This window comes from Nitrospirota bacterium, assembly GCA_023229435.1.
Classification (GTDB): Bacteria; Nitrospirota; UBA9217; order UBA9217; family UBA9217; genus JALNZF01.
The window spans coordinates 115,344-230,686 of sequence record JALNZF010000003.1 but is presented as its reverse complement, the minus strand read 5'-3'; the positions used below and the strand labels follow the sequence as shown (position 1 = coordinate 230,686).

The 115,343-nt window shown below is 53.0% G+C and carries 103 protein-coding genes and 1 pseudogene (1 of these 104 only partly in view); 75 read left to right on the top strand and 29 right to left on the bottom strand.

Features of this window, described 5'->3' with window-relative positions; genetic code table 11:
- Positions 1 to 51: 51 nt before the first annotated feature.
- From M0R70_04080 to M0R70_04035, 10 genes and pseudogenes are all read right to left on the bottom strand, one after another.
- Positions 52 to 498, bottom strand: coding sequence for a hypothetical protein (locus M0R70_04080; protein MCK9418543.1), 447 nt, complete (start codon positions 496 to 498; stop codon positions 52 to 54).
- 68 nt (positions 499 to 566) lie between these two features.
- Positions 567 to 1,094 (bottom strand): adenylyl-sulfate kinase, encoded by a 528-nt coding sequence (locus M0R70_04075; protein MCK9418542.1) that lies wholly within the window; start codon positions 1,092 to 1,094, stop codon positions 567 to 569.
- Positions 1,091 to 2,176 carry an aminoglycoside phosphotransferase family protein gene (locus tag M0R70_04070; GenBank protein ID MCK9418541.1) on the bottom strand — a complete coding sequence of 362 codons (1,086 nt, stop codon included), beginning with the start codon at positions 2,174 to 2,176 and terminating at the stop codon, positions 1,091 to 1,093. Before M0R70_04070 ends, M0R70_04075 begins: the two co-directional genes overlap by 4 nt.
- 171 nt (positions 2,177 to 2,347) lie before the next feature.
- Positions 2,348 to 3,346, bottom strand: coding sequence for a hypothetical protein (locus M0R70_04065; protein MCK9418540.1), 999 nt, complete (start codon positions 3,344 to 3,346; stop codon positions 2,348 to 2,350).
- Positions 3,347 to 3,543: 197 nt separating this feature from the next.
- Complete coding sequence (locus tag M0R70_04060) at positions 3,544 to 4,437, bottom strand: phosphatase PAP2 family protein (protein ID MCK9418539.1); 894 nt, start codon at positions 4,435 to 4,437, stop codon at positions 3,544 to 3,546.
- Positions 4,438 to 4,706: 269 nt separating this feature from the next.
- Positions 4,707 to 5,366, bottom strand: coding sequence for a hypothetical protein (locus tag M0R70_04055; protein ID MCK9418538.1), 660 nt, complete (start codon positions 5,364 to 5,366; stop codon positions 4,707 to 4,709).
- 2 nt (positions 5,367 to 5,368) lie between these two features.
- On the bottom strand, positions 5,369 to 5,989 hold the full coding sequence (locus M0R70_04050) for a zf-HC2 domain-containing protein (GenBank protein MCK9418537.1): 621 nt from the start codon (positions 5,987 to 5,989) through the stop codon (positions 5,369 to 5,371).
- Positions 5,990 to 6,017: 28 nt separating this feature from the next.
- Positions 6,018 to 6,560 (bottom strand): sigma-70 family RNA polymerase sigma factor, encoded by a 543-nt coding sequence (locus M0R70_04045; GenBank protein ID MCK9418536.1) that lies wholly within the window; start codon positions 6,558 to 6,560, stop codon positions 6,018 to 6,020.
- A 268-nt stretch (positions 6,561 to 6,828) separates the two neighbouring features.
- Entirely contained in the window at positions 6,829 to 8,958 is a 2,130-nt protein-coding gene (locus M0R70_04040; protein MCK9418535.1) for a sensor domain-containing diguanylate cyclase, read from the bottom strand.
- A pseudogene (locus tag M0R70_04035) lies at positions 8,955 to 9,616 on the bottom strand (DUF507 family protein). Before M0R70_04035 ends, M0R70_04040 begins: the two are co-directional and overlap by 4 nt.
- 509 nt (positions 9,617 to 10,125) lie before the next feature.
- On the opposite strand from M0R70_04035, the gene M0R70_04030 reads away from it, so the two are divergent.
- From M0R70_04030 to M0R70_03970, 13 genes are all read left to right on the top strand, one after another.
- Positions 10,126 to 10,377 (top strand): hypothetical protein, encoded by a 252-nt coding sequence (locus tag M0R70_04030; GenBank protein MCK9418534.1) that lies wholly within the window; start codon positions 10,126 to 10,128, stop codon positions 10,375 to 10,377.
- Complete coding sequence (alr, locus tag M0R70_04025; GenBank protein MCK9418533.1) at positions 10,358 to 11,524, top strand: alanine racemase; 1,167 nt, start codon at positions 10,358 to 10,360, stop codon at positions 11,522 to 11,524. The genes M0R70_04030 and alr overlap by 20 nt, the downstream gene beginning before the upstream one ends.
- Positions 11,487 to 12,287: an ABC transporter permease gene (locus tag M0R70_04020; GenBank protein MCK9418532.1), complete on the top strand. Its 801-nt coding sequence runs from the start codon at positions 11,487 to 11,489 to the stop codon at positions 12,285 to 12,287. Before alr ends, M0R70_04020 begins: the two co-directional genes overlap by 38 nt.
- Positions 12,288 to 12,297: 10 nt before the next feature.
- Positions 12,298 to 13,044, top strand: a complete 747-nt coding sequence (locus M0R70_04015; protein MCK9418531.1) for an ABC transporter ATP-binding protein — start codon at positions 12,298 to 12,300, stop codon at positions 13,042 to 13,044.
- A 166-nt stretch (positions 13,045 to 13,210) separates the two neighbouring features.
- On the top strand, positions 13,211 to 14,620 hold the full coding sequence (locus M0R70_04010) for an MlaD family protein (protein ID MCK9418530.1): 1,410 nt from the start codon (positions 13,211 to 13,213) through the stop codon (positions 14,618 to 14,620).
- Between the two features lie 170 nt (positions 14,621 to 14,790).
- Positions 14,791 to 15,663 carry a UTP--glucose-1-phosphate uridylyltransferase GalU gene (gene galU / locus M0R70_04005; GenBank protein ID MCK9418529.1) on the top strand — a complete coding sequence of 291 codons (873 nt, stop codon included), beginning with the start codon at positions 14,791 to 14,793 and terminating at the stop codon, positions 15,661 to 15,663.
- 148 nt (positions 15,664 to 15,811) lie between these two features.
- Positions 15,812 to 18,223 carry an endopeptidase La gene (gene lon, locus M0R70_04000; protein ID MCK9418528.1) on the top strand — a complete coding sequence of 804 codons (2,412 nt, stop codon included), beginning with the start codon at positions 15,812 to 15,814 and terminating at the stop codon, positions 18,221 to 18,223.
- A 137-nt stretch (positions 18,224 to 18,360) separates the two neighbouring features.
- Positions 18,361 to 19,500, top strand: a complete 1,140-nt coding sequence (locus tag M0R70_03995; GenBank protein MCK9418527.1) for a thiamine-monophosphate kinase — start codon at positions 18,361 to 18,363, stop codon at positions 19,498 to 19,500.
- A 13-nt stretch (positions 19,501 to 19,513) separates the two neighbouring features.
- Positions 19,514 to 19,969 carry a DUF2062 domain-containing protein gene (locus M0R70_03990; GenBank protein MCK9418526.1) on the top strand — a complete coding sequence of 152 codons (456 nt, stop codon included), beginning with the start codon at positions 19,514 to 19,516 and terminating at the stop codon, positions 19,967 to 19,969.
- A 126-nt stretch (positions 19,970 to 20,095) separates the two neighbouring features.
- Entirely contained in the window at positions 20,096 to 21,142 is a 1,047-nt protein-coding gene (locus M0R70_03985) for a glycosyltransferase family 2 protein (protein MCK9418525.1), read from the top strand.
- Positions 21,143 to 21,145: 3 nt separating this feature from the next.
- The gene (locus M0R70_03980) at positions 21,146 to 21,841 is read left to right on the top strand and encodes a glycosyltransferase family 2 protein (protein MCK9418524.1); all 696 of its coding nucleotides are present in this window, start codon (positions 21,146 to 21,148) and stop codon (positions 21,839 to 21,841) included.
- Positions 21,842 to 21,844: 3 nt separating this feature from the next.
- Positions 21,845 to 22,219 (top strand): DUF2304 domain-containing protein, encoded by a 375-nt coding sequence (locus M0R70_03975; GenBank protein MCK9418523.1) that lies wholly within the window; start codon positions 21,845 to 21,847, stop codon positions 22,217 to 22,219.
- 112 nt (positions 22,220 to 22,331) lie between these two features.
- Entirely contained in the window at positions 22,332 to 23,531 is a 1,200-nt protein-coding gene (locus tag M0R70_03970; protein MCK9418522.1) for a glycosyltransferase family 39 protein, read from the top strand.
- On the opposite strand, the gene M0R70_03965 is transcribed toward M0R70_03970, so the two are convergent.
- The 11 genes from M0R70_03965 to M0R70_03915 all read right to left on the bottom strand — a co-directional run bounded on the left by M0R70_03965 (position 23,515) and on the right by M0R70_03915 (position 37,389).
- A complete protein-coding gene (locus M0R70_03965; GenBank protein ID MCK9418521.1) occupies positions 23,515 to 24,666 on the bottom strand; it encodes a glycosyltransferase family 4 protein in 1,152 nt (383 codons plus the stop codon). The two genes, M0R70_03970 and M0R70_03965, sit on opposite strands and share 17 nt — an antisense overlap.
- Positions 24,667 to 24,762: 96 nt before the next feature.
- Entirely contained in the window at positions 24,763 to 26,022 is a 1,260-nt protein-coding gene (locus M0R70_03960; protein MCK9418520.1) for a class I SAM-dependent methyltransferase, read from the bottom strand.
- A gap of 136 nt (positions 26,023 to 26,158) precedes the next feature.
- Positions 26,159 to 27,160: a glycosyltransferase gene (locus M0R70_03955; GenBank protein MCK9418519.1), complete on the bottom strand. Its 1,002-nt coding sequence runs from the start codon at positions 27,158 to 27,160 to the stop codon at positions 26,159 to 26,161.
- Entirely contained in the window at positions 27,157 to 28,179 is a 1,023-nt protein-coding gene (locus M0R70_03950) for a glycosyltransferase (protein ID MCK9418518.1), read from the bottom strand. The genes M0R70_03955 and M0R70_03950 overlap by 4 nt, the downstream gene beginning before the upstream one ends.
- Positions 28,176 to 29,177, bottom strand: coding sequence for a glycosyltransferase family 2 protein (locus tag M0R70_03945; GenBank protein MCK9418517.1), 1,002 nt, complete (start codon positions 29,175 to 29,177; stop codon positions 28,176 to 28,178). Before M0R70_03945 ends, M0R70_03950 begins: the two co-directional genes overlap by 4 nt.
- 80 nt (positions 29,178 to 29,257) lie before the next feature.
- Positions 29,258 to 30,334: a glycosyltransferase gene (locus M0R70_03940; GenBank protein MCK9418516.1), complete on the bottom strand. Its 1,077-nt coding sequence runs from the start codon at positions 30,332 to 30,334 to the stop codon at positions 29,258 to 29,260.
- 51 nt (positions 30,335 to 30,385) lie between these two features.
- Positions 30,386 to 31,099, bottom strand: a complete 714-nt coding sequence (locus M0R70_03935; protein MCK9418515.1) for a class I SAM-dependent methyltransferase — start codon at positions 31,097 to 31,099, stop codon at positions 30,386 to 30,388.
- 84 nt (positions 31,100 to 31,183) lie between these two features.
- On the bottom strand, positions 31,184 to 32,644 hold the full coding sequence (locus tag M0R70_03930) for a B12-binding domain-containing radical SAM protein (GenBank protein MCK9418514.1): 1,461 nt from the start codon (positions 32,642 to 32,644) through the stop codon (positions 31,184 to 31,186).
- 55 nt (positions 32,645 to 32,699) lie between these two features.
- Entirely contained in the window at positions 32,700 to 34,922 is a 2,223-nt protein-coding gene (locus tag M0R70_03925) for a cobalamin-dependent protein (GenBank protein MCK9418513.1), read from the bottom strand.
- A gap of 313 nt (positions 34,923 to 35,235) precedes the next feature.
- On the bottom strand, positions 35,236 to 36,729 hold the full coding sequence (locus M0R70_03920) for an oligosaccharide flippase family protein (protein ID MCK9418512.1): 1,494 nt from the start codon (positions 36,727 to 36,729) through the stop codon (positions 35,236 to 35,238).
- Between the two features lie 48 nt (positions 36,730 to 36,777).
- Complete coding sequence (locus M0R70_03915) at positions 36,778 to 37,389, bottom strand: winged helix-turn-helix transcriptional regulator (protein ID MCK9418511.1); 612 nt, start codon at positions 37,387 to 37,389, stop codon at positions 36,778 to 36,780.
- A gap of 139 nt (positions 37,390 to 37,528) precedes the next feature.
- Here M0R70_03915 and M0R70_03910 point away from each other — a divergent pair, with 139 nt between their 5' ends.
- The 5 genes from M0R70_03910 to M0R70_03890 all read left to right on the top strand — a co-directional run bounded on the left by M0R70_03910 (position 37,529) and on the right by M0R70_03890 (position 42,515).
- Complete coding sequence (locus M0R70_03910; protein MCK9418510.1) at positions 37,529 to 38,482, top strand: patatin-like phospholipase family protein; 954 nt, start codon at positions 37,529 to 37,531, stop codon at positions 38,480 to 38,482.
- 101 nt (positions 38,483 to 38,583) lie between these two features.
- Positions 38,584 to 39,294, top strand: coding sequence for a glycerophosphodiester phosphodiesterase (locus M0R70_03905; GenBank protein MCK9418509.1), 711 nt, complete (start codon positions 38,584 to 38,586; stop codon positions 39,292 to 39,294).
- A 30-nt stretch (positions 39,295 to 39,324) separates the two neighbouring features.
- Positions 39,325 to 40,959: a glycerol-3-phosphate dehydrogenase/oxidase gene (locus M0R70_03900; protein MCK9418508.1), complete on the top strand. Its 1,635-nt coding sequence runs from the start codon at positions 39,325 to 39,327 to the stop codon at positions 40,957 to 40,959.
- Positions 40,953 to 41,426, top strand: a complete 474-nt coding sequence (locus tag M0R70_03895) for a hypothetical protein (protein ID MCK9418507.1) — start codon at positions 40,953 to 40,955, stop codon at positions 41,424 to 41,426. The genes M0R70_03900 and M0R70_03895 overlap by 7 nt, the downstream gene beginning before the upstream one ends.
- Positions 41,427 to 41,615: 189 nt before the next feature.
- Positions 41,616 to 42,515, top strand: coding sequence for a bifunctional 5,10-methylenetetrahydrofolate dehydrogenase/5,10-methenyltetrahydrofolate cyclohydrolase (locus M0R70_03890; protein ID MCK9418506.1), 900 nt, complete (start codon positions 41,616 to 41,618; stop codon positions 42,513 to 42,515).
- Between the two features lie 152 nt (positions 42,516 to 42,667).
- Here M0R70_03890 and M0R70_03885 read toward each other — a convergent pair whose 3' ends face one another.
- A complete protein-coding gene (locus tag M0R70_03885) occupies positions 42,668 to 43,846 on the bottom strand; it encodes a flagellar assembly protein T N-terminal domain-containing protein (protein MCK9418505.1) in 1,179 nt (392 codons plus the stop codon).
- Between the two features lie 212 nt (positions 43,847 to 44,058).
- Here M0R70_03885 and M0R70_03880 point away from each other — a divergent pair, with 212 nt between their 5' ends.
- The 46 genes from M0R70_03880 to M0R70_03655 all read left to right on the top strand — a co-directional run bounded on the left by M0R70_03880 (position 44,059) and on the right by M0R70_03655 (position 96,368).
- Complete coding sequence (locus M0R70_03880) at positions 44,059 to 44,778, top strand: pyridoxine 5'-phosphate synthase (GenBank protein MCK9418504.1); 720 nt, start codon at positions 44,059 to 44,061, stop codon at positions 44,776 to 44,778.
- Between the two features lie 244 nt (positions 44,779 to 45,022).
- Entirely contained in the window at positions 45,023 to 45,427 is a 405-nt protein-coding gene (acpS, locus tag M0R70_03875) for a holo-ACP synthase (protein MCK9418503.1), read from the top strand.
- 24 nt (positions 45,428 to 45,451) lie between these two features.
- On the top strand, positions 45,452 to 46,990 hold the full coding sequence (locus tag M0R70_03870) for an NAD(P)H-hydrate dehydratase (GenBank protein ID MCK9418502.1): 1,539 nt from the start codon (positions 45,452 to 45,454) through the stop codon (positions 46,988 to 46,990).
- Between the two features lie 190 nt (positions 46,991 to 47,180).
- A complete protein-coding gene (locus M0R70_03865) occupies positions 47,181 to 47,639 on the top strand; it encodes a CBS domain-containing protein (GenBank protein ID MCK9418501.1) in 459 nt (152 codons plus the stop codon).
- On the top strand, positions 47,639 to 48,127 hold the full coding sequence (gene tsaE, locus M0R70_03860; protein ID MCK9418500.1) for a tRNA (adenosine(37)-N6)-threonylcarbamoyltransferase complex ATPase subunit type 1 TsaE: 489 nt from the start codon (positions 47,639 to 47,641) through the stop codon (positions 48,125 to 48,127). The genes M0R70_03865 and tsaE overlap by 1 nt, the downstream gene beginning before the upstream one ends.
- Positions 48,128 to 48,175: 48 nt before the next feature.
- The gene (locus M0R70_03855; protein MCK9418499.1) at positions 48,176 to 49,027 is read left to right on the top strand and encodes an NAD(+)/NADH kinase; all 852 of its coding nucleotides are present in this window, start codon (positions 48,176 to 48,178) and stop codon (positions 49,025 to 49,027) included.
- A 65-nt stretch (positions 49,028 to 49,092) separates the two neighbouring features.
- On the top strand, positions 49,093 to 49,845 hold the full coding sequence (locus M0R70_03850) for a uracil-DNA glycosylase (GenBank protein ID MCK9418498.1): 753 nt from the start codon (positions 49,093 to 49,095) through the stop codon (positions 49,843 to 49,845).
- A gap of 117 nt (positions 49,846 to 49,962) precedes the next feature.
- Positions 49,963 to 50,427 carry an HIT domain-containing protein gene (locus M0R70_03845; protein ID MCK9418497.1) on the top strand — a complete coding sequence of 155 codons (465 nt, stop codon included), beginning with the start codon at positions 49,963 to 49,965 and terminating at the stop codon, positions 50,425 to 50,427.
- A gap of 212 nt (positions 50,428 to 50,639) precedes the next feature.
- Positions 50,640 to 53,315: a DNA mismatch repair protein MutS gene (gene mutS, locus M0R70_03840; protein ID MCK9418496.1), complete on the top strand. Its 2,676-nt coding sequence runs from the start codon at positions 50,640 to 50,642 to the stop codon at positions 53,313 to 53,315.
- A gap of 1 nt (position 53,316) precedes the next feature.
- Positions 53,317 to 54,540, top strand: a complete 1,224-nt coding sequence (locus M0R70_03835; protein ID MCK9418495.1) for a diguanylate cyclase — start codon at positions 53,317 to 53,319, stop codon at positions 54,538 to 54,540.
- Between the two features lie 120 nt (positions 54,541 to 54,660).
- Positions 54,661 to 55,107: a 50S ribosomal protein L9 gene (gene rplI / locus M0R70_03830; GenBank protein MCK9418494.1), complete on the top strand. Its 447-nt coding sequence runs from the start codon at positions 54,661 to 54,663 to the stop codon at positions 55,105 to 55,107.
- Between the two features lie 108 nt (positions 55,108 to 55,215).
- Entirely contained in the window at positions 55,216 to 56,604 is a 1,389-nt protein-coding gene (gene dnaB / locus M0R70_03825) for a replicative DNA helicase (protein MCK9418493.1), read from the top strand.
- 145 nt (positions 56,605 to 56,749) lie between these two features.
- Positions 56,750 to 57,532, top strand: coding sequence for a cyclic nucleotide-binding domain-containing protein (locus tag M0R70_03820; GenBank protein ID MCK9418492.1), 783 nt, complete (start codon positions 56,750 to 56,752; stop codon positions 57,530 to 57,532).
- Between the two features lie 162 nt (positions 57,533 to 57,694).
- Positions 57,695 to 58,582, top strand: coding sequence for an AmmeMemoRadiSam system protein B (amrB, locus tag M0R70_03815; protein MCK9418491.1), 888 nt, complete (start codon positions 57,695 to 57,697; stop codon positions 58,580 to 58,582).
- Positions 58,583 to 58,732: 150 nt separating this feature from the next.
- Positions 58,733 to 59,983, top strand: a complete 1,251-nt coding sequence (locus M0R70_03810; GenBank protein MCK9418490.1) for an ISL3 family transposase — start codon at positions 58,733 to 58,735, stop codon at positions 59,981 to 59,983.
- Between the two features lie 246 nt (positions 59,984 to 60,229).
- Positions 60,230 to 60,784: a prepilin-type N-terminal cleavage/methylation domain-containing protein gene (locus M0R70_03805; GenBank protein ID MCK9418489.1), complete on the top strand. Its 555-nt coding sequence runs from the start codon at positions 60,230 to 60,232 to the stop codon at positions 60,782 to 60,784.
- 548 nt (positions 60,785 to 61,332) lie between these two features.
- The gene (locus M0R70_03800; GenBank protein MCK9418488.1) at positions 61,333 to 61,896 is read left to right on the top strand and encodes a prepilin-type N-terminal cleavage/methylation domain-containing protein; all 564 of its coding nucleotides are present in this window, start codon (positions 61,333 to 61,335) and stop codon (positions 61,894 to 61,896) included.
- Complete coding sequence (locus tag M0R70_03795) at positions 61,874 to 62,323, top strand: prepilin-type N-terminal cleavage/methylation domain-containing protein (protein MCK9418487.1); 450 nt, start codon at positions 61,874 to 61,876, stop codon at positions 62,321 to 62,323. The genes M0R70_03800 and M0R70_03795 overlap by 23 nt, the downstream gene beginning before the upstream one ends.
- A 110-nt stretch (positions 62,324 to 62,433) precedes the next feature.
- Positions 62,434 to 63,555 (top strand): prepilin-type N-terminal cleavage/methylation domain-containing protein, encoded by a 1,122-nt coding sequence (locus M0R70_03790; protein MCK9418486.1) that lies wholly within the window; start codon positions 62,434 to 62,436, stop codon positions 63,553 to 63,555.
- 64 nt (positions 63,556 to 63,619) lie between these two features.
- The gene (locus tag M0R70_03785) at positions 63,620 to 64,171 is read left to right on the top strand and encodes a pilus assembly PilX N-terminal domain-containing protein (protein ID MCK9418485.1); all 552 of its coding nucleotides are present in this window, start codon (positions 63,620 to 63,622) and stop codon (positions 64,169 to 64,171) included.
- A gap of 11 nt (positions 64,172 to 64,182) precedes the next feature.
- Positions 64,183 to 69,384 (top strand): PilC/PilY family type IV pilus protein, encoded by a 5,202-nt coding sequence (locus tag M0R70_03780; protein ID MCK9418484.1) that lies wholly within the window; start codon positions 64,183 to 64,185, stop codon positions 69,382 to 69,384.
- 259 nt (positions 69,385 to 69,643) lie between these two features.
- On the top strand, positions 69,644 to 70,603 hold the full coding sequence (locus tag M0R70_03775; GenBank protein ID MCK9418483.1) for a putative Ig domain-containing protein: 960 nt from the start codon (positions 69,644 to 69,646) through the stop codon (positions 70,601 to 70,603).
- Positions 70,604 to 70,753: 150 nt separating this feature from the next.
- Complete coding sequence (locus M0R70_03770) at positions 70,754 to 71,344, top strand: DUF2845 domain-containing protein (GenBank protein ID MCK9418482.1); 591 nt, start codon at positions 70,754 to 70,756, stop codon at positions 71,342 to 71,344.
- A gap of 42 nt (positions 71,345 to 71,386) precedes the next feature.
- Positions 71,387 to 71,986: a Maf family protein gene (locus tag M0R70_03765; GenBank protein MCK9418481.1), complete on the top strand. Its 600-nt coding sequence runs from the start codon at positions 71,387 to 71,389 to the stop codon at positions 71,984 to 71,986.
- A gap of 136 nt (positions 71,987 to 72,122) precedes the next feature.
- Positions 72,123 to 72,767 carry a response regulator transcription factor gene (locus M0R70_03760; protein ID MCK9418480.1) on the top strand — a complete coding sequence of 215 codons (645 nt, stop codon included), beginning with the start codon at positions 72,123 to 72,125 and terminating at the stop codon, positions 72,765 to 72,767.
- A 185-nt stretch (positions 72,768 to 72,952) separates the two neighbouring features.
- Complete coding sequence (locus tag M0R70_03755) at positions 72,953 to 74,230, top strand: M48 family metallopeptidase (protein MCK9418479.1); 1,278 nt, start codon at positions 72,953 to 72,955, stop codon at positions 74,228 to 74,230.
- Positions 74,231 to 74,407: 177 nt separating this feature from the next.
- Positions 74,408 to 76,303 carry a DNA gyrase subunit B gene (locus tag M0R70_03750; GenBank protein ID MCK9418478.1) on the top strand — a complete coding sequence of 632 codons (1,896 nt, stop codon included), beginning with the start codon at positions 74,408 to 74,410 and terminating at the stop codon, positions 76,301 to 76,303.
- A gap of 211 nt (positions 76,304 to 76,514) precedes the next feature.
- A complete protein-coding gene (gene trpE / locus M0R70_03745; GenBank protein MCK9418477.1) occupies positions 76,515 to 78,002 on the top strand; it encodes an anthranilate synthase component I in 1,488 nt (495 codons plus the stop codon).
- Positions 78,003 to 78,156: 154 nt separating this feature from the next.
- A complete protein-coding gene (locus M0R70_03740) occupies positions 78,157 to 78,720 on the top strand; it encodes an aminodeoxychorismate/anthranilate synthase component II (GenBank protein MCK9418476.1) in 564 nt (187 codons plus the stop codon).
- Between the two features lie 97 nt (positions 78,721 to 78,817).
- A complete protein-coding gene (gene trpD, locus M0R70_03735) occupies positions 78,818 to 79,831 on the top strand; it encodes an anthranilate phosphoribosyltransferase (protein MCK9418475.1) in 1,014 nt (337 codons plus the stop codon).
- A gap of 37 nt (positions 79,832 to 79,868) precedes the next feature.
- The gene (trpC, locus tag M0R70_03730; GenBank protein MCK9418474.1) at positions 79,869 to 80,645 is read left to right on the top strand and encodes an indole-3-glycerol phosphate synthase TrpC; all 777 of its coding nucleotides are present in this window, start codon (positions 79,869 to 79,871) and stop codon (positions 80,643 to 80,645) included.
- A gap of 241 nt (positions 80,646 to 80,886) precedes the next feature.
- Positions 80,887 to 81,507, top strand: coding sequence for a phosphoribosylanthranilate isomerase (locus tag M0R70_03725; GenBank protein MCK9418473.1), 621 nt, complete (start codon positions 80,887 to 80,889; stop codon positions 81,505 to 81,507).
- The gene (gene trpB, locus M0R70_03720) at positions 81,504 to 82,694 is read left to right on the top strand and encodes a tryptophan synthase subunit beta (protein MCK9418472.1); all 1,191 of its coding nucleotides are present in this window, start codon (positions 81,504 to 81,506) and stop codon (positions 82,692 to 82,694) included. The genes M0R70_03725 and trpB overlap by 4 nt, the downstream gene beginning before the upstream one ends.
- A 232-nt stretch (positions 82,695 to 82,926) precedes the next feature.
- Positions 82,927 to 83,580 carry a hypothetical protein gene (locus M0R70_03715; GenBank protein ID MCK9418471.1) on the top strand — a complete coding sequence of 218 codons (654 nt, stop codon included), beginning with the start codon at positions 82,927 to 82,929 and terminating at the stop codon, positions 83,578 to 83,580.
- Positions 83,581 to 83,664: 84 nt separating this feature from the next.
- A complete protein-coding gene (trpA, locus tag M0R70_03710) occupies positions 83,665 to 84,468 on the top strand; it encodes a tryptophan synthase subunit alpha (protein MCK9418470.1) in 804 nt (267 codons plus the stop codon).
- 81 nt (positions 84,469 to 84,549) lie between these two features.
- Positions 84,550 to 85,167, top strand: coding sequence for a cyclic nucleotide-binding domain-containing protein (locus tag M0R70_03705; protein MCK9418469.1), 618 nt, complete (start codon positions 84,550 to 84,552; stop codon positions 85,165 to 85,167).
- Between the two features lie 87 nt (positions 85,168 to 85,254).
- Positions 85,255 to 87,153, top strand: a complete 1,899-nt coding sequence (locus M0R70_03700; GenBank protein MCK9418468.1) for an adenylate/guanylate cyclase domain-containing protein — start codon at positions 85,255 to 85,257, stop codon at positions 87,151 to 87,153.
- Between the two features lie 163 nt (positions 87,154 to 87,316).
- Positions 87,317 to 88,084: a 3',5'-cyclic-nucleotide phosphodiesterase gene (locus M0R70_03695; protein ID MCK9418467.1), complete on the top strand. Its 768-nt coding sequence runs from the start codon at positions 87,317 to 87,319 to the stop codon at positions 88,082 to 88,084.
- Between the two features lie 47 nt (positions 88,085 to 88,131).
- Positions 88,132 to 88,974, top strand: coding sequence for an acetyl-CoA carboxylase, carboxyltransferase subunit beta (accD, locus tag M0R70_03690; GenBank protein ID MCK9418466.1), 843 nt, complete (start codon positions 88,132 to 88,134; stop codon positions 88,972 to 88,974).
- An 8-nt stretch (positions 88,975 to 88,982) separates the two neighbouring features.
- Complete coding sequence (locus tag M0R70_03685; protein MCK9418465.1) at positions 88,983 to 89,189, top strand: DUF2905 domain-containing protein; 207 nt, start codon at positions 88,983 to 88,985, stop codon at positions 89,187 to 89,189.
- 165 nt (positions 89,190 to 89,354) lie between these two features.
- On the top strand, positions 89,355 to 90,725 hold the full coding sequence (locus M0R70_03680) for an MFS transporter (GenBank protein ID MCK9418464.1): 1,371 nt from the start codon (positions 89,355 to 89,357) through the stop codon (positions 90,723 to 90,725).
- Between the two features lie 3 nt (positions 90,726 to 90,728).
- Positions 90,729 to 91,631, top strand: coding sequence for a DUF362 domain-containing protein (locus M0R70_03675; GenBank protein ID MCK9418463.1), 903 nt, complete (start codon positions 90,729 to 90,731; stop codon positions 91,629 to 91,631).
- A gap of 76 nt (positions 91,632 to 91,707) precedes the next feature.
- Entirely contained in the window at positions 91,708 to 93,264 is a 1,557-nt protein-coding gene (locus tag M0R70_03670) for a 4Fe-4S binding protein (protein ID MCK9418462.1), read from the top strand.
- A gap of 279 nt (positions 93,265 to 93,543) precedes the next feature.
- Positions 93,544 to 94,413, top strand: coding sequence for a hypothetical protein (locus tag M0R70_03665; GenBank protein ID MCK9418461.1), 870 nt, complete (start codon positions 93,544 to 93,546; stop codon positions 94,411 to 94,413).
- Between the two features lie 629 nt (positions 94,414 to 95,042).
- Positions 95,043 to 95,579, top strand: a complete 537-nt coding sequence (locus tag M0R70_03660) for a DUF4337 domain-containing protein (protein ID MCK9418460.1) — start codon at positions 95,043 to 95,045, stop codon at positions 95,577 to 95,579.
- Between the two features lie 48 nt (positions 95,580 to 95,627).
- Entirely contained in the window at positions 95,628 to 96,368 is a 741-nt protein-coding gene (locus M0R70_03655; GenBank protein MCK9418459.1) for a hypothetical protein, read from the top strand.
- A 16-nt stretch (positions 96,369 to 96,384) separates the two neighbouring features.
- On the opposite strand, the gene M0R70_03650 is transcribed toward M0R70_03655, so the two are convergent.
- Complete coding sequence (locus M0R70_03650) at positions 96,385 to 97,698, bottom strand: LysM peptidoglycan-binding domain-containing protein (protein MCK9418458.1); 1,314 nt, start codon at positions 97,696 to 97,698, stop codon at positions 96,385 to 96,387.
- A gap of 292 nt (positions 97,699 to 97,990) precedes the next feature.
- Between M0R70_03650 and M0R70_03645 the strand changes: the two genes are divergently transcribed.
- From M0R70_03645 to M0R70_03620, 6 genes are all read left to right on the top strand, one after another.
- Complete coding sequence (locus M0R70_03645; GenBank protein ID MCK9418457.1) at positions 97,991 to 100,141, top strand: ATP-binding protein; 2,151 nt, start codon at positions 97,991 to 97,993, stop codon at positions 100,139 to 100,141.
- Between the two features lie 95 nt (positions 100,142 to 100,236).
- Positions 100,237 to 100,605: a rhodanese-like domain-containing protein gene (locus tag M0R70_03640; protein ID MCK9418456.1), complete on the top strand. Its 369-nt coding sequence runs from the start codon at positions 100,237 to 100,239 to the stop codon at positions 100,603 to 100,605.
- Complete coding sequence (locus tag M0R70_03635) at positions 100,583 to 101,236, top strand: N-glycosylase/DNA lyase (protein MCK9418455.1); 654 nt, start codon at positions 100,583 to 100,585, stop codon at positions 101,234 to 101,236. Before M0R70_03640 ends, M0R70_03635 begins: the two co-directional genes overlap by 23 nt.
- A gap of 70 nt (positions 101,237 to 101,306) precedes the next feature.
- The gene (locus tag M0R70_03630; protein MCK9418454.1) at positions 101,307 to 102,488 is read left to right on the top strand and encodes a hypothetical protein; all 1,182 of its coding nucleotides are present in this window, start codon (positions 101,307 to 101,309) and stop codon (positions 102,486 to 102,488) included.
- A gap of 86 nt (positions 102,489 to 102,574) precedes the next feature.
- A complete protein-coding gene (locus M0R70_03625) occupies positions 102,575 to 102,874 on the top strand; it encodes a hypothetical protein (protein ID MCK9418453.1) in 300 nt (99 codons plus the stop codon).
- 118 nt (positions 102,875 to 102,992) lie between these two features.
- On the top strand, positions 102,993 to 103,379 hold the full coding sequence (locus M0R70_03620) for a HEAT repeat domain-containing protein (protein ID MCK9418452.1): 387 nt from the start codon (positions 102,993 to 102,995) through the stop codon (positions 103,377 to 103,379).
- A 154-nt stretch (positions 103,380 to 103,533) separates the two neighbouring features.
- On the opposite strand, the gene M0R70_03615 is transcribed toward M0R70_03620, so the two are convergent.
- Both M0R70_03615 and M0R70_03610 read right to left on the bottom strand, forming a co-directional pair.
- Positions 103,534 to 104,715, bottom strand: a complete 1,182-nt coding sequence (locus tag M0R70_03615) for a hypothetical protein (GenBank protein ID MCK9418451.1) — start codon at positions 104,713 to 104,715, stop codon at positions 103,534 to 103,536.
- A 21-nt stretch (positions 104,716 to 104,736) separates the two neighbouring features.
- Positions 104,737 to 105,855: a hypothetical protein gene (locus M0R70_03610; protein ID MCK9418450.1), complete on the bottom strand. Its 1,119-nt coding sequence runs from the start codon at positions 105,853 to 105,855 to the stop codon at positions 104,737 to 104,739.
- A gap of 243 nt (positions 105,856 to 106,098) precedes the next feature.
- Here M0R70_03610 and M0R70_03605 point away from each other — a divergent pair, with 243 nt between their 5' ends.
- The 5 genes from M0R70_03605 to M0R70_03585 all read left to right on the top strand — a co-directional run bounded on the left by M0R70_03605 (position 106,099) and on the right by M0R70_03585 (position 109,212).
- Positions 106,099 to 106,428, top strand: a complete 330-nt coding sequence (locus M0R70_03605; GenBank protein MCK9418449.1) for a hypothetical protein — start codon at positions 106,099 to 106,101, stop codon at positions 106,426 to 106,428.
- A 21-nt stretch (positions 106,429 to 106,449) separates the two neighbouring features.
- The gene (locus tag M0R70_03600; protein MCK9418448.1) at positions 106,450 to 106,923 is read left to right on the top strand and encodes an OsmC family protein; all 474 of its coding nucleotides are present in this window, start codon (positions 106,450 to 106,452) and stop codon (positions 106,921 to 106,923) included.
- Positions 106,924 to 107,023: 100 nt separating this feature from the next.
- Positions 107,024 to 108,145 carry a phospholipase D-like domain-containing protein gene (locus tag M0R70_03595; protein ID MCK9418447.1) on the top strand — a complete coding sequence of 374 codons (1,122 nt, stop codon included), beginning with the start codon at positions 107,024 to 107,026 and terminating at the stop codon, positions 108,143 to 108,145.
- Between the two features lie 122 nt (positions 108,146 to 108,267).
- Complete coding sequence (locus M0R70_03590) at positions 108,268 to 108,840, top strand: rubrerythrin family protein (GenBank protein MCK9418446.1); 573 nt, start codon at positions 108,268 to 108,270, stop codon at positions 108,838 to 108,840.
- Between the two features lie 69 nt (positions 108,841 to 108,909).
- On the top strand, positions 108,910 to 109,212 hold the full coding sequence (locus M0R70_03585) for a hypothetical protein (GenBank protein MCK9418445.1): 303 nt from the start codon (positions 108,910 to 108,912) through the stop codon (positions 109,210 to 109,212).
- A gap of 296 nt (positions 109,213 to 109,508) precedes the next feature.
- On the opposite strand, the gene pyk is transcribed toward M0R70_03585, so the two are convergent.
- The 4 genes from pyk to M0R70_03565 form a co-directional block, all read right to left on the bottom strand.
- Entirely contained in the window at positions 109,509 to 110,933 is a 1,425-nt protein-coding gene (pyk, locus tag M0R70_03580) for a pyruvate kinase (GenBank protein ID MCK9418444.1), read from the bottom strand.
- Between the two features lie 118 nt (positions 110,934 to 111,051).
- The gene (locus M0R70_03575; protein ID MCK9418443.1) at positions 111,052 to 112,176 is read right to left on the bottom strand and encodes a DUF362 domain-containing protein; all 1,125 of its coding nucleotides are present in this window, start codon (positions 112,174 to 112,176) and stop codon (positions 111,052 to 111,054) included.
- Positions 112,177 to 113,022: 846 nt separating this feature from the next.
- Entirely contained in the window at positions 113,023 to 115,062 is a 2,040-nt protein-coding gene (locus M0R70_03570) for an SBBP repeat-containing protein (GenBank protein MCK9418442.1), read from the bottom strand.
- 219 nt (positions 115,063 to 115,281) lie between these two features.
- Positions 115,282 to 115,343 carry the end of a hypothetical protein gene (locus M0R70_03565; GenBank protein MCK9418441.1) on the bottom strand. It continues 625 nt past the right edge of the window, so 62 of the gene's 687 nt are visible here — the last part of the coding sequence; its start codon lies beyond the right edge, outside the window — the gene reads right to left on this strand; it ends in the stop codon at positions 115,282 to 115,284.

Sequence of the window (115,343 nt, the reverse complement as noted above, 5' to 3'; positions counted from 1 at the left end):
CGGGATAGCAACGCTCTGGTCCTACCCCGGTTTGTTCAGCGCGAGGAATACTCAGTCGTTGGTGCTCGGGATGAACTCGATGTCGGCGATGATGCGCGCGGCTTCATCCAGGGACGGATGAATGTGCTCGGGATCGCTGACATAGGCTACCATGACTGCCCGTGTTTTGTCCACGAGAAACCAGATGCGCCAATGGGTCGTTTCTTCCTTGACGTCGTACGTATAATCCAGGGCCGCTATCCCCATGTCCCCCCGGTCTTCCACTTTCACTGCTTCACGAGGGAAGGGCACATCACGCTCCTCCAAGGTGTCTTCGAGGAGTACGCGGGCGGCTTCCGCGGGTGATGCTTTTAACTCGTCCCGCTCGATAAACGAGAGTTGCACCATGCCGGGCCAGCCGTCCCTTTCCAGCAGTACAAAACCCATTTCTTCCCGTTCGGTCCACGCATCGGGAAGGAAAATATTTATCCACCGCTCGTATGTTACCTTTTTGCCCATGGCACGCATTGTATAGGACGGTGGCAGGGCAGTCAAATGAGTTTCGCAAATAGGGAGAAAAGAACTGTTTATATGTGCAACAGTCGTTTAAGCATATCCATAACGGCATCGGCTGATAATTCCGGAGGATTCCGGCCGTTCAGCTGGATTTCCGGTTTATCGGGCGGTTCATAGGTCGCCTGGATTCCGGGGACCGTGCCTGTTTTGCCGGCCAGTGCGCGGCCATATATCCCTTTGGGGTCCCGATTCATGCACGTCTCAAGAGGGCAGGTTACATATGCTTCCACGAAGCGGGGAATAAGTGTACGCGCATACTCCCGGTAGACCCGCTTGTTCGCTGTTGCATCGAAGATCACCGGCATGCCGCTCCTGGTGATCAAGCCGCCGATCAGTGCCAATGCCCGATAAAAGGCATCGCGCTCCTTCTGGTCATAGGTTGGAACAGGGGTGAGTATCTTTCTCATTTCGTCCGACTCAAGAACGACGACCGAAACTCCTGTCCGCGCCAGTTTTTTCACCAGCTCCCGGGTTATGGAACTTTTGCCCGAAGCCGGGATGCCGGTAATCCATATGGCGAACCCCTGTTCGGTATTCATGAGAGATACCTGTTCGCATCCCGTGGATCGAACCGATCGGCAGCGAGAACATTCCGGATAAAATTGAATATGGTCCGGCGTGTCCGCACGGGCAGGTGCGGATACCAGACAGGGCTTGCGATCACCAGCCCGCGCCAGGCAAAGAACGGCGCTGCGACCTCGAGCATTTCCTGGTCATTCGTCCTGGAGAGGTAGTTGTCCCAGAAGGACATGAACATTTTTTCAAAAGGTCCGTCAAGCTTTCCCGAGCTCATGAGCGAGGAAAAAAGATAGTTTATGCTCAGGCAGGTGGTGTCATCCGCCGGTTCTCCCCATTCCCCGCGTGAGCGATCGAGGAGCGTGAAGTCCGTGCCATCCCGGAACAGGATGTTATAGGGGTGAAAATCGCCGTGCACCCGGCAGAGGCGGTGCGTGCGATGCTTGATGCGCCAGCGCCATTCGATACAGGCCAGCTCTATCTTTTTAAGGAGCGGTTGGTCGATGAACTCAAAGGAGGGAGGGTAGTTGTCGATCAGGCCCATGATGCACTCGCCGTGGCCCAGGAGATCACGGATCCTTCTGGTATAGAGTCCGGGCGAATCGAGTTTTGCGGAGTGGATCTCGACAAGGTAATCAGAGAGAGCCAGGGTCCTTGCAATATCCCCGTCCGTGACGGCACGTGACTTCCTTATCCGTTCGAGGTCTTTGAAATATCCATTCCCCTGCACAAAGTCCGTCAGCAAAAAAAATTCCTGGGCCTTGCCTGTGGAGAGCATGGCTCCCGACCCCCAAAAAGCCCCGCTGTCGATGGAGCGCACGTGGCGCGGGAGGTTGTTGAATGCCGAGTGCTCCCACAGGATAGCCTGGGCGCGGTCTGAGAAGTGGTCATGGCCGAAGGACGATGGCGTCATGGTCTCGAGCACGGCCTTCTTCCGCTCCCCGGAGACCTCGTAATCCAGAAACAGGGGCGAACCGTATCCAAAGGCCTTGAGGTCATCGACGGATTCCTGTTTTCCCTCGGTGGTCATGGAGAGCACGCGTACGGGTTTACTATACAGGGACTCAAGATACGCAGTGACCGCTTGTAGGGTGATCCGGGGCATGTTATCCTCGAGAAAAGACCATGGGCGCACGGCATGATGGCTGTACATTCATGAGTATCGTTGATTACTATTGTAGCATGATTTTTTCGGCCGCACGGGGCTGGAACGGGACTTTTTTCGCGACACCTGGCTATTAAGATGGATGCTGAATTGGAGAGGGCAGGGTGTTTGCTAACAATCCGCTCCGACACGGCGCAGGCCCGGGACATCGATCGGAAGCGGTTCTCCGGGATCGAATATCTCGTTCCCGAATCGGATGCGATAGGTGCGGCCGGGAACCCTTTTGCTGTAGGTGATGATAAGGCGACCGATGGTCTGCTTCACGTCCTGGGTGGGTATTCCGTTCAGCAAGGCCACGGGGCCGGGGAAGTCTTGAGGCATGAAAAGGTGATAGCCATGCGAGGCGAGCGACATGAGCACATTATTTTCACCATTATCGCGGCCGACTACGATCTTGACCCCCGCATCGATCCGGTAATGGCGGCCCACGGTCAGGAGCCGGATATCGTTGGGATTGATGGCTTTGTTGTCTTCGAACAGGTCGCGCAGTTTAGCCGAGAAGTTCTTGTCGGTGAGCAGGCATCCGCCTGCAGGGGTAGAGTACCCGTTGATGCCGTAGCGTTCGGCAAGCCGAAGCTGGACGGTCCGCGAACGGCCGCTGATGCCGAGAAGCTTCTCCCGGTCTATTGCGCCGTTCAGCTCACCCCGGGTGGGCGGGAGGAGCTTGGCCGATAGGGGTCGGAGGACCATGCCCCGCATATCCGCATCGCGCTCGATCACCGGGAAGGTGTCGCGGCGCTGGGACATGGGCCGCTGCCCAAGGACCTCGCCGGTGACAACGAACGGCGAGTTCAGTTCCTCCATCACGGTCTTTGCTTTCTTGAGCATGAATATCTTGCAGTCGATGCAAGGGTTCACATTTTTGCCATAGCCATGTACGGGCTTGCGGACCATCTCGATATAGTCCTGCCCCATGTCGAAGATCCGGAGTTCGATGCCGATGGCCTTTGAAACCCTGGCCGCATGGGTCTCCTGTTCCCGTCCATAGCTTTTGGAAAAGCAGGAGCTGCAGTAGAGCCCGATGAGGTCGAAGCCCTGCTCCATGACGAGCTTTGCCGCAAGGACGCTGTCGAGTCCCCCTGAAATGAGAGCGACCGCTTTTTTATTCAAACCCGATTACCCCCCGCCTGTAACGACCCCGTATTATAAATCTCCGGACGTGGATTTTGCAATAGAGAAGAACGATCTATCCGCACAAATAAAACAGCGGGTTCGTTCCGGGGTCTGGGGAAGGATCAAACCGGGGTGCACGGGGGAAGGCGTTTTTTGGCCGCTTCGAGATCATTTGCCACAGCGATCGGGAAAGCCTAAAATCTGTACGTCAAAGTCATACCCATCCCGCCATCACTTATTATCGGAGTAAAACTGAGATCGCTTTTTTTGACGTTCCGGTGGGAAGCCACAATTGCTTTTCCCGTGAAATATCCGATCGCCGCGGCGAGAAAGGCATCGGACGGCCAATGGGCATTGTGCGAGACACGGTTGAGAGCTGTGATCGCCGCGATGCCGTAGGCAAGCGGCGGAACAATTATGTTGTCGTATTCGGAAGCAATGACCGCAGCGACCGCGAAGGCTGACGACGCATGACCTGACGGGAGCGAGGAGTTTGAGCTCGTACCGTGAAGGCTGGGGCCGTCAAAGGTGTGGGGAGGGTCGCCGGTATACGGCCGATGCCGGTGTGTCGTGTATTTGATGGTCTGTACAAAAACACCGGTCAGAACAAAACTTTCAACGGAGAGCAAAACGGTCTTGCGCATTTTCCCGTCATCGGCAACATGCCCATACAGATACATCCCGCCGAGGATCACCGGAGTAAATTTCCCGTGGCCGAAATCAGTGATCACGTCGCCGATATTGTTCGTTGTCGTCGTCTTGTGATCCTGTACCCATTTCATAATTTTCGAGTCATTTTCGTACAGGCCGACGGCCGCGCCGGTAACGAGCGTTGCCGTGATCCAATCCGCAGTATCCCAACGGGCAGGGGAGGTGACCATGCTCTTGAAGTCCGTTCCATATCCCTTGAAATAGTCTTTATTGAATTCAACAGGCGCTTCATTCGATGCGGCTTGTTCTTCCCGGACTTTTGGAGTCGTCACCGTCATTGATGACCCGAACTCATCAGCAGAGGCAACACCGGGGAACGTAAACGAAATTATGAGAAAACAGAGGATACTTGTTTTTAAAAAAAAAGACTTGGACATGGTGCGACGCTCCTGTACAGGCATATTTTGAGTCCGCATCATACCATAAATCCCGGCAATACAGTGCATAATCTTGAGAGGGGAAGGGGGAGAATACTAAGGATTAAGGATAAGAATTATCAGGTGAACGAGGGGAATATGGCACGTTCCGACGTATTAACGTTTTGCCGGTTCCGTGCCGTGAAGCCTGTCCGTGAAAGGCATGCATGAAAAAGGGGGCTCTGGAAAGCCCTTTGCAAGGATTATTTGGATCGGTTTCTCAGCAGGTTCTATTTTTCAGGGGAACGGGTTGCACCTTCCTGTCCCGTTCCGCTCCGCATCTGACCCTGACCGCCTCCCCTCCCTGACCCGCCGACACCCATGCCACCTTTGGCGGGATTGCCGTGAGCGCCGCCGATCATGCCGCGCATCTCGCGCATGAACTCGTGCTGGAAGACAACGTACCGCGCCTGCTGTTCGGTCGTGAGAATATTTTTCAGTTGGTTCATCTCGCTCTTGGTCAGTTCATACATGGCAAGATGGTTCTTCTCAAGTTTTTCGAGGTAGGTCTTGATCATCGATTCGTCCGGTTTTGGCGACCTGACGGCAAACCGCAAGATATTTATCGTGCCTGTCTGCTCCAGATGGATTCCCCTGCGCTGCCGATCGATGGCGCTGAGAAGCGAGGACAGCTTTGCGCTGGTATTTGCGTCAAGCTTCAGCGCTTCAGTGAGGCGCCAGATCCTGACGGCATCTATCTTCTTTCTGATCTCTTCCCGTTTCTCCTCTGACAGTGGTCCACTCAGTCCCGGCTTTACGGAATTCTGAACACCCGCGACAGCAGTGTTCTGACCGTCGGGTTGTGTTGATGTGGGCTTCTGCTGGCCAAAAGCGGACATGGCGACCGAGATCAGCAGCGCAGACATGAGACAAATTTTCACTGCATGCATGGTTATCCCTCCTGTCTAACTTGCTCAAGCATTTTGGAAAGCCGTTTAATTTCGCCCGCATTCAAAGCTTCAAGCTCCTCATAAATATCAACATCCCTGCCGTTCCCGAGTACCGGTTCGGCCTCCTGAGCAATAGATGCCAGTTCACTGCCTGCCCAGGAATCGATCGTGCTGAGTTCGTTATTGTCAAGGTCGGCAACACTGACGGACCCGGTGGCCGCTGTTTCATCGGCAAATTCATTTCCCTGCGATTGGGGCATCTCCATCCTGTTCTGCAGGGGCATGACGAAGAACCACGATATGATGAGAACTGTCCCCATCGTTGCTGCTGCCCACGTCCAGCGCGGAAGGGTCATTCGGCTCAAAAGCCAGGAGAGGTCAAAGGTTTTCCTTTTCGTTTGGCTCTTCTGAACAGCCTGGGATACACGGTCAGGCATTGCGGCCCAAAACGCTTCACCGGGATCAGGCACTGTTTCTTCCGCCATCATGCTCAGCAGGGCAAGCTCGGTGCGGCAATCGTCGCAGGACGCGAGATGGCTCACGACCGTAAGCTTCTCCAACGGGTCAAGCACCTGTTCCCGGTATGCGGGAAGTAATTCTTTTATGGTTTCGTCATTGCACATGGTAATTTCCTCTGCCCCTGACTCCTGACTACTGACCCCTGTCTTTTTCTCCCATCATCGCCTTCAACTTTTGTACGCCATGATGATAATTTGCCTTGGCTGTTCCGAGCGAGCATTGCATGATCTTCGCGATCTCCTCGAACTTCCGGCTTTCCTGCACCCTGAGCATGACCGTCATGCGCTGTTTTTCCGGAAGCCCCGCGAGCGCCTGCCGGAGCAGAAGCCTGCTCTCTTTCTGGATCAGCGCATCAAGCGTGCGAGGGTCCCGTCTGATGATCACATCATCGATCGGGACATGTTCGGCCTTTGACCGGTCGCGGTAGACATTCTTGGCAAGGTTGATCGCGATCTGGTAAAGCCATGTCTTGAAACTTGATCGCCGCTCGAAGGAGCCGAGTCCGGTGAAGGCCCTAACCATGGTTTTTTGCAGCAGGTCAGATGCGTCGTCACGGTTGCTGACCATGCGGTAGAGCAGGGAGTAGAGTGGTCTCTGATATTTTATAACCAGCTCATTGAACGCCTCGCGCTCACCCGCTATGGTTCTATTGATCAGGTCAAGGTCTTCATCCATAAGAATAAGCGCGTCGTGCCCTGTTTATAAGACCCCAAATGCGGGAAAAGGTTGAATAGAAAACGTAACTATTCAGCAAAATACGTGACTGCTGAAGTCAAAATATTATCCGCAGATTACGCAGATTTCACAGATTAAATAGAATTTGAATTATGTTTATAAAAATCTGCGCCCATCTGTGAAATCTGCGGATAAAAGGGTTTTTCTCTGGTGTAACACCTTTCAAAGTCAAAAAGACCTACTTCTCGTATGGGTGCAGCTTCCTCTTTCATACATCCAGTTTCGATGGCGCAGGTTCCGCGTCCTTGACATTCCGGTGCAGGCAGACGCGGTTCCTGCCCAACCGTTTCGCATGGTACAAAGCATTGTCCGCCAGGGTCACCAGGTCGGCCTTGTTCTTAGTGTCCTCGGGAAAGCTGCTGACGCCGATGCTCAGGGTAAGCATCAGGTCGTTGCTGCCCACCCGGGCCGCCACGGTCTTTTCAATGAGTTTCCGGACGCGTTCCGCCATCTGCTCCGCTCCCTTGATATTGGTATCGACCATGCCGATGGCGAACTCCTCGCCTCCATAACGCGCTACAAAGTCCGAGCCGCGGCCGGTATCCTCGAGCACTTTTGCCACCGCCTTGAGCGCGATGTCTCCCACGGGATGGCCATACGCGTCATTGACGTTCTTGAACTTATCGATATCCATCAGCAGGATCGAGAAGGGACGAACGTCGCGATCGATGCGGCGGTATTCCTCGGAAAGCTTTTCCATGAACGTCCGGTGGTTCAGCAGCCCGGTGAGGCCGTCGGTCCTGGCCAGGTCCCCGATCCTCTGGTACAGGAGAGAATTATACGCAACCATGGAGATCTGGTTCATGAGCGTGTCGAGCAGGGGGCCGCGGTGATAATCCGTGAACGCGTCGGTCTTGAGGGAGGAGAAAAAGAATACGCCGATGCAGTCGTCCTTGGCGATCAGCAGTCTCCCGTACAAGGACTTGATCGGTTTTTGCAGTTCTTTGAACGGGAAGAGTCCGATGTCCCTGCCCCGGTCGCCGAGGTCCGGAGCATAGTGGCTGATGATGCCGCCTTCCTGCCAGTGTTTCTGCATGGAGGTCGCGAGGGCACTGTCTTCAAAGGGGAAGGCAGTGTTGATCAGTTTGGCGTCATAACCGTGGAGCGCAATGAACAGAAGGTACGGTTTGCCTTCCTCTTCGGTTTTCAGGACGCATGCGCAGAAGTCAAAGGGCACCAGCTGCTGGATCCGGGGGATCACCTTGTCCATGATCTCGCCGAACCTGAGACTGCTGTTCAGGTCGGAGCTGATCTCATGCAGTGTGCGAAAGTGATCGGCACGGGACCTCAGCTTGAGCGACAGCTGGATCTTTTCGATGATCTGGATAAAAAAGGTCTCGAAGTAGCCAAAGATGTCCTGGTCCTCGAGAGAAAAGGCCCCCGGCTCCAGGCTGTCCACTGCAATAACGCCGATCGTGTTCCCGTCATGGACCACGGGGATGGCAAGGAAGGTCTTGATCGGCACGTTCCGAACATCGTGCCGGTAGTAGCCGAGGTTGGCGATGGGCGTGCCCATGCCCGAGATGTCGGATATATACTGACGCTGCTTCTGCTCAGCGCAGACGTCGATGTAGGTCTTGCCCCGCAGTTCCGTGCCCACCGGCAGAATCGCATGGTCGCTTTCCGACTTGATCGCGCGCAGTACAAAGACCTCGCCGCGTTCTTTCAGAAAGAGTGCATAGGAGTGGGCGGGCACGAAATGGGCGATCATGTCGATGAGCCCGTTAAAGGTGGACTCGCGCTCCAGAGCGGCGCTCACCGCGGCTGTCTGCCTGCCCATAAGCGATTCGAGGGTGTTTGTCTCCGCAAGGGGGTCGAGAGCGTCCGCATGGGCGATCAACCGTTCATGGGCGTCCTTGAGTTGTGCAGTCTCCTGACGGGTACGGTGCATGATATGAGCGATGGCAATGGACAGACCGGACAAGGATGCGCCGAAACCCGCATACACGGGCCATCGCTCCGGCTGCCACTGGCCTGAAAGAAAGAGATTGGATGATTCGATCCCGAGGATCAGGCAGATCGTTCCGTACGTCTGGATCAGAGGAGCAAATGCCGCGATCATGACGGCGAAGAGGAAATAAGCGGGCCACAGCGGGGAGTGCGAACCGCCCGTGATCTGCACAAAGAAATTCAGCAGGACAACGGCGAGGACGATGAAGGGGAAGAAATTCAAACGTGCATCGGAAAAAAAGGACTCATAGGAAACGGTCAGGACGAGTACGATATATCCCGTCAGCCAGATTGCCAGGTGCAGGTTTGACGGTTCCGGCACGAGAAAGAATCCCAAGCCGGAAGAGAGGGTGTAGAGGACCAACCCGGCGAGGATGATTTTATTCAAATCTTTCTTCTCCTGTTCATCTCTTCTTCCACATATTTGCGATAGAGGACGTCCCACTCACGGCTGCCTTCGGGGACCTTGCGCGACAGCGACTGGATGGTGCGCCGCGCCGCCTCGTCCGCGTCGTCCTCGAACTTGAGCTCATCGGCTATGGTCCGCTTGATCTCGCGGAGCATGCGCTCCTCGGTCAGGAGCACATCGACGTTCCTGTTCCGGATCAGCATGTCCTGGATCAGGTGGGAGATGTGGTAAATTCTGTCTTCGCTCAAGCGCATGGTGGTTGATTTTCTCCTCTGATGCGGTATGGCCCCTCACCCTAGCCCTCTCCCCGGAGGGGCGAGGGGGACTTGTTACTTCCTCTCCCCCAAGGGGAGAGGATTGAGGTGAGGGGGCGTCACAAAACGATCCCGCGTTCCTTCGCGAGTTTCTGCCTGGTCATATCGAACACCTTGCGGTAATCCATATTTTCCCGGGCGATCTCGTCAGCATGCGCGGCAAGGAGCTTCTCCACGTCCTTGTTCAGGGCTTCTTCCGCCATCATGTCCGCGGTGATCACCTCCGCGATCTTCTCGGCGATCGCTTTTTTGGGCACCTCATACTCCACCAGTCCCTTGCTCTCAAGGTTCGCGGCGATCGCATCGGAGATGTGTTTGATCATTTCTTTGGGAAGACGCATAGGGACTCCTTGCGGGGCATTATAACAGAAAAGGGGGGAAAGTGGAGAGGAAAATGCGGGAGGAAAGTGCAGGATGCAGGGGAAAAGAGGGAGACGATTATCGGATGTCTCTCTCTGTTGTTCTTTCATGAGAAAGAAACAATGGTTATGACTTGTTGCGGAGGATCATCGCACTGATCTCGTTGAGCATAATAAATTATCCTCTCCCCACGGGGGAGAGGATAAAGGTGAGGGGGCGTTTCAGGCGAAACCTTCCTAATCTCAGCCCATTCTCGATAACCGGGAATGGGCTGTTTTATTTCCATCAAACAGCAGCAACCTCCTGCCAAAAATTCTTTTGCAAAAAGATCACCTCTGTGATAAAGTATTTGAAATCTCTGAAAACACGGCAGATTTATTGAAGTAACGGGCGAAGACGTCTTATTTTTCAGCCTTTCATAAGACTCGCCTGTATGTGTTCATCATGCATATGGACGAGCGGAGGGAAAGTAATGTTTATTCCCGGGCACCAGGGTAAGTTCATCGGGATGAAGATCGGAGGATCGATTATGGACCCCATCATGTGTCCGTTCTGCGGAGGGACCAATCTTTTTCAGGAGGACGACCTCGGTCTTGAAATGGACCTTGAATCCTGGACCGTTCACCATTGGGAGTGCCTGGACTGTTCTCAGTCTTTCGATAAGATAGAGATACTTCCCGCGTCGAACAAGTTCGAGGAGATCAATGAGAGCACCATCCACTGAAACGGGGCCTCACCAATCGGCAGAGGCGGCGTTCCCGTCGGACCGGCCTACGATCGCCATGATCGACATGGATGCTCTTGACCACAATTTCAGGGAAGTTGTCCGTCGCTCGGAGGGGCAGCAGGTTTTGGCCGTGGTCAAGGCCAGGGCCTATGGACATGGGGCCGTGGAGGTTTCAAAGCGCCTCCTGAAGCTTGGCGCGGATATGCTTGGCGTTGCCCTGGTCGAAGAGGGCAGGGAACTCCGCGATGCAGGCATTCATGCGCCGATCCTGGTCATGGGCGCGACGTTTCCGGAACAGGCCGAGGCGATGGTGTCGCTGAAACTGACGCCGGTGATCTTCAATCTTTCTGTTGCGCAAGCGCTGTCAGAGGCGGCGCGCAGCCGCAGGACAACGGTCGACATTCATGTAAAGATCGATACGGGTATGGGCAGGATCGGCATTGCCCCCGAGGACGCTCCGGAGTTTATTGCCGCGCTCCAGAAACTTGGTTCCGTTTCGGTACAGGGGCTGATGACCCACTTTGCCGATGCGGATCTGCGGGACAAACAGTTCGCTTCACGCCAGATGGACCGCTTCGAATCGCTTCTGAACGCACTGGAAGCAAAAAAGATCGACGTGCCGATGCGCCACGCGGCAAACAGCGCCGCGGTGCTCGATTTTCATCGAGCGTTCTTCACCATGGTCAGGCCCGGGCTGATGCTGTACGGCTACAACCCCCTTGAGGAGAGAGCGACCGGGGCAGACCTTCGGAAGGTGATGTCGCTGGTGACCCGCATCGCGTTTCTCAAGAAGGTCCCCGCAGGGGTGCCGATCAGTTACGGCCGCACGTTCACGACGAAACGGGAAAGCATCATCGCGACCCTGCCGATCGGATATGCCGATGGGTATTGCCGCGGTCTTTCGAACAAGGGTACGGCGCTGGTCCGCGGCATGCGTGTCCCGGTGGTCGGCAGGGTGTGCATGGACATGTGCATGATCGACGTGACGGACGTCCCTGCTGTACGCGAAGGCGACGACGTCGTGTTGATCGGCAGTCAGGGCAGTGAACGGATCACGGCGGACGATATTGCCGCGATGGTTGGAACGATCGCATACGAGGTGCTCTGTGGAATCAGCAGCCGCGTCCCCCGGATATATCAATAGGGTCCTTGAGTCGGTGGCCCGCAGGACGTCGGGCTTTCTCGCCGAGGTCGGCAGTGTGCTCATCTTCCTCGGCCAGACGCTTCGCTGGACCTTCAGCCGCCCCTTTTATGCGAAGAGCGTGCTGAAACAGATGGAGCAGATAGGGTTCAACTCCATACCGGTGGTGATCACCACGGCGCTCTCGACCGGCATGGTGCTTGCGCTTCAGAGCTATACGGGGTTCAAGCGGTTCGGCGCTGAGACGCTCATCGGCACCGTCGTGTCGCTGTCCATGACCAGGGAACTCGGGCCGGTGCTGACGGGCCTCATGGTGGCAGGCAGGGCGGGGGCCGCGATGGCCGCGGAACTGGGTACGATGCGGGTCACCGAGCAGATCGACGCCCTCTCGACGCTGGCGACGAACCCGATGAAGTACCTCGTGGTGCCCCGGTTCATTGCAAGCACGGTGATGATGTTCTTCCTTACGATCCTCGGAATGATCGTCGGCATCACCGGCGGCTATTTCGTGGGAGTGAAGGTGCTCGGGACAAACCCCGTCACTTATATCAACAACAGCATCGACTTCGCCGAGGTCACGGACATCTGGTATGGCCTGATCAAGGCCCTCGTGTTCGGCGCAGTTGTCGGATTGATCGGCTGTTATAAGGGATTTCATACCGAAGGCGGAGCAGAGGGGGTGGGAAAGGCGACCACCGGCGCTGTCGTGGTCTCGTGTATGCTGATCCTTATCCTTGATTATTTCCTTTCTGCGCTGTTATGGTGACGCCATGGCGATGATCGAGATCATCGACTTGCACAAGAGTTTCGGCAAACTCACCGTGCTTAATGGAGTGAACCTCACCGTCGAAAAGGGCGAGAGTATGACCGTGATCGGCGGCAGCGGCAGCGGCAAGAGCGTGCTGATCAAGCATGTCATCGGGCTGCTGTTCCCGGACAAGGGCAGGGTCGTCGTTGACGGCCAGGTCATGAACGATCTCGATGAGTTCGGCTTGAACGAGCTGAGGAAAAAATTCGGGATGCTGTTCCAGATGGCGGCGCTGTTTGATTCCCTCACGGTCTGGGAGAACGTGGGGTTCTCTCTCAAACAGCATACGAAGCTCTCCGACAAGGAGATCCGGGAGGTCGCGACGCAAAAGCTTGCCCTCGTCGGGTTGAAGGATGTCGAGGACAAGATGCCGTCAGAGCTTTCCGGCGGCATGAAAAAGCGGGTGGGGCTCGCCCGGGCGATCGCCATGGACCCGGCCATCATCCTGTACGATGAGCCCACGACGGGACTGGACCCGATCGCGGCAGACGCCATCAACGACCTGATCGTGGACCTTCGGAAAAAGCTTGGCGTGACGTCCGTGTCCATTACGCACGATATGCACAGCGCCTACAAGATCTCGGACCGGATCGCCATGCTGTACAAAGGCGAGATACTTGAGATCGCCACACCGGACCAGATCAGGAACACCGAGAACCCCATTGTTCGGCAGTTCATTACCGGCAGCGCAGTGGGGCCGATAACGGCGGAATGATTCCAATGCGGAGTGCGGAGTGCGGAATAATTCAAGTGTGGAATGCGGAGTGCGGAATGCGGAATAATAATCATAATAAAAAATTTGTTTGTCTTTGCCTTTTAAACTCCGCATTCCGCACTCGCCACTCCGCACTAGCACGCTCCGCACTAATAAAGGGGCTTCCATGAACAAACTGAGCGCAGAGGCAAAGGTGGGTTTGCTGGTCATTGTTGGATCGATACTTCTTCTGTATATGACCTTTGCGGTAGGCAAATACCAGTTCGGCGAAAAAGAAGGGTATACCCTGCAGGCGGCATTTGACTCCGTGGCAGGACTCGATACCAAGTCATCGGTACGAATGGCCGGGGTGAAAATCGGATTGGTCGAAAAAGTGGAACTCGAGGACAATCGTGCCAAGGTGACGGTACGGATCCAGCCGGAGGTGAAGATACCGCGGGGGACAGAGGCCATGATCAAGACCATGGGCCTTCTCGGCGAGAAGTATGTGGAATTCGTGCCCATCAAGAACGGCAAGCCCGGACAGGCCTCGCCTGACAGCACCTCCGATTATCAGGATGGCGAGCGGGTACAGGCAACGGTATCGCCGAGCGACGTGGACAAGCTCATTAACCAGCTTTCGTCTATTTCCGATGACATTAAACAGGTGACGGCGTCGCTCAGCCAGGTCTTCGGGACCGAGCGTGGCGCCCGGTCCATGGAAGATATGCTGAATGACCTGCGTCAGACCACGGCGAATATCAAGGATTTTTCCACTACGCTCCAGAGCGACGGCAGTGAAATGGTGATGAGGCTGAACGAACTGGTCGCCAGCCTCAACGGCGTCGTAGGCGAGAACCGCGACAACATCAAGGTGACGATGGAGAACATCAAAGAAGCGTCGAAGAGCGCCGAACTGGCGCTGGCTTCCCTTGACAACGCCGCGCGGAAGATCGATCGCGGAGAGGGTACGATCGGCAAGCTGGTCAATGAGGAGGGCATGTACAACAACATCGACAGCGCGGCCAAGGGGATCAGCGATTATACCTCACGGATCGAGCGGATGAAGACGATTGTTGCGTTCCGGAGCGAATATATGTTCCCCGACGCCAAGAGCTATGTTACGCTGGAGATCAAACCCAGGATGGACCAATACTATATCCTCGAAATAACGTCCGATCCCTTCTCGAACTATAACCGGACGACGACCACCACCACGCCCGGCAGTACGATCGTGACGGAGACCTATGAAGACAAGTTCAAGTTCAGCCTTGAGTTCGCCAAACGCTGGGGCAACCTCGCGCTCCGTCTCGGTCTGATCGAGTCCACGGGCGGTGTCGGAGCGGATTATTTCGCGTTCAACGACCGGATCAAATTCAGCATTGATTCCTGGAACTTCAGCAGCAGGGAGCCCGGGAATGAGAAGGCCCACGTGAAGGCAACGGCCGGCGTCGGACTCGGCAAGACGGTCTTCGTGAACGCCGGCTATGATAACGCTCTCAACTCCAGGCGAGCGTCGGCATTCGTCGGGCTGGGACTGCGCTTTGACGATGAAGACCTGAAATATCTCATGGGAAGCGTGCCTATACCGAAGTGACGGAATTCGCAACGTGCAGAGCGCGAAGAGCAGAGCAGAGCAGAGAGACTCTACCCTTTGCGCCATGCTCTATGCCCCATGCGTCGTATCCTATACGCCATGCGCTCCGCGTATTCCCGTCTTTTCTTGACATTTGCCGGATAGTTACTTAGAATAACGCTCAGGACACTATGGCGAATAAAGTAATTACAAAAGCGGTTTTTCCCGCTGCCGGACTGGGGACCAGATTTTTACCGGCCACCAAAGCTTCTCCGAAAGAGATGATGCCGCTGGTGGACAAGCCGCTTATCCAGTATGTGGTGGAAGAGGCCGTGGCGTCCGGCATCGACGAGATCGTGTTGATCACCGGCCGGGGCAAACGGGCGATCGAGGACCATTTTGATGTAGCGTTCGAACTCGAGGAAGACCTCAAGGCAAAGGGCAAACATAAGCTGCTCTCCGAGATGCAGCTGATCGCCGATCTGGTGACGTTCTGTTATATACGGCAGAAAAAGGCGCTGGGTCTTGGACACGCGGTGCTGACCGCAAAACGCGTGATCGGCGACGAACCGTTCGCCGTATTGCTCGGCGATGATATCATTGATGCAAAGACGCCGGCGCTCAAGCAAATGATGAAAGTCTTTCAACGATATCCTGCCACGATCCTGGCGATCCAGAAGGTCCCGAAGTCGCAGACGCGGAACTACGGCATCATTGATGCGAAGAAGATCGAGGACGGAGTATACCTCGTGAAAGATCTGGTGGAGAAACCCTCTCCGAACGAGGCCCCCTCCGATCTCGCGATCATCGGCCGCTATATCCTCACCCCGGAAATTTTTACCGCTCTCGAACAAACAAAGCCGGGCAAGGGCGGCGAAATCCAACTGACGGATGGACTCAAGCGGCTTATGGGAAAGCAGCCGATCTACGCGTATGAATTCGAGGGAGTACGGCACGATGCAGGCGATAAGCTGGGATTTTTAAAGGCAACGGTCCAGTTTGGGCTGAAGAACCGGGAATTCGGCCATGAGTTCAGAAGTTATCTTCAGAAGCTGAAGCTGTGAGTCGAATTGACGAAGGACGAAGGACGAGAGACTAAGGACGAGAAACGAAAAAACGAAGGGCGACGGACGAGGGACGACGGACGAAAAAGCATCCATCGAGAAATACGGCGTCCATCTTCCATCGGAGTTAAAAAAACAGGAGGCCGGTTTGGCAAAGACTGAAACGAAAAGCATAGATCTCCAGCAATCAATAGAGATCCCCAAAAAGATACCGTTGCTCCCGATCAGGGATATCGTGGTCTTCCCGTATATGGTGCTTCCGCTTTTTGTGGGAAGAGAGATGTCCATCAAGGCCATCGAAGTGGCGCTTGAAGGGAACCGCATGATATTCCTGACCTCACAGAAGGATATTAATGTGGAGAACCCTTCGCCGTCGGACCTCTATTCCGTCGGCACGGTCGGCGTGATCATGCGGATGTTGAAGCTGCCGGACGGCCGCATCAAGATCCTTGTCCAGGGAGTTGCACGGGCGAAGACGGTGAAGTTCCTCATGAAGGAACCCTTTTATCAGGTCGAGATCAAGACGTTTCCCGATGTCCCGGTTTCGGTGAATCTCGAGACCGAGGCCCTGATGCGGAACGTGAAGGAGCAGATCGAACGCCTGGTTTCCTTCGGCAAGGTGATCCTTCCCGACATCATGGTGGTCATCGAGAATGTGGACGACCCCGGCAAACTCGCTGATCTGGCCATTGCGAACATGGGTCTCAAGGTGGAACAGGCCCAGGAGATTCTTGAGATCACCGATCCTCTTCAACGGATTAAGCGCATCAACGAGGCGCTCGGCAAGGAGATCGAGCTGCTTTCGATGCAGCAGAAGATCCAGGCCGATGTTCGCGGTGAAATCGACAAGACACAGCGCGAGTACTTTCTGCGGGAGCAGCTGAAGGCGATCCAGCGCGAGCTTGGCGAGACGGACGACCGGTCCGAGGACATGCGGGAACTGCGCGAGAAGATCAAAGAAGCCAAGATGCCGGAGAAGGCCGCGAAAGAGGCCGAGAAACAGCTTCGGAGGCTCGAGCGCATGCATCCCGATGCGGCCGAGGCCTCCATGACGCGTACCTACATCGAATGGCTGTCCGAGCTTCCCTGGAGCAAGTCTACGAAGGACAATCTCGATCTCAAAGCGGCGCACAAGGTACTCGAGGAAGACCACTATGATCTTGAGAAGGTGAAGGAGCGCATCATCGAATATCTCGCCGTTCGCAAGCTGAAAGAGAAGATGAAGGGACCGATCCTGTGCTTTGTCGGCCCTCCGGGCGTGGGCAAGACCTCCCTCGGAAAATCGATCGCGCGCGCCCTGGGCCGCGAGTTCGTGCGCATTTCGCTCGGCGGGGTACGCGATGAAGCCGAGATACGCGGCCACCGCAGGACCTACGTCGGCGCGCTTCCCGGCAGGATCATCCAGGGCATCAAGACCGCGGGAAACAACAACCCGGTCTTCATGCTCGACGAGATCGACAAGATCGGCGCCGACTTCCGGGGCGATCCGTCGGCGGCCCTGCTCGAAGTGCTCGACCCCGAACAGAACAATTCCTTCAGCGACCACTATATCGGCATGCCGTTCGATTTGTCGCGCGTGATGTTCATCACGACCGCGAACATGACCGACCCGATCCCCAGCCCGCTCAGGGACCGCATGGAGATCATCCGCCTTTCGGGTTACACGGAGCAGGAAAAGCTCGGCATCGCGAAGAGCTACCTGATCCCGAGGCAGTTGACGGAGCATGGGATCACGGATAAGCAGATCAGCATACCGGACAAGACGCTCCTCGATGTCATCGCGCAGTATACGCGTGAAGCCGGGGTGCGGAACCTCGAGCGTGAGATCGGACATCTTTGCCGCAAGATCGCACGGAAGGTCGCCGAAGGCGAAGAGGGACTGGTCACGATCACTCCGCAGAACCTGCATACGTATCTTGGCGTGCAGAGGTTCATGCCCGAGGTGGAGCGCGAGCAGGATGAGGTCGGCGTGGTGACCGGACTGGCCTGGACCGAGACGGGCGGCGATATCCTGTATATTGAAGCAACGACCATGCGCGGCAAAGGGCAGCTCACGCTCACCGGGCATTTGGGCGATGTGATGAAAGAGTCTGCCCATGCGGCGCTCACGTATGTTCGTTCCCGTGCCGAGAAGCTCGGCATCCAGCCCGACGTCTTCGCAAAGACGGATGTCCATATCCATGTGCCGGCAGGCGCGATCCCCAAGGACGGCCCGTCAGCCGGCGTGACCATGGCCACGGCCCTGGCATCGGTCTTTACGAATACACCGGTGCGGAAGGACATTGCCATGACCGGCGAGGTGACCCTCCGCGGCAGGGTCATGCCGATCGGCGGGCTCAAGGAAAAGACACTCGCCGCCCGCAGGGCAGGGATCAAGACCGTGATACTCCCGAAGGAGAACGAAAAGGACCTCGAGGATCTTCCGAAGTACCTGCGCAAGGACATGCATTTTATCTTCGCGACGATCGTGGACGATGTGCTCGCCGCAGCGCTCCGCAAGACGCTGCCCCGCAAGATCGCGAAGAAAAAAGTGACCGGCAGGGCCCGGGTCAAGCGCTGAAGGCAGAAACAGCGACGAGGGACGACGGACGAAGGGACGACGGACGAAGAGTCTTAATCGTCCATCGTCCATCGAGAATTACGGCGTCCATCCTTCATGGGAGTTCAAACTTCGTATCTCCATGGCAGAATGATAAAATGAAACTATCAAACCTGGGCGAATTCGGCCTGATACATGCCATTCAGCAGCTGTCTTCCAGGCGATCACCTGATACGACGATCGGCATGGGGGACGATGCCGCTGTTCTGAAACACGGTCCCGCGACACTTCTTCTGGCAACAACCGATATGCTGATCGAGGGTGTGCATTTTGACCTCTCCAGTACGGATTTTTATTCGCTTGGCTGGAAATCCGCCGCAATAAACTTGAGCGACATTGCGGCGATGGGGGGCGTGCCCCGGTTCTGTCTCACCTCGCTCGCGCTCCCGGCGCGCATTCCTGTTGAGGCAGTGATGGAATTTTACCAGGGGTTCAATGCGCTCTTACGGGTCCATAAGACGGTCCTTGTGGGCGGAGATACCTGCTCCTCAAAAGGTGGTCTTGTTATAAGCGTAACCGCTCTCGGGGAAGCGAAAAAAAGAACGGTTATCTCTCGCGCAGGGGCAAAGCGGGGAGATAGGATATTCGTTACCGGAACGCTTGGCGATTCGGGGGCTGGGCTGGAACTTCTGAAATCATTGGTCAGGAGTCAGGGGTCAGGGGTCAGGGGTCAGAGGTCAGGAGTCAGGAGTCGGAAGTCGGGGGTCAGCGGTAAAGACGTTAACTCCGCACTCCTCACGGAGCCTGCCCTCGAGCGAATTAATCGGGGGATCTCCGCACTTATTAAGCGTCATCTTCGACCAGTGCCTCGCGTGGAGTGGGGGAGGCGGATCGCGCTTTCCGGGTGCGCAAGTTCGATGATCGATGTCAGTGACGGTCTTTCTTCGGATCTGTCCCACCTCTGCGAGGAGAGCGGCGTAGGCGCTGTCCTCCGTTCCGATGCAATACCTCTTTCCCGATCGCTCCTGAGATCAGCAGACCACCTCAATAAACCGGCTCTTCACTATGCCTTGTCCGGCGGGGAGGACTATGAACTTCTGTTCACCGTGCCGTCGGCGCAGATGAAGAAATTGCAGGCGCTGCATATTCCCGTTACCGAGATCGGGATGATTATGACAGAAAAGAGAATGTATCTGGTGAACGCGGCGGGAAGAAAAACCGCTCTGAAGCCTTCAGGATATAATCATTTCAAAAAAAGGGTCAACACGTGCGCGAAACGCTCAACATCACCATTCTGAGAAGCATGCTCACATGAACTATATCAGGGACCGCATCAGAAGTCTGTTCCAGCTGAATGACCCGCCGAACATGCTTGCAACTGCTTTTGCCGTCGGGATTTTCATTGCATTTTCACCAACCATTGGATTGCATACGGCCAGCGTCTTTTTTTTTGCATGGATATTCCGTTTGAACAAACTGGTGGTCTTCACTGCGGCATTCGTGAATAATCCCTGGACCATGGTCCCTCTGTATGGATTTTGTCTGTGGTTCGGCATTATCATAACCGGGAGTACGATTGTTACGCCGGTCATCGCATGGCAGACACTCACCGTTTCCAGCGCGTATCATATTTTGAGGCCCTACCTGTGGCCCTTTGTTGCGGGGACGGTCGTGGCAGGGGTCATTGCGGCGATGGTGTCTTATTTCTTCATCTATTGGGCGGTGGTCCGCTATCGAAGGGAAAGGGATCGTGAAAAAACCTGTTGATCGATTGCTGCTTTCCGGGTGTGGACCGATTGTTCAGATCACGCTGTCTGTTGCTCATGCCAAAAGCCGATGGTTTGGCAGCGATGGATTATGATTGACAACGAGTATGCATGCTGTTCTTATAACATGGGGAAAGATCATGGCTCTTTGAAGCACGTGCTCATCTCTGTGGTCATTGTCAATTGGAACGGGAAGTATCTTCTGGGAGAATGTCTTGATTCGCTGCTTGCGCAGAGCGTCGGCGGGGTCGAGATCATCCTGGTTGACAACGGTTCACAGGATGGTTCTGCGGAGTATGTGCTGGAACGGTACCGTGACGTAAGGGTGGTCAGTCTGCCGGAGAACATTGGTTTTGCCGGAGGCAATAACGCCGGAATCCGGATCGCTTCCGGCAAGTATATTGCGCTTCTGAATAATGATACCAGGGTTGATCCTGAATGGATCCCAAACCTGCTGAAGGAAGCGGAGGCAGGCCCTGCTAACGTCGGTATGTGGGCCTCGAAGATACTTTCCTATGACAATCCCAATATCATTGACAACGTCGGGCTCCTTCTGTATCCGGATGGACTGGGGAGGGGAAAGGGGCGGATGGAGAAAGACGAAGGGCAATATGACCAAACGGGAGAGGCATTCTTTCCGAGCGGATGCGCGGGCCTCTACCGTCGGGAGATGCTGGACGAGGTCGGTCTGTTCGACGAAGAGTTTTTTGCGTATGCCGATGACGTCGATCTCGGTCTTCGCGCCAGACTGGCCGGGTGGCAATGCATCTATGTGCCTTCGGCGAAAGTGTATCACAAGTATTCTGCTTCATCATCCGCCCATTCTCCGTTCAAGGCGTTTCTGGTCGAGCGAAACCGGATATGGGTGCTGCTGAAATATTATCCAATGGAAATGATCCTGATCAGTCCCCTCGGGACGCTTACGCGACTTCTCTTCCATCTGTACGGCGCGCTGGCCGGCAAGGGGGCAAGCGGCAGATTTACGGAACAGCGGTCAATCTTTGACGCGATGGCGGTCCTGCTCAAGGCATGGTATTCGGCGCTCTCGGCGCTGCCGGGCATTATCAGGCAGCGGCGCGCGTTTTCAACAGTAAGAAAAATCGGCCGCCGCGAACTCTACCGCCTGTTTTGCAAGTTCCGTATATCGGCATACGAGATAGCGCTGAAAGAATAACGTATGAAAACATTGGTCATCGTACCTGCATACAATGAAGAAGCAAGCCTTCCCGGAGTGATCCGGGACCTCAGGGAGCATATTCCCTCAGCGGATGTGCTCGTGGTAAACGATGGGTCTTTCGACGATACCGCGAAGGTCGCGCGCAAATTAGAGGTTACGGTATTGGATCTGCCGTTCAACCTCGGTATCGGCGGCGCGGTCCAGGCAGGGTATCTGTACGCGGAACGGAATGCCTATGATATCGCGGTACAGTTCGACGGCGATGGGCAACATCTGGCCAGCGAGATAAAACGGTTGCTTGAGCCGCTTCAGGCGAATCGGGCGGATCTCGTAGTCGGATCGAGATTTATGAGCATTGGGGGATATAAGGCCCCTGTCTTCAGAAAGATGGGAATGGGGATATTCTCGTTCGTCCTTTCCCATATTCTGGGCATGACGGTGACGGACAGCACCTCCGGTTTCCGGGCAGCGAACCGGCGGGTAATTGAGTTCTTTGCCTATACCTACCCCGATGACTATCCCGAGGTCGAGGCACTGGTCCTCCTGCATAAGATCGGCCTGCGGATGGCGGAGGTTCCCGCCGCCATGCGGGAACGCACCGGCGGCAGGTCATCGATAACGCCAATACGCTCTATTTATTACATGACGAAAGTGCTCATGGCTATTTTTATCGATCTGATGAAAAAAGTGAGGTGAACCATGGACGTATTGAAAATAATGGCTATCGTGGGTTGCGGATCGGGTTTGCTCTTGATCGTTGAATTGATCAGGAGAGGGCGGTTAAAAGAAAAATATTCCCTGCTCTGGCTTTTCGCCGGCACGGTTCTGCTGGTCTTCGCTTCATCACGAGGGCTGCTGGAGTATGTATCGTCCCTGGTAGGCATCTATTACCCTCCCTCGTTTCTCTTTCTTCTGGCCTTTCTGTTCCTTTTGATGATAACCCTGCACTTTTCCTCGGTCATCTCGGGATTGTCCGAAAAGAACAAACAACTGGCCCAAGAGCTGGCACTATTGCGGCTGGAGATGGTGGAAGGCAAGGGCCGGACCATGGACAAGCATGATGCAAAGGATTAATGACCGGGAATATTCTTTACTTCAGCCAATATCCGTGCTACATTTTCGAGCAATAGTATAGAACGTAAGGGGGACGGTGGCAGCCATGCAGTTGTTAACGGAGAAAGTGAATATGTTTTTCGCAAGCAGGAGATTTACCCTGATCGCATCTTGCATCATTGCGGGTCTGATCCTGATCGCGTATTCCAATACCTTTACGGCAAGCTTTCATTTTGACGACAACCCCTCCATTGTGGAAAACGCATCCATCAAACGGATGACTTCTGATAATATCAGCATGCTGCTTGCCGGGGTTCGGCCTGTGGTTTACCTGAGTTTGATGCTCAATTATCAGCTCAACGGATTGAATGTCGTTGGTTGGCATGTTTTTAATATCTCGTTCCACATCGCAAACAGCATCTTCGTCTATCTGTTCATGTTCCGGACGCTGAACCTGCCGCTCCTGGAAAATAAATATCGGGAAAAGGCCAAACGGATGGCGTTGTTCGGCGCGCTCCTGTTTGCCGTGCATCCTATTCAGACCGAGGCGGTGACGTATATTATTACCCGTACGGAATTGCTGGCGACTTTCTTCTACCTTGCAACATTTCTTCTGTTCATTAAAGGTGCGCGGACGCAGAAGGTCTCCTACTATGTGGGAGCATTCTTTACCGCAGCCCTTTCCATGGGATCAAAGGAATGGGCGGTGACCTTGCCGGCGCTTCTGATGCTCTATGATTATCTGTTCATTGCCGAGGGCAAGTTTCGCGTTGTCGCTTCCCGATGGATGGTATATATAGCAGTTGCTGTCCCATGGGTGATTGTCTTGCGCAATCTTGACCTTTTTGCCGCGTCCAGTTCGGGTGCCGGTATCGGTTTTAATGTGGCAACAACGTCGGGCATCACGGCAAAAACCTACTGGCTTACCTCTCTTAATGTTATCTGGACCTATATCAGGCTCCTGTTCCTGCCCATCAAACAGAACCTTGATTATGATTATCGCATTGCCGGAACATTGTTTGAGTTCCCGACAATCCTGTCATTCATAGGACATATTGTTGTCGTGAGTGCGGCTTTCTGGCTTTACAAAAAGAAGGGATGGCTTTTGATCCCCTTTGGCGTGGCATGGTTCTATATCGGCCTGTCGCCTGTTCAGAGCTTCGTACCGATCATCGATGTCATCTTCGAGCATCGCGCGTACATGCCGTCAATCGGTTTTTTCATCGTGTTTGTCGTCGCGTATGAGGGTCTTTTTGAGTGGTGGGAGGCACGGCAACTGCTGAAAAAAAGTTCCCGGTTTGACGAAGAAATGGCATCTAAGACAGCTTCGTAATTTTTCTGCGGGGCATGTTCGTGCATAGAAAAGCCAGGGTTTTATTCGCGGTCCTTTCCCAGGTAAATGTCTTCGCCCTGAGAATCCCTGCCTCAATGAGCTTGATCCGTAAGGTCTTGTCCCTCAGAACAGATAAGATTCCCCTCGAAATATCAGAGGGATCATGCGGATCCACCAGAAGGGCCGCGCCTCCTGCAATTTCGATAAGCGGTTCTATCCGGGAACATACGACAGGCACGCCGCTCGCCATTGCTTCCAGGATGGGAAGTCCAAACCCTTCATGAAGAGAGGGGAAAATAAACACCTCCGCCCCTCGATAAAGGTAAGGGATATCCTCAAAAGGAAGCCAGCCAAGCAGGATGATGTTATTTTTTAAGCCTAACGCCGATATCAAGCCGGCTATCGTATCCCGCCCTTTGTCCCACGCGCCGGTCAATACCAGTTTTGTTCCCGGTATTTCCTTTACTATTTCTTTGAATGCCGCTAATAGCCTTGCATGGTTTTTATGGGGCAGCAATGCAGCGGCATAGAGGATATATCGTTCAGGCAAATTATATTTTGTCCTGATAAACGCCAGGTTATCACTGCCCAGGGGGAAGAACAGTTCATGGTTGACGGCCAGGTGTGCGACGGCTATTTTATCAGCAGCGATCTTATAGTATTTTATAACATCCTTCTTTACCTGCTCGGAGATCGTTATGATCCCCTGCGAAGTTTTAGCGCTTAGATAGATGATGGTCTTGAGAAAGAAGAGATAGAGACGGGAGAAATTCTCCGGCTGATTGACATGCTGAAGGTCGTAAATAACAAGAACTGAAGGCACCGGGCAGAAGAAAGGGGACGTCATTCCCGCGGACAAAAGCACATCGATCTTGTGGCGCAGGACCTGAAAGGGTAATACGCATTGTTCCCAAAGGATTCGTACTGGACGATTGGTCGCTTGCAGGGGACAGCGTATGATATTCAGACGAGGGACTAATTCCTGGAAAACCCCTATGCTCTCTTTGTTAATGAATATGAAATAGGTGTTATCCTTGTCGATCTTCGAGAGATGCTTTGCAAGATTTCTGATATATATTTCGGATCCGCCTACTTTGCCAGGCAGTAAGTAAAGCGCATTGATCCCGATTCGCACAGGTGTCTCCTGAAAAGCTGTTGATACAGATATCTCAGAGCAGTCATTCCTTGGAATGGGAACGACTGCTGCTCCGGCGATCAATGACGGCGCGAATTACTTTTTTATCACTTCGATCACCGGCAATGGGAATATCATTCCGATCCCCCGACCGAGCGTTTCTTTTTCTCTTTCAAGAAATTCTTTTTTAAAGTGCCAGGGTAAAACCAGATAATAATCAGGCTTCATTGCCCTGGACTCTTCTTCGCTCACGATGGGAATGTCCGTGCCAAGGGTACGGGCGCCATATTTATCAGGATTCCTGTCGGCAGCGCAGTCGATGATGAAGCGGTCTATCCCGCACCATTGCAGAATAGTGTTCCCCTTGGTGGAAGCGCCATAGATATGGATCTTCTTGCCTTCGGCTTTTAATCGTTTCAAAAGGGTCGTCAATTCATCTCTGTGGATGTTGATCCGCTCCTGAAAATTTCTATAGGGCTTGTCAGTATCGAGTTCGAGGTCAAATTCCTCCTGACGCAGCGTTTCCAAAGGCTGGGAATATTCTTTTTTGTTAAATTTAAAGTTGTCAGCGTGAGTTGCATAGCAGCGGATGCTGCCGCCATTGATATCATTCAGACCGACCCTGATCACTTTCATGCTCGCTCGTTTCAGGATATTCTCAATTACCGCAAGGCTGTAATATTCTAAATGTTCATGACAAATGGTGTCATAGGAGTTCATTTTCAGCATCGCAGGCATGTAGGACATTTCGAAGATCCATATGCCTTCGGCCGCAAGAGAATCCTTGATGTTTGTCACGAAGGTCACCGGTTCCTCAAGATCGTAGAACATGGCAATCGAAGTAATGACGTTGAATTTTTTCCCCGCGGTCTCCTTTGCTAATTTTTCGGATGGGAACGTGTCCTGAACGACTTTTATATCTCCCTTGATCTCCTGCGCGATATCAGAAGGGTCGATGCCGAATTTGACGAACGTTTTAGGATAGTATTTCAATAACGTGCCGTCATTACAGCCGATGTCGAGCACGCGAGCGCTTTTATTGCTCATCATGCCGGCAGCTTCACGTGCAATTCCTTTGAGGTGATCGCGCATGGTCTGGTTGGTCCCCGACCGGTACCAATAGGCCGAATACAGTATCTTTGGCGGGACTGAATGCGCCATCTGCAGGAGTCCGCACGCTTTTTCATCTCTCGTGGGATCGCAGCGCAATAAGACGGTAGGAATCTTTCTCATTGCCGGCAGTTCCTTGCCCGGCTTGACAAATGAACCCTGCAAATATTGTTCGCCAAGGTCAATAACCTTGGTTAACGCTGACGAACCGCAAACGCGACAGGTATTTCTATGGGTGAGGTGCATGGAATACTCCCTTCGTGGGCATATTGAACTTCACTAACGGCTAACCCGAAAGACAATATCTTATACAACTATGCAACTCGATAAACTATGTTACTAAATAACTTATTGGAAGTCAAAATAATACTAGAGATCCATTCTATGAGTTATTGAAACGTAACCGTCGAAGAGCCTCCCTGAGACGTCGGGCTGAAGAAACAAGAAACCGTGAAGATCCGATTATTCTGGCGATCCTCAATGCAGTTCGTGAATATCCAAATGACAGTAGTTTGGGCTCGATTGCACTCCATTCGGCGTTATCAACCGCATTGCTCATGCCAGCGAAGACATACCATTTGAATTCTCTGCGAATGACTGCGTGAAAGCTGCGAAGGGTATCTTTATCGTGAAAAAGGCGAGACCCTAAGAACTGATAACCATCCAGATCAATCAAAAACCTGTGGGCAGTTCCTTTCTGAAGAAAGCTGTCATTGTCACCTCGACAGAGCACGAGGGGGTCTTTGATGTATCCCAGTTTACCACCATTTATCAGAATCGTCAGCAGCCGGAAGGCGTGAGCGTAGTTGGTTGCGGTGAATCTTTCGTCATACCCTGTTTTGCTCCATTTATTTTGGAGAACAATAATGGAACTCATATAGCTAAAGAGCGCCCCTATCGATATCGCCTTGCTGAGATAGTGGAGGAGGTCGGATTTAACGGAAAGGCTAAATACGGCATCGCCCGTTTTTCGCGAAAGCCATGATCGATTATGAATCGGATGCATGTTTTTATCACATTCAGTCCGATTACATAAATAGATGTCATATCCTGCAGCCATTTCGTGAAGTATCCTGTCGATCGCCCCACTTTTAAGAACATCATCGCTCGACAATAGCCAGCAGTAATCGCCCTGTGCAAGCTCCACGGCTTTGGCTAAATCCTTATCGATGCCTCCTTTTTTATCAATGAGGTGATATCGCAGTCTGGGAAAACGCTTCTGATAGTCACGGACGATCTCCTCGGTGTTATCTGTGGAAGCGCCATCGACGACCACAATCTCAACTTCATCCGTTGCTTGCCGGATAATACTTTCAAGCGTCTCTCCGATAAAGTTGCCGAAGTTGTATGTCGGAATACATATTGATAGCCGAATAGAACTCATTTTGCTCCGAGCAGGTAAGATTGAATAAAGCTGTATATCGGCTTGGCAATTGAAAGAACAAATATGGGTGTATACTGGTAAACAAACAAACTTGCTCGGTTCGACATTATTGGATCGAAGTAGAGTGTCGATACCAACTGATCAAGAACCTTAAGGTCCGCCAGCAGGCCACTCTGGTGGCATATCAACTTTGCATCCAGAATGCTCTTGAGGTTGTGTTCGGCCTTGATCGTGCGACGAATGTGGGAAGCCTCGATACTCTGTTTTCCAAAAAAAGTATTGGCGAGTTTGTCATAGCCCTCGATGGTAATTCGATAACGATTGACCATACCTTGCCCGAGAAAAGAGTCATTTTCGCCGCGTTTATAAAGCTGTGGTTCGGGTATATACTTTACCAGTAACCCCGCAGGGATCATTCTGAAAAAACGAGCCACGTGGGCCCAGTGCGAACCCACGAACCGCTCATCGAGTTCGATAGCGGTCCAACATGATCTTTTAAAGACAAGGGAGCTGCAGAAACTGAAAAAAGCGGCGGTATTCAGGGCGGTCGAAAAATAATCTTTCCGGTCATTTATATCTTTCAGATCGAATAGTCGTTCCGAGCTGATGGAAAAAATATTGTGCTTTCTGATCGGATGCATATCTTTTCCGCACAGGATAGACTCACACAAGAATAAATCGTATCCATGTTTGATTTCATTCAAAACATTTGCAATCGCACCCGGCATCATGATGTCGTCGCCACCGAAGAGCCAGCAGTACTCGCCTATCGCCAGCTCCACGGCCTTCGCCATGTCGCGGTCGATGCCGCCTTTTTTATCAAGGCGGTGATAGCGCAGTCGAGGAAATGTACGTTGGAAGGACGAGATCACCTCGGAGGTGTTGTCTGTAGAAGCCCCATCGACGACCACAATCTCTACCTCATCTGTCGCCTGGGGGAGGATGCTCGAAAGCGTATCGCCGATGAAGGCGCCGAAATTGTACAATGGGATGCAGATGGATAGTTTTATGTTTATCATTTAAACATTGCCCGAATTGATTTTAAGATACGATAAAACAACAGGGGTGTCAATTTGTAGATATACAAATATATGCGGCTTATGATCACCGGATCAGAATAGGCTTGATATGCCAGGCGATCGAGAACTAAGCGGTCTTCATGAAGATTATTATCATGACATTCCAGTTTGGCATGCAACAGGACGTGAGGTGGAAACTCATGTTGGACGACGCGTCGAATATGAAAAGCCTCGATGCTATCATGGCCAAAAAAGGCGTCTGCTAATCTATGATAGCCATCAATCCCGAGCTTATAGCGGTTGACGATGCCTTTATCGAGAAATGAATCGTTGTCACCTCGTTTGTCCAGGAAAGGATCGGGAAGATACTTTACCTTCAATCCCCTCGGGATTATTTCAAAGAACCGCGCCGCATGGGCCCAGCAAGATCCTGCGAATGCTTCGTTGAACGCGACAAGATTCCATACGTCTTTCTTGAAAATAAGAGCGCCACAAAAGCTGAAAAAAGCGCCCGTATTTCTGGCCAGTCTGAAGTAGCGTAAGCGATCGTTCTTATTCCCCAGATCGAACACCTGTTTAGCATCAATATCCAACATCTTATGCTTAGTTACAGGGTGCATATCGAAACCACAGAGCATGGATTCACAAAGGAGAAGGTCAATCTCAGAAGAAAGTTCATTCAGAGCCCGGGATATGGCACCCGGTCTCATAATATCATCGCCACTAAAGAGCCAGCAGTAGTTTCCTGCCGCCAGTTCTACTGTTTTTGCCATATCCCGGTCAATGCCGCCTCTTTTTTCCAGTCGATGATAGCGTAAGCGTGGAAATCTCTTCTGATATGTCTTAATAACATCAATGGTGTTGTCAGTTGATGCGCCATCTACAACCACGATCTCAACAGCATCTGATGCCTGAGATATGATACTTTCGAGCGTCTTCCCGATGAAGGCCCCGAAATTATAGACGGGAATGCATATCGAAAGAAGAATATTATTCATGTATTCGGGGCGAAGAGAAGCCGCTATTAAATTTGTAAGTCATTAATCCGCCAATTGATGCCGATAAGTCCTTCCGTTCTTCAGCGCTTCGGTAACCTCGCATAGAGTTCGCAAAACCTTGTCGCGGTTTTACGGTAACTGTATTCATGGGCATAGGACCTTGATAATTGCTCGAGTTCAGATTGTTTTCGTGTGTTATTTAACAGAGAGACTATTTTATCTCTCAGATCACCGACCTTATTGATCCTGAAAATATCAGCGCCAATACCCCTTGACTGCAATTCCTTCATCTGGTCTATATCCGAACCGATAATGGGTTTGTTGTAGGCAACACCCAAGCTCAGAGAGCCTGATCCCGGCATGTCACGAAAAGGGGCAAGTATGATATCCGTTGCACCCATGACAGCCGTGATTTGTGATTCAGGAATATAGCCTAATATCTTTACCCTATGTGCAAGTTTTATCTCTGTGATCTTATTCATTAGTTGCTCGACATAGCCGGTCTTGTCGTTAGGATGCTGTCCGCCAGCAATAAGAAAAACGCAGTCGTCAAGATCTTTAATGGCATCGAGGACCAGGTCGTAACCTTTTCTGCTGTTCAGGAATCCAAAGACAGTAAGCACCTGTTTTCCCTCAACCTCGAATAACTTTTTATAGTGTCCCTTAGACTCGGAGGGAAGTTCGATTTCTGGGATGGGATGGGGCATGAGGACCACTTTGGTCGCGGGAATCCCCATTGCCAAAATTGACCTACGGTGTTTGTCTGTGTGGACAGTTATGACATCCACCAGGGAGAATATCATACGGTAAAGGCCTAGCAATGGAAACCGGCGCAAACCTACACGAAGAGGTACTAATTCATGCATGGAAAGCACCGTAGGAATCCTGATCTGTCGCAGAAAGAGCGCGCAATGCACAAAGGAACGATACAGAGAGATGTTGACGTTCGCGAAAAAGGAAAAATCATGCTGGACATGAGCGATATCCGCATCATTCATCATTTTCCCGAGATGGATGAGGTCGAAGGCCCCTTTTTTATTGCCAACCGGAACGATCGCTACGGTGGCCCCCGATTTTTCAAGAGCCGCCTTGAATTGTGCGGAATAATCAGCTATACCGCATTGTGAGTTCCATGATGTATATAAGGACACGTTCATATGAGTAGACACCGAAAAGCGAATGAATCACACACTGTTTGCGATTATCCGTTATATCCTTTTTTGAATTGCGAACCATGAGAAGGTGTATTGTTTCCCTTCCCACGAGATAGTTGGCGCTACGGTTGACAGACTGATATCTCCGAGAGGAGCAAACCCGAATGTCTCGGCATACTTAAAAAAAGCAAGCAACTCATCTTTTGAAAATATACACCAGTCCATCCCGAACACTTTAATACCATCCGTGATGATCTTATCCGGCCAATAGTCAACTGACGCTATAAAGACCCCCCCCGGTTTCAAAACGCGTGAAATTTCTGCGAGCAGCGCCGGTGCATTGAACCCGTGTTCGATTACGGAGATCGCGGTGACGGCCGCGAAGGACCTGTCCTCGAACGGCGTATGCATGAAGTCAGATACAACATAGCGGATTCTGTCCGCATAGGGCATACGACCGATGTCGGGATTCAGGTCCACGCCCGTCAGGTTCGAGTAGCCAATCCGGTGAAGGATGCAGAGGATCTCCGAAGCGTACGCGCCGATATCGAGCACCGGTGCATTGCGATCTACATGGTCTTCAATGAAACGGGCCGTCTTCAGGACGTCCCAGCTCTTTAACTCGTCGCCGATCTTGACGCCCCTGATAAGCCCGGTGCGCATAAGAATATGCCTCAGCGGAGAACTCATGCAGTTCAACCTGCGTCTGCGCAACTCTAGCCGCGCCTGGCGGATCTGGGCCGTTTCCCGCAAAACTTCAGATGACATGGGTTGTTCTCTCCCGAATGATGGTGACGCTTGCATGCCGATGCGAATCGCAGGTGGTTTAATGTCATGTTCAAACGCTACGCATTATCGGCTATTGCGTGCAGCGTACTTCAATTTAATGAAGTTGATGATAATTTTTGTGACCTCGATAATACCTCTGAACGGATTTTTTTCTATGACAATTCCATTAGCATAGGCTTTGCCGATGCTTACAATACCGCGAGAAAGAAAAATGTGATGTTTAACCGAGCTATAACGGCCTTCTTTGGCAAACTTTTGTATGATCGAAAAAAATCTTTCTTTGGGGATGTCGGTTAGGAGAGGAGCACCGTCGAGTTTATGAATATCGTTCGGTATATCCATTACAATCTTATCGATATCTTCTACGTTGATGCCCTTCTTCTTGCCGTAGTCCCAAAAATCTGTACCGGGAAATGCCGTTGCTATATACGAAAGCGGAGAAAGATAGGGGGAATACCGATAGCTCCTGATGAAGTCCAGCGTTTGCAAAAGGTCCTGTTCCGTTTCTCCGGGATTGCCCAGCATGAAAGAGCCCATCGTAGGGATACCATATTTATGGGAAAGTTCAATAGCGTAACGATTTTTATCAATTGTTGTAGTCCGTCGTTTTAAATAAGAAAGAATCTTCTCGCAGCCGGATTCCATGCCGATGCCTGTTACAACCACGTTCATGTCTTTCAACATCGTCATCGTCGGATCGTCGAGCATATCTGCTCGAACGAGGCACATGAACTTAACCTTTTTGTTGATGCCTCGTTTCAAGATTTCATGGTGGATTTCCGCCAAGCGCTGTTTGTCTGCGATGAACAGGTCATCGAATATATGGATGATCTCGGCTTGATATTTACCTATTAAGAGTTCAATTTCCTCAAGCACCCGTTTTGCGGAAAACCCCCTGAATCTTTTCCAGTGTACTTTTGTAGAGCAAAAGACGCACGTAAAAGGGCAGCCGCGGCTGCTGATCATGGTCAGTGATCGGCCGACGTGGTAGGGAATAATTTGTCTGGGTTTCAAATAATAATCCAGGTTTGCGATATCCCGATCAGGCATGGGGATACTGTCAAGGTCGGATATTAATTCGCGTGGCTCGGTAAAAAACGTTTCCCCATTTTCGTTAAAGCAGATTCCTTTTACGTTCTTCAGGGTTGATTTAGAATAGTCCGGAAGCTGCATCAGTTCGAGCATGGTTTCTTCGCCTTCCCCGATGACGCCCAAATCAAACGGTGCCGGTAGTTTTCTGTAAGTGGAAATATGAACTCCACCGAGAATAACTGGTATATCATAGTGTGACTTTACATGCCCGGCAAATAACGTTGCATTTTTAATATCCTGGGTGACGGCGCTGATTCCGACGATATCCGTTCGTTTCAATGACTGATATATATCCTGACAGTTTGAATCAAGAAGGGTTATATCATTAAAATTACCATGTTTTTTAAGATACGCTGATATTGAGGTAAGTCCCAAAGGGATGATTCCTGATTCAAAACCCTTGCTAATATTTACCAACGTTAGTTTTCTCATAGAGAGGGTCCGTCCCGCCTTATGTGCAAAATCCGTAGATCCGATAGGGGCATTCTTACTTTTTCCGGTAAACTACCGTTATGTTCTGCATAAAATAATGACCAAAATATCGCTCCAATATGGAGAGGATTTTGAAGACGATTCTGCCAGGTCCAGCCACAAGGGGATTGTAACTATCGGCAGCCCGCCTCACGGTTCGAGGAAGGCTACTGAAGCCATAGTCTTGTTTATATCCATATCCGTGGGCACTGACATTCACTATTTCGAGGCCGAGATTACGTCCGATTCGCTTTAAATCGCCATAAGAAAATTCCTGTTCCCATCCGTGTTCCCATATTCCTTCGCGCATCCTTCTGTGTTTGAAGACAGTATAAAGGTTATATTTTTGAGGGACATCGACGATAAGGTAACCACGCGGTTTTAGCACGCGTAATTGTTCTATCATGAGCCGGTCGGTAGTTTTATAATATTCCAAAAGTCCCTGATTAAAAACAATATCAAACTGATCTTGTTTAGATTGCATAGACTCTGCATTATCAACGAATACCTTCGCACGCGAACCCAGGACGGCTCCAATTTTAGTGGCAACAGCCACCGTCTCGGGAGATTTATCAGTGGAGAAAAATAGCACCTGAGGATGCACTAAGGAAAGATGATGTGAATCTATCGCGGTACCACAACCGACACCAAGCACATTCGTAGCCTGCGTTGACTTAATGGCCTTTTGTATGACATCGTAAAAAGGCGCTCTGTCAAGAATATGGCGCTTCACTGCATCAGATGTGTCTGCCAAACTAAAATGATGTCTCCAATAAGTTGAAAAAGATTTTTTGCGAATATGGCTGGTAAGATCCAGATTTTGGAATCGAGCCAATATCCACGTTCCTCGTATGGAAAAAATGAGGCGTTGCATCAGGTGATTAAAGAACATCAATAATTTCCAAACCATAATTCTTTTTTGGCGACGGCCAAATAGAATATTTATAAGATGGGATGCGGTTACATATACGGCAGTATGAGCTTGCAGCTCAAATTTTCGCAAATCTTGTGTATCTACCGCGCATAATTGTACCGGCATCTTTTCTTGCCAATAACTTGTATATCGTATCAGATCCCAATTATACTTCGCATGTTCAGGAAGAGAATCATACAGTTTTGTTCCAGGAAATGGCACTGATGCAAAGAAGGAGACAAAATCCGGCTTTAGATATCGGGCAAAATATATCGTTTTAAGAATGGTTTCATAGGTGTCCAACTTATGGCCAACGATGAAAAAACCGTAGGTGTTCAGTCGCGCTTGTTTTGCCTCAGCAAATGCCTTCCGCACCTGATCCGTGTTTATTTTTTTGTTTATATCTATCAGTATGTCATCGTCTCCTGACTCAACGCCAAATTGGATGAGATAACAGCCGTTATCGGCCATTTTTTGATAATCGGCAAGGGTGAGCAAGTCCACCCTGCCAAGGCATTTCCAAGGGACGGTTATCGCTCTCTTTTTCATAGCAGCGTATAATTTATTAAGCCAATTTTTGTCTACGGCAAAGAGGTCGTCCATGAAATAAATTTCATCATGCCCGTGGGTGTTTATGAGCAACTCGATTTCGTCGGCAACATTTTCAGGACTTCTTCTGCGGAAACTCGTTCTCCACACGGCTTTGGCGGCGCAAAATGAGCAATCAAAGGGACAACCACGAGATGACATTATTGTCGCAACTTTTTTACCGACGCGCAACACACCATAAGAATAAGAAAAACGATCAAGGAAGTCATGGTCTGGTATCGGAATCGTATCCAGGTCAACGATAAATTCACGTTGTTCTGTTTTAATAATAGATTCCTTTTCGCGAAAATAGAGGCCTTTGACTTGATGAATATCCCGTTTCCCCTGTAGTGACTCAATCAACTCCTTTGTGGTAAGTTCTCCTTCACCGCATATAAGGAAATCGATGTCTTTACACTCAAGCAGTGTTCTTTCGGGCAGAACAGTGGCATGTGGTCCGCCAACGATAATGGTGCTTGTCGGGCACAATGATCGCAATGTTGAAATAGTCTTGAAGGTTGCAACGATATTAGAGGTGTACAGTGAAAGACCTAATACGTTTGGGTTAAATTCTTTTATATAATCAAGCAGAGTCATCTTGTCCCTCTGCAGCGCCCCCTCGTCGAAAAACTTGACAGCATGGCCTTCGTTTTTCAACACGGAGGCGATAGAAAGGATTCCTAAGGGGGGGAATTCATGGGGATATCCACCGCTGGGATTTATGAGTAATATTTTCATGAGCAAAAGATACTCCTCGTATAATTAATTATTCTCAACGCACATCTTTTCAAAGTTGCGGTTGTTTCCACTACCGCTGGCTCTATTGCGTTATTTTTAAATTGTAGAAATATACCTGATAATTATGGCATTTATACAGATCTCTTGATGACGCCGTAACGCAGTCCTTTGTTAAATAACTTGATGATTTGCAAGGAGTCCCTGTGATACTCTTCAGAGTGTATTCTCATGTCATCTTTTACTGTCCGCTCCTGAAGCCGGTCAAATTGTGCGCAAATTATCAAAATACTTTTCTATTTTGTATTAAAGCCTATTAGATTAGTTCCGTTAGTATCCAAGTCCTCACGCGTGGCGCAGCAAACGCTGACAGTGCAGTCGCACCAAGTACAATGGACGAGAGTATTGCAATAGTTACCATCGTTGTCATAGGAGATGCAATCAACCAACGTCCCAGCCCTGCAACCGCAAGTGAGGCAAGTAATGGCGGCCCGATATCTTCAAGGTACCAGCGCTGTGCTTCTCCCCGTAAAAAACGGCGGTGTGTGAGTGGGACCACAATTATTAAATATATACTGTTCAATGCTAACCACACAGCGGCTGCACCTACTGCTCCATAGTGTGTAGTCATAAAATACACTGCTGGTACAAGCGTTATGATGAGAAAGATGTTGATGCCTATCCCAATTTTTGTCCAGCCATATGACAATTGCAGCGCAAAGGTAAGGGCGGTAAGCCCGTTTAAGGCCATACCAACTACCAGCAAGGTCACTAGCGGAGAGGCGATACGGGCAGCCTCTGCATTTTGCGTCCATAATAGTAAAATATCGTATGAGAACAACGCCATGACCGTAGCTATAGGCAAAATAATTGTGGCCGTCAATTGAACACCTTGATGGTATAAATTTTTGAGGGATATTTCATCGTTGGCCACCACGAGTGACGAAAAGCGGGGAAACAGCCCGTTAAAAATCGGGCTGACCAGCAGGGTAGGTATCGCGCTGCTTATAGTGCCGGCTAGAATATAATAGCCGAACATTTCAAGCGAGAGGAGTTTGCTCAGGAGTATTTTGTCCATCTGCATCAAAATAATTGCTGAGATACCGATACCACTCATCCCTGCTGCAAAACGCCAGATATTACGTAGAAGGCCAAGATGAAAGCGTGGAGAACCTTCTGCGGGAGGCAAACTGCGCCAGAGGAAAATAGTAAACAGGGTGACGTAGAGGACCGCCACGATAATCTGCCAAGTGAAAAAAGCAGTGATGGTGGGGGAAACTTTCCATAGGATGAACGCCGCTCCGCAACTGCTAAGCGTGGCCATGCCGATTTTAATGCTGTTGGACAGTACTTGTTTCTGCAGCCCCATAAGACCTCCTTCATAAAAACTGAGTGGCCACTGGAGTGCCGACATCACACCCATGATCATAATGGCCTGCTGTACCGTTTCAACAGGTATCGTACCTATATTAATCCAGTTCCGGGCAATGAACGGTGCGGAGCACACTACGCCAAAGCCTAATACGACGCCTATCGCCCAGTATCCGATCTCCAGTGTTCGCACGAGGTCACGTGCTTCGGCAGCCTTGCCCGGAAGAACCGAATACCGCGCCATCTCCCGGTTCATTGTCTGGCTCAGACCGAAATCGAGTATTTGGAAGGTACCCTGCAGCATGGCGAAAAAACCGATTAGGCCATATGCCTCGATTCCGAGGAACTTAATATACAGCGGAACGAAAGCCAGAGCCATGAATGCCGACCAACCCTGCCCTGCGAAGTTGGCGATGACGTTACGTTTCACAAGGGTCATGTATCGGCCTCGCATTGATCGAACGACGAGAGGGAAGCTCCGCTGCTCTTAACTGGGGAAGATAGCCCGTATATTCTTTTTTGTTGCACCATGCTTCAGAAGTTCCTTATAGATTATGTCCTTTTTCAAATATGAAGTTATGACAACACAATCATATTCCATGTTTTCAAGGATGTTCATTGGTTCTATCTGTTTACCGAAAAAATCCCCGCCTGCAAACTCTCCGTCCAGAACGCCTGCCAGCTTCAAGTCCGTCTCCTGGAGTGAAATATAGGCGATCTCGGCAACTTCATCGGTGCCCGCAAAGACCACAGTGCGTATACCCGTGTCCTGCATTTCCTTGAAGAGGACTTTCAGATTTTTCCGTGCCTCGCGATAGATCCTCGTATAATCATGCAGCAGATCATAGGTCAGCCGTGTTTTTTCAGTAAAGCCTTTCGGTGTCAGATAGTAGGCATAACGCTTGGAAGGAATTGCTTTAACGGTAATGAACCCTTTTTTTACGAGGTTCTTGATATAGGAGTTGACAAGTCCGAGAGCGATGCCGAGATGGCTGCTGAGATCCCGCTGGGTGAGGGAATCGTTCTTGGACAGCTCGTCAAGGATCTGGAGAGAACGGTAGGGCTCGGTTCCGAATGATGATGGTCGTTCGGCGTTCATAATGTGAACATAGCACGAACCCCTTGTTTAGTCAACACATAATTTAATAATATTCTTTACTCTCCTTGAGGATGATGCTATCATTACTCACTGAATATCGCTAAGAGTGATGCTATCTTGCGGGGGGAGCGTCCGATCTATGGAACCGAAGATCTGTCTGGCACTGGGTGGAGGGGCGGCGAGGGGACTTGCCCACCTCGGCGTGCTCAAGGTGTTCGAAGACGCCAAGGTCCCCGTCCACATGATCGCGGGCACCAGCCTCGGCGCCATGATGGGCGGCCTTTATGCCACCAAGCCCGATGCATCTTACTGGATGGGACGGGTGGAGCAGTTTCTCCACAGTTTTGTTTCGCGCAAGACGCGTCTCGAGTTCATCCGAAAGCTCGAACAGCCGAACAACCACAACCGCGGTTTTTTCAGCGACATGTCTTTTCTGATCCGCAAGGGATATTTCTGGGGCGTTACTGCGACCCAGTCCGCATTTATCGCTGAACAGGAATACCGCGACCTCATCTATCCTCTGATCCCCGATATTCCGGTTGAACAGACCGCGATACCGTTTGCCTGCGTGGCCACGGACATTCGGAACGGCAAACGCGTCATGTATACGAAGGGGTCGCTTCGCACCGCCATCAGCGCAAGCTGCGCGCTTCCCGGCATCTTCCCCCCGGTAAAGGACAATGGCATGCTGCTCGTGGACGGCGGATGGGTGGAGCGTGTTCCCGTGCTCTGCGCCAGGGAAATGGGCGCCGATATTGTCATTGCCGTCGATGTATCGAGCGATGTTGCGCTTTTCGAGGAAAAATCAGGTCTCGACATTGTCCTCCGTGCAGACGCGGTGACGCGGATCTATCTGAACCAGATACTGGCCCGGGAAGCCGATGTCGTTATCCACCCCGCGGTGGGAGATACGCACTGGGCCGATTTCAGCAAACCAAAGGAACTGTTCAAACAGGGCGAGACTGCCGCGCTCGAAAAGCTCATCAGCGTACGAACGGTCATTCACCGCACGTCGGTTCCGCAGAAGAACCTCGCGGACCAGATACGGACGATCAAGGACAAGATCGTGGAAAAGATGACCGGGGGGAGCTGATAGGAGTCAGGAGTGCCGCCATTTCAATAACGGAATTTATTAAATCTCAATTTATCCGAGTCACTCTCTGTGACTGACGGGATTTTTGTTATACTATCATCATGCCTATCCCCCTTGTGATCGCCCATCGCGGAGATTCCTCAAACGCAGTCGAAAATTCCCTTGACGCCATACACCGCGCATTATCCTTGCCGGTGGACATGATCGAGTTGGACATTCGCAAGAGCCGGGACAACGGCCTCTTTGTCATGCACGATACGTTGACCGGCAGGACAGCCGGGAACGATGTCAATATTGAACGAGCAACATCCGATGCGATCGGCAGGATACGGCTTAACAACGGCGAACCGGTCCCAACCCTTACCGACGTGATCAAGGCGGTTGCGGGATCAGCAGGGCTCAACTTCGAGATCAAAAGCGACGGCGCGGGTCTGTTGACAGCGGAGTACTTTGCCTCATCCGCTTACAACGGGTATGTTCTCCTATCGTCATTCAAGGAGGAAGAGATTCTTGCCGTTCGCCGGGCGTTGCCGTCGATGCCGACGTCACTTATCTTTGACGTCTTCACAGAGCGGGAGGCTCCTTCCTATAGAGAACAAGGCTACAGGATCATCAGCTTAAAGAAAAAGACGGTGAGCAAAAAACTCGTCGATACCTGTCATGAGCAGGGGATCGACGTGTATGTCTGGACCGTTGATGATGAGGTTGAGATGCGGCAGTTCATTGCCTGGGGCGTGGACGGGATCTATTCCAATAAGCCGAGGGTGTTGAAAAAGCTGTTAGAGCGTTCGGAGTTGCGGGCTCGGAGTTAGGAGTCAGGAGTTAGATACCGGAGGATACGAATGCCGAGAACGGATGTTTTGGACGCAGATCGACAATTTGATGTCATCGTCATCGGCGGCGGCATCACCGGCGCCGGTGCAGCGCGGGACGCGGCGCTGCGGGGACTGTCGTGTCTTTTGCTGGAAAAAGGAGACTTCGCGTCAGGCGTTACTTCGAAGTCCACGCGCCTGATCCATGGCGGCTTGCGTTATCTTGCCAACTTCGAGATGGACCTGGTTGCCGAGTCTCTCATCGAGCGCGCCATTCTTCGCAAACAGGCGCCGTACCTGATTCATCCCATGCCGATCCTCATACCAATCTATAAGGAAGACCCGCACGGCAGGGCGGTCATGTCCATCGGCATTCACCTTTATGACCTGCTGTCGCACGAGAAAGACATCCCGCACTATTTCACCTCCAACAGGGGAAAGACCCTTGGATTTGAGCCGCGTCTGAACCGGGAAGGGCTGATCGGCAGCGCGCTGTTCTACGATCACCAGATCACGATGCCTGAGAGGCTGGTCATCGAGAACATCATCTCCGCTCGTGAGGCAGGGGCCAGGCTCCTGAACTATGTCCGTGCTGAAAGGATCGAAGAGGTGAATGGCGGTGTCGTGGTCACTGCGAAGGATACACTCACGGGAATGGCTTCCACGTTCCGTTCCAAGGTCCTGATCAATGCCGCGGGGCCGTGGATCGACCGGGTAAGGCACTCAGGCAATCTTGACCAAAAGAAGATCATCTTTCCCACAAAGGGTATCCATCTGGTGCTGCCGAAGCTTTCGAACCAGGCGCTCTTCGTCACCTCACGCGACGGAAGGATGTTCTTTATCATCCCGCTTGAAGCCTACTCGCTTATCGGCACTACGGACACGAAATACAACGGCGACCTGGACGAGGTGTATGCGGACCAGGATGACGTGGAGTACCTGCTTACCGAAAGCAGGCGTATCCTGCCGAAGATGAACCTGACGAAAGAGTCGATCCTTTATTCGTATGCGGGCATTCGGCCGCTCGCGTTCTCGGGCAGGAGCGAGTCAAAAATATCGCGCAAACATCGGGTCATTCGAGAGGGACGGAACAACAGGATCATCACCATTGCCGGCGGCAAGCTCACCACCTATCGCAACATGGCAAAGGACGTGGTCGACGCGGCATGCAGGGTGCTGGGAACCAGTACCCGTTGCAGTACGGACAAAAAGCCGCTTCCCGGCGGCCTGCCTGTGGACTACGAACAGTACCTGCGCGAAGCAATCCCCGAAATGGCATCACGTTTCAAGGTTGCGCCCGAGCTGGTACGCCATCTCATCAGTTGTTATGGTGCGCGAACGGAGAGGGTGCTGGAACTTGCAGCATCGCATCCGGTCCTGGGCGGGTCGATCTCTTCAGAAAGCAGCGATATCTATGCACAGGTCCTGTACAGCGTGATTGAGGAAGGGGCGAGAACGCTTTCCGATATTGTTCTCCGCAGAATGCACCTGGGTATCACTGCTTCGCGTGGCCTGAGGCAAGCGGAGAAGATCGCTGATATCGCGGGTCGGGAACTCAAATGGAGCGACGACGAGATACACCATCAGATCGACGAGTTTAAAAAGGCTTTACAGAGAGAAACAGCGTGCCTAAGCGGGCCCGCGAGAAAGGGGAACGTATGCTGAACGGAGCGCATCTGCATCTTATCGTCAATCATTTCCCGGTGGTCGGTATTCTATTCAGTATTCTGCTGTTTTTGTACGGTTTGGTCAGGGGAAGCGAAGAGATCAAAAAGACCGGTATTGGTGCGTTCATCCTGCTCGCGCTCATAACCGTGCCCATCTATTTAACCGGCGAGGGCGCTGAAGAAGCCGTAATGGGACTCCCCGGGGTAACAGAAGGGTTCATAGGCAGACATGAGGAAATTGCCGGACTGTCAGCGGTATTGATAGAGCTCCTCGGCATCGCGTGTCTTGCCGGCTTGTATTTCTTTCGCCGCTCCGCGACGATGCCGAAATGGTTCAATGCTTTCGTGCTTGTGCTGGCGTTCAGCGCGGCAGCCCTTATGGGTCTCACTGCAAACCTCGGCGGACAGATCAGGCATACGGAGGTCCGGGATGTGGTCGCTTCTCCGGTTGCGCCGAATCCGTAATAAGAAGCATTATGGAGCCTGTTGCACAAGCCCACTTGTTGTCACCCTGAGCGAAGCAAAGGGTCTCGCAACTGGAACTGGCTGGAAATACGAGATTCTTCACTACGTTCAGAATGACATGCTGTGTTGCTTTTTCTATGAGTCGGGAATAAGCGTTCACGTTGCGATAAATAATATTTCGGAGGACCTATGACGCAGCTGATGCAGGGGGGCGAACTTTCCTCAAAAATCATCCTGGCAGTCAAGGAGGAGACATCCAGGCTGGCGCAACACGGCATTCGCGCCGGGCTTGCGCTTCTGCTGGTGGGCGAGGACAAGTCCTCATTCATGTACTACCAGGCGATCCAGAGCGCCGCGGTCCGGGCGGGGATCGATATTTTCAACCACACCCTGCCCGCGACCGCGTCCCTGAATGAGATCCTGAACCTCATCAAGACGCTGAACAACGATGAGAGGGCAAATGGCATCCTGGTCTTCATGCCGCTGCCGCGAAATATCGATACCCGGAAGGTCGTGAACGCCATCGTTCCGGAGAAGGACGTGGATGGCCAGGGCGCTATTTCCGTCGGTCGTCTGTCGGCGGAGGAATCGACAGCCTATCTGTTCGAGCCGAAATTCACGCTTTCGGTCAGGTCCACGTTCCTGCCCTGCACACCCTACGGCGTGATGCGGATGCTGGAGCACTACAACATCGACCCGAAGGGGAAGAAAGCCGTGATCGTGGGGAAAAGTCTTGCGGTAGGCAAGCCGCTTGCGATGATGATGCTGGTCAAGGAAGCGACGGTCTCGGTCTGCCATCGCGAGACCCGCGACCTCGGCAGTGAGACCAGACAGGCTGATATTCTCTGCACGGCCACGGGGAGGCCGGGGCTCATCAAGGCGGACATGGTGAAAGAGGGGGCGATCGTGGTGGACATCGGCATCACCATTCTGCCTGACGGCGCGACCGTGGGAGATGTTGATTTTGACGCGGTATTTAAAAAAGCGTCGTTGATCACGCCGGTCCCCGGCGGCGTAGGACCGGTGACCATCGCTATCCTGCTCAAGAATACCGTGATCTCGGCAAAGAGAATGGTGGGGGTGGGGTAGTCTGATAGAACCGACGAGGGACGACGGACGAAAGACGACGGACGAGGAATGAGGGACGAGGGGCGAAGGACGAGGGAAGAAGGACGAAAAAGCGTCCATCGAGAAATACGACGTCCTTCGTCCGTCCTGAATTATCGCTTCCCTCGTCGGTTCTATTTCGGCGTGACCTTCAACTCCAGCGAGTTCGCCGTCGAGCTCACCACTTCCACGGAGAAGCCACTGAAGTCCCTCAGCAGCAATTCATCCGATAGTATCTGCGCGCTGTTCTTCGAGTCCACCGATATTTTGGCTGTTGTCCCGTTGAAGCTCCGTTCGTGCAGGTCCTTGATGCCGCGCACCTGGTTCTGAAGAACGTCCTTGAACTTCGCGAACTGGTTTTTGTTCAGGCCGGTGATGGTGATGTTGACGGACCGGGTGCCGCCTGTCTCTTTTGCATAGATGGTCAGGATTTTCCCCATCATTTCCTCTGCGGCTTCATTCGCCGCTTTCTTGAGCGCTTCCGTACCGGCCGTTACATCGGAGACATGCACGGCGGCCGCATGCGTCGATGCCGTTGCGATGACCTGACCGGTATCAATGCGCACGGCCCTCGCTGAAAGGTCCGCCTGCGCTGAAATCATCCCGCCGCCTATCTCGCCAAAACGTTTGGATACGGCCTTGCCGATGATCACCACCTCGGCGTCCGCCTGCGCGCCGAGCGTCTTGGCCTGGGCAACGGTAAGGTCCTTGACCCGGTAGGCCTCGGTCACCTTGATCTCCTTGACCGCGATCTGGTGGTCTATGAACTCAAATCCTTTTTCCGTGAATTTGTCCATGAAGACGTTTTCAACGACACTGATGTCGGTTTGTTCTCCATAGGCGCCCAGCCACCAGGCAATGACCGTCTGCCCGATGTTCTGTTCCGCTATCATGACCATGGTCCGGGGCTTGTGCATACGGCCGAGGAGGATGCCGATACCCGAGAGATCATCGGTCAGCCGGCCGAGGGCGACTTCCGCGTTGATGCGGACGCGAAGAAGACCGCTGTCAACCGTTTCACTGATGACATTGTACCGCTTGATGTACCCCTTGGTCTGCGACAGGATCTTGTCGCTGATGAGCTGGTAGTTCTCGACCTGGGTCTGCGAGTCGATCAGAATGCCGATCGCCTGTTCCACAGCGCGTTTCTGGGCATCCTCAAGAGCGGCATCGCGGGCAATATCGCGGGCATTTCCCTGGATCGCGGCCACGCCTTCGGCGGTCACGGTCTTTGATTCCTCGGAGATCGCCGGAAGCGCCGCCGTTGCAATCAGAAGAAATACGAGACTCATGGATTTTACGAGACGAATCATTACGGTTTACCTCCCGAGGTTTTGTACAATAATGCAAATATACCAGAGGCACGGGTCAGGGTCAAGGCTGTAATCAGTCGCTGTAATCAGTCGCCTTTCGCATGCTTGAACGGTTACGGGGCAAACAAATTTTCTGGATATTTGAATAGAGAGATGATAGAATCAAACCACAAGGGACAGCATCCAGCAGGCAGTGCAGGAGGTAGAGCAACGTGCCCAGATTGTCCGTAAATATCGACCACATTGCCACGATCCGACAGGCGAGGAAGGGCATGGAGCCCGATCCGGTTGCGGCGGCGATACTCGCAGAGCTGGCGGGCGCGGAAGGCATCATCGCGCACCTGCGCGAGGACCGGCGGCATGTTCAGGACCGGGACCTGCGGCTGCTGCGAGAGACCGTGCAGACGAAACTGAACCTCGAAATGGCGGCGACCGACGAAATGCAGCGTATAGCGCTCGAGGTCAAACCGAACATTACCACGCTGGTCCCGGAGAAGCGGGAAGAGCTCACGACCGAAGGCGGTCTTGAGGTGGCCTCACGGACCGATTTCATGAAATCCTTTATAAGCCGTCTCCAGCAGGGCGGCATTGTGGTCAGCCTCTTTATCGATCCCGATGATAACCAGATCGCGGCGGCAAGGAAGTCCGGCGCGGACTGGGTGGAGATCCACACCGGCGCGTATGCGAACGCGAAGACCGAAAAAGACCGCGGGCGTGAGCTTGAGAAGATCACCGAGGCGGCGAAGCTCGCCGGGAGCCTGGGGCTCCGCGTGGGCGCGGGACACGGTCTGAACTACGTGAACGTGCGGAAGATAGCGCGTATTCCCGAGGTGGAGGAACTGAACATCGGCCACAGCATCATCTCACGGGCAGCGCTCGTTGGGATGGAGCGGGCGGTGAGGGAGATGAGAGCGTTAATTGGAAATTGGTAACGACTCAGGTTGGCCGCAAATGGCCTAAAAAATGAACCGGCCACTTAGAGAAGCACGCAGAGAACTCAAAGAAAAAACCTGATAACATGTATTTCAGTTTCAATTCTCTCTGCGATCCTGGAGCCTGCCCGCGAAATGTCTTATCGGGGGTTCTTTTGCGGCTAACAGATTTTGACCTGAGTAGATACGAAAATTGATAATGTAAAATTGGGAATTGTAAATTTGTGGCAGCACGGGGGGTACCATGATAGTCGGCATCGGAGTTGACCTGGTGAAGATCGACCGCATCGACAAGGCAGGGAAGGACCATGCAGGTTTTCTTGAGCGGGTGTTCACGGAGCGCGAGCGGGAATACTGTACACGCCAGAAATATCCCGCCCAGCACTACGCAGGCAGGTTCGCTGCCAAGGAAGCGGTGCTCAAGGCCATCGGCACTGGATGGAGCGCGGGCGTAAAGTGGACGGACATAGAGGTGCTTCACGGCGAAGGCGGCGGCCCGATCGTGAACCTCTCCGGCAGGGTGAAGGACCTCATGGACCTCAAGGGTGTGAAACAAGTGCTCCTCAGCTACTCGCACGATGAAGGATATGCCGTGGCGCAGGTGGTGCTGGTGGGGGCAACGTTCTATAGCTCTGGTGAAAATCCCTGATCCTGATTTTTAAATTATCCTTCTATGAAAATCGTCACCACACAGCAAATGAAGAACATCGACCGCAGGGCGATCAGGGACTTCGGCATCCCCGGCACGGTCCTGATGGAGAACGCGGCAGTAGCCGTCATGATTGCCATGGAGAAGTTCTTCGACGGCCTTGAAGGGGTTCGGGTCGGCATCCTCTGCGGCAAGGGGAATAACGGCGGCGATGGCCTGGCGCTCGCGCGGCGGCTCAGGATCAGCGGCGTACCGGTGCGGGTCGCGCTGCTGGCATCCTTTGGCGCGATCAAAGGGGAAGCAAAGATCAATCTCTCCATTCTCCGCAAGATGGATGTCGAGATCGTGCAGAATGCGTCTTCCCGTTCTCTTTCCGATATTATTGCATGGTCGGATGTTCTTGTTGACGCGTTGCTTGGCGTGGGTCTGTCATCTCCCCTGAAAGGCGCGTATGCGCAGGCCGTGAAGATGATCAATACCTCGGGCGCTCCTGTTGTCGCCGTGGACATTCCCACGGGGATCAATGCGGATACAGGCGAGGTCATGGGCGTGGCGGTCAAGGCCGACCTTACGGTGACCATGGCATTCCTGAAACGCGGACTCGTGCTCTATCCCGGCGCGGGGTACGCGGGCACGGTGCGCGTTGCGGACCTCGGCATCCCATCGGAGGTTGCGGAAAAAGAACATCTGTCGGTGAGCCTGTTGGATAAGGATTCTGTCTGGGGCGTTCTCAGCAGCAGATTGTCCGATGCGCACAAGGGGGACTTCGGTCACCTCATGGTCGTCGCCGGCTCGCCGGGCAAGGCTGGGGCGGCAATCATGGCTGCCAAAGGAGCGCTCAGAGCAGGAGCAGGGCTCGTGAGCGTGGCAACGCCGAACAATCTTGTCCCGATCATCCAAGCGCAGGTCGCGGAGGCCATGTGTGTCCCTTCAGCCGAGAGCATCGAAGGGACATTGGGGATCGGGTCTGAAGAAGAACTGCTCAAGACCATGGGAACCATGAGCGCTTGCGCGATCGGTCCGGGGCTTTCAACACACTACGAAACGGTCCAGGCTGTGCGGAATCTTATTCAACGACTCACGATCCCGGCGGTGATCGACGCGGACGGGTTGAATGCGCTTGCCGGATTCACGGATATTCTTAAACGCGTAAAAGCGCCGGTTATTCTGACCCCGCACCCCGGTGAAATGGGGAGGCTGCTGGGCATATCATCCGATGATGTACAGAAGAACAGGATCGGTGTCTCTTCGGAATTTGCCAGAAAGTATAACGTTACGGTCGTACTCAAGGGCGCGGCCACGGTGGTCGCGACTCCTCATGGATGGGTGTTCATCAACTCCACGGGAAACCCCGGCATGGCATCCGGCGGGACCGGAGACGTGCTCACCGGCATGATCGGCAGCCTCCTTGCCCAGGGATACAGCGCAAGTCAGGCCGCGTGTCTCGGCGTTTATCTGCACGGACTGGCTGGGGACCTTGCGGCTGAGGAAAAAGGCGAAGCTTCAATGATCGCCGGAGATCTGATTGATAAAATTCCTCATGCTTTTAAAGAAATGACGTAACTACTCAGGTCAGTCTCACACAAAGCCACAAAGGCACGAAGAAAGGCTTTAATTCCTAACAAGCCCGTTTCATGCTGTGATTTCCTTCGTGTGCTCCGTGGCTTCGTGTGAGCATAAGGTTTTGGTCCCGAGTAGTTACGAAATGACATCGTAACTGTGGTTAAATCCGGATTCACCTTGAGAGGTCCTTATGCTTATTGCAAAAGACATCATGACCACAGACGTATTGGTCGTCAAGCCCGATACCTCCATCGAGGAGCTTTCTTCCATTCTCGTGAATAACGAGATCAGCGGTGTGCCGGTGGTTGACGACTCGGGCGCGCTCTACGGCATCGTGACCGAGAACGACCTCATCAGCCGGAACAAACGGCTTCACATTCCCACGGTGGTAAGCTTCCTGGATGCGGCCATTTATCTGGAAAGCTCAAAAAAATTTGAACAGGAAGTAAAACGCCTGACAGCCACACGGGTAGGGGACATCTGCGCCCGCAAGGTTGTTACGATCACGGAAGACACCACGGTCATAGACATCGCCGAGATCATGTCGGAGCAAAAGGTCAATCTGCTGCCGGTGCTTAAGGCCGGCAAGGTCGTGGGCATCGTGGGCAAGCGCGACATGGTGAAGGCTGTCATACGACAGGCCGAGTAATGTTCAGCGTGATCACGTCAAGCCCCGAGCAGACCTGGGAGATCGGACGGCTGCTCGGAAAATTGCTTGACGCAGGCGATACCGTCTGTTTATACGGCGATCTCGGCGCCGGCAAGACAAATTTAGCCTACGGCATCGCCCGGGGATTAGACGTACGGGAGCAGTACATCACGAGCCCGACCTTCACCTTCGTGAATGAGTACCAGGGACGCGTACCGCTCTATCACATCGATCTTTACCGCCTCAAAGGACCTGATGAACTGGAGAACATCGGGTTCGACGAATACATTGAATCCGATGGTGTGACCGTGATAGAATGGGCCGAACGGGCCGAGGATGAATTGCCCGAGGTGAGCTTGGGCGTCTACCTTACCGCCGTTGATGAAAAGAGCCGCGAGTTCGGATTTCTCGCGGAAGGGGAACGGTACGAGAAGCTGGTGGCGGAATTGAAGCAGGAACTGGATCGAATAAAACCGCTGACCGGATAACAGGATTGTAACTACTCAGGCACAGAAGAAAACCATCAAAGGAATCGTATGAAGAAGATCGGCATCATTGCCAAGAATATTCCCGCAGCGCAGAAGGCTTCCCGGAAGCTGGCCTCATGGCTTGAGGCGCGGGGTAAAAAGGTCTTCATCGACAGCGAGACCGCGGCGGCCATCAACAGGCGGGGTTACGAACCGGATGAGATCCCGGCGCTCGTTGAAATGATCATCGTGCTCGGGGGTGACGGTACGCTTCTGTCCGCAGCGCGGCTTGTCGCCGATGCCCATGCCGATGTTCCGATCTTTGGCGTCAATCTTGGCAGCCTGGGTTTCATGGCGGAGGTATCTCTCGAGGAGCTCTATGGCAATCTGGAGAAGGCCATTGCCGGAAAGCTCGGGACCGAGGACCGGATAATGCTGACCGCGAGCGTGCTCCGTAAGGGAAAGCGCATTGCGCAGTACCGCGTGCTGAACGACGCGGTAATCAACAAGGGCGCGCTTGCGCGCATGATGGAACTCAGGGTATCGGTGAACGACGGGCATTTGACGACGCTCAGGGCGGACGGATTGATCGTGGCGACGCCCACGGGTTCCACCGCATACTCTCTCTCCGCCGGCGGGCCGATCGTTCATCCTACGATCCACTGTTTTGTGCTCACTCCCATCTGTCCGCATACCTTGTCGAACCGGCCTATCGCGTTGCCCGATTCCGTCGTCGTCACGGTATGTCTCACCTCGCCGAGCGAGGATGTTTCACTCACGCTTGATGGACAGATCGGGTTTCCCCTTGAGCCGAACGATGTTGTGGCGATCAAAAAATCCCGGTTCAGGATGAAACTGATCAAACACCCTACAAAGAGCTATTATGAGATTCTCAGAACGAAGTTGAAATGGGGGAATTAGACGTTAGTTCGGAGTTGGGAGTTCGGAGTGCGGAAGGCAAGGTACCATGACAAGGGTTCTCTATTATGGATGATATTCAGCGGGAATTTCTGGATATTGTATCACAGGTCAAGGCGCATCTGGAGTATCGAAGGGCGCTGGGGATGAGCTTCGTTGAGATGGCGTCATCAGGAGATTCCCGGTCAGCAGCACCCGTTGCTTCAAAGGCGGATCCTGTAAAAACAGTATCCTCATTGGTAGAAAAACCTTTTGTATCACAATCAAGTGGACTTGCCGCCGTCCGCGAAGAGCTTGGTGATTGTACCCGCTGTAAACTGCACAAGGGCCGGAAGAACCTCGTCTTCGGAGAGGGCGACCCGAACGCCGCGCTCGTATTTGTGGGCGAGGGACCCGGGCAGGAAGAAGACCTGCAAGGGAGGCCCTTTGTCGGAGCTGCCGGACAACTGCTGACGGACATCATTGTCAAGGGCATGCAGTTGAAGCGCGAGGATGTCTACATCTGCAATATCGTGAAATGCAGGCCGCCGGGCAACCGGAACCCCGAGCCGGATGAGATCGAAGCCTGCGAACCGTTCCTCATCAAACAGCTTCAGGCGATTAACCCGCAGGTCATCATCGGACTGGGCAATGTCGCCGTTAAAACCCTGCTCAAGACAAAAGAGGGGATCACCTCGTTGCGCGGCAACTGGAAAACCTATCAGGGTATCCCGCTCATGCCCACGTTCCACCCGGCATACCTGCTCAGAACTCCATCGGACAAAAGGCTTGTCTGGGATGATATTAAGAAAGTTATGGCGGAGATGGGAAAAAACAAGTGAGTGACGATGGACGAGTGACGAGGGACGAAAAAGCGTCCGTCGTCCTAGTGAACGCAGTGAACGATCGTCCCTCGTCTTTCGTCGAATATTATGGATAGACTCTGGGCTCCATGGCGCATGAAATATATTCTCAGTTCTAAAAAAACAGTTGGGTGCATTCTCTGCGAGGAAGCGAAAAAGAATGACGATCGCAGGAACTATATCCTGTATCGCGGAAAGCATTCCTTTGTGATCATGAACCTCTATCCCTATAACAACGGCCACCTGCTTATCGTTCCTTTTACCCATGAGTCCGAGGTTGACCGATTGCCCGAGGCGGAACTCACTGATCTGATAAAGACAACGCAGGCATCGGTGAATATCCTGAAGCAGGCCATGCATCCCGATGGATTCAATATCGGCATCAATATCGGAAAATCCGCCGGTGCCGGAATTCCCGAACATCTCCACGTACAGATCGTTCCGCGCTGGACTGGCGATTCCAGCTTTATCACGGTTTTTGACGAAACGCGCGTGATGCCGGAGCTGCTCGACGGAACGTATGACAGGCTGCGACCGTATTTTGAAAAGCTAAAAGACTGAATATTTACCACGGAGGCACGGAGACGCGGAGGAGAGCGAAAAGATGGGAAGCTGAGAAGTTGGGAGAATCTACGATTTATATTTTCCCCCTTATCTTGTCACTTCAACGTTTTTCTCAGTGTCTCCGCCTGTGCCCAGCGTTAACGAGTGCGCAGCGCGAGTGCAGGGTATGACTCCGTAGTTGATTTTGATCTACCATCTTCTTGAATTCCATGAATGACCTTACCCCCCTCATGAAACAATACCGCGAGATCAAGCGTCGGCATCTCGACGCAATCCTGCTTTTCCGCATGGGCGATTTCTACGAGATGTTCGACCAGGACGCGGTGACCGCCTCGAAGGTCCTTGAGATCACGCTTACGGCGAGGAACAAGTCAAAGGGCATCGAGACGCCGCTCTGCGGATTCCCGTATCACGCTGCGGAAGGCTATATCGCCAAGCTTATCCGGCGGGGCTTCAAGGTCGCGATTTGCGAACAGATGGAGGACCCCAAACTCGCGAAAGGCATTGTGAAGCGCGAGGTGATCCGGGTGGTGACGCCGGGAACGGTGCTTGATTCCAATCTGCTTGATGCCAAGGACAACAACTACCTCGCTTCCCTGTATCCGCAGAAGGACGGTTTCGGACTTTCCTTTCTCGATATCTCAACGGGCGATTTTTTCATTGCCGAGGTCGAGGGCGGCGATAATCTCGCCGAGCTCGATACCGTCCTTGCGCGGTTCACGCCCCGCGAGATCGTGCTGCCCAGGGACCATGAGTCTGATCCCGGCCTTGCTCTGCTGCTTCGTCAATACACGCAGGCCATCAATGCCTGCGACGACTGGACATTCGACATCACGACCGCCCTGCGAACGCTGCTCGACCACTTCAAAGTCGCCTCGCTCGAGGGTTTCGGCTGCAGCGGCATGAAGTCCGGCATTTCCGCCGCAGGCGCGGCGCTTCGATATATCGAAGAGACGCAGAAGACCGGTCTTGCGAACATACGCCGCATCAAGCCTTTTCTCGTCCGGGAGCACATGGTCCTCGACGCATCATGCCAGCGGAACCTCGAGCTCGTCAAGAACATCTACGATGGATCGACCAAAGGTACGCTGCTTTCCGTGCTCGATTCTACGGTCACGGCAATGGGCGGCAGAAAACTTCGTGAATGGCTCCTGAACCCGCTGATGAGCGCGGTGGAGATCGAGCATCGGCTCGACGCCGTGGCGGAGTTCAAGAACGACCACCAGCTTCGCTCCACCATCATGAAAGCGCTCGGCGCGGTCTATGACCTCGAACGGCTCATCAGCCGCGTCTCACTCGGCGTTGCAAATGCCCGCGACCTGCTTGCGCTTAAACAGTCGTTTACCGCGCTCCCCCGGCTCCATGAATCGCTGATCAGGTGCAATGCCCGATCGATCTATGATATTGCTCAAGACTGGGATGGCCTCCAGGACATCTTTCAGTTCATTGAGGGCGCCATAAACGATGATCCTCCCTATACCTTGCGCGAGGGGAAACTGATCAAAAAAGGATATAACACCGAGCTCGACGAGCTGCGCTCCATCAGCTCGGAAGGCAAGGGTTGGATCGCAGGTATCGAGCTGCGCGAGCGCGAACGCACCGGCATCAGCTCGCTCAAGGTAAGTTACAACCGGGTCTTCGGGTATTATATCGAAGTAACAAAGACCAACCTCGCGAATGTGCCGCAGGATTTCATCCGCAAGCAAACGCTTGCGAACGCCGAACGTTATATCACGCCGGAGCTCAAGGAATATGAGGAAAAGGTCCTCGGCGCGGAGGAAAAGATCATCGATCTGGAGTACCGGCTGTTCCAGCAGGTGCGTGAAACGGTTGCCGCCTCTACTGTCAGGATCCAGGAAATGGCGAGGCGCGTCGCATTGCTCGACAGCCTGGCCTCTCTTGCCGAGGCCGCGGCAAAGAATAATTATGCGAGGCCAATGATCCTCGACGGGGATATGCTCAAGATCGTCGAGGGCAGACATCCGGTCATTGAGCAGCTCTCGCTTGAAGAACGGTTCATTCCGAACGACACGCTCCTGGACTGCGAGGAGAACCAGCTGATCGTCCTGACCGGGCCGAACATGGCGGGCAAGTCCACCTATATGCGGCAGGTGGCGCTGATCACGATCATGGCACAGATGGGCGGGTTTGTTCCCGCGCGCGAGGCGACGGTCGGCATCGTGGACCGGGTGTTTACGCGCATCGGGGCATCGGATTTCATCACGCGCGGCCAGAGCACCTTCATGGTCGAGATGAACGAAACGGCCAACATCCTGAACAATGCCACGGACCGGAGCCTCATCATCCTCGACGAGATTGGCCGGGGCACGAGCACCTTCGACGGCATCAGTATTGCCTGGGCCGTGGCTGAATACCTTCATACGAAGATCAGGGCGCGGACCCTGTTCGCCACGCACTACCACGAACTCACAGAACTCGCTCTCACCATGGACCGGGTGAAGAACTATACCGTGGCGATCAAGGAATGGAACGACCAGATCATCTTTCTCCGGCGCGTGGTGGAAGGCGGGGCGGACAAGTCTTACGGCATCCAGGTGGCGCGCCTCGCGGGACTCCCGGAAGCGGTGATCCAGCGCGCACGGGAAGTGCTGGCAAATCTCGAAAAGGCCGAGTTCAACGACCAGGGTGAGCCCCGCCTGGGCGGGGCTTCAAAATTCGGATCAGGAGAAGGGGCGAACGGGGGACGCGGGGAGAAGAACGCAAAAGCCGGGAAAGCGGCACATGTGGAACCACAGCTCGGTCTGTTCGCAAGTGAAGCGGGCCTGATATTCAAAGAGATATCGGACCTGGATCTTGATGCCATGACGCCGCTCGATGCCATGAATACGCTGCATGATCTCAAAAACAAAGTGAGGAAGAGCTGATATGCCCGCGATGAAAGAGAAGAACTTCTACAGGACGTTCATCATTTCAACGGGCCTGGTCATCGCGCTGGTCCTGTCGGGGATATTCCTTGATATGGTCATACGGACCAGGCAACTGATGAATGAGGAGAATATCATACAAGCGCGCGTCGTCTTTAACACCCTCGTTTTGACGAGAACGTGGAATGCGAATTACGGCGGAGTCTATGTAGAGAAGAAAAAGGGTGTGGAATCCAATCCTTACCTGATAAACCCGGATATCAAGACCGTGGACGGGAGGGTATTTACCCTGCGAAATCCGGCATTCATGACCCGTGAGCTGTCGGAATATGCCGAGAACGAGGGGATGTTCAAGTTCCATATCACCAGTCTGAAGCTCATGAACCCTCATAACGAGCCCGACGAGTTTGAAAAAAAGGCGCTTCTCCAGTTCGAAAGCGGCGCAGTGAAGGAAGTTTCCGGAACTGAATTGGTCAACAACAGAACGTATTTCAGGTACATGGCGCCGCTCTATATTAAAAATGATTGTCTGCAATGTCATAAACACCAGAACTATGCCGTCGGAGACGTACGGGGAGGAATCAGCATAACCTTCGACATCGAGGACCGCCAGAGAAAGATCAGGTCCAATACCATTACCATTGTACTATTCGGCATTGTCACAACCCTGTTTCTATTGGGACTGATCTATTTTTTTATGGCACGGTTGATAAAGAGGTTTGACCAGGCGTGTCAGACGATCGAGAAGATCGCCATTACCGATGCGTTGACAGAACTGTTTAACCGGCATCATATTATGCTGCGTTTTGAGGAAGAGTTTGAAAAGTTCAAGCGGCTGAAAATGAATGTGAGCTGTATCCTGATAGACGTTGACAATTTCAAGGCCATCAACGATTCATACGGTCACCAGATTGGGGACCAGGTCCTCCAGGTCATTTCCGCCCGTATGCGTGACACGATTCGTGCCTACGACATTCTTGGCCGCTACGGGGGTGAGGAATTTTTGATCATCCTGCCGGACACCAGTCTGGAAGATGCCCGGGGTCTTGCCGAGAGGATCCGTACTCATGTCAAAGAAGAGACGGTCAACAATGCCACCGTCACCCTGAGCCTCGGGGTGGTGTGTGTCCAGGCGAGCGACCGGTCGGTGGACGATATCATCAGGAGGGCTGATGAGCATTTATATAAGGCAAAAATGAGCGGCAGAGACCGGGTTTCTGCATAGGGGCACGATAAAAAGCGGCTGCTCAACGGGAGGATGTTCCGGAGCAATTCCCTGTTGACACCCTGCCCCGGTTTCTGGTAGTATCTCGGCACAGAACATTTGAAAGGAGTCGTATCAGCAATGCAGGTAATTTTACGGGAAGATATCGACAAATTGGGTAAAATAGGAGACCTCGTCAAGGTCGCCGACGGCTATGCCAGGAATTTTCTGGTGCCGAACAAGAAGGCTATCGAGGCAACGCCCGATAACCTGAATGCCATGAATCACGCGAAGAAGATGGTCTCGGACCGCGTCCGCAAGATAAAAAAAGAGGCCACGGGGGAAGCAGACCGGATCAGAGGACTTGCCGTCATCATCAAGGCCAAGACCGGTGAAGAGGGCAAACTCTTCGGTTCCGTGACTTCAATGGACATCGCTGATGCGGCGAAGGCGCTGGGCGTGGAGATCGACAAACGGAAGATCGTCCTCGATGAGCCGATCAGGCGTCTCGGCGACTATACCGTCTCCGTGAAGCTGCATGCCGACATTCTCGCGGAATTCAAGGTCTCGGTGGTCGCGGAAGAGTAGCTCTTAAACCAACAGAATTCAGGAGCCAGGAGACAGAAGTCAGGAGATCCATTCCGGTTTCTGACTTCTGGCTTCTTTTTTTCTTTTTGCCCTTCGCGAGGTTCTGCCATGTCCGTTCAGACCGAAGTTTCTCTTCAAAAACTCCCCCCGCAAAATATCGAAGCCGAGCAGATGGTGCTTGGCGCCATCCTGATCGAGAACGACTCCTTGAACAAGGTCATTGAAACCCTCTCTTCCGACGATTTCTACAAGGACACCCACCGCAGGATATTCTCCGCCATGCTCGACATGTTCGAGACCGGGGAAGCGATCGACCTCGTAACGCTGTCGGACGCGCTTCGCGGCAAGACCGGGCTCGAGGCGGTGGGGGGGGCGTCATACCTCGCAACGCTCGTGAGCCTCGTTCCCACGGCGGCGAACATCAAGCACCACGCGCGGATCGTGCGCGAGAAGGCCGTTCTTCGCAAGCTCATCCACTCCGCCACCGATATCATCACCCAGAGCTACGAAGACTCGCGGACCGTGGTTAACATCGATGAGCTCCTGGACCGCGCCGAGAAATCGATCTTCGAGATAGCCCAGGGCAAGATCAAAGATTCCTTTGTCTCCATGAAGAACATCGTGGGGCACAGCTTCGCGATCGTGGAACGGCTCTATGAGAAGAAAGAGATGGTCACCGGCCTTGCAACCGGTTTTCTGGACCTGGACGAGAGGACCTCGGGCTTTCAGCAGAGCGACCTGATCATCGTTGCGGGCAGGCCATCCATGGGCAAGACGGCGTTCTGCCTGAATATCGCGGCCTATGCTGCCATCGAAAAGGGAAAGTCGGTGGCGATTTTCAGCCTTGAAATGTCCAAGGAACAGCTTGTGCTGCGCATGCTGGGCTCCGAATCGCGTGTGGACGCGCACAAACTGCGGACCGGCCATTTGTCGGAGCGCGACTGGACGCCGCTCTCCACCGCTGCGGGCAAGCTGGCGGACGCGCCGATCTTTATCGATGATACCGCCGCGATCTCGGTGCTCGAGACGCGGGCCAAGGCACGCAGGCTGAAGGCCGACCAGGGGCTTGACCTCGTCATTGTCGACTATCTGCAGCTCATGCGCGGCAGGGGCGATGAGGGCAGCCGCGAGCAGGAAATTTCGAATATCTCACGCTCGCTCAAGGCGCTCGCCAAAGAGCTCCAGGTCCCCGTCATTGCGCTCTCGCAGCTGAACCGGGCGGTGGAGACGAGGCCCGGCAAGGAAAAAAGACCCATGCTCGCCGACCTTCGCGAATCCGGCGCCATTGAACAGGACGCGGATGTGATATTATTCATCTATCGCGATGAGGTTTATAACAAGTGTGAATGCCCCTACGACGGAGAGTGTCTGTGCGGCCAGAGGGGAAAGGCCGAGGTGATCATCGGGAAACAGAGAAATGGACCGATCGGCAAAGTGGACCTGACGTTCGTCAACCGGTACACCCGGTTTGAAAATGCCGAGAAGAGGGCATTTTGATATCCTGCTTTGTTGTCCCTCATGCGGTCATTCCCGTAGTGATTCTGAGCGGGAATCTGGTTCTCAGTGATAATAAAACCATATCTCCGATAGAGGCGTTCGGAGATGAAAATCAAAAAAAAGACTGTTAGCCGGGAGGTTCCCCGTGGCTTCAGAAAAAGCATCGATCAGCGAACAGGTACAAAAATTCCTGAGAAAATCCGATTGGAAATCAGCCATAGGGGAGATGGAGAAGCTTTTCGCTCTTGACCCCGACCCGATGGTCCGGGTGCGGATTGGCGACGCGCGCCAGAAACTCGGCCAGAAAACAGAGGCTGTCAAAGAGTACATCCACGCTGCGGACCTGTATGCCGACGGAGGGTTCGTGGTCAAGGCCCTTGCGCAGTACAAACTGGCGCTCAGGAACGATCCAACGAACAAGGACGCCCAGAACAAAATTGAATCACTTCATTCCAACAAGACGGTCACCGAGATGAAGCTCGAGCCGATCGAGGTCGGAACACAGGAACCCATCAGCAGCGTTATCCCGCTCTTCTCCGACTTTACCCAGGAAGAGTTCAATGAATTCACCAAGCGTATGATCATTCATACGATACCACCGGGCAAGGCTATCATCAATGAAGGGGACACGGGAAGGTCGGTATTTATCCTTACCCGCGGGTCCGTAAAAGTCTTTTCCACAATCATGGGGAAGAAAATGGAACTTGCAGCCCTTCATGCCAGCGATTTCTTCGGCGAGATCGCGTTTCTCACGGGCAAGCCAAGGACCGCGACCGTTGAAACCGTTGAGGAAACGGACGTGCTCGAGGTGGTTGAGGCTGATCTCACTGAAATGATCAGCAAGAGCCCCCGGATCAGGGAAGTCCTGCATAACTACCACGAACAGCGCGTGAAAAGCACGCTCAAAAAAGTCAAAGATACGTTGTAACATCGCAGGACGCTTGAGAGACGGAGAATGAGGGACGCAGGACGAGAGACGAGGGACGAGAAGTCTGCTACGTCCGTCGTCCTAGCGAGCGAAGTCACGCCGTGGCGTGATCGTCCATCGTCCATCGGTAGCTAGTCGTCTGTCCGCTCATCGGAGGTGCCTATGCATCGTCATCCGGCTGTTGCAGGACAGTTCTACAAAGGATCTTCCGAGGCACTCAGGAAGCAGGTCCGGGAATTCATCGTACCCGGTGTTTCGAAAATTAAGGCTCTCGGTATCATATCACCCCATGCGGGTCTGATCTATTCCGGATCAGTGGCCGGGGCCGTGTACAGCCGGATCGAACTGCCGGATACTATTGTGCTTATCGGGCCGAACCACACCGGTCTTGGGGCGCCGGTTTCCCTCATGGCAAAAGGCCAATGGGAGACACCGCTTGGCCTGGTGGAGATCGACGAATCCCTGGCAGCTGCGATCCTCTCGAAGTCCCCGCGTATCCACGAAGATTCCCTTGCTCATCTCCGCGAACATTCCCTTGAGGTCCAACTCCCCTTTATTCAAAATTTGAAACAGGAATTCAAGATCGTTCCGATCCAGATGCTCGACACGAGGCTTGAGACGTGTAAAGAGGTGGGAAAGGCGGTGGCGGAGGCGATTGCGGAATTGGGAATGCGGAATGCGGAATGTAAAGCGAAGGATAACACCGAACGCAGCCTGCCCCCGAATGCATCAATCAGGGGAACTCCGCACTCCGAACTGCCCCTTATTGTGGCCAGTTCCGACATGAGTCACTATGAACAGGCGGCTATAGCAAAAGAAAAGGATTTTAAAGCTATTCAGCAGATCCTGGACCTCGACCCCGAAGGGCTATATCGCGTGGTCAAGGAGTATGGTATCACCATGTGCGGGTTCGGTCCGGCAGTGGCAATGCTTGTTGCCTGCAAACTTCTCGGTGCCTCCAAAGCAGAGCTGATCAAATACACGAACTCCGGCGATGTGAGCGGCGACTACGAACAGGTGGTCGGGTATGCCGGAATGGTGATCAGATAGTTTTTTCAGAAAAAGTGTATTAATGTTTTTTCGCCTCCTTCGCTGAATCTGGGGCTCATTTTGGAGGATAATCGAAAAAGAAGAGCATAGCCAACCAAGTCAGTGTATGATGTTTCCGCGACGAAATATCAAATCACGGACAGGAAAGCCATGCTCTTTATAACATTACTGAATAAGATCGAAAAATTCAAGTCATTTGTTTACAAGAAAGCGCACCTGGAACAGATTGACGGGGAAGAAGCGATAGTAGTCGAGATCGAGCCGCGAAAGAATGCAAAACCGGTTTGTCGAGTATGCATGAAGCAGTGCGGCACTCATGCCACAGAAAAGTCCCGGCTGTTCGAGTACGTTCCCTTCTGGAAGTGGAAGGTGTATCTTCGGTACGCGCCGCGTCGTGCTAATTGCACCATTGACGGAGCATTGGTGGAGTTGATGCCTTGGGCAGAGGGCAAGGAACGGAAGACAAAGACGTATCAGGTGTTCCTGGCGAAGTGGGCGCAGCGGCTTTCCTGGCTGGAAACCGCGAGAGTATTCCATACCAGCTGGGACAGCGTTTATCGGGCGGTCAAATTCGTGGTGGAATACGGCCTCGCCAACAGAAGTTTGGAAGGCATTGAAAAGATCGGGGTTGACGAGATCAAGGTACAGAAGAACCTCTTTCTCACCCTTGTCTATCAGCTGGATTCGCATTCAAAGCGTTTGTTATGGAGTGGACAAAAACGCCGAGTGAAGACGCTGCTCCGTTTCTTCAAAGAGTTCGGAAAGGAGCGATCAAAGCGGCTCAAGTTCGTCTGCACCGACATGTGGGCACCCTATCTCAAGGTGATCAAGAAAAAGGCGCCACAGGCGATCCACGTGCTGGATCGATTTCACATTATGAAGCACATCAACGACGCCATAGATACCGTCCGTCGAGAGGAAGCGCGGCAGTATAAGGGGACGAATCAGGAAGCCCTTCTGACGAACAGCCGGTGGCCGCTCCTTAAGAATAAACCGAATCTGACGGAGAACCAGGTTGTCAAATTGAAGGAACTGCTCGGCAGCAAGCTGAAATCCGTGAAGTCGTACCTGATGAAAGAGGACTTCCAGCAATTCTGGACATACCAGTCCCCGGTGTGGGCGGAGAAGTTTCTGGATGCATGGATCAAACGAACGATGTACTCCCGAATTGATCCGATGAAGAAAGTCGCCCGAATGCTTCGTAAGCATCAGGCGCTCGTATTGAATTGGTTTAAGGCGGATGGAGCCGTATCCGGGGGTATGGTGGAGGGTTTTAACCTCAAAGCAAAACTGACTATGAGAAAAGCGTATGGCTTTCGGAACGTTGAAACGCTGCAAACGGCCTTATATCATACGCTTGGTAAACTGCCGGAACCGAAAATCAACCACAGATACTGCTGAGGACCCGTTTTTTCAAGAAGACCCGTAACGTTAATAGTGAAACCATGTCTCGTTGTCTTGCTACCGCTTTTTCATAACCGGTCATTTACCTTCCCCGTCATTCTTCATCCCGTCAATTGATATCCTTGTCGTATGTATTAATAAAAACGGTGAGAACAAATTTAAACTGCATCTCGCACACAGGCACCAATAACCCGCTGGTATCGTTCACCTTGAATTAAAATATAGTACTCAGGAGGTGTTACGATGAAGAGGGAAGAAGGAATGCGGGGGATGACATTAATTGAATTGATGCTCGTTATTGCTATCATGGCTATCTGTGCAGGGTTCACATCACATGGGATGGAATTGATCCGCAGGGAACGCGTGGCAAGCGCCGCTCGAGATCTGTATGCCGACATCCAAAAGGCCAGGGTGGACGCCATGACGCGCGATGACAGGGGATTCGGGATACGCCTGGTTTCTCAAAACTCCTATGTGATGTTCAAATTCGATGACTGTAATACCGATTCCAACTATGATTCCGACACCTGCTTAGGCGGGACGAGAGAAGAGACGGACATCGTTCAGAGAGAACTGCATCCCTCGGTCGTGCTTCATAAGACAAATCCTTCCACCGAAGTCAGCAACGACGTGAGAATATTCGATCGCTTCGGCAGCCCTCGACGTTCCACGGGAGGAATGGGAGGCATAACTATTTTAGTCGGCAATAATCAGGATGCCGGTCCAATACGGTGTATCAGTATCAGCACCAATAGAATACGGGAAGGTATCTGGAATGGGTCGCAATGCAGTTCATAGTTACGAAGTAAAATTTGAAAGCATTGAGTACTGATAGTCGCTTTTCTTCCAAACTTTCAGCACTCCATTTTTTATTATATTTCTATCCCCGATGGATTCGTTAGGGGACGAATCTGGTTTTTCTATTAACACCATTTCTCCGATAAAGGCATTCATGGATGTCAGAGTTGTTGGTTGCGGTTAAAGACCGCGCTATGTAATCCATTACATACATAAGAAGCCATCCCTCCATATTCCCTTCAGTTAAATTGACAACTCTATGTATTTAAATGATAATTATGTGAGTACGAGTCTTGCATAACCATATGACGAGGCACGGCGATGTTTTATCCAGAAAGGTTATATAGTGTTAAAATTTAGACTCATATGTCCCGATTGTGGCTCTATGGTCATTACCCCCTTTCCTCAGGCCGTGGTTTTGGAACGCTGCCCAGGGTGCTCATGCCATATCTGGGACCTGAATGATGCGCTCATGGCGGACCTTTATGTGCCGGGACAGGATTCTTCCACAAGCAGGAATTTTCATGCTGAGAACTGAGGAAAAGCATATGCGATCTAACAGCAATGTCGAAAACGGCGTAACATTGATAGAACTGATCGTCGTTGTTGCTATTATCGGCATAATAGCAGGTTTTGCAACTCTCGGATTCGATTTTGTCAACAGGGAGCGGCTTTCGAGCGCAACAAAGGAGCTTGTTGCCGACATCCAGCAGGTGCGGGTGGATGCGTTGACTTCAGGTCAGACCGGAACCACGGGTATGGGAGTCGGCATCAGATTCATGCCGACCACTTCCTATACCCTGTTTACCTGGAATGATATTAATCTGGACTTTGCGTACAACGGAACCGGCGAGGAAGAATCAGTGGAAACGCGCACAATTTCGTCCCGGTTATCGCTCCAGCTAAACACCATCCCGGGTGATCCGGCTTATACGGTTTTAGTTTACAACAAGACGGGCGTGCCGATGCGGTATAAGGCTGATGGCAGTTCCATCGCGGGAGATATGATCATTACAATATCCGATGGGACAGCAAGTAACGTAAAGTGCATCAGCGTGACCACAAATTTCATACGGGAAGGAGTGTTAAGTGGCACAAACTGCATTCAATAATAAGAAGGGTTTTAGTCTCATAGAGCTGATGATCGCCATGATGATCATCATGGTTACCATGCTGGCGCTCCTGACCTCCATCGTCACATCCATGAGCACAAACATGGGTAATGAAATAAGGAACACCGCCATCAGGGTCACGAATGAGACTGCGGAGGCGCTGCTTGCTCTCCCGATAGACGACGCGGAGCTGTCAACCGGTTCCACTCACGTAAATACCTTTACTACCGGTCCGACTGGACAGCAAGCCAAGGGATTCCCGAATCCAACGCAAAAAATCAGGGGGTATGAGATAACATACACGATAACATGGGACGTGATATCTTCGTCTGCAAATCTCAAGCAGGTCAATATTGCCGTGGCCTACAGCCATAAAAATAATAATTACTCAAACGTTTCATTGATCTATAAGCACCGGGCAATATGATGGAGAGAATTGATAACAGGAAGATGATGGGGAACGATCGTCGAAGAACCGGCGGTAGCGAACTGTCACCTGACGGGTTACCAGTGAGCATATCTCAGGAAGGGCGAAACATGATTGAACTCAGAACATTAAACTCCGAACTCCGGACCTCGAGGGGAGTTACCCTGATAGAACTTCTGGTCGTACTCACTATTTTCTCGATCGTCATGGCTGGTCTGTATTCGGCATATTCCGCGCAGATGAAAGCGGGAGTTAATGAATATAAGCTTGCGCAATCGGAGATGGAGTTCCAGATCGGTAAGATGGTCATGGAACGAGATCTGGCCATGGCCGGCTATGGTATTGCGGATAATTACTCAGCAGTCACCCCGTCATTTACTCCACGCGTTGCGGCCGCGACGGATAACAACCCTGATGCCTTGACTATCGTGGGCACCGCTCTCGGGAGGGAATCGAGGGCCACGCAGGCATGGTCTTATACGATGATTGCGAGCGCGGCAACGACAACGGATTTTTATCCCTTTTCAACGCCTACTTCTACTCTTCAGGACGTACGAGAAAATCTAAGATCAAATGATGCGATCGTCTACATGAACGCGACTACCAGGAACCTGTTGGCTACCAGCGCACCGAACAATATAACCGGCAAGACCTGGCTCTTTTCCTTTCCCCCGGGCGGCACAAATCCTCGCCCGGATCCGCTTGACATGGGCATAGTTGCTTATGGCTTGCAAACCCAACCCACCGGGTCCGGCGTTTACGCAGACTATCCTTATTATACGGTTGAATATTTACTGAGTGCGACGAACTCGTTATCCTTTTGCGCGCCGGGCAGCAAGAACCTGCTGCGGTCGGAAAACAGACAGAATCCTCCGACCGATCCGGGCCAGCCGCTTTTCAACTGCGTTCTCGATTTTCAGGTCGCTTTTGGGATCGATACGACTGAAGACGGGCTCATTGACTGCTGGGACAACGGTGGTATAACCGAAGCGGCAGGATATCCTGTCAATGTGCTCAGAACGAGGTTTAAACAGATCAAAGTATATATTCTCGTGCAACAAGGGAAAATGGACCCCAATTTCACCTCTCCAAGCACCATTCGGGTCGGTGACGCGAGTCTGAATGCATGCGGGGGAGGGGGCGTCGGCAGGAATGTCAGCTTGCTGGCGACACAAACGAACTACCGGTGGAGAGTCATAGCTTTAAGCGTAACGCCGAGGAACATAAGATAAAGAGAACACACGCAATGGAAGGCAGACTGAGAGTACAGATTCGATTCAAGCGAGGTTGAATGATATGAAAAAAATGACAACAGACCATGCTGCAATCCTCGATCGGCGATTGGCGATCGGTAATGAAAGAGGCATCGCGCTTGTCATGGCCCTGATCATCACCCTGGTGGTGTTCCTGCTGATCATGAGTACCGTATACATGACTACTACTGCAACGAAGATTTCCGGCGCGGGCAAACGATATGCTTCGGCATCAGAGGCGGCGGACGGCGCGGTGGAGGTGATGAAAGACGCCATCAATCTCACGATGTATGGCGAACCGATCAGCTCGCTGCCGCTCACGAATACATCGGGTCTTCTGAATGCTTTGTCGAATATCAACGCACCTACAAAGGTAACTGTCAATTTGTCGGGCACCAGTTTGTTCCAAACCTACACAGCGGAAATTATCGTCGAACGGCTGTATTCACAAGCAATACCCGGCGGGCGTCTTGAGTTTGCCAGGTCCGCGGGCGGAAGTGGCGGCACGGCCGTTTATTACAAGATCAACACGGTTGTCACAGGCCCGAATAACAGCAGGGCTGAAACCACGGCGTTGTATCGGTTCGTAGGATAAAGGAGAGAAATATGAAAAACATACAAATACAAAACACGGATCCAATTAAAGTAGTTGTCCTCTGTCTCGTGTTGATGTTCTCCGCACAATTTGTCCAGGCGGCGGCCGATGACATGAGCAATTTCTGCTCAATTCCACCCTTCGTCGCCACCGGCACGAAACCGAACCTGTTGCTCATGATAGACAATTCATCGAGTATGTACGACCTTGCATATCAAGATACGAGCAAGACTTATTGCGCCAATGCGCCACTTACCGTTTGTACCGCCAACGCAGATTGTATCAGCGCCGGGACTACCTATTGTCTAACCAGTACCGTAACTTCGACCACGCCTGGAACATTCTCGCCAAAACCTTGTACTGTGAACGCCAACTGTACAGCGCCTGGTAGTAAGTGCACGAGTGGTTTTTGCACCAAGTGCAACACTACTACGGGAGTTGGGGATTGCACGAGCACGCCGGCCATGGTATCGGTTGACCCGAAAACATGTACTACGAATGCGGATTGCGACGCGGGCGATGCCTGCAATAATCAGAATTTATGCACTGCTACCCGCCAGTGCTATGACAATTCGTCATACGATAATTCACAAACGTATGGTGGTTATTTTCTGTCGACTTCCACATACAATTATGATTTTCCGAACAATAAATTCTCGAGCGTGGCAGGTTTGCCGGGGACGTGCACCTATTCGTCAGGAACGTATTTGTGCGTGAATACCTCGATCACGGGAACGGTAGAAACCGTAAATACGAACTCAACAGGATTCGTGGCGACCGGGAACTTCCTGAACTGGCTGACGGCTTCCAAGTTTGACATCCAGAAACTCATCCTGACCGGCGGAAAATATGACGCAACAACAGATCCTGCAAATCCAGGGTTAATTGCTGAAACACGGGGGTGCGCGGGCAGAAAATTTCTAAAGTCAATTCCGGGTGTGGCCCTGACCTTCGCCGTCCATGGCGGGGTCCCGGGGGGTATTGGCTCGACCCAGAGTCAGGCTACGGAGTACGGCCAGACCTATGTTGAGATCTACACAGGCACGTATAACGAAGCTGATTGTCTGTTGGCAGCGAGTTATTGGAGCGATATAACGCACGCGAATCTCGGCCCATTTCAGAACGCGAGCAAAGGTTGCGTAGGAGCGGGAAACGGAGTGCTCGACGCTGTCTCTATGTGGAACCATATCCTTCACGACTGTTATCAGGGCATAACGGGCGGAGGCGGGGGGTATGGCACAAACTTGGGTCCTCTCGAGGCTGAGTGTAAAGCAATTTATGCCGACATTCCTCCAGGCTCGATGAATGACCTGAGTGCGGGCTATGCCGTGTGCTCGAGCGTATTGTCTTATACTGATCCCAGCGGCAATCCCCAGGTCGGTTATTTAGGCGCATGCTGGAACGGTACAAATTTTAGCGGACCTTGTACGCCGAATGCAGCGCTGAACGACGTGAAGCAAATGGAGAATTATTGCCTGGGAAACATCAACTCGAATCCGGTGGTGGACCCATCATCTACCGTTATACCCGGTACGGGCTCGAGCGTTCCCGGTTGGGTCATGGAACAGGGGCTTATGAATACCGTCCCTGCGGGAACCCTTAAGGTCAAAGTCGGCCTTGCCACGCCGCCGACGGGGTTGATATACACGTATAAAGACAGCATCCTGTTCGGAGCAATGAAACTTAATATCAATGGCTCAAGAACCGAATGTTCCTCATCCGGATCAGTCCCCTGCTATAAAGCCTGTTCATCAACCATAACGAGAACATGTCTTGTGAGTACGGACTGCCCTTCAGGAGAATCATGCGTTTCGCTGCCGGCAACGGATGGCGGGCAAGTTATTTCCCCTGTCGGGGGCGTCTGTTCGGCTACGACCAGCCAATTTTGCACCGATGATATTAACTGCCCTTACGGTGAAACGTGCACTATCAGCATCGGAAACCATGGGTCGGGTCTCATCCATGAGATCGATAACATTGTAGCGAGTTCATGGACGTCTGTTGGCGAAGGGTTTTATGAGGCGATCGGATATTTTGCCCAGAACCAGTCTTCTCCTAGCCAAAGCAAGGACTTCAGGTTACAGACAGGCACCTGCTCAGTCACGACGAGCCTAACGTGTAACCCAGCAGATACGTTTCCGTGCCCGAGTCCGGAAACGTGTCAGACAGGAATTACCAAGGGAGATTATAATATTACCAAGAACCCTTCAAGCGCCTGGTGTCGGTCGAATAACATTATGATTATCACCGACGGTATGTCCACCGCTGATCAGAATTCTGGACCCACTAATCTTGTCCAGTCAAATGGGAACAACTATCCTGCGCCCTACACCAATAGTTCGAATTATGGAAATTGCTCGACATATAAAGGGAGCAGTAACCTTGCGGGTCTCGCGTGGATTGCTAAAAATAAAAAGATCAATGATAGCGCCTTTACTTCGTCGACAATTAGCTCTGTAACTCCGACGCTGAACAACCAATCCATAAATACCTACGTCGTTTACACGGGTCCCACGACCAACACCGGAATAGGTCTTTGCGACGCTTATACGCTTATGCAAAAAACGGCCGCCAACGGCGGCACGACGCTCTACACCGCGGCAAGCACCACCCAATTGTACGCTTCTTTAAATCAGGCACTGGGAAGCATAGCTGCTAAAGCAGCCTCGGGTAGCGCGGTGTCGGTGCTCACGACCTCGGCGCGAGGCGTGGGGTCCATGCTCCAGGCATATTTTTTCCCTACCAGTAAGCTCGGCAGTGGGAAGGATCTCAGCTGGTTGGGATATACTCAGAATATCTGGATCGACACGAAGGACAACCTCAGAGATGATTATAGCGGCACCGGCACTTCCGACGCTCATCTCATCCTCAGTCAGGACCGGGTGATGATGATGAATGTTGATCCGGCTTCGAACGCAACCAAGGTTGGCCTGTTTAGTACGCTTGCGGACGGCACTGCAGGATCCCTTGCATCATGTGCGACGACCACTGTTGAAGACTTCAACCAGATTATCCCGCTATGGGAGGGAGGGAATAAACTTGCCCAGGTGACCGCATCCGATGATGGTACTGAAAGGAATATTTTTACGGCAATTCCGGGCGGAACCGGAATGGGCGCAGCTGGCGGCATAACGTTCAATAGGAGCACGGTGACCGGAAATGCGACCCTGTCCGCTGCGTTGAATCCTGATTCCACGTATACGGCGGCGGGCATCGTTCGGTATACACGGGGTGTAGCCCTTGAGACCTTCGTGATTAGCGGCGCCAGTTACACCAATTTCAGGGACAGGACACAGGATGATGGCAGTGTTTGGAAGCTTGGTGACGTTATCAATTCCACGCCTAAAGTCGTCGGCAATATCCCCCAAAACACCTACTTTATCGATTACGGAGATGCCACTTATTATAAATTTATTTCGAGCGATGATTTCCGGCATCGGTCTTCCATCGCGATCATCGGGGCCAATGACGGCATGCTCCACTCCTTCAGAGTCGGATACCTCAAGGACAGGACAGAAAATAGTGTTCCATTAGGCACTAACGAGAAGGCGTTGTTCAGAGACTATTACGGCGCGGCAGACAGCGTAAACACCCATCTCGGGGAGGAAACGTGGGCATACATACCGTATAATATTTTACCTTATCTGAAATATTACGCTTCTCAAAATTATCCCGGTTGTCATATTTACGGCGTCGATCTTACCCTAAAAGTATATGATGCCAGTATCGGCGATGGCAGCGTAGCGGCAGCGTCTGCTGCAAAAGCTACCGATGGCAGCTCATGGAGAACGATTGTGATCGGCGGAATGAGGTTCGGCGGCGCATGCTCGAGCGGGACCAACCCGACAGGCCCGCCAATCGCCGGTGCGGGATTCTCTTCATACTTTGCTCTTGATCTTACTGATTACCTTAAAGATACCGGCAATATCCCACCGGGCAGCGCCGTTACTTTGCCGAAGCCGCTTTGGGAGTTTACTGATGCCGCGAATGGTTATGACCTGGGCTATACTACCAGCGCACCGGCGATCGTTCGAACCGGGCCTGCGAGTCAGAACGGAAACTGGTATGTTGTATTCGGGTCAGGTCCCACCCAGCTTCCGACATCAAATCCGAACCGAGACATTGACCGTAACAGGCAGGGCTATATATACATCCTCAATCTTGCGACCGGGGCTTTGATAAAAAAGATACCACTTGACCATAATGCCGTGGTCAGCGATGTTCTGGCGATTGATGCGGATAAGGATTACCAGTCTGAGAAACTCTATTTTGGAACGACTTATGAGAACGGCGCCTCCTGGGCCGGCAAGCTTATGAGCATTACATTACCCTCCAACTTCGACGTTAACGATATCTGTGGCGCGGGATCGGGCGCAACGCCCACCTATGCACTATGCTCAGGATCGTCCCTGAAAACGCTTTTTTCCGGTAACTATCCGTTCACAGCCTCGCCTGATGTGGCAAAAGACGATCTTGGGAATATCTGGGTCTACGCGGGTTCCGGGAAGTACAACAGCTCGTTAGATGAACAGGATTCATCACCACAGGTATTTCTCGGGTTGATTGATAATAGCAATCTCCCGAAGACTGCATCGGGTAGTTCGGCCACAGCTTGTCCGAGCTCGGCTACGTGTTCATCATTAACGGCTCTCTGTAATGTCTCGCTTTGCACGACGTCGGCGTTCGTTCCTACCCAGGGGGGGACTACCCAGATATGCACCTTTGACGGCAATACGTCCAGTTTCAAGACCATTGTCACTACTGTGACGAATGCCGTATCCACCACTCCGCAGAGCAATGCAGGCTGGGTCATTTTTCTTCCCGATAGCAAGGAACGCGTGGTATCACGGCCTTTGGCAGTCGGCGGCGTTGTCGACTTCCTGTCCTATGTGCCGAGCACAACGGTCTGTACGAAAGGCGGAAACAGTTATCTCTATGCCGTAGATTATAAAACAGGCGGCCCCCCGACTAATGTGGCGATCCGGGCTGTCGGAGCCACATCAGGGACATCTGGAAATGTCGACCTTTACCGACGCGTGCTCCTGGGACCGGGTGCTCCGCCCACCGGCGAGGCCATCATCATCACGCCTCCGAAGGAAGGGCAGGAAAAGCTGAAGAAAAAGATACAGGTGTCCACCGGAGTCATCGTGGAGACCGAAAACAAACCGATGATCTCGACGATTTCGAAGATCATCAACTGGCTGAAGAAGTAGAAAAGGCCGGGCTACGGTAGGAAGTAAATGGGTATGAATCTGGAGCGTCGGGGTCCGGTCCCGGCGCTTTTTCTTTGTGGGGGTGGACACTATTTCCAGATTTTGACTTTGACAAAAGAAGATGATACCCGTAGAATATAAGAGTAAAAGCCGGAGAGCAACCGGAATCCTTGGCAGGATGTTCAGAAAATAGAGCGCGGAGCGGTCCACTGCTGAGATGACCGCTTTCCTGTGGACACTTGAAAGGGGATAGGTTTTCATGAACAGAATTCTTATCGCAGTCCTAATGTGCATCGTCGTGATCTCGGCATGTTCTCAAAGCGAAAAAGCATCGACGCCTGCTCCACCCGCAGGCATCGGATCGACTTCTCTTTCTCCTTCCACCGGTGCCGCCCCGGATATCATCTCCGCCTCCCTGTATCCGGAGAATCCGACGACGGCCACGAAACTCATAGCGCACTACACGCTGCGAAACCCCGGGATCAGCGGTATTACACTTGTATTTCGCTGGTTTGTCGATAATGTGCAGGTGCAGGAAAGCGCAGTTGCCGAGCTCGAACCGGGGAAGTATGGTAAAAGCTCGGAAGTGTATGCGGAAATAATGCCTTCAAATCAGTTTGGGGCGAGCAGGCCAATAAAGACGAATGTCCTGACCATCGGCAATCTTCCCCCGATGGTGTCGTCGATTTCGCTCACGCCGGTTGATCCGCCCGTTGGCGCGATCATTACGGCAACAGCAGCCGGTGAGGACCCTGACGGCGACACGGTCACCCTGACCTATCAATGGTATGTGAACGGCAAGCCGGACACCGATCCCCGGAAGGACAATGAATTCAATACCGCGGGTCTTCGCAAAAAAGACCTGCTGTTCGTCGTTGTCGCACCTTCGGACGGGACGACCGATGGTAAAGACAAGGAGTCCGATATTATGGTTATTGCCGATTCCGCGCCGCAGATCACCTCCACACCACAGTACACGATTCAGAATGGTTTATACCAATACCAGATGACGGCGAAAGACCTTGACGGGGACACGCTGACGTACGGCCTCCTTAAGTCTCCTCCCGGGATGACCATCGACAGTTCAAACGGTCTGATATCATGGCAAGTTCCCGACAGGGTCACCGAGAAACAGGAGATCGCGATCAAGATCTCAGCAGATGATGCTGACGGAGGGACCGCGTACCAGGAGTATTCTTTTTTCCTCGAGCCGAAGTAACTGGTGGAACTCAGCGTATCTTCTTCGGAACATATCAATCTGATTAATGAAGGGAGAGGATTGTCGGGTGAACATGCCGGCATTCTTCATTTCTTTCGTACGGCCCCATGTTTTTAGCTCTTCACTTCCGGAAACAACACAAGGAGAAAAATGAAAACGGTCGTCAGCTGCATGATCCTTTTTGTCTTGTCGTCTTTTCTTCATTCGACTGCGTTCGCTTTTCGCTGCGGCGACGGGATCGTTTCTACCGGGGACTCGAAGGCGGAAGTGATCATGAAGTGCGGGGAGCCGGCGGCAAAGGAGGCCAGGACGGAAGAGCTCGTTGAAAGGATTGATGCCGACCGGAAACAGAGAACAACCGTAATCATCGATGAGTGGACATATAATCCAGGACCGAGTGCCTTTATCCGCATCCTCACTTTTACAAACAACAAACTCACGGATATCAAAGAGACGGTCTATGGGTCCGTGGAACCGATATCGATAAACGCTTCATGCGATGAACAGTCCCCGATTATCGGAGATACGAAGGCCGAGGTGAGAATTAAGTGCGGTGAGCCCTTCTGGAAGGATTCACGGGAAGAAGAGGTGATAGGAACGATCGAGGGGAGCAAAAAAAAGAAAGTAATCATTGTCGTCGATGAGTGGATCTACAACTTCGGACCGAACAGGTTCGTGCGCATATATCAGTTCAAGAACGGGAAACTCGTGGATATCAGGACAGGCGGTTACGGCAAGTGAACCAATCCGTGTAGCCTGCCAAAAAGGAACAAGGTAAAATAGTTGCAGCCTTCCCATAACGCCAAGAATAAAACTATCATCCTCGCGTCAAACTCGCCCCGCCGCAAAGAACTATTGCGTCAGATCGGGCTGGATTTCCGCGTGGATCCCGCCGATGTGGACGAACGCATTCTGCCCGGTGAGTCTCCGGAGGAATACGCTGTGCGGGTAGCGCTCGACAAAGCGCGTGTCGCGGCCGCGCGGGCAGGGACCGGCATTGTTATTGCCGCTGATACTATTGTCGTCCTGGACGACAAAATCCTCGGCAAACCCGCAGATACAGGGGATGCCGAACGTATGCTCATGATGCTCTCCGGCAACGAGCATCGCGTGATCACCGGCCTCGTTGTCATGGACGCTGCAACCGGAAAGGTTCTCACCCGCACGTCGATCACCCGTGTCTGGTTCCGGAAACTTGCACCGCTTGAGATAACTTCTTATGTTGCCTCGGGGGAGCCGCTTGACAAGGCCGGCGCATACGGTATCCAGGAATGCGGCGCTCTGCTGGTAGATAAGATCGATGGATGCTACTGTAACGTCGTCGGGCTGCCATTGTCACTGCTTGCTGAAATGCTCCGTGATTTTGGTTTTGAAGTATTTTAACAGTTGCGCAACAAGAGAGAGTGGCAGTTGCGCTAATATGCAATTAAACCATTTTTTTATTTATCCATCCTTGACAACCGGACAATTTCCTACTAAACTATTATAAGATTTTGTCGTTAAGGAGATGAGGTTTGTCATGTCAGCCATTCGCGTAATGATAGCAGAAAATGATTCCGCTCAGATGCAATCACTCTGTACTGCACTGGACCGGCAGGATTCGATGGATATTATTTCAACGGTCTCCTCGCGGGAAACCGCCATCAAACATTTGACTGCAAGTCCCGATATCATGCTCTTAAATTCCGATGTCCTGAAAGACTATCCCCTCTCGCGGTTTATGCACTCAATTCATGCAAAGTCGCCCCAAACAAGGATCATTTATATGTTACAGCAGACCCCTTCAGATGATGAGTTGATATCCGACATCAGGACGGGTGTAAGGGGTTACTTCAAGACCACGGACTTGCCCGCCTTCATGATTAAAGCGATCCATTGTGTTTTCGATGGAGGAATCTGGGCTGAGCGCAGGGTACTCGAAAAGACAATTTCTAATCCCCTGTTGTTGACAGAATCAATCCAAGCGCACCTTCCGGGTCTTCCCGCGCTCACAAACAGGGAAAGGGAGATGCTTGCCCAAGTGCTCAAGGGCGCCTCGAACAAGGAAATCGCGGTCAGCAGCAGCATCAGCGAGCGAACGGTCAAAACCCATCTGTATCGTGTCTATCGGAAACTGAATGTGAAGAGCAGGACCAAAGCCATAGCATTATTGTCGCAATCGTAGCCTTATTCTCTGCGTCATGCAATGCGAGTTTAGATCACTTGACTTCATTCGCCCACCGCTATCCGAAACGAACTGCTCTCTGGCATCAACCGCCGTTTTCAGTCCGATAATTCCAAATTATTATTCATGTTCCTTTTCCCAATCAGGCCTTGACGCTGCTGCGGAATGACGGTATCATGCGTTCCATGTCTGCTGCGGTTTTCACTGCCTACCTGATCGTTTTGGCGACCGGCTACTGGCTCAAGTTTCTGAACCTTTCCCATCTGAAAGCCCACGGCCGGACCGTGCCTCCCGAATTTAAGGGTGTAATTGATCCGGCACACCTGAAAAAAATATCCGATTATACATTTGAGAACAGCCGGGTCGGTCTTTTTGAATCGATCCTCGGCAATCTCTTTACCGTTCTCTTTCTCTTCGGCGGACTGCTCGGCGTCTACGACCACTGGGTCTCCACCGTATCCGGTTCGCTGCTCTGGGGAGGGTTGCTCTTTTCTTTTATCCTGATGTATGCCGGAATGCTGATTGATATTCCCTTCAGTCTCTTCAGGAACTTCAAGATAGAAAATCGCTATGGCTTCAATACCATGACCCTGCGTCTCTGGTTGACCGATCTCCTCAAGTCAATTGCGATTTCGTCGGTTCTAGGCGCCGCGGTCGTTCTCTCCGCCCTTGCGATCATTCAGAACAGCCCCGCCTGGTGGTGGCTCTGGGTGTGGACGTTCTTTCTGGCCTTCAGTATTTTCATCATGTATATTTCGCCGTTTGTCATAGAACCGCTCTTTTTTAAATTCGAGCCGGTGAAGGCGGAGGGATTGGAAGCGAAAGTGCGCGTTCTCATGGAACGCGCCGGGCTCAAGGTGGGCCACGTGTTCCAGGTGGACGCGTCCCGCAGAAGCCGCCATTCGAATGCATACTTCACCGGTATCGGGAGGGTGAAGCGGATCGTACTGTTTGATACCCTGATCGAGCAAATGACGCACGAGGAGATCCTCGCGGTTCTTGCTCACGAGGTAGGCCACTGGAAGAAGCGGCATGTGATGAAGCGGATCGTCTTGACCGAGACCATGGCGTTTTGCGGACTGTTCCTGGCCTTTCATCTCCTCAGGTGGGACGGGTTGCCGGGCATGATCGGTCTGAACGATGCCTCGTTCTTTGCGCGGGTCGTCATCCTGGGTTTTTTAAGTTCTCTCGTCATGTTCCCGCTTACCCCGTTCTTCTCGTATCTGTCGCGGAGAGACGAACGCGAGGCGGACTGCTTCGCCTCAGATCTTACCGGCCGTCCGGAGGCCATGGCATCAGCCCTGGTGAAGCTTTCCCGGGAGAACCTTGCCAATCTGCACCCCCATCCGCTTTATGCGAAGTTCCACTATTCCCATCCTCCGGTGGTGGAGAGGATCAGGAGGCTAAGGGAAGAGGGATGTGGAACAGGGGATGACGGACGAGGGACGAAGGACGGGGGATGATGGGCGGGGGACGAGAGGCGAAAGTCGAGGGACGAGAAGAATATTCGTCTATCATCCCAGTGAGCGAAGCGAACGAACGTCCATCGTCCTTCGAGTATCGCAGGCACTTTTGATTTTCCCATTGACCGCCGTTGTCATGTTGTGCTATTTTTAGCGAGGGGGCAAGGAGGTTCAATCTTGGCAGAGACCTATACCGCTAAAGATATTACCGTGCTCGAAGGTCTGGAACCGGTCCGCAAGCGGCCGGCGATGTACATCGGTTCAACCGATGTGCATGGTTTGCACCACCTCGTCTGGGAGACGCTCGACAATTCCGTTGACGAGGCGCTGAACGGCTACTGCACGCTGATAACCCTCGCGCTCGAGAAGGACGGCGGTGTAACGGTTGAGGACAACGGTCGCGGCATTCCTGTTGACATCCATCCGAAGACCAGGCGTCCCGCGATCGAGACCATTCTTTGCACGCTCCATGCCGGAGGAAAATTCGACCACACGGTCTACAAGTCATCGGGCGGCCTGCACGGTGTGGGAGCATCGGTCGTGAACGCGCTGGCGGAGGTGTTTATAGCCACGGTCTGGCGCGACGGCTATGAGTGGACGCAGGAGTTCTCGCGCGGCAAGCCCAAGGGAAATCTCAAAAAAGGAAAGCCGTCCAAGGCGCACGGCACCCGGATATACTTCCGTCCGGACCCCGAGATATTCTCGAAGACCACCTTCAATTACAAGAACATTCTCGACGTATCAGAGAGCAAGGCCTTTCTCAATAAAGGGCTCAGGATCACGATCGAGAACCCCCGCGACGGGGAGAAACCGGTCACCTTCAAGTACGACAACGGGATCCAGGACTATATCAAGCGCATTGTCTCCGGAACAACGGTCGTGAATTCCGAACCCTTTTATTTCGAGAAGGAAGACGATTTCAAGATAGAGTGCGCGATGCACTGGACCATTGCCACGGACATGGAGATCCATTCCTACGCCAATTCGATCAACACGTCCGACGGCGGCACCCACGAGATGGCGGTCAGGGCAGGACTGACCAGGGCGGTGCGCGCCTATGCCGAACGAAAAAACCTCATCCCGAAGAACATCAAGACCATCGCTTCAGAGGACGTGTACGAAGGGCTCTACGGCATCGTGAGCGTGCTCATTAAGAACCCGCAATTTCAAGGCCAGACCAAGGAGAAGTTGAACAATCCCGAGATCTCTTCGCCCATCGAGGCCTCGGTCAAAACCGCTTGTGAAGCGTACCTGCTCGGAAACCCCACCCTGGCGGATGCCGTGGTCAATCGCGTGCTGCTTGCCGCCGAGGCGCGCATGGCATCGCGGGCCGCCAAGGACAACGTGGCCAGGAAGCTCTCGTCATTCAAACTGAACCTGCCGGGCAAGCTTGCGGACTGTTCATCGAACAAGGTGGAGGACACCGAGGTCTTCATCGTGGAAGGGGACTCGGCAGGCGGGTCCGCCAAGATGGCGCGTGACCGCAAGACCCAGGCAGTGCTGTCGCTCCGCGGCAAGATCCTGAACGTGGAGCAGGTGGCATCCCTCGACCGGATCCAGCAGAACAACGAGATCAAAAACCTTCTTGCCACGCTCGGCTGCGGCGTGGGAGCGCAATTCGACCTTAACAAACTCCGCTACAACCGCGTGATCCTGATGACCGACGCGGACGTGGATGGCGCCCACATCAGCGTTCTGCTGCTCACCTTTATTTACCGCTATATGCCCGAGCTTATCAACCACGGTCATGTTTACCTTGCCATGCCGCCGCTGTTTCGGATCGAGGCGGGCAAGGAGGTCTTCTACGCCATGGACGAGATGGAGAAAGATAAGATCCTTGCAAAGCTGAACGGAAGAAAATACGAGGTGGGCCGTTTCAAGGGTCTTGGCGAAATGAATCCGGAAACGCTGAAAGCGACAACCATGAACCCGAAAACCCGCACCCTGATGAGGGTGCAGGTGCTGGACCACAAGGCCACTGATGACGTGTTCGAGCGGCTCATGGGCAAGGACCCGAAGGCGCGATTCACGTTCATTCAGGAACGGGCGGAGTACGCGGAGCTGGACATTTGATGCAGGATCGAGGAATGAAGAAGAAAAGAACGCAAGGCGTGCTCATACGCGAGCATCCACGGCCAAACTGATTTTCCCGGAATATTCTTGCCGCTTTGATCAACCCTTCAGGTCCTTTCACGGATCTTCTAATCTCGAAGTTTATTTCTCATTGACACTTCTTTAAATTATCTGGTATAGTACACAAACCTCTTATTTTGCAAGGAGTTTTATGTTCCAACCCTCTCTCGAGGACTTCAAAAAGAAGGCGAAACAGGGCAACCTCATTCCCGTGTACCGCGAAATCCTTGCGGACATGGAAACGCCGGTGTCCGCGTTTCAGAAAATCGACGACGGCCGACATTCCTTTCTGCTTGAAAGCATGGAAGGCGGCGAGAAGTGGGCGCGTTATTCGTTTCTCGGAAGCAGACCGTCGGTCGTGATCAGAAGCCTCGGCCGCACAGTAGAAGTCATCAGGGACGGGAAAACCCGAAAATCATTCTTTAAGCGCGACCCGCTTGAGGTGGTCAAGAAAGTCCTGTCCGCCTACGTTCCCGTGCCCGATCCATCGCTGCCGCGTTTCTTCGGCGGCGCTGTCGGGTTCATGGGATACGATGTTGTCCGCTTTTTCGAGGAACTGCCGGGCCTCGAGAAGAGCGGCCTCGATATTCCCGACGTCTTTTTCATGATCACCGATACGCTGGTGATCTTCGACAACATCACCCACATGATCAAGGTGGTGTCAAATGCGCACGTGAAGGGACGGTCAGCCGAGGCGGCCTATCGCGAGGCGACGAAGAAGATCAATGCCCTGGTCAGAAAATTAAAAACAGGGGGCAGGGGTCAGGGGGCAGGGGTCAGGGGAAGACAGAAAGCAAAAGAACATCAGCTCACCTCGAACTTTACGAAAGCGCAGTACGAGGAAGCGGTGCTCAAGGCAAAGGAGTATATCAAGGCAGGGGACATCTTCCAGGTCGTGCCTTCCCAGAGGTTCCAGACGAAGATCAATGTTGAACCTTATGAGATCTATCGCGCGCTTCGGCTGGTCAACCCATCGCCGTACATGTATTTTCTTCGCTGCGGCGATGCGACGGTTGTAGGCGCGTCTCCCGAGGTCATGGTGAGGCTTGAGGGCGGCACGATCGACCTCAGGCCGATCGCGGGTACGCGCCGCCGCGGCGCCACGGAAGAAGAGGACAAAGCGCTCGCCGGGGAACTGCTTGCTGATCCGAAAGAGCGGGCCGAGCATATTATGCTCGTGGACCTCGGCAGGAACGACGTGGGGAGGGTGAGCGAACCGGGCAGCGTGAAGGTGAGCGAGCTTATGGTGGTCGAGCGGTACTCGCATGTAATGCACATCGTGTCAAACGTACGCGGAAAGCTTTCCCCCGGCAACGATTCCTACGACGTGATCCGGGCGTGTTTTCCAGCGGGCACGGTGTCGGGTGCCCCCAAGATCCGGGCCATGCAGATCATCGACGAGCTTGAGCCCACGCGGCGCGGGCCGTATGCGGGCGCAGTCGGCTATTTCGGGTTCTCGGGCAATATGGACACCTGCATCACGATCCGCACGCTCGTTATCAAAGAGGGGGTCGCATACATCCAGGCAGGCGGCGGCGTGGTAGCGGACAGCGATCCGGCTGCCGAGTATCAGGAAACGGTGAATAAGGCCAAGGCCATGTTGCGGGCCGTGGAAATGGCGGAGAAGGGGCTGGATTAAAACCAGTTTGGAGTTCCCCCGATAGAAGCATTCGAGGGCAGGCTGCGTGCGGAGTTCGGAGTTTTAAGTTCCTTTCAAAACAATACCTGGTTCGCGTGAATGTTTTAACTTTGAACTTTGAACCTTGAACGTTGAACCGGTTTTTGAGGTTATCATGCTTCTCATGCTCGACAATTACGATTCCTTCACCTATAACCTGGTCCAGTATCTGGGCGAGCTGGGCCAGGACCTGAAGGTGTACCGGAACAACAAGATCACGATCGCGGAGATCGAAACAATGAGGCCCGAGCGGATCGTGATCTCTCCCGGGCCATGCACGCCGAAAGAGGCAGGTATCTCCATTGACCTCATCCGGTATTTCGCGGGCAAGGTCCCGGTCCTGGGTGTCTGTCTCGGGCACCAGTCGATCGGCGACGCCTTCGGCGGAGATGTCATCCGCGCACCCTACCTTATGCATGGCAAGACCTCCATGATCCACCATGATGGAAAGACCATTTTCAGCGGGCTACCGAACCCCTTTGAGGCCACGCGGTACCACTCGCTCATCATCAAACGCGATACGCTTCCCTCAGTGCTCGAAATATCAGCATGGACCGAGGACGGCATCATCATGGGTGTGCGGCACAAGCAGTTCAAGGTGGAGGGGGTGCAATTTCATCCCGAGTCGATCCTGACCGGCGCGGGGAAGGATCTTCTCAGGAACTTTTTGAAACTGTAATTTCTGTCACCACGAAGGCACCAAGGCACTAAAAGAGGCCAAGGTTTCTGTCTTATAACTTCGTGTCTTAGTGTCTTCGTGGTAATGAGGTCTTATCATGATCAAAGAAGCCATCGCAAAGGTCGTAACGAAAACCAACCTCACCGAGGCCGAAGCCGAGGCCGTGATGCGCGAGATCATGCAGGGCGAGGCCACGGACGCCCAGATCGCTTCCTACATAACGGCGCTCCGCATGAAGGGCGAGACGGTTGAGGAGATCACCGGGTCCGCGCGCATCATGCGCGAAAAGGCCGTGCCGATCAAGCTCGATGCGAAATATCAGGTTGATACCTGCGGCACAGGCGGCGACATGGCGCACACCTTCAATATTTCGACGACCGTGGCATTTGTGGTCGCCGGCGCGGGCGTTACCGTGGCCAAGCACGGAAACCGGTCCGTTTCGAGCAAAAGCGGCAGCGCCGACGTGCTTCAGGCACTTGGCGTCAACATCGAGATCCCGTCCCATCGGGTGGAAGAGTGCATGAAAGAAGTGGGTATCGCCTTCCTGTTCGCGCCCATGATGCACCAGGCAATGAAGTACGCGATTGGCCCGAGACGGGAGATCGGTATCCGGACATTGTTCAATATCCTCGGCCCGCTCACGAACCCGGCAAGGGTGACCTCACAGATCATGGGTGTGTATGCCGCTGATTTGACCGCGCCGCTTGCCCAGGCGCTCGGCAATCTCGGCGCCACGCATGCCTTCGTGGTGCATGGCATGGACGGTCTGGACGAGATCACGATCACGGACAAGACCAGGGTTTCGGAGTTCAAGGACGGGAAGGTGAAGGACACGGTCATCCATCCCTTTGATTTCGGCCTGCCTGTTGGAAAGGCAGAAGATCTCAGGGGAGGGGACGCGAAAGAGAACGCCGCCATCACCAGCGACGTTCTCAAAGGTCAAAAAGGCCCGCGCCGCGACATCGTATTGATGAACGCCGCTGCCGGTCTTGTCGCTTCAGGCAAGGCGCTGGATTTCAAGGAAGGGATCAGGCTTGCCGCGGAGTCGATAGATTCCGGAGCTGCGTTGAGGAAAGTAGAACAGCTGAAGGCGTTTACAAATAAGCCGTAAAAACAGGAGCCAGTAGTCAGGAGTCAGAAGTAACGGAATGATCTTAGACGAGATTATTGCAAACAAAAAAAAGGAACTGGCGGAGACGAAACGGCAAGCGCCATTCCCTGATATCAAGTCAAAGGCAGTCGATGCGGAACCAACCCGGGGGTTCGGGATAGCGCTTGCTGGCCCGGGAGATATCCGGCTGATCGCCGAGGTTAAGAAAGCATCGCCCTCGAAAGGCGTGATCCGCGAGGACTTCGATCCCGTTGCCATCGCACAGATCTATGAGGAGTCCGGCGCGTCGTGCCTTTCGGTCCTGACGGAAAAAAAATTCTTTCAGGGGAAGCTCGAATACCTTGGTTTGATCCGGAAGACAGTGGGCTTGCCGCTCCTTCGTAAGGACTTTATCATTGATGAGTATCAGATTTACGAAGCGCGGGCGGCTGGAGCAGATGCAATCCTGCTGATCGCGGCGTGTCTTGAACGGGAACAGATGACGGACTATCTCGGCATTGCGAAACAGCTCGGTCTCGATGTGCTGGTCGAGTCGCATACCGCCAAAGAACTGGATAAGTCTTTGCGCGCCGGAGCAACGATCGTAGGGATCAATAACCGTGATCTGACAACATTCTCGGTGAGCCTGCAGACCACGCTCGATCTTATTCAGGATGTCCCCGATGATCGTACGGTCGTGAGTGAGAGCGGGGTCATGACACGGGACGATGTGGTCAAGCTTCATCACGCGGGTGTGGATGCGATCCTCGTGGGTGAGAGTCTGATGCGGGAGAAGGACGTTGGTAAAAAAGTGAAGGAACTTTTAGGGAAATAGTTTCTCGCAGAGACACAGAGCACGCAGAGAAAGGGTTTAGATCATAACCAAGAATCACTATTAATAAAATCGTAACAAGGCTTGTCTCACACGAAGCCACAAAGTCACGAAGAGAAAAACCATTCGTTATTAATGTGATTTTCTTCGTGGTCTCTGTGTATCCGTGTGAAAATTTGATTTTTAGAGGTTGTCAATATTTTCTCTGCGCCCTCTGCGTCTCCGCGAGAGAAAGGTTTTATGTATGATCAAAATTAAAATCTGCGGCATTACCAATTTGGACGACGCGCTTTTCGCGACGGAGTGCGGGGCAGATGCGCTGGGGTTCAACTTTTTCAAGAAGTCCCCCCGCTATATCGAGCCCCAGAAAGCGGCGGAGATCATCGCACAGCTCCCGCCCTTTGTCATGACGGTCGGCATTTTTGTGAACGAGCACGAGGACAAGATACGGGAGATCCAGCAGTTGACCTGCACCCCGACGGTCCAACTTCACGGTGACGAAAGCCCGGAGTTCTGCCAGCGATTCGGAGGCCATCTGATCAAGGCTTTTCAGGTGAAGGACAAGGAAAGCCTGAAGGCCATGGCGCACTACCGTGTCGGCGCGTTTCTGCTCGACAGCTACCGCGAGGGCATGCGGGGCGGGACGGGGACGACCTTTGATTGGCACCTTGCCGTGGTGGCAAAGACCTTCGGCAAGATCATTCTGGCAGGCGGGCTGACACCCGAGAATGTGGCAGAGGCCGTGAAGCTCGTTCAGCCTTACGCGGTGGATGTCGCTGGCGGCGTGGAGAGGGAAAAAGGGATCAAGGACCAGGCCAAGGTAAAAAAGTTCATTACCGAGGTCCGGAGGGCTTCGCGTCCATGAGCATTCCGGATAAAAAGGGACACTTCGGCATCTACGGCGGGAAGTTCGCGCCTGAAACGCTGATGCCCGCGCTCTTCGAGCTTGAGGCGGCCTATCTTGCTTCGAGGAAGGACAAGGATTTTCAGGCGGAGCTCGATTATTATTTCAAGGAATTCATCGGTCGTCCCACACCGCTGTATTTCGCGAAGAGATTGACGGAGCATCTCGGCGGGGCGAAGATCTACCTCAAACGCGAGGATCTCTGCCATACCGGCGCGCACAAGATCAACAACGCACTCGCCCAGGTCCTGCTCGCGAAGCGCATGGGCAAGACCCGCGTGGTTGCCGAGACCGGAGCGGGCCAGCACGGCGTCGCCACGGCAACGGCCGCGGCCATGTTCGGTCTCGACTGCGAGGTCTACATGGGCACCGACGATGTGGCGCGCCAGTCGTTGAATGTCTTTCGTATGAAGCTTCTTGGTGCCACCGTGCATCCCGTTGACCTCGGCAGCAAAACGCTCAAGGACGCGATCAACGAGGCCATGCGCGACTGGATCACGAACGTGGCAGATTCGCATTACGTTCTGGGTACGGTCTTCGGGCCCCACCCGTTCCCCCTGATGGTGCGGGACTTCCAGTCCGTGATCGGCCGCGAGGCAAAGAAACAGATCATGAAACTCGAAGGCAGGCTGCCGGATTGTCTCGTGGCCTGTGTCGGCGGCGGCTCGAATGCCATGGGCCTGTTCCATGAATTTCTCGACGATGCATCCATCAAAATGTACGGCGTCGAGGCAGGCGGCCTCGGGATCGAGCGTGGAAAGCACGCGGCGCGCTTTGCCGGCGGTTCGCTCGGAGTTCTTCAGGGCTGCAAGACCTTTGTGCTCCAGGATCACGAGGGGCAGATCGAGCTCACCCATTCGGTGTCCGCGGGGCTGGATTATGCCGCGGTTGGTCCCGAACATGCGTTGTATCACGATACGGGCCGCATTGAATATACCTACGCGGTAGACGAAGAAGCCCTGGAGGCGTTCGATCTCCTGTCGCGCCTCGAAGGCATCATCCCGGCGCTCGAGAGCGCGCATGCGATCGCCTATTGCCTCAAGCTCGCGCCCACGCTCGGGAAGGATAAGGTCGTCGTGGTGAACCTCTCGGGCCGCGGGGACAAGGACGTGATGCAGGTGGCGAAGATCAAGGGAGTGGAACTGTAATGATCGTGAGAACGGACTCCTCTGAGCAAAGAGAAGAATCTCGTTTATCCCGATACAGGAGATCTTTCACGGAGCCTGTCCTGAGAGCAAGTGAGACTCTTCGCATTGCTCAGAGTGGTACCTGGTCACCGGTCTTACGGTTAAGAAGCGTTGGCCGCACTATACAAAGCACCATGGTATTCACCCGGATTTTATAATAACCGGTAAAATTAATGATGAGGAGGGTGGGCTGATGTCAAAACGATTTTTTCTTTTAATTGTCCTCTCGGTGTTTATCGCGGTCTTCGCGGCCGCACCGCAACAAAAGGTGGTCTTTGCCGGAGTGCTTGCCGGGAACCCGGAGGGGTCATACAAGAATATGTCCATAGCCCTTATTTTCCCGGACAACGCCAGCCGTGCTATAACATACGCCAAAGACTATAACCGTAAGACAGGGGCGGATGTTATGGATGTAAACGCAATATTCACGGATCTCACGGCGGCATTTCAGCGGAACTTCAAGAGTGTTGTTCGCGTGGAAAAGCTGGAAGAGGCCAAGGCCCAAAATGTGGACCTGGTTGCAGTGCTCGATCTTCAGTATACCCTTCCCGACACGGTTGACAACGATGTGACCTACGAAGTATCCGCGAACATCATGACGCCCGCTCAGATGAAAGTAGATGTCATTCGGGGTTCAAGCGTCAAGAGTCCCGCCAGTTTCCCGGGTACCAATGGGCCAAAGCGGATCGGAGATGCGATCAAGGTGGCGGCGATCGAGGCGGAATACCGGCTGGAGGACGCGCTCCATGCATCCGTAAAAATAGCGGCTTTCTGCGGTTCAAATCAGTTGTCAGAGAAGAAAACCTCCCCTACATCTCCGCCGCCAATGCGCAAGAACGGTAGATGAGATGTAATACAGGAGCAACTTAGAAGCGGAAAATCAAGTGATGAGGGCAGCGAAATACATGACGCAGCATTGGATAGGAACATAATGTCCAGAATCAAAAACACATTCAACCGGCTCAAGAAAAAGAACGAGACCGCGCTCATCCCGTATATCATGGTGGGAGACCCGGACCTTGCCACGACGAAGTCGCTCATCCTTGAGATGGAAAAGGCGGGTTGTGATATCATCGAGCTTGGCGCGCCGTTCTCCGATCCCCTGGCTGACGGACCCGTGATCCAGAAGGCGGCCCTCCGTTCGCTCACGAACCGGACCAGCATCGCTGATGTCCTCGGTCTGGTGGCCGATGTACGAAAAGCAAGCGCGATCCCGCTCATCCTCATGACGTATTATAACCTGATCTTCAAGTACGGAGAAGAACGCTTTGTTCACGACGCTGTTGCCGCCGGTCTGGACGGTCTCATTCTGCCGGACCTCCCTCCCGAAGAAGCGGGGACGCTGATATCTTCCGCAAAGAAGGCGGGCCTCGACACGATCTTTCTGCTTGCGCCCACCAGCACTGACGACCGGATCAAGCTTGTCGCGAAGATCACGCAAGGCTTTGTCTATTATGTGTCGCTAACCGGCGTAACCGGCGCAAAACTGGCTGTCCAGAACTCCATCAAAGACTCCCTGCTCAGGATCAAATCCGTGACCGACAAACCGGTTGCGGTCGGGTTCGGCATATCCTCGCCTGATCAGGCTGCACAGGTTGCCCTGTGGGGCGCCGACGGGGTGATCGTGGGCAGCGCGCTCGTGAGGGTGATCGAAGAGAACATCGGCAATGCCGAACTCGTGAACCGTGTTGTGGCGTTTGCGAAGGCCCTAAAACAGGGGGTACTCGCGAGATAGGGAGAACACTAAGGCAAAATAAAAAGTCAGCCCTAAGTAAGCCTGCTGAATTTTTTGTGTTTCAGAACGATGGGAGCAGATATGGCTGAAAATGATCAGATGCAGCTTTATTCACGGTTCGGAAAAAAAATACCCCCTGGCACGGTGCTCTTTCAGGAAGGCGACCGGGGAGAGGAGATGTTCGTCCTCCAGTCCGGAAAGGTGAAAATCAGCAAACAGATCCGGGGTGTGGAGAAAATTCTCGCGACGGTGGAAAAGGGCGATTTCTTCGGCGAAATGGCCATCTTGAACGATAAACCCCGTTCAGCCACGGCCATGACGATCGAGGAGTGCGAGATGCTCGTGATCGACCGGGAGACCTTTGATACATTGCTTCGCGGCAATGTAGAGATCGCCATCCGGTTTATCAAGCGGCTGGCCGACCGGCTGCGTGAAACGAACGATCAGTTGGAAGCCCTGATGATCAAGGACAACACCAGTCGTCTTGTCAGCATCCTTGCCGGGAAGGTGAAGGAGCAGAAGAAGATCGACGAATTCTTTATCACCATCGATGGACTTGCCGGTCTCGCCGGCATCGAGAACTCACAGGTCAGGATGATCATCGAGAAACTGGCAAGCGTCAGTATCGTTGAGCTCTCAAACGAGAAAGTGTATTTTAAGGGTCAGGACCAAGTCGACCTGCTTATGCGGTTATCTTGAAATGCGGGAGATCTTCGAAGAGATGAGGTAACAGACGGAAGTCAGGAGTAAAACTCTTTCTCTCTGCGACGTCATACCAAGGCCGCCATGTCAGTGAAAACCGGGAAAAAAGCGGGCATGCTCATTGCGTTGATCGTGGCACTGTCGCTGTCGCTTATGTATCTGGGCAATGCCAGGTTCTTCGAGGTGCTGGAAGAAAAGACGCTGGACCTCCGGTTCAACGTTCGGGGCGTCGTAACGCCCGGTCCCGAGACGCTTATTGCGGCCATTGACGAAAAAAGCATCAGTAAACTGGGGCGATTTCCCTGGTCCCGTACGGTCTGGGCACGCGTGGTGGACCGTCTCACCGATGAGCGCGCCGCAGTGGTCGTCTTTGACGTGCTTTTTACGGAGGCCGAGAATGCGAGGTCTGACGGCCTCCTGGAGCGGGCTCTCCAAAAGAATGGTCGTGTGATCATTCCGATGGACTTCGATTTTTCCGAAGCCGGGTATAAGGAATCCGGCTTTACGAGCAGGCAGGTGGATTTCCTGATCCCCTCTGCGTACGCAGTGCTGAAAAATACCGATACCTCCTATACGCCGCTCGCAGCCAAAATGGTGCTTCCCCCGCTTGAACGGTTCTCCGCAGCCGCCGCATCTGTCGCCCCTATCAATATGATCCCCGACAGTGACGGGACGCTCCGCTGGGAACTGCTCGCTATTCAATATCAGGATGATTATTACGCGCCGATTGGCCTGCAGGCCGCCCGGTTGTACCGTAAACTGGACCTTCCGAGTCTGGCCCTTGACGGTCAGGGGTCGGTCCAGTTGGCCGGTACGCTCATCCCCACCGATGCGCAGAGCAGGATGCTGATCAATTACCGCGGTCCGGATGGGACCTTTCCCCGCTATTCGATCTCCGATATCGTGGATGGAAAGACGCCGGCAGGGACCTTTAAGGACAAGATCGTCCTGATAGGCGCCACTGCCATAGGCATCTATGATCTGCGGGTGACGCCATTCTCGAACAACATGGCGGGGATCGAAAAGCATGCGAGCGTGGTGGACAATATCCTGCGCAATGATTTCCTGCGGCGCACCGAGACGGGCGTCATCCTCCTGATCTTCTTTTTTGCCGCGCTGTTCGGCGTCACGCTTCCCCGCCTCGGCGCCGGTGCCGGTGCGGTATTGTTCCTGGCCCTGTTCGGGGGCTACCTGGGTGTCGTGTATTACCTTTTCGTGGTCAAAGGGATCTGGTTTAACTTTGTGTATCCCGCGTCGGCCCTTTTCTTCGGTTACACAAGCCAGACCGCATACCGGTTCTTCATGGAGGAACGGCGCGCCCGTGACATTCGCAAAATGTTTTCGAGCTATGTATCGAAGCGGATCGTGGACGAACTCATCCGGGACCCGAGCAAGGCCAAGCTCGGCGGCGATCGCAAGGAGATCACGGTGCTTTTTTCCGATATCCGGGGATTCACCTCCTTTTCCGAAATGCTTCAGCCTGAAGAAGTGGTCTCGCTGTTGAATGAATATCTGGGCGCGATGACGGAGGTCGTGTTCGAATACGAAGGGACTCTCGACAAATTCGTGGGAGATGCCATCGTTGCGCTCTGGGGCGCGCCTGTCGGCCAGCCGGACCATGCGGAGCGCGCGTGCGGGTGCGCTCTGGCCATGATCGTCAGGCTCAAGGAGTTGCAGGCAAAGTGGGCCGCCGAAGGGAAACACATCATCGACATCGGGATCGGCATCAACACCGGCGATATGGTGGTGGGTAATATCGGAGCACCGGGCAAGAAAATGGATTATACGGTGATCGGCGACAATGTGAACCTTGGCGCGCGCTTAGAAAGCTTGACAAGACAGTATAATAATCATATCATCATATCGGAATATACCTACGGCAAGGTGAGGAATATCATGCGGGTAAACGAGCTCGGCTCCGTGACCGTCAAGGGGAAACAGCAGCCGGTGGTGATCTATGACCTGGTCGGAGTGAAAGAGTAATAAGCGCCAAATGCCAAATTTCAAATTACAAATAACAAATAACAAATAACTCTCAAGCACCAAGTTCCAAATACCAAACGTTTTGAAATTGGATTTATTGAATTTAGAATTTATTTGAGATTTGTCATTCGGGATATTTAATTTGCCATACCACGGAGGTTGCGTGAAGGTAAAAATACTAGGCTGCTCCGGATCTGAAGCAATAGGGCACAATCCGCCGGGATTTCTCGTCAACGATGTGATGATGCTGGATGCAGGGACCATTACCGCGGCACTTACCCTCTCAGGACAGCTCAGGATCACCGATATCCTGATAAGCCATACCCATCTCGATCATATCAAGTCACTCTTGTTCCTGGCCGACAACATTGTCGGCCGCGTCAAAAAGCCGGTGAAAATCCGGGCGATCCCCGGGGTCATCAATGCCATCAGGAAACACCTGATGAATGACATTATCTGGCCGGACTTCACGAAGATACCGAATGCTGTACATCCGGTGTTGACCTATGTTCCGATGCCGCTCGGAAAGACGGTGAGCATCGCAGGATTGAAGGTAAAGGCGGTCCCCATGAACCATCCGGTCCCCGCCGTCGGGTTCGTCGTAAGCGACGGCAGATCATCGTTCATCTACAGCGCTGATACCGGTCCGAACGAAGGACTTTGGAAGGAAGCAGCCAAGACAAAGAATCTTAACGCGATCATCGTCGATACGTCGTTCCCGAACAACCTCGAGGACCTCGCCGGTCTGAGCGGCCACTTTACGCCGCGACAACTGCATCAGGACCTCATGAAGGCGCGGATCGGCAATGACATGCCGATCTACATCTACCATATAAAGCCCGTCCATCAAAAGAAGGTGATCAGCGAATTGAAGGCCCTGGGACGGAAAAACGTGAAGATCCTGCGGGAAGGGAAGACGTATATATTCTAAATACGTTCGGAGTGAGGAGTAAGGAGTGGTTCATCAGAAGGAGTTTTATGGCCTGGTTTAAGAAAGAACGACCCGGGGGTACCGCACCGGAAGCACCTGCAAAAAAGGTGAAGATCCCCGAGGGGCTCTGGGTCAAGTGCGACAACTGCAAGGAAATCATCTATCGCAAAGAGGTGGACAAGAACTTCAAGGTCTGCCCCAAGTGCGACTATCATTTTCGCATCTCGGCGGCGGAGCGTCTCCCGTACCTGGTGGACGAGGGCAGCTTTCTTGAGGTGGAGGACGGTCTCTCGCCCAGGGATTTTCTTAACTTCAAAGACTACAAGGACAAGCTGAAGAGCAGCCGCAAGAAGACGGGGCTTAAGGATGCGATCATCTCCGGCGAGGCAAAGATCGGCGGAAAGCCCGTATCGCTTGTGGTCATGGATTTCGATTTCATGGGGGGCAGCATGGGCTCGGTGGTGGGCGAGAAAATCGCCCGTGCAATCGAGCGGGCCATCGAGAAACGGACGCCCTTTGTGTCGGTGGCGTCGTCCGGCGGCGCGAGGATGCAGGAGGGGATCCTTTCGCTCATGCAGATGGCGAAGACCTCTGCCGCGGCGGCGCGGTTGGGCGAGGCGGGTCTCCCGTTCATCTCGGTGCTTACCGATCCGACCTTCGGCGGGGTCACGGCGAGCTTTGCCATGCTCGGCGACATTATCATCGCTGAGCCAAAGAGCCTCATCGGCTTCGCCGGTCCCCGCGTGATTGCGGAGACGATCAAGCAGCAGCTACCGGCCGGGTTCCAGCGGGCCGAGTTCCTGCAGGAGCACGGTATGATCGATGCCATCGTGCCGCGGCGGGAGATGCACGCCACGCTCGGCAAAATCCTCGATTTCTTTGTGGAATAAGTGTTTGCATGGGCGAGATGGCAAAGGTCATGATACTGATCGGGTCGGTATTGATCGTTGTCGGTCTCGTGATCCTGGTCTTGCCGCGACTGCCTTTTGCGGTAAAGCTTCCCGGCGATATCCTGGTTAAAAAAGAAAATTATACGCTTTACTTTCCCCTGGCCACGAGCATCGTCATCAGTCTGATCCTGTATATCATCAATAAATTCAGGTAGGATATTGAGCCCGTTGCATCACCCTTCGACAAGCTCAGGGCGAACGGCAGGCTCAGTGTACTGTAATGGTGTGCTTATTTCCGTTCGTGCTGAGCCTGTCGAAGCACAAAATGAGTTTGTGCATAAGTCTCTATTCACCAATATGAACGTCCCGGAACTCCGATTATGAGCGACAATACCATAAAACGCTCCGCCCTTCTTATCGCAACATTTGCTTCTTTCCTTACGCCCTTCATGGTCTCGTCCATCAATATCGCACTCCCTGCCATAGGAAGAGAATTCCAGATGAGCGCTGTGCTCATGAGCTGGGTGCCTGCATCGTACATTCTGTCCGCAGCCATGTTCCTGGTCCCCTTCGGGAGGCTGGCGGACATCCACGGCAGGAAGCGGATCTTCGCTTACGGCATGTGGATCTTCACGATCTCCTCGCTCTTGCTTGCCTTTTCTCCGTCAGCGATAGTCCTTATCACGCTCCGTGTCCTGCAGGGCTTTGGAAGCGCCATGATCTTCGGGACCGGCATGGCGATCCTGACTTCGGTGTATCCCGCGGCCGAGCGCGGGCGCGTGCTCGGGATCAACGTGGCGGCCGTTTACCTCGGGCTGTCGCTCGGCCCCGTCCTCGGAGGGTTTCTGACCACTCAGTTCGGGTGGAGGAGCATCTTCCTGGTGAACGTGCCGCTCGGACTGTTTGTGATCTATCTGGTCGTCGCGAAGCTGAACAGGGAGTGGGCCGACGCGCGAGGAGAGAAGTTCGATGTTATCGGCTCTCTTCTCTATGCCTTTGCCCTTGTTGCGCTCATGTACGGGCTTTCGCTCCTGCCCTCAATATCCGGAATATGGTTCCTGCTTGCAGGCATGGTTGGGTGTCTGCTCTTTGTCGTTTGGGATAGAAGGGCATCAAGCCCCCTCCTGAATATGGACCTCTTCTTCCATAATCCTGTCTTTGCTTTCTCCAACCTGGCGGCGCTGATCAATTACAGCGCCACCTTTGCCGTCACGTTCCTCTTAAGCCTCTATCTCCAGTATATCAAGGGATTTACGCCCCAGCACGCGGGCATGATCCTGATCTTTCAGCCTGTGGTGATGGCGATCTTTTCCCCCTTTGCCGGAAGACTTTCTGATAAAATAGAGCCAAGAATCGTTGCTTCCATCGGCATGGGGTTCACGGCTGCAGGATTGCTCCTGTTCACGTTCATTGACCGGGACACGCGCCTCGGTTTCATCATCACGGGATTGCTGCTGCTGGGCTTCGGATTCGCCCTGTTCTCGTCGCCGAACACGAACGCGGTCATGAGTTCCATCGAGAAACGGTTCTACGGCGTGGGCTCGTCCACGCTCGGCACCATGCGCCTGATCGGCCAGATGCTGAGCATGGGCATCTCCATGGTCATATTTGCGCTCACCATCGGGAGCGCGCGCATTACTCCGGAAAACTATCCTCTTTTCCTGACGAGTATACGAACGGCATTCATTATTTTTGTGGCCCTCTGTTTCTGCGGCATTTTCGCATCGCTCGCGAGGGGAAAGGTGAGGTGATCTGTGGACAGAAGAAGGTTTATAAAACTCGCGGCATTGACCGGCGCGGGGTTGTCGCTCCCCGATGGTTTGAACGCCCTTGCCGAGGCGGCAGAGACAGCGGCCCGGCCGGACCTTGTCGTGGCGCACGGTGCGTCTCCCGAGAAGATCGTGATGGCGGCTCTCGACGCCATGGGCGGGATCAGGAAGTTCATCTCCCGGGGCGACATCGTGGTGATCAAGCCGAACATCGGGTGGGACCGGACGCCCGAGCAGGCGGCGAACACGAACCCCGAGGTGGTCGCGGCCGTGGTAAAGCTCTGTTTCGAGGCAGGGGCAAAGAAAGTGAAGGTCTTCGACCGGCCGGTGAACGATCCCCGGCGGTGCTACGTCCAGAGCGGCATCGCATCCGCGGCAAAGGCATTGGGAGCTGACGTGGATTATATGGACGAACGGAAGTTCAAGGACATGGCCATCAATGGACAGGCGCTCAAGTCATGGCCTCTCTATTCTGATATTTTCGAGGCGGACAAGGTGATCAGTATTCCGATCGCGAAACACCACGGTCTTGCGAAGCTCACGTTGTCCATGAAGAACTGGATGGGCGTAATGGGAGGATCGCGGCGCCAGATCCATCAGAAGCTGGATGAAAGTCTGGTCGACCTTTCCCTGAAGATAAAACCCACGCTCACGATCCTTGATGCCGTACGCATCCTGACAGCCAACGGTCCCCAGGGCGGCAGCCTCGCTGATGTGAAGAAGCTCGATACCGTGATCGTCGGATTCGACCCGGTGGCGATCGATTCCTACGGCGCCACGCTGTTCGGCATGAAGGGGAGCGACCTTGGATACGTGACGATCGGCTACAAGCTTGGGCTTGGGCAGATGGATCTGACGAAGATGAAAATCAAGAAGATACAGGTGTAGCGTAACTACTACTTCCCCTTACTAAAGGGAGGTCAGGTGGGGTCGTTAGGTGGGGTGTTTGAAGCTAAGAGGGAACATGAAATATTTTACTATGAAAAGCATGCGCAGGATTGTCCAGAGCCTTTTCCTTCTCCTCTTCCTCTTTCTGTTCATCCAGACCGAGTCCAAGGGGAATGACGAGCTTGGCTATCCTGTGCGGCTCTTTCTTGATTTTGACCCGCTCATTCTCATTTCAACGCTCCTGTCCGCCCATGCCGCGGCAAAGGCGTTCACGCTCTCGATCATCACCATTATCATCACGGTCCTTTTCGGCAGGGTGTTCTGCGGGTGGGCATGCCCGCTCGGCACGCTCAACAACATGGTCGGTTCGATCAGAAAAAAGGCGGCTGCTCACCGGGGCAGGGACTGGTACCGGATCAAGTACACTATCCTGATTGCCATGCTCGCATCGGCGCTCTTCACGCTCCAGCCCGTCGGGATCATGGACCCGCTCTCACTCCTTATTCGTTCGTTCTCCATCGGAGTCTATCCAACCTTCAATTACGGAATACGGTCGGCTTTCGACACACTGTATGCATCAAATCCCCTCGGCGCCGCGGCACTTTCTGAACCAATCTTCACCTTCCTGAAGAAGACCGTGCTTTCCTTTGAGCAGTCTTTCTATAACCAGAATATTCTTATCGGCACGATCTTCTTCATCATCCTTGGATTAAATCTGGTGGAAAAGCGGTTCTGGTGTAAATATCTCTGTCCTCTTGGCGCGCTCCTTGGTCTTTTGTCGAGGTTCTCGCTGCTTAGACGGTCGGTGAGCGAGGATTGCACGGAATGCGGGGCCTGCGGCACTGTATGCCCGGGGAACGCGGCGCCGGACCAAAAAGGGAAATGGAAAGACACCGAGTGCCTTTACTGCTGGAACTGCGACGATATCTGCCCGCAGAACGCGGTCAGCTTCGATTTCAGCGGGAAGAAGGCGACCGCGGCCATGGATCTCGGCAGGAGAAGGGTCATCACGTCGGCACTCAGCGGGATCGCGGTTGTTCCGTTCCTGCGTATTACGCCGCTTACCAGAGCGAATTCCAAGAACCCCGGCCTCATTCGTCCGCCTGGATCGCTCGAAGAAAGGGAATTCCTTAAACGGTGTGTGAAGTGCGGCGAGTGCATGAAGGTATGTACCACGAACGGTCTTCAGCCTACGCTGCTGGAAGCAGGCGCGGAAGGTATCTGGTCTCCACTGCTCGTGCCGCGCATCGGCTACTGCGAATATCGTTGCACGCTCTGCGGTCAGGTCTGCCCGACCGGAGCGATCAAAAAGCTCACGCTCGAGGAAAAGGCAAAGGTCAAGATTGGTCTCGCGATGATCGACAAGGGAAGGTGCCTGCCCTGGGCGCATGCCACACCGTGCATCATGTGCGAGGAGGTCTGCCCCACGCCGAAGAAGGCCATCTGGTTCGAGAAGGTGCAGGTGCGCGACCGCGCGGGAAGGCTCCTGACGCTGCAGCAGCCCCGCGTGGACCTCGAACTCTGCATCGGCTGCGGCATCTGCGAAACAAAGTGCCCGGTGCTCGGCAGGCCGGCGATCTATGTGTCGAGCGTGGGGGAGAGCAGGTCGAAGGAAAATCAGCTGCTGCTATAAACCTGGCTAACTCAAATCGTTGTCAAAGACTTATTCCTGAAGAAGCTGGTTTCGCGGTGCGCCTACCCGACCAGTTTGATCGCTACTATGCTATAATAGAGCTGTCTGGCAAGAAGTTCATCCCAAAAACCGAATCTTATTGTTATTGATAAAAAACGGAGTGCGACCTGTAATACAGACAGGTAGGTGAAGAACCGCATATTTTTCCACATCCCGTTCAACACGGGGCAATACAGTATAGGCTTCTCGAAAAGGCGGTAATACAAAGGAGGCAATAAAATGAAAAAGTTGCTTTTGTGGACAATTTTTTTGGCGTTGGCAATTGTCTTTCCAATTCCAACAATGGCAGAGGTAGATGTACATATTACCATTCCTTTGCCACCACCCATCGTATTTGAAGCACCTCCGGATGTGATTGTGATGCCCGATACGGACTATGTGTATGTTGTTCCTGATATCGATGCAGACATGTTCTTCTGGGATGGCTGGTGGTGGCGTCACTGGGAAGGGGGTTGGTATCGCTCATCGTATTATAATCGGGGTTGGGTTTATTATTACGATGTTCCCAGTTTTTATTTTGATGTAGACCCGGGTTGGAGGGGATACTACAGGGATCATTATTGGTACGGACACCGCTGGAACTATGAACGGATCCCTAACCGACGACTTCATCAAAACTGGAGGAGTTGGCGTGATGATCGGCATTGGGAAAGGCAGGGAACCTGGGGTGTCCAGGGCTATCAATCTCGACCGCAACGACAGGTACAGGAACTAAGACAGCAAAGGCAGGAACAATATCAAAAGAGGCCTGAGGTTCAGCGACGTCAGCAACAGGTACAACAGCAGCAAAGACAACCCCAGGTTCAGAAACCACGAGGTGAGCAACAAAGACAACCTCAGGTTCAACAATCACAGCAGCAACAACGTCAACCACGGATTCAGCCGGCAGAGAAGGGGCAAACCATGAGACCGCAGGTCGGATCAACGGGCCGGGGTGAGAAGCAGCAGGTTCAGCCTGCAGAGAGAAAGGGCGGTACTGCATCGAAGAGAGAGGGGAGACAAGCTAAGCCTGAGAAGAAAAAGAAATCCACCAGGCCTGAAGGAGCACGCGAATCAAGAGACGAGCAGAGGCCTGCCGGGCGGAACTAAGAATGATTGAAAAAGCAGGATAGAGAGAACCGCACATGCACGGGAAAAGACCCTATTGACCATGAATAAAAAATAATATCGCTCTATCCGACCTGCAAACTGGCAGGTCGGGTAGAGCAAAGCAAAACCCATCGCACTGATCCAACAAGTGGGTCGAGAGGGGCGAGGAAAAACAGTGCGCCCCGCGCACTCGCGCGTTCACGATCCCACACTTTGGTATTGAAACTGGTAGAACCCATCGGTACACTAATCTCATGAAAATTGCTAAATCCGTTTCAGATGATCTTTTTAAAGAGGGAGAAAAAGTCGCGCTGGAAAACCACTATTTGCGGAGCGAGGTGTTTTGCTCTGCCTGACCTGCCAGTTCCCCATCGAGCTAAGAGATATATAGGCGGCCATCTTATTTAATCCCCACTAATCCCGATTGACGCAGCCAGTACCTTGTTTGCGATTTTACCCTGATGCGTGTTCAGTGCGCTTCTGTTCTCGGCGGATTGCCCGATGGCTTTTTCAACGCGCATATTCGCGAATAGTTTTACGTACGGCTTGTATCAAGGCAGTATTGACTAATCATCTGGTTTTGGGTAGTATAGGCCTTCATAAAACAGGATCAGGGAGGAAGGATATTCATGGCGGAAGAAAAAAAAGAACCATGGCTCAATTATCTCGCGCTTACCACGGTGATCTTCGCGGTGTGCGCCACGCTCTCGACGCTCAAAGGAGGGGGATTCTCTACCCGGTCGGTGATGTCTCAGGCACAGGCCTCGGACCAGTGGGCATATTACCAGTCCAAGAGCATTAAAGGCTACGTCTACGAGCTTCAGAAGGAGAAGTTTGAGATGGACCTCAGGACGATCAAAGGCATGCCCCGATCGCTGGCCTCTGATTATGAGAAGCGGATCGCGGCATACCGGGAAAAGATAGACCGGTACGAAAAGGAAAAGGAGGAGATCAAGAAAAAGGCCGAGGAACTGGAAAAGATTCGCGATCAGGCCCAGTTGCACGCGGGCGCATTCGGCATGGCCGCCATGTTCCTCCAGATCGCCATCCTGCTCTCTTCCATTGCAGCTTTAATGAAGAGGAAACTATTCTGGTTCATCGGCATGGGGGCAGGGTGCTTTGGTTTGGTATACTTCTTCAACGGGTTCTTTCTTTTTATGAAGTAGGTCATGAAAATCCGGGCGATTTGAAGAACGCCCCGGGGGAGATAAGAGATGAATCGTCTCAAGTGGCAGATCATATTAGGAATAATGCTGGTAGCCGTGTCGGTCGCTCTGTACATTGTGCAGATCTATATTTTTCATGCATCGCGTGACACGTTCTTTTATCTGTTTCAGGACCTTGCTTTCATACCTATTCAGGTCCTGTTGGTCACCCTGATACTGAACCAGCTGCTGAATGTGCGCGAGAAACAATCGATGTTGAACAAGCTGAACATGGTCATCGGCTCGTTTTTCAGCGAGGTCGGGACCTCGCTTCTCAAATCGTTCTCGGCATTCGATCAAAACAGAGAAAAGATCAGGGGAGAGCTTTTAGTACAAGGAGGGTGGACGGACCGACAGTTTGCCGCCGCGACCAGGAGGGTCCGCAGCAATGATTACAACATACAGTATGCCGAGAGTGATCTGCAGGCGCTCAAGACCTTCTTAGCGGGGAAACGGGACTTTCTGCTCGGTTTGCTCGAGAACCCGAACCTGCTCGAACATGAGACGTTCACGGAGCTTCTGTGGTCGGTTTTCCATTTATCCGAGGAACTGGCAGTGCGGGAAGACTTGCGGAGTCTGCCTCCGGCGGACGGCAACCACATCGCCGGAGACATAAAGCGGGCGCATACCGTCCTTATCGTGGAGTGGCTTGCCTACATGAAACATCTGAAACACGACTACCCGTACCTGTTCTCGTTCGCAGTGCGGACAAACCCCTTTGACCCGAATGCGTCACCTGAAGTAAAATAGGGTATTTCCTTCCGGCTTATTTCTTGAATTCAACGGCATTGCCCTTGCCCATCGCCTCGGTGCTTTTCCGTACCACGGCGGTCGAGGTGTGTTCTTTCACGATCAACACCTGCACTTCGCCGATCACTTTTCTCGGGAAGCCGCGCTTGGCCGGCTCTTCAAATACGATGAAAAGGTCCCCGGGTTCAACGCCGTCCGCGTTGCCCTTGTCAAGATACACGACGTCATACTGAGCATTGATGCTGCGCTTGTCCGTTACTTCGAGGATATATCCCTTTATGTCCTTGGCCTTCTTTGCTGAGGAATGATAGATGGCAACCGGCTCCTGATAGGGGGTCAACATGTTGCCTTTTTCGATCGCATCGAAGGAGAGCGTGATCCGGGCGGTGAGCACATCGGCAGCGGGGTCCTTTGCCGTGATCTGGAGAATGCCGAGGCCCTTCGTAAGTTTGCCGAAATACACTCCCGTTTTAGGGTGTTTTACCTTGTTCAGGGGGGTGAATATGAGATACTTGTCCCCGATCTTTATATTTTCCGCGCCGCTCATCGAGACATACACGATATCATCGTAACCGAAAATTGCCTTGCCTTTCTCAGGCGATCCGGTGATGATATCTCCCGTTTCTTCTTCATTCACAAAACCCATGCTGAGCATGGCGTATTTATCGACAACAGGATAGACCTGCTCCTCGGGCATGACGAGTCTGTTCCCCCCTGACGGCATTTCCGCACCGGTTTCTGCGGAAACGGGCTGGGTCGGTTTCGGGCTGGAAACATAGGCCCCCGCAATCCCTTCACGCTGTCTGATGGGTTCTTCAGACGGGGCTGCAGTTTCTCTGGCTGGTTCCTGTTTTTCCACGATCGGCTTCTCCGGCGCTGCCGCCTGCAATGCCCGTTCGATCGGAGCGAGACCGGGGATCATCAGTTTGTTCCCCGTGAATATCAGGTCCGGATTGTTGATGGCCGGGTTTGCCTTCCAGATGAACGGCCAGAGGAAGGGGTCTTTTAAGAACGTATTTGAGATGTCCCACAGCGTGTCTCCCCGTTTGATGATATACAGGGTAAGGTCTTCCGCTGCGGGTTCGGGCTGGACTACCGCGGTTTCACGTGCTGCGGGTTCCGGCGCAACGGGCGCGGATTCCGGTGCGGCGGGTACGGGCTCGACTGCCGCCGATTCCGGCGCAGGAACAGGCGCCTCAGCCTGCGGCACCGCCGCCGGAGGCGGCGCGGGGTCTGCTTTTTTTTGCTGGAGATGAGATGTGCAGGAAAAGAGTATGGGGATAAGAACGATACAAAGTGATTGCATGATGTGTTTCAACCGTGTGGTCATTCCCGCCTCCTGATTTTTTATCGTTAACTGATCGTGTTCACTTCCGGGCCGCGGTCAACTTTATTTCGCTTGTGAACTTCACAAAGATTCGATCTTGCCCCCTCTCCGGTGGACCGGGAGCGGGATTTTGCCGTGGATCATTTTCTTAGAAGATATACGAGAAACCTCTTGTTTGTCAAGAGAATTAATCAAGCAACAGCCAAAACCAGACCTTGCTTTTGACGGGTCTTTTTGGTATTCTTCCGATATTATGAGGTTCACCACTCAAGAGGGCAAGGGAGGGTGGAGAGGTGTGCTCTACCTTGTTACTTTTCTCCTCCTGACCGCGCTCGCCATTGTGCTTCAGCTCCAATACCGTGGTTTTGAAGGACCGCTTTCCGACAATATCCTGATCTTCATCCTCATCAATGCGAACTTCCTGCTTCTGGCGGCGGTCATCTTCATGATGGCCAGGAGCCTTTGGAAGCTTTGGATGGAGCGGAGACAGGGTGTGTTGGGGGCACGGTTCCGGACCAAACTGGTCTTTGCCTTCGTCAGCCTGTCGTTCATTCCGCCGGTGCTCCTTTTTTTGATCGGCAGCGGGATGTTCACCAGGAGTATCGAGCGGCTTTTCAGCCTCAGGATAGAGAACTCGCTTCTGGATTCGGTCTCGGTCGCGCAGGAGTACTACGACCGTCTCCAGAAAGAGGCTACTGATTTCGGCAATCAGATCAGCGGTCAGATGACCGACGCCAGGCTCTTGCCCCAGTTTGAGAATCAGGTGATCGAGAGTTACCTGGCCAGGAAGGCAGACGAGTACGGTCTGGGTTCGGTTGAACTCTTCACCTCCCCCCACGAACGGGCAGTGGTCGTTGTTACGCATCAGTATCCGTCGAAAACCTTTACGCAGACATCTGCAGATCTCGTGGCCAAGGCCTTTAAAGGGCAGGAGGTCGCCGATGTGACGGGGGCGGCAAAAAAGGGTGACATCATGCGGGCGGTCGTCCCGCTCTATGAACTTTCACCATCGGGAGAAGGAAGACAGATCGCCGCGGCGGTTGCCGTCAGTTTTTATATTCCCCGGAGCCTGGCCGCAAAGTCGGACAGTATTCGCGAAGGGTACGCACAGTACCGGTCGGCGTTCAGCAAAAAGGACCCGATAAAATTGTCCTACCGGCTCGGGTTCCTTTCGGTCACGCTGGCGCTTCTTCTCGCGGCGATCTGGGTGGCGCTTCGCGTGGCCGCCGGTATCACGGTGCCTATCAGGAAACTGGCGGAAGGGACCGCGGCGGTGGCGGCAGGCAGGTTCGATTACCGGATCGATGAAAAGTCCGACGACGAGGTGGGGGTGCTGATCGCCTCGTTCAACAAGATGACGCATGATCTCCAGCACTCCCGGGAGCAGGTCGAGCAGGAAGTCAACTACAAGAAGACGATTCTCTCGAACATCGAGACCGGGGTCGTCTCCATCGATCGCGGAGGGAGAATCACGACGGTCAACCACTCGGCATCGGAGATCCTCGGCATTCAGGAGCAGGACGTGCTCGGGAAACGGTATGATGAGGCTTTCGGGTTCCTCGAGCTGGATCCGATCCGCAGCCTGTTCCGCAAACTCGAGCAGGGCCAGGGACGGGCAGAGGAGGAATTGTCGCTCAACGTGCGGGGCAGGATACTGACCCTCCGGATACGCATCTCCACGCTCAGGGACAGCAACGGCATGCCCATCGGCTCGGTCATCACCTTCGACGACCTTACGGAACTGCTGCGCGCCAAGAAGGCGGAGACCTGGCAGGATGTGGCGAGACGGATCGCGCACGAGTTCAAGAACCCGCTCACGCCGATCAAGCTTTCCGCCGAACGGCTGCGCAAGAAACACGCAGAGGGTTCCCCGGACTTCAACGCCGTCTTCGATGAGTGCAGTATGACGATCGTGCAGGAGGCAGATGGACTGCGGAAGCTTGTGGACGAATTCGCGAACTTTGCGCGCATGCCGAGCTCGACCCCGACGCTTCAACCCCTCGCGCCGGTGCTCGAAAGCGTGGTGCAGCTTTACAGCGGTGCGCACAAGGATATTGTGTTCGTGAAGGATATCATGCCGGAACTGCCGGAGGTGTTCCTCGACCGTGAGCAGATCAAACGGGTGTTCATTAATCTGTTTGAAAACGCGGTGGAGGCCATGGGAGGCAAGGGCAGGATCCTGGTTGCGGCGAAGATGGCCTCTTCCGGCATGGCGCAGATAGAGGTCGCCGATGAAGGGCCGGGAATCGCGGATGAGGATGTGCCGAAGCTGTTCCAGCCGGATTTCTCGCGAAAGAAGAAAAAGAGCGGACTTGGCCTGGCAATCGTGCTCAGGATCATCAAGGACCACAGCGGCACGATCCGCGTGTCAAAGAATGACCCGCGCGGAGCGCGATTCATCATAGAACTGCCGGTGGGGGTGAAGAATGAAGCAGTTCGGAGTTAGGAGTTAGGAGTTAGGAGTTCGGAGTAACGCCATCGAAGTGGGCTTAGCCGAACTCCGAACTATGAACTCCGAACTGAATTTAAGGGGGGGGCATCTTGGATACAGCATCAACAATACTGTTAGTCGTTATCGTGATCTATCTTATCTTCAAATTGTTCGGTTTTCTGGGGCGGTTGGGGATCCGGCAGATCTCGCCGAAGGAACTTGATCTGAAGAAGGGCATGATGCTCCTCGATGTCCGCACGGACAAGGAGCACGAGAACGGACATATTCCGGGCTCGGTCCATGTGCCATTGTCGGACATCGGCGACAAGATCAAAAAGCTCAAAAAGGACAAAGAGCTGGTGGTGTACTGCCAGAACGGCAACCGGAGCATCTGGGCCATTAAACGGCTGATGGGCATGGGTTACAAAAACCTCACCAACCTGAAGGGCGGCTACAATGCCTGGAAGAGAAATCATTGACGAGCTGAGGCGCGACTACCGGGCGAAAAAGCCGCTGATCGTAAAGCGGCTCGCCGAGTTCAGAAAAGTGTACGAGAAGGGCGACCGGGCGATCTTCGAAGAACTCTGCTACTGTATCCTCACCGCGGGCAGCAGCGCGAAAATGGGCATGCGCACGGTGGAGGCGCTCAAGGACCTTCTCAGAAGCGGCAGCGAGAAGGAACTCCGGCGGCGCGCACAGGCGCACAGCGTCCGGTTCTGGCGCCTGAGGCCGTCGTACATTGTCCATACGAGGGAATATCTCGATGAGGCATGCGGGCGGAAGATCAAACAGTTGGTCGGCTCTTTTGACTGCCGCGATGCGCGTCGTGACTTTTTCGCGAAGAACAAGGGCGTAAAAGGGATAGGCTATAAAGAGGCGAGCCATTTTCTGCGCAACATCGGCTTCCCCGGCTATGCCATTCTTGACAAACACATACTGAACAGCCTCCGCGAGCTGGGGGTTATCAGCACGCGTATGCGTCCCACAACGCGCGCAGGCTACCTCGCGATCGAGAAGAAACTTGAGAAATTCGCCAAAGAGATCGGCATCGACATGGACCACCTGGACCTGCTCCTGTGGTCCCGCAAGACCGGGGAGATATTAAAGTAATGCGGATTGCGGAGTGCGGAATGCGGATTGAAAAAGCGAAGCGCATGCCGAGCGTTCCCGGCGGTGCCAGATGAAAAAGATCATCTTCCTTTCCGTACTGGTCATCATCGGCATTCTGTTTTTCACCCAGATCAAGAGAGGGTGCCTGAGCCTTCTCATCCTTGTCGACAGCGTGCGGCCGCCGGAGAAGGCCTTGATGGGGAAACTCATCGACGGGCCGGCGAAGACGAAGGTGACGATTCCGAGCAGGGGCAGGATAATTCACGCTGATCTCTATCGTTCTCACCTGCGAGGCAGACAGTTCCCGCTGCTCCTCGTGCATGGAATGAACCCATCAGGCAAGGATGATGAACAACTCGTGCTTCTGGCCAAAGACCTGGCAAGGGCAGGGTTTCTTGTCCTGGTCCCTGATCTGGAGGGCGTGAAGAACTTTCGGATCAGGATCACCGATGCCGAGGACGTCCTCCAGAGTTTCCGGTACATGAGCGCGGGGGAGCATGCCGGACCCCGAGGGGGCATGATAGGCATAAGCTGCGGAGCGGGGCCCATGCTGCTTGCCGCGGCGGACCGGCGGATACGGGACAAGGTCAGCGTCGTCGCGACCGTCGGAGGGTATTACGATCTCCGCAATGTGCTGTCCTTTGCACTGACCGGCGCCTGCGATTACGGGGGACACCGGGGAGACGTCAGGCCGGAAGCCTCGCTCCGGTGGATGTTCGCATACCGGAATCTCGATCTCCTGCGTTCGTTCGATGACCGGGAGAAGCTCAGAAAGATCATCGAAAAACGGAACCGATACGAGGTTGCAGCCGCCGAATCGCTCGCAAAATCGCTCGGTCCGGAGGGCAGGGCGCTTTACGGTTTTTTTGTCAATACCGACCGGAAACGTTTCGCGCCGCTCTATGAGAACCTCCCGTTGCCGGTGAGGGAATATGTGTATCAGTTGTCTCCGGCACGGGCGATAAAATATATCACCGCCTCATTCATCATTATCCACGGGATTGATGATTATTCCGTCCCCTATACGGAGAGCATGAGGCTTGCCGATGCTGTGGGCGACAAGAATCGGGTACGTCTTGCGCTCCTGCCGCAGCTTATGCAGAGCGGCCCCACCGAGCCGTCGGCAGGCGAGCGGTACCAACGGTATGTTCTGGGAGGGTGGCGCCTGTTTACATCGATCTACGAACTCCTGGAGATGAGCAGTAGAGATGAGACGGGAGACAGAAGGCAGGACGTGGAACGTGGGAAGTAGGAAGTGGTAAGATACACTTTCTATTGGCGAGATAAAATTACATTCTGGTTGCTGTCCACTCTCGACTGCCTCTTGAAAGGGAAACTATGCGGGATAAGAGTCTCAAAAAAACAGTCATAATCGGCGCCTGGATCGGCGCGCTGGTCAGTCTGGGTACAGCTCTTTCCATGGATATTGTTCTGTCCGATACCTTCCAGGGGACCTGGTGGGATGCGGCTGCCAGAGACGTGACCAGGATGTTCGGACCAATATGGGGACAAAACGTCTTCGCGGTCGGGCTTCTTCTCGTTCTCGTGATGGTGTTCCTGGCAGGTTTTGGCGCTTTGCTTGGAGCTGCCGGTGGTCTTATGATGAACATTTTTTTCAAGAGTGTGCTCAAGTTATAAGGGGTGGTTCAGAAAACGGTGAAACGAATAGTACTGGGAACGCTGCGATCGACCCCCGCGCTACTTTGGCAGGCATCGGGGCGTTCATCGGCGGCGGAATGAATTCCTGTATATCCCTATGAACGACATTGAAATGCGGGCCATGCTCATCGAACACATGGGCAATGGCTTCCTCGAAAATATCATCGCGATGTTGAAGCAGGACAGCTCACTCTACCGGTTCATTCCCGATCTGCTGGGTGATGATAACCTCCGGGTGAGGCTTGGGGCAACGGCGCTGGTGGAGGAGCTTGTTGTTGAACATCGAGAGGAACTCATGGCGGCGGTGCCGGGGACCATCGGGCTTTTGAAACATGAGAGTCCGACCATACGGGGGGACGCCGCCTCGGTGCTCGGTATTATCAAGGCTGAGTCCGCAGTCGATGCATTGCGAATATGTCTGCATGACGACCATCCCGGGGTCCGCGAGGTCGCACGGGATGCTCTTGCGGAGATAGCCGGCTGAAACACCATAAACCGTCATTCCCGAGTGCCTCTATCCCCGATAGATTCGTTCGGGGACGAATCCAGGTTCTCGCATTTTGAAGCGAGCACCATATCCCCGATTAAACCATTCGGGGATGACATTTTTTAGTTGCGGCCAGAGGCTTATATCCGTGTTACCATCCGATATTCACGGTCACGAGCTGCCGCTTGTCCTTGTCCTGGCCGGCATAGGCGCCGATCTCTTCCGTATACATTGCATAGGAAACGGTGAAGATCAGCAGGCGAAGGTCAAAACCCAGGGTCGGGGAGCTTTCATACATACCGGCCCGGAGGGCCAGTTCAGCAGGCCAAATATCGAAGAGCTGCAGTTCGGCGCCGATCCTGAGCCTCTTGGCGAAGTCTTTGTCCTGTTTGAAGTTGTTCAATACGTCGATATAGTCCGCTCCAACCGTCAACGACCGGAACGCCGAGAGGGCAGGGTTGATGGCAACGCCGACATTGACGGTTTGGGGTATTTTCCCGGCCGGGCCGAAGCTCATGTTGCCGATATTCATGATCGATGCGCCGAAGGACGGCTTGAGCGGAGAATCCTGGGCAAATTTCCAAATAAGGCCGGTGTCAAAACCGATGGCATTGCCGCTCACTCTCAGATCGTCCTTGATATAGTCGCCGAGGTTGTCCTGCTTTTCAACCAGTTCCCGGGCGGTGAAATTGTGGATCAGCGCTTCCCGGTGGAGTGATTTGATCGTGAGGCCGACAAAGATGTCGTTTGTTACGCCGTAGCTCACCCCGCCCAGGGCGCCGTATACCGCGTCCGCATTCACCTCAAGAAAACCGTCGGCGCCGAATCCCTGATGGGTGATCGCGTCAAGCCGTCCATTTGCGATGCCACCGACGCCGAAGGCCCATCGGTCGTAGCTTTTGCCGAGCGAGGTAAAGTCAGACACCCTCAGGTGCAGGTTTTTCCCCCGGTACTTCGCGAGGACGTCGTTCGTAGCCCTGAGCTGGTCATCATCAGTTTTCCCATCATGATTGAGATCGGCCGTATCGGAGGCGTCCTGAAAATCATTCAACATGCTCTTGGCATTTTTCCCGTACTCGGCGCTGACATTGATGAGGTTGAATTCCCATCCTTTGTCCCGGGGAATATTGATCAGTCCCGCTGGATTATAGAACAGCGAATCGACCCTTCCACCCACAGCGGTATAGGCTCCGCCCATGCCCATGGCACGGGTGGATTTATAAATATACGGGTATTCCCGTGTGGTAGGGTTCTGGGCGAAGGCAATCGCCGGGAGCACGATTACAACGGCGGCAACAAGCAGCCAGTATCGTTTCTTCATTATGCCTGACATGTGAATAACCTCCTCCGCGGATTAATTAAGATTGGTTTCAATATAGTTTGAAAGATCACTCGACGAACAGTAGGTCACGGCCCCGTCCAGACATGACTGAGGACAGGTGTTGCCGGGACAAACGCTGGTACATGGCGTCGTACAGGCCTGGTCCTGGATGTCATTCATGGAGGTGGTAACATCCGATGTCGTTGTCGTTATGGCAGTGCTTAATGAGCTGACCGAATTGTTGATGCTTGTGTCGATGGAGACTACAAGGTCGAGATTGGCACCGGTAAGCGGGCAAGGCCACGTCTCCGAGCTATTGATCGCATTGGCGCACTCGGTGGATTTGGTCGTGGCAACCCAGTACTTGTTTGTTTCCGCATCCTTGTAAAGGAGTCTCTTATAGGTCGTCGATGTGCATGCAGGCAAAGAAGGATCGATTGTAGATGTGGCAATACTGATGAGCAGTCCGCTGTACGTGCCGTTCACCAGCAGTCCTGCCGGATCGAGAAGGGTGATGTCAATCGGAGCGAGGGGGGAGTACGATGCGCCAGTGCAGGTCAGCGAGGTCCCGAGACTGATGTTGCTGGCTGCGTTCAGCGCGCATGCGGTCGCATCAGCCTCGTCCGGGACCTGGTTATTGTTCTTATCGCAGGACATATTAAGCGTACCATCAGCATTCACGAGGTTCGGGATGACCATCTTCATCAGCACGAGGCCCTTGATCATGTCGACAAGACTAATATAGAACTTTGCGTCATGATACGTGTCCGCGGTGGCAGGAACGCTGTTGTACTCCGTTCTCGAATTGTCGATAAAGGTGAGGGTGTTCTCATCAACGTTCCCGATGAGGGCGGTCATGTAGACCGTGAGATCGCTGGTAGTTGTGGAGGTGTTGCTGTTGTTGCTGCCGTTGTTGGTTTCGCTGAACCGGTTGATCACGTTCGCGATGTCGAATCCGGCCTTGCCGAAATAAGCGGCGCCCCGCTGCATTGCATCGGCGCATCCGGACGAGAGCACCGCGTCATAGTTGCCTTGATCGAGGTTCATGGTTGTCTCATGTTGACATGCCTCGTCCGAGCTTTTCTTGCTGCAGCCCAAAAAGAGCAACGAGACGCTTGCTGCGAGCAGTATATACGTTTTTAACTTGTTCATACCGTCCTCCTCTTCACTGTTATCATCTCAAAAAATACCGTATCGTTGCGGTAATTTGGCAATTAGCACAGGCAAAACAACCGCTTAAGCTTATTCTGTATGATAGAGGAGAACAGGTATTGAGTCAAGTAATATCATCCCTTTTCATGATACCGGATAATTGACCTGCCGACGCTGTTGTTCCTGCCGGCCTATCAGGATTTTTTATTTGACAGTGACACATTTCTCAATATACTATTCAGTATGAGCACAAAACCTGATAATGAGCCTGTTGATGATGAAGGCTGGGAGTACGGCGATGTCTGGAAGCAGGGTTCACCGGACCAGCCGACGAACGGGGATGATGTCGAGTATGTCGAGATCCTCCGGACGGATGTAGGAGCCGGTTATGACGATTCTTATATGCTGGAACTTGTGACCTATCTCGGCTCTTACGGTATTGAGGCAACGTATGATTCCTTTTCGCTCGGCGTCGAGGGGGGCGCGATCAAGACCTACGTGCTGAAAGCGGAGTCGGGCAAGGAAGAGGAGGCGGTCCGGCTTATCAACGAAAAGTTCAAAGCGCAGCCATGATAACGGGGGAGGAGCAGGCACGTGTCTGAATTGAAGGAAATAAAGGAACTGGAAGAATCGCTCGACGCGTACAAATCCAAGGTCTCGCAGGTGAACAAGGCGACCCTCACCTGGGACAAGGACCTGATTTTCGTGGGCAGGACCAACCGCGGATACGAGGTGGAGTTCGACGCCCAGCAGCAGTGGGGCTGCTCGCCGACCGAGACGCTCCTCCTGAGCGTGGCGGGCTGCATGGCGATCGACATGGTGTCGTTCATCAGGAAAATGAAAGTCGAGATCAAGTCGTACAAAATGGACATTGTGGGGGAGCGCAACCCCACGCCGCCCCAGTACTATACCTCCATCGAGATGATCATTTCCATTACCGGGACCGGCCTCACGGCCAAAAAAATTGAGCGGGGCATCTCGCTTTCGCAGGAGAAATACTGTTCCGTGTACCACTCACTCAGAAAAGACCTGAAAATGAAGGTTGATTACACGTTCGAGAATGTGTAATACTTGAGTGAATGCAAAATGCAAAAATAAAAATGGATAGAGTTTTGCACGCTGTCATTTTGCATTTTGCAATTTACATTTTGCATTTTGAGTTCCCACCATGACCACCGTTCGTCTCCTCAAAAACGGAGCAGAGGCCTTCCCGGCCATGTTTACGGCTATACAGCAGGCAAGGTACTCCATTGCTCTCGAGATGTACATCATTGCCGACGATGATGCGGGGAGGGAGCTTCGGGATCATCTTACTGCGGCTGCCGGGAGGGGCCTGCTGGTCGAAGTACTCGTAGACTCCTGGGGTTCCTGGAATCTTCCTGATGCCTTCTGGGATGGTTTCCTCGCGGCTGACGGCAAGGTGAAATGGTTCCATCCCATCGCAAAAGGAGTTTTTTTCTTCAGGAACCATCGTAAATTGCTGCTTGTTGACGATAGCATCGCGTACATCGGCGGGATGAACGTATCCGAAGAATACTATCGTGGCGCGCACGGAGAACCGCCCTGGCGGGACAACATGGTGGAGATCACGGGCCCGGAAACGGCATGGCTGAGGCATTCATTCGGGAGGATGTGGGCCCGGGCCGGCTCTTCCTTGCGCCGGTTGTTGCTTCAGATACGACGCGAGGTGAGGGTGATCCCCGGAGGAGGCGTGAGGTTCCTTGAGAGCGGCCCTGAAAACCCCGTGTGGCCGGTCCGCAGGGTTTACCGCCAGGTTGTCCAGAAGGCTGAGCAGGACATCAATCTTGCCATGGGCTATTTCTATCCACACGGGAAAATGCTGCGCGCGCTCAAACGCGCCGTAAACCGCGGGGTTCGCGTGCGGCTCCTGTTCTCTCAGAAGACCGACGTACCGGTATCGCGCTGGGCCGCGCGGGGTCTTTACGGCAGGCTGCTCCGGGCCGGGATCGAGGTCTGGGAATATCTTCCTTCCATGATGCATGCAAAGCTCGCGATCGCTGACGATACCGTCGTTGCCGGATCGGCAAACCTGGATGTCCGGAGCGGCAGGATCAATTACGAACTGGTGGTGGTCGTGACAGATGCAGAGCTTGCCTCACAGGCACGCGCTGATTTCGAGGATGACCTGAAACAGTCTGTCCGTATTTTACTCGAGGAGTGGAAGTCACGTCCGCTGATCCAGAAGTTGAAAGAGCGCTTCAGCTACTGGTTGCTTGCGAGAGCTGATATCTTCTTTGCCCGGAGGGAGATTGCGCGGAAAATGAAGTAACGGGAAGGGATTGGCCGCGGATCATCACGAGAGATCCGGAAGACCCAGGGAAAACGGGAGCGTGGAGAAAAGGGAGCAACATCTATTAACGCGTCCATGATCGAACAATACGGGAGGATACCATGAAGCTCAAAGGAACCAAGACGGAAAAAAATCTGCTCGCGTCGTTTGCCGGGGAATCGCAGGCAAGGAACCGCTACACCTTCTTCGCGAGCGCGGCGAAGAAAGAAGGGCATGAGCAGATAGCGGCCATCTTCCTCGAGACCGCCGAGAACGAAAAGGAGCATGCCAAGCGGTTCTTCAAGTTCCTCGAAGGCGGCATGGTTGAATTCACGGCTGCATTTCCGGCCGGCCGCATCGGCACCACGGCCGAGAACCTGAAAGCCGCGGCGGAGGGGGAGCATGAGGAATGGACGAAGCTCTATCCCGGTTCTGCGGATATTGCCCAGCAGGAAGGTTTTCCCGAGGTGGCAACGGCATTCAGGTATATTTCAAAGGTTGAAATTGAGCATGAAAAACGCTATCTAAAGCTGCTTGAAAATGTAATGACGGGAAAGGTCTTTAAAAAGGATGCCCGTACGACCTGGATCTGCAGGAACTGCGGTCATCATCACGAAGGCACGGAACCGCCGGAGCAGTGTCCCGCGTGTCTGCACCCGAAGAACTTCTTTGAACTCTGGGCTGAGAATTATTGAGCAGGATTCCCTGTTGCTATCGGGGGACCAGGGTCGTATTATGTCATGTTGTTGAAGGAGGTCGCACTGATGGATACAAAAGACTGGAAGGTTACCGTGGCCCCGACCTGCCCGCACTGCAAAGCGGTCATGGAAAAGATGGACTCACGCCACCTTGACTGGGATTCGCCCTATCTCTGGGTCTGCTACAATGACGAATGCACGCTGTTTAAAAAGGGCTGGAACCATATGATGGAGAGCGTTGGACAGATGGTGTCCTACCGGTTCATGATCCATCCCCAGAACGGCCAGACGGGCGTGATCCCGGCATTCAGCCATGACTATCTGGATAAGAACAGAAAACAGGCGAACCCGAACTTCGAAAATGAGTGATGGGATTTGATCGTGTTGATGGATGCCGGGACCTGCATACAGGTTCCGGCTTTTTTTATTCGGTGAGATTTCCCGGCAGATGTCCTCGTTCCGCTCAACCGTCATGCTATCCTGACCCTGCACGCTATTTCCTCAGAACTTGATCTGTTCGAGCGAAGGTCTGACCTTGAATAGACCCCTCACCCCAGCCCTCTCCCGCAAGGGGCGAGGGAGGTTTGCCATCCTCTCCCCACCGAGGGAGAGGACCGAGGTGAGGGGGATTGGTTTGCGGTCAAATGCCCCCGCTCGCTCACCCGTCACGATTCAAGGCTTTTGTCCTCGCCGATCCGGTGTATTTTCATCATGTTCGTGCTTCCTGCCACGCCGATGGGCACGCCGGCCGTGATCACAATGAGGTCGTTCTTCCTCGCGAGCTTGCGATACAGCATTGCGCGCTCGACGCTCGCGATCATGTCGTCGGTGGTGCGTTTGGTTTTCAGGATGACCGGTGTCACCCCCCAGTAGAGAGTGATCTTTCTGGCAACCTGATCGAAAGGCGTGGGCGCGATGATGTGCATCCGGGGCCGGTGTTTCGATACCATGAGCGCAGTGGAGCCGGACTGCGTGAAGGTCACGATCGCCCGTGCCTGCTGTTCCTCCGCCGCACGGCAGGCGGCATGGGCCACGCTCTCGTCAGGGCCGGAGATCATGATATCGGGCGGCCAGGGATTCAGGGATGTTTCGGCCTGCACAGCGATCCTCGCCATGACCTCGACAGCCTGGACCGGGTATTTGCCCACCGCGGTCTCGCCCGAGAGCATGACACAGTCCGTGCCATCAAGTATGGCGTTCGCAACATCCGAGGTTTCCGCGCGCGTGGGCTGGGGGTTCTCGATCATGCTTTCGAGCATCTGGGTCGCCGTGATAACCGGCTTCTCAGCCCTGTTGCAGGCCGTGATGATCTTCTTCTGGAGCAGAGGCACCTGTTCGGGAGACATTTCCACCCCCAGGTCGCCGCGCGCCACCATGATGCCGTCAGCCGCGCGGATGATTTCGTCAAGGTTCTGGATGGCCTCGAATTTTTCTATCTTGGCGATGATCGGGATGTCCACGCCGTGCATTTTGAGGAACCGACGCGTGGCGCTGATGTCCTTGGCCGTGCGCACGAACGAGAGCGCGATATAGTCCACGCCCTGCGCGATGCCGAATCTGAGGTCTGCCTTGTCCTTGTAAGAGAGCGAAGGCAGCGAGAGTTTTGCGCCCGGCAGGTTCACTCCCTTGTGGCTCCTGAGCACGCCGCCGCGCACAACCTTGCATCGGAGGCCGCCTGCGGCCTTTGCCAGGACCTTGAGCTCGAGCCTGCCGTCGTCCAGGAGAACCGTGTCGCCTTTTTTCAGGTCCCTGGTAAGGCGGGGATAGGTCACGGAAATAAGCTCACGCGTACCCAGGGCCTTCTTTGTGGTGAGCATCAGCGCGTCCCCGCGTCTTAATGTCACCGCGTCATTTTGAACAGCGCCGATGCGCAGCTTTGGACCCTGCAGGTCCTGGATAATGGCGATCGGCTTTCCCGCTTTTTCAGACTCATCCCGGATGAGCCTGATGCGTCTGGTATGGTCATCCCATTCGCCGTGGGAGAAGTTCAACCGGGCCGCGTCCATGCCGGCGCGGATGAGTTTCGCGATGATGGCGGGTGTGCTTGATGCGGGACCGATGGTGGCGATGATCTTGGTTCGTTTGGGCATTTTAAAACCTCGTGGGTTCAGGGTTCAGCGTTCACGGTTCAGAATTCAGCGTACAGGGAAAAGATATAATGAGAAGTATAGCATAATATGTTTGTCGTCCATCGTCTCTCGTCTGTCTTCACGGCTCCACCTTGACCAACTCGTACTGTTTCGACCCCAGTCCCAGCCGTTCTGCTTCATCGATCTGGATCTGCATCGGCCGGGGATTGAGCTTGAACATGATGTCATCGCCGGGCTTGATGCCGGCTTCTTCTGCCGCGGACTGGGGCAGGGGAGGGGCGGCCCTAAGCATATCGATTGACGCCTGCTCAATGGCCACGATATCATCGGATATCATGATGCCCTGGTCCTGGATGACCGGCACATCGGCGATGGGCATGCAGTCGCACTCGGGCTGGATCTGGAACAGGAAATTGACATACACGACCTTTCCCTTCTTGAATGTCGAGAGCACCGCGGCCGCGGCTTCGGCAAGGCTCTTCTGGAACATCACATCGTCCTGGGGAAGCGTGAGCGCGCCTTCCTGACAGACCCGGCTGCACCGGCCGCAGTGCCAGCAGCTGTTCTGGTCAACGACAAACGTACTCTCTTTGAAATCGATGGCGTGGAGAGGGCAGATGCTCTTGCATTGTTCGCAGAACGTGCACTTCTCGGCGTTCCATTGGAGCCCCATCTCTCCATGGCAGTGCATCCCGCCGCGCCCTTTTTTCCAGCCCTGCTCGCGGTGGCGCGAACTGACGCAGCCCATGGCCAGGTTCTTGAGCGCTCCCGCGTAGCCGGCGTTTATATGTCCCTTGATGTGCGAGCAGACGACCATGGCAGGTGTATCATGAATTGCCGAGGCGACCGCGATCTCCCCGAGGATCGGGCCTGCCTTAACCAGGATGCTGTCCTTGCCGTACAGGCCGTCAGCCAGAACGACCGGCGCTCCGCAGGAGAGGTGGTTCAATCCATTCTGGTTCGCCACTTCTATATAGTCGAGGCCCATGATCCGGACCGTGTCCGTGACAAATGGTTTTGCTTTTGCCTCCTTGACGGCATTAACCACCTTGCGGATCATGACCGGCGGTACGATGCGGAATGCGCCGTGGGAGCCCCAATGCATCTTGATGGCAACCCACTCGTCTTCGGCAAACCGTTCGGAGAAGTTCATTTTTTTGAGCAGGGATTCCAACTTTCCCGGAACACTGTGGCTGTAATCCCATCTCAGTGTGCGTGCGGTGGAGAAATAAACTTTGGACATATTTCACCTCGCTGATTCTGTGATGCTTTGCATTGTCACATGCTGACGATGATACCTACTACTAAACAAAACTGCATTGAGTTTCCATTAGCTATTTCTGATTGTAGTCTGCCTATAACTCAATCTTTAAGTCTGACCCCATTTGTTCTGACCCCATTTGTTCCCAAATCCCGGATGAACTAAACGAGATATGAACAAATTGGCGTCCAATGAAGAATAGCTTCGATTTGCCGACGATACTGCGTATCGATCTGTCGGGGTGCCAGCCGAATGTAGCGTTCTGCGTTATCCCGAGATGCTCCGACTAGCCCACTGAGATATGTAACGATTTGTTCGCACTTTGGGGTATGCCCGTTTTTCCCGTTGAACTTTGGCGGCAGGGTTGTCCAAATGACTGAATGCACGCCGCGTGAATTTGCCCATTTCGGAAGATCCGCTATTAGAGGAGGGTTAGATTCACCTTGAGACCATACGCCGATGTTGCTCAAGCTGGTGTTTTCTCGCTTGCGAAGTGCTTTGCGTGCTGCCCTAATGTCGGTATCATCCATGACAGCCCAGAGGGAACGGACAGGTTCGGCGGTGGGATCGAGGGCCAGAGTTATTCGGCCATCATCTGATTGGCGTACAAACTCTACATTCACGAAAGGACCATCAGCAAACCACTGACGATGAATTGGAAGTTCGCGTGGATCCCATATGAGAGAGCCCCAACCTAAGCATGCGATGACTGACAATAGTAATTCTCCTTTCAATAATGGCAGTTAATCTATTATCAACGCACGGAATAACAGCGCATGCTTAATCTAAAAGTGATAAAAGTTGTTATCCTCTTCACGGTAAGCTCGCCTATTGCTTAACACCAGCCGAGTCAAATTTGACAATAAAAGCATCATTCCAGCCTGAATAAATATTTCCATCAAGGCTATCAGATACATCACCTGCGACATACGCATTGCCATTTGTATCTAGTGCTATGCCATATGGGTATGCAAAAGTTTTAATTGTCCTTGACCACTGATTGTTACCAGATGCATCAAACTTCATCAAGGTTCCAGCTGCATTCCCTGCTTGATATGTAGTGCCGACTACAAACAAGTCTCCATTTGTATCTATAACGACATCTCTGGCCTCGACACCTGATATGATCTTCAGCCACTGTTCTGAGCCTGATGAATTATATTTATCGATTATCCAATTGCTTTTATTCAGATTATCTACCAATATGCCAACAGCATAAATATTGCCACTGTTATCTATAGCTACATTATATGCTTGAGTGCTAACTGTTAATCCACACTGGGTTGCCAGTAATTGTGTACCAGCAGAATTATATTTAGCTACAAATAATGTTTTTGAGATCAAAGGATACCCATACCTTATATCTTTATCTGTGGATCCTGTTACGTAAACATTATCATTCGAATCTACTGTCAGGCCATATATTGTTGTTCCAACACTTCGAGACCACTGAACAACTCCTGCTGGGTTAGCTTGAACAAACTTATCTGTACTTGAGACATAAATGTTCCCTGTTGAATCAATGGCAACAGACTGAATGGCGGTATCTCCACCATTCCAAAGCGTTGTGGACATTATTGTTGTTCCTGATGAGTCAAATTTATCTACTACAATACCACTGCCACTCCGCCAACCTGCTACATATATATTGCCGCTTACATCTAGAGCAACATTATTTGCATAATCGACTCCAGAAGTCCCATATTGTTTAGACCATTGTTTAACACCGGATGCATTATATTTAATTAGGAATACGTCTTGATACCCACCATTAGTATGCCCATCAAAATTGCCCTCTGTATTACCTATCATGTAAATATTTTCGCTCGCATCAAATACAATATCTCTAGCACCATCTGAAGCTGATGTTCCGATTTGAATAGTCCAGGCACTTTTAAAACTCCAAGTATAATTTGTTGCAGTTGCATTGCCATCTATGTCTTTGATTCCAGAAGATATTGTTGCTGTATACGTTTTGTTTCTTAATAACGGGCTGGAAGGGGTAAAAATGGCCATTGAGCCGCTGCAAGATACCGTACCTGAAACAGGATTGACACCATCACTCAAAGTGAATGTAGTCGCGTTAACAGTAGATACATTTACAAGTTCAGAAAACGTAACAGTTACTGTTGTTGAAAGAGAAACGCTTATTTCATTACCTGCAGGGCTAGATGAAATGACCGCTGGTGGAGAAGTATCGGGCGCCAAAACAACTGTTACAGTATACATTACTGTCGAATTATCAGCAGCTGTAACCGTATAGATAATGGGGTTCGTAAAATCGTTCGGAGTTGTGCCGCTTACCTGTAAGGTCGTGCCTACCTTTACACTTGCGCCGGTCGTTGCAAATGACGCAATAAGAGCTGTGACGATCGTTCCGTTCGGCACGGTTACTGAAATTGTTTTTGTGATCTCGTTAATCACACCCGTCGCTACTGGGCTTGAAAATGAAAAAGCGGTGATAGTTTTAGCGGAACTTGCGGCTATAGTCACTGTTACTGTGTATGTTGCTGTTGAGCTGTCAGCAGCAGTTACCGTGTATGTCACCGTGCTTGTAAAGTCGTTCGGAGTTGTGCCACCTAACTGTAGGGTTATGCCAACTTTAACACTTGCTCCCGTTGTCGTAAATGTGGCAACCAACGCCGTCACGTTCGTTCCGTAAGGCACGGTTACTGATATTGTTTTTGCGCTCTCATTGATTATACCCGTCGACGCTGGGCTTGTGAATGAAAAAGCGGTGATAGCTTTCGTAGTTGCTGCCGGCATGGGATTATCGGTACTACCCCCGCCGTCGCTACCACATGATAAAATTGTGACAAACAAAAACAAGAAAGAAAAAACGACGCAAGTTCTCTTCAATTTACTCATTTATGCTCTCCCAAGGAGTCTTTTTCGCCGAAATCAACAATAACGAATGGCAGTTTATCAAAATTACTGAGAATAAGTAAAGACAATTATATGTGTATGTTTTGGATAGGTGTTAATATATTCAGAATGAAACGTGTTAAATTTCATAGAATGGTGACTAATAAGCATCAGTAAGCCCTACTATGCGCTAAACGCAAGTTGAACTAAGCCGCCAGCAGGTTATTGGACATGGTCGCGCCATTTTTCTTGCATAAACTTGTTCCGTAAACAGGTCACAAAAT

Coding starts and splice junctions, on each gene's coding strand:
- amrB (MCK9418491.1), top strand. CDS start 57,695: ATGCATCGTCATCCGGCTGTTGCAGGACAGTTCTACAAAGGATCTTCC.
- M0R70_03680 (MCK9418464.1), top strand. CDS start 89,355: ATGAGCGACAATACCATAAAACGCTCCGCCCTTCTTATCGCAACATTT.
- pyk (MCK9418444.1), bottom strand. CDS start 110,933: ATGCCCAAACGAACCAAGATCATCGCCACCATCGGTCCCGCATCAAGC.
- M0R70_03575 (MCK9418443.1), bottom strand. CDS start 112,176: ATGTCCAAAGTTTATTTCTCCACCGCACGCACACTGAGATGGGATTAC.
- M0R70_03615 (MCK9418451.1), bottom strand. CDS start 104,715: ATGTCAGGCATAATGAAGAAACGATACTGGCTGCTTGTTGCCGCCGTT.
- M0R70_03650 (MCK9418458.1), bottom strand. CDS start 97,698: ATGACCACACGGTTGAAACACATCATGCAATCACTTTGTATCGTTCTT.
- M0R70_04075 (MCK9418542.1), bottom strand. CDS start 1,094: ATGAATACCGAACAGGGGTTCGCCATATGGATTACCGGCATCCCGGCT.
- tsaE (MCK9418500.1), top strand. CDS start 47,639: ATGTTCAGCGTGATCACGTCAAGCCCCGAGCAGACCTGGGAGATCGGA.
- acpS (MCK9418503.1), top strand. CDS start 45,023: ATGATAGTCGGCATCGGAGTTGACCTGGTGAAGATCGACCGCATCGAC.
- M0R70_03835 (MCK9418495.1), top strand. CDS start 53,317: ATGCCCGCGATGAAAGAGAAGAACTTCTACAGGACGTTCATCATTTCA.
- M0R70_03900 (MCK9418508.1), top strand. CDS start 39,325: ATGCCGAGAACGGATGTTTTGGACGCAGATCGACAATTTGATGTCATC.
- M0R70_03700 (MCK9418468.1), top strand. CDS start 85,255: ATGTCAGTGAAAACCGGGAAAAAAGCGGGCATGCTCATTGCGTTGATC.
- M0R70_03630 (MCK9418454.1), top strand. CDS start 101,307: ATGAAAAAGATCATCTTCCTTTCCGTACTGGTCATCATCGGCATTCTG.
- M0R70_03570 (MCK9418442.1), bottom strand. CDS start 115,062: ATGAGTAAATTGAAGAGAACTTGCGTCGTTTTTTCTTTCTTGTTTTTG.
- M0R70_04045 (MCK9418536.1), bottom strand. CDS start 6,560: ATGGATGAAGACCTTGACCTGATCAATAGAACCATAGCGGGTGAGCGC.
- M0R70_03620 (MCK9418452.1), top strand. CDS start 102,993: ATGAACGACATTGAAATGCGGGCCATGCTCATCGAACACATGGGCAAT.
- trpA (MCK9418470.1), top strand. CDS start 83,665: ATGTCCAGAATCAAAAACACATTCAACCGGCTCAAGAAAAAGAACGAG.
- M0R70_03855 (MCK9418499.1), top strand. CDS start 48,176: ATGAAGAAGATCGGCATCATTGCCAAGAATATTCCCGCAGCGCAGAAG.
- M0R70_03785 (MCK9418485.1), top strand. CDS start 63,620: ATGAAAAAAATGACAACAGACCATGCTGCAATCCTCGATCGGCGATTG.
- mutS (MCK9418496.1), top strand. CDS start 50,640: ATGAATGACCTTACCCCCCTCATGAAACAATACCGCGAGATCAAGCGT.
- M0R70_03660 (MCK9418460.1), top strand. CDS start 95,043: ATGGCGGAAGAAAAAAAAGAACCATGGCTCAATTATCTCGCGCTTACC.
- M0R70_03940 (MCK9418516.1), bottom strand. CDS start 30,334: ATGAACGTGTCCTTATATACATCATGGAACTCACAATGCGGTATAGCT.
- M0R70_03760 (MCK9418480.1), top strand. CDS start 72,123: ATGTCAGCCATTCGCGTAATGATAGCAGAAAATGATTCCGCTCAGATG.
- M0R70_03905 (MCK9418509.1), top strand. CDS start 38,584: ATGCCTATCCCCCTTGTGATCGCCCATCGCGGAGATTCCTCAAACGCA.
- M0R70_03960 (MCK9418520.1), bottom strand. CDS start 26,022: ATGCACCTCACCCATAGAAATACCTGTCGCGTTTGCGGTTCGTCAGCG.
- M0R70_04050 (MCK9418537.1), bottom strand. CDS start 5,989: ATGTGCAATGACGAAACCATAAAAGAATTACTTCCCGCATACCGGGAA.
- M0R70_03845 (MCK9418497.1), top strand. CDS start 49,963: ATGAAATATATTCTCAGTTCTAAAAAAACAGTTGGGTGCATTCTCTGC.
- M0R70_03870 (MCK9418502.1), top strand. CDS start 45,452: ATGAAAATCGTCACCACACAGCAAATGAAGAACATCGACCGCAGGGCG.
- trpE (MCK9418477.1), top strand. CDS start 76,515: ATGTTCCAACCCTCTCTCGAGGACTTCAAAAAGAAGGCGAAACAGGGC.
- M0R70_03980 (MCK9418524.1), top strand. CDS start 21,146: ATGAAAACATTGGTCATCGTACCTGCATACAATGAAGAAGCAAGCCTT.
- M0R70_03935 (MCK9418515.1), bottom strand. CDS start 31,099: ATGTCATCTGAAGTTTTGCGGGAAACGGCCCAGATCCGCCAGGCGCGG.
- M0R70_03970 (MCK9418522.1), top strand. CDS start 22,332: ATGTTTTTCGCAAGCAGGAGATTTACCCTGATCGCATCTTGCATCATT.
- M0R70_03585 (MCK9418445.1), top strand. CDS start 108,910: ATGGATACAAAAGACTGGAAGGTTACCGTGGCCCCGACCTGCCCGCAC.
- M0R70_03985 (MCK9418525.1), top strand. CDS start 20,096: ATGGGGAAAGATCATGGCTCTTTGAAGCACGTGCTCATCTCTGTGGTC.
- M0R70_03780 (MCK9418484.1), top strand. CDS start 64,183: ATGAAAAACATACAAATACAAAACACGGATCCAATTAAAGTAGTTGTC.
- M0R70_03810 (MCK9418490.1), top strand. CDS start 58,733: ATGCTCTTTATAACATTACTGAATAAGATCGAAAAATTCAAGTCATTT.
- M0R70_03605 (MCK9418449.1), top strand. CDS start 106,099: ATGAGCACAAAACCTGATAATGAGCCTGTTGATGATGAAGGCTGGGAG.
- M0R70_03955 (MCK9418519.1), bottom strand. CDS start 27,160: ATGAGTTCTATTCGGCTATCAATATGTATTCCGACATACAACTTCGGC.
- M0R70_03890 (MCK9418506.1), top strand. CDS start 41,616: ATGACGCAGCTGATGCAGGGGGGCGAACTTTCCTCAAAAATCATCCTG.
- M0R70_03715 (MCK9418471.1), top strand. CDS start 82,927: ATGTCAAAACGATTTTTTCTTTTAATTGTCCTCTCGGTGTTTATCGCG.
- M0R70_03625 (MCK9418453.1), top strand. CDS start 102,575: ATGCGGGATAAGAGTCTCAAAAAAACAGTCATAATCGGCGCCTGGATC.
- M0R70_03665 (MCK9418461.1), top strand. CDS start 93,544: ATGAAAAAGTTGCTTTTGTGGACAATTTTTTTGGCGTTGGCAATTGTC.
- M0R70_03755 (MCK9418479.1), top strand. CDS start 72,953: ATGTCTGCTGCGGTTTTCACTGCCTACCTGATCGTTTTGGCGACCGGC.
- rplI (MCK9418494.1), top strand. CDS start 54,661: ATGCAGGTAATTTTACGGGAAGATATCGACAAATTGGGTAAAATAGGA.
- M0R70_03655 (MCK9418459.1), top strand. CDS start 95,628: ATGAATCGTCTCAAGTGGCAGATCATATTAGGAATAATGCTGGTAGCC.
- M0R70_03930 (MCK9418514.1), bottom strand. CDS start 32,644: ATGAGAAAACTAACGTTGGTAAATATTAGCAAGGGTTTTGAATCAGGA.
- M0R70_03705 (MCK9418469.1), top strand. CDS start 84,550: ATGGCTGAAAATGATCAGATGCAGCTTTATTCACGGTTCGGAAAAAAA.
- M0R70_04060 (MCK9418539.1), bottom strand. CDS start 4,437: ATGTCCAAGTCTTTTTTTTTAAAAACAAGTATCCTCTGTTTTCTCATA.
- M0R70_03950 (MCK9418518.1), bottom strand. CDS start 28,179: ATGATAAACATAAAACTATCCATCTGCATCCCATTGTACAATTTCGGC.
- M0R70_03805 (MCK9418489.1), top strand. CDS start 60,230: ATGAAGAGGGAAGAAGGAATGCGGGGGATGACATTAATTGAATTGATG.
- M0R70_04080 (MCK9418543.1), bottom strand. CDS start 498: ATGGGCAAAAAGGTAACATACGAGCGGTGGATAAATATTTTCCTTCCC.
- M0R70_03925 (MCK9418513.1), bottom strand. CDS start 34,922: ATGAAAATATTACTCATAAATCCCAGCGGTGGATATCCCCATGAATTC.
- trpB (MCK9418472.1), top strand. CDS start 81,504: ATGAGCATTCCGGATAAAAAGGGACACTTCGGCATCTACGGCGGGAAG.
- M0R70_04055 (MCK9418538.1), bottom strand. CDS start 5,366: ATGCATGCAGTGAAAATTTGTCTCATGTCTGCGCTGCTGATCTCGGTC.
- dnaB (MCK9418493.1), top strand. CDS start 55,216: ATGTCCGTTCAGACCGAAGTTTCTCTTCAAAAACTCCCCCCGCAAAAT.
- M0R70_03885 (MCK9418505.1), bottom strand. CDS start 43,846: ATGATTCGTCTCGTAAAATCCATGAGTCTCGTATTTCTTCTGATTGCA.
- M0R70_03910 (MCK9418510.1), top strand. CDS start 37,529: ATGGAACCGAAGATCTGTCTGGCACTGGGTGGAGGGGCGGCGAGGGGA.
- alr (MCK9418533.1), top strand. CDS start 10,358: ATGAGAGCACCATCCACTGAAACGGGGCCTCACCAATCGGCAGAGGCG.
- M0R70_03595 (MCK9418447.1), top strand. CDS start 107,024: ATGACCACCGTTCGTCTCCTCAAAAACGGAGCAGAGGCCTTCCCGGCC.
- trpC (MCK9418474.1), top strand. CDS start 79,869: ATGATCTTAGACGAGATTATTGCAAACAAAAAAAAGGAACTGGCGGAG.
- M0R70_03670 (MCK9418462.1), top strand. CDS start 91,708: ATGAAATATTTTACTATGAAAAGCATGCGCAGGATTGTCCAGAGCCTT.
- M0R70_03915 (MCK9418511.1), bottom strand. CDS start 37,389: ATGAACGCCGAACGACCATCATCATTCGGAACCGAGCCCTACCGTTCT.
- M0R70_03790 (MCK9418486.1), top strand. CDS start 62,434: ATGATTGAACTCAGAACATTAAACTCCGAACTCCGGACCTCGAGGGGA.
- M0R70_03920 (MCK9418512.1), bottom strand. CDS start 36,729: ATGACCCTTGTGAAACGTAACGTCATCGCCAACTTCGCAGGGCAGGGT.
- M0R70_03895 (MCK9418507.1), top strand. CDS start 40,953: ATGCTGAACGGAGCGCATCTGCATCTTATCGTCAATCATTTCCCGGTG.
- M0R70_03770 (MCK9418482.1), top strand. CDS start 70,754: ATGAAAACGGTCGTCAGCTGCATGATCCTTTTTGTCTTGTCGTCTTTT.
- M0R70_03850 (MCK9418498.1), top strand. CDS start 49,093: ATGGATGATATTCAGCGGGAATTTCTGGATATTGTATCACAGGTCAAG.
- M0R70_03945 (MCK9418517.1), bottom strand. CDS start 29,177: ATGAATAATATTCTTCTTTCGATATGCATTCCCGTCTATAATTTCGGG.
- M0R70_03800 (MCK9418488.1), top strand. CDS start 61,333: ATGCGATCTAACAGCAATGTCGAAAACGGCGTAACATTGATAGAACTG.
- galU (MCK9418529.1), top strand. CDS start 14,791: ATGGCGAATAAAGTAATTACAAAAGCGGTTTTTCCCGCTGCCGGACTG.
- M0R70_03995 (MCK9418527.1), top strand. CDS start 18,361: ATGAAACTATCAAACCTGGGCGAATTCGGCCTGATACATGCCATTCAG.
- accD (MCK9418466.1), top strand. CDS start 88,132: ATGGCCTGGTTTAAGAAAGAACGACCCGGGGGTACCGCACCGGAAGCA.
- M0R70_03725 (MCK9418473.1), top strand. CDS start 80,887: ATGATCAAAATTAAAATCTGCGGCATTACCAATTTGGACGACGCGCTT.
- M0R70_03590 (MCK9418446.1), top strand. CDS start 108,268: ATGAAGCTCAAAGGAACCAAGACGGAAAAAAATCTGCTCGCGTCGTTT.
- M0R70_03635 (MCK9418455.1), top strand. CDS start 100,583: ATGCCTGGAAGAGAAATCATTGACGAGCTGAGGCGCGACTACCGGGCG.
- M0R70_03685 (MCK9418465.1), top strand. CDS start 88,983: ATGGGCGAGATGGCAAAGGTCATGATACTGATCGGGTCGGTATTGATC.
- M0R70_04030 (MCK9418534.1), top strand. CDS start 10,126: ATGTTTATTCCCGGGCACCAGGGTAAGTTCATCGGGATGAAGATCGGA.
- M0R70_03775 (MCK9418483.1), top strand. CDS start 69,644: ATGAACAGAATTCTTATCGCAGTCCTAATGTGCATCGTCGTGATCTCG.
- M0R70_03740 (MCK9418476.1), top strand. CDS start 78,157: ATGCTTCTCATGCTCGACAATTACGATTCCTTCACCTATAACCTGGTC.
- M0R70_03610 (MCK9418450.1), bottom strand. CDS start 105,855: ATGAACAAGTTAAAAACGTATATACTGCTCGCAGCAAGCGTCTCGTTG.
- M0R70_04010 (MCK9418530.1), top strand. CDS start 13,211: ATGAACAAACTGAGCGCAGAGGCAAAGGTGGGTTTGCTGGTCATTGTT.
- M0R70_03975 (MCK9418523.1), top strand. CDS start 21,845: ATGGACGTATTGAAAATAATGGCTATCGTGGGTTGCGGATCGGGTTTG.
- M0R70_04015 (MCK9418531.1), top strand. CDS start 12,298: ATGATCGAGATCATCGACTTGCACAAGAGTTTCGGCAAACTCACCGTG.
- M0R70_03990 (MCK9418526.1), top strand. CDS start 19,514: ATGAACTATATCAGGGACCGCATCAGAAGTCTGTTCCAGCTGAATGAC.
- trpD (MCK9418475.1), top strand. CDS start 78,818: ATGATCAAAGAAGCCATCGCAAAGGTCGTAACGAAAACCAACCTCACC.
- M0R70_03865 (MCK9418501.1), top strand. CDS start 47,181: ATGCTTATTGCAAAAGACATCATGACCACAGACGTATTGGTCGTCAAG.
- M0R70_04070 (MCK9418541.1), bottom strand. CDS start 2,176: ATGCCCCGGATCACCCTACAAGCGGTCACTGCGTATCTTGAGTCCCTG.